This is a genomic window from Streptomyces sp. MMBL 11-1, assembly GCF_028622875.1.
GTDB lineage: Bacteria > Actinomycetota > Actinomycetes > Streptomycetales > Streptomycetaceae > Streptomyces.
In genome coordinates, this window is record NZ_CP117709.1 from 6,662,540 (window position 1) to 6,777,882 (window position 115,343).

Below are 115,343 nucleotides of genomic sequence, written 5' to 3' on the forward strand. Positions count from 1 at the left end.
CTGTTCAGGGGTCATGACCCCGTCACGCGGCGACGAACCCGACCGGAGGGACGTTCAGAGCTATATCTGAGGTTCCCGGGCCGCCGGCCCGTCAGGGCATCGGCCTCAGCCGTTCCCGGCGCGGCGACGCAGCGCCGGGTGGTCGGCGACCACCGTGCAGGACCCCGGGGCGATCTCGGTGAACCCCGCGTCGCGCACCACCGGCAGCCCGCTCACCGTCAGCTCCCGCCAGCGCTCCGCGCCCGGGGTGGCGACGGCGAGCGGGAACCCGGCCTCGCGCCACGCCTCGCGCCCGGTGTCGGACAGCTCCCACCAGGCGAGCTGCGCCGCGTGTCCCGCCTGCGCCATCGTCTTGCCCGCCGACATGTCCAACTCCGGGTTGAGCCACAGGACCGGGCCGGAGAGATCGGGCGCGGCGGGCGGCTCGGGATCCTCCAGTTCGGTGCCCGACACCTGGAGCTTGGCCAGCTCCTTGGGCCAGCCGTCCAGCGGGATCGGCGGGAACACCCGTACCTCCGCCCCGTCCTCGCCCGTCACCGTGATGCCGTCCAGCGCCGCGGCCTTGCGCCACTCCGCGCCGCGCGCCCGGCGCACGACCTTGCGGATCCGGGCGTCCTGCCAGTCCCGCATCGCCCCCGACCACTCGCCGTCGCCCAGGGACCGCTCGTCGGAGAGGATCGTCAGCACGGCACGGGCGGCGGCGCGCAGCGCGTCGGTGCGGGCGGGCGGGTCCGTCTTCTCCAGGTGGAGCACGAGCGGCAGCACGAACTGCCGCGCCTGGTCGCGGTCGGCCGGGCCGTCGTGGAACGGGCTCTCGGGGGCGGGGGCGGGGGCGTTGTGGCTGGTCACCTTCCCAGTCTGCCAGGCCGGAAAGGTCGCCTGCTTGGCGGAACGACCAGGTCCGGGTGAGGATGCTCCGCATGAAGAGCGATCTCTTTTCCAGCGACCACCTGGCCCAGCCGGCCACCGCCCCCGGCATGACCCTGCAGAACGCCAAATCGATCAAGTACGCCGTCAACGGGGAGATGCACGCCCGGCAGGGATCGATGATCGCCTTCCGCGGCAATCTCCAGTTCGAGCGCAAGGGCCAGGGCATCGGCGGCATGCTCAAGCGCGCGGTCACCGGCGAGGGCCTGGCGCTCATGGCGGTCCGGGGCCAGGGCGAGGCGTGGTTCGCGCACGAGGCGGCGAACTGCTTCATCGTCGAGCTGGACCAGGGCGACTCCATCACCATCAACGGCCGCAACGTCCTCTGCTTCGACCCCACGCTCTCCTACGAGATCAAGACCGTGAAGGGCGCCGGAATGGTCGGCGGCGGCCTCTTCAACAGCGTCTTCACGGGCTACGGCAAGCTCGGCCTGATGTGCGAGGGCACCCCGATCGTGATCCCCGTGACCGCCGCCCAGCCGGTGTACGTGGACACGGACGCGGTCGTCGGCTGGAGCCAGCAGCTCACGACCAGCCTGAACCGCTCGCAGAGCGTCGGCTCCATGGTGCGCGGCGGATCCGGCGAGGCCGTCCAGCTGATGCTCCAGGGCGAGGGTTTCGTCATCGTGCGGCCGAGCGAGGCCAGGCCGGAGAAGACCTCCAACTGACCGTGGAACTCCAGGGCGTGGGCCACCGTTACGGCCTCCGCGGCGCCTGGGTGCTGCGCGGGGTCGACCTCACGCTGCCCGAGCGGACGCTGATCCGGGTCGAAGGGGGCAACGGCGCGGGCAAGTCCACCCTGCTGCGGCTGCTCGCCGGGATCGACGCTCCCGCCGAGGGGCGGATCACCGGCCGCCGGGCCCGCACCGCGTACGTCCCCGAGCGCTTTCCGGCGGCGCTGCCCCTGACCGCCACCGGCTACCTCGTCCACCTCGGCCGGATCCACGGGTTGCGGAGCGCCGAGGCGAAAGTGCGGGCGGGGGAGTGGCTGACCCGGTTCGGAGCGGCGGACCACGCCCGTACCCCGCTCGCCGAACTCTCCAAGGGCACCAGCCAGAAGGTCGCCGTCGCCCAGGCGCTGCTCGCCGAACCGGATCTGCTGGTCCTGGACGAGGCCTGGACCGGACTCGACACCTCCGCCCGCGGCGAACTGGACCGTGCCGTGGCGGAGCGCGTCGCGGCGGGCGCCACCGTCGTCTTCGTCGACCACGACCCGCGACGCCTGGCCGGGGCGGCGGACCTCACCCTGCGGACCGGGGAAGGCGGGGTCCAGCGGGCGACGGCCCCGACGCCGACGGGCCCCGTCGCCGGCCCCCGTGTCCTGGTCGAGGCCGAGGGCCCGCCCGGCGCACCGCTGCCCGCCGCGCTGCCGGGAGGCCCGGTCCGGGAGCGGCCGGCCGGCGCGGCCCCCGGCCTCGTACGCCTCACCGTTCCCGCGCCCTACTCCGACGCGCTCCTGGCGGCCCTGCTCACGGCCCGTCCGCCCTGGCACATCCGGCGGGTCGCCCGGGCCGAGGCCTCCGGGCCGGCTGAGGCACACGGCCCGGCCGAGGCGTTCGGGCAGGCCTCCCCCCGGGCGTCCGTACGGACCAGGAGCACCGAGGCGCCCGATACCTCCGAGGTGTCCGAAGCGCCGTGACCGCCCTCCTCCGCTACCAGGCCGCCCTGTTCGCCCGCTCCCAGCGGTGGCTGGCGCCCCTCCTGCTGTACGCGGCCGTCCTCGCCGTCGGCGTGCGGAGCGGGCAGCCCGTGCTGGGCTCGCTCGGCGTCGTGGCCGCCGCCGTGCTGCCCGTCACCGCGTGGGCCGTACACCTCTGCGTGGCCCAGGAGCCGCCCGCCGCCCGGACGGTGGTCTCGGCCGCCGCGGGGCCCCGGCGGGCCCACCTGGCCGCGCTGCTCACCGCCGCGGGCTGTGCGGCGGCGCTCGCCGTGGTGACCACCGCCGTCGTCCTGCTCATCAGCGACCCGGTCACCGACGACGGGGCGCGCACGGTCTCCCGGCAGGCCGCCGCGCTCGCCGGACTGCTCGCCGTCCTGTGCTGCGTGCTGATGGGCGCGGCCGTGGGAGCGCTGAGCACCCGTCCGGTGCCGCTCCGCCGGGGCTGGTCCGTCGCGGCGGCCGTGCTCGGGTCGCTCCTCGCCCTCGTGACCGCCGGGTCCCCGGCGCGCCTGGCCGTCACCGCCCTCGTCACGGGGTCGCGGACCGGGACGGTCCAGCCGCTCGCCCTGCCTCTGCTGGGGGCGGTGGTCCTCGCCGCGGCGGTGGCGTTCCTCGTCTGCCGGACCGCCGCCCGGCGCGGGTGAGTAGGCTCGTGGGCGTGGACACCGACACGGACGCGGACGGCACGTACTGCGAGACCCCGGGGCCGATCGCGCCGCCCCCGCCGGGCGATGCCGCCCAAGGCCCTCCGTACGCCGAGTGCGTGCTGTGCCGCGAGCCGACCGAGTACCCGGAGTCGACGAAGGGCGCCACGCTCTGCCCGGTCTGCGCCTGGCAGGAGGCGGGTCGCACGGCCTGCTCCGGCTAGGAGGCCGAACCGGGGGAGGGCCGAACCGGGGGAGGGCCGGTCGGAGGGGCGGCCGAGCCGCGAGGAACCTGTGCGTGACGCCGTCGCTCAGCGCACCCGGAAGACCGGTCCGCGCGGGGTGAACGGCAGCCCCGCGCCCTCCGGGATCAGGTACGCGTGCTCGCGGCGGACCCGGAGCACGTCGCACCAGCCGTCGGTGATCACCAGGACCGGGGCCGTCGGCGGGAAGTCGTCGGCCCGTTGCAGCAGGTCGACGCCGGGTTGCAGGACCGTGCCGCCGCGCCCCCTGACCCGTACCCGCCCGGCGATCTCCGTCGGCGCCAGGTAACCGGCGTCGTAGGCGGCGGCGTCGCAGAACACCACGCGGGCGGCCGGCACGTCGCGGGCCTCGGCGTAGGAGGCGATCGCGCCCAGCGCCTTGGCGAGGAGCCGGCCGGACATCGAGCCCGAGGTGTCCAGGACGACGCCGAAGGTGCAGCGGGCGACCTCCTCGGGCGGGAAGCAGCGGCCCGCGCGCGGGATGTCGGGGGTCGAGGCCTGGCGCCGGGCGGGCCGGGAGTAGCTGCGTACCGGCTCGGGCCGGGGCACGAACTCGTCGAACCAGCGGGCCAGCCGGGCATCCCACGGGACGGGTGGGTGGGCGAGGGCGCGGATCTCCTGGACCAGTCCGGCCGGCAGCAGGCCGCGCTGTCGGTCGGTGTGCAGCTGGTGGCCCTGGACGAGGGCGCGCCGGTAGAACGCGTCGAGGTCGACGGGGTCGGCGGTCCGGCCGGGCAGGGGTTCGCCCAGGATGTCCCCGGTGCCCTTTCCGCGCAGGGTCGCGAGGCGCCGGCCGCGCCGCAGCCCGGTGGCGATCCGGTCGTACACCTCCTCGGTCGACAGGCCCTTCAACTCGGGGTCGTACAGCAGCCCTTCGGGCATCGCGCCGACGCCCATCTCCACCAGCCAGCCGTTGATGACGTAGTCGGCGGCGACGTTGAAGAGATAGGGATCGCGGGCGCCGCGGCGCCCGCCGTGGCGCAGGGCGGCGTGCAGCATCTCGTGGGCGAGGACGAACCGCCACTCCTCGTCGGTGAACCGCTTGAGCGGGTTGATGTAGATCTCACCGGCGGCGGCGTCCACGGCGGCCACGGAGATGGCGTGCGCGCGGGCGAGTTCGGCGTCGGCGACGACGGTCAGTCCGGCCGCGAGGCCGCCGAGCAACGGGTAGGAGGAGACGAACCAGTTGAGGGCGCGGTCCCAGGGGGCCTGGGCGACGCGCTCACCGGTGAGCCGGTCCCGGCGGCCGCCCGCGACGTCCATCGCGGCGGAGACCGTACGGGTCAGGGCGTACGCGAAGGCGAGTTGCCGGTCGGGCAGGGTGGTTTCGTGGTGCGGCCACGGGACCAGGAGCTGGTCGGGTTCGCCGTCAGCGGTGCCGCACCGCTCGTAGGCGGCCGGGACGCCGGTCTTGCGCCAGCGGGCGGCGAGCTGTTCCTCGTCGCCGTCGGGGTAGCTCTCGGGGAGGTGGTCGGGGGCGGTGCCGATGGGGAAGGTGGCGAGGAAGCGGTTGACGACGGTGCAGCGGGCGGCGAGGGCGAAGCGGTCGGGCTGTACGCGGGGCTCCTTGGCGGCGGGGAGGTGGCCGAAGCCCAGGTGGAGGAGGGCATGGGCGAGCGCCCAGGCCCACTCGCCGGGTTCGGCCCGGCGGGTGGGGTGGACGTGCACCCGCCCGTTGGAGTCCGCCCGGACGAGGCCCTGGCCGGGGGCGTCGGCGTTGCCCTTGGCGCGGACGAAGTCGGCGTCGACGGCGGAGAGCGCGGGGTTGCGGCGCACCAGGGCGGTGCCGGCGGCGAAGGCCTCGGCGGCCGGGTCGGGGCGGCCCTCGCTCTGCTTGCGGGACCGGCTCAACGCCGTGCCTCGACCAGGCGTGGCATGTCGCGGGCGGCCTCCACCAGGAACCAGGCGGGCAGCACCGGGTGGCCGTCGGCGTCCTCGGCGATGACGGTCTGGGCGACCTCGACGGATATCTCGGCGAGCTGGACGAGCAGCGACTTGGCGCGGTAAGAGGTCTCGCGCACGGCGGCCGAGGCGTGCTCGCGCTGGGCCGGGAGCTCCTTGACGAGCCGTCCGCGGAACGCCTCGGCGAGGTAGTAGAGCAGGTCGCGGTCCTCGACGCGGCGCGGCCAGGAGGCGTCTCCCTTGATGATCGCCTCGATGCCGTAGGTGTGTCGCACGATCTTGGCGTACCCGCAGAAGGACACGGCGTGTGCGGGGGTCAGCGTCCCGTGGGCCACGATCTTCAGTGTCTCCTCCTCCAGCGCCGGCCCGAAGGAGTGCAGCGCGTCGGAGAGCATGTGCCAGGAGCGGGGCGTGGAGAACGGCTCCTCGGTCTTGGGCGGCTGCGACCACAGGTGGTCGGGACGGTCGGCGAGGTAGTCCACCACCCAGGGGTGGATGCCGTTCTCGCCCGCCCACACCAGCCAGTCGGTGGCGGAGGCACGCAGGTGGACGTGGGTGAGGCGGTTGACGAGTGCGGAGGCGATGGGGCGTGCCAGGGCGTTGTCGGTGGCGCGGTTGCCGGCTCCGATCACGATCGAGCCCGCCGGGAGCTCGTAGCTGCCGATCCGGCGGTCGAGGATGAGCGAGTAGAAGGCCTTCTGCACGTCCGGGGTCGCGGCGTTCAGCTCGTCCAGGAAGAGGCAGTACGGCTCGTCGCGGGCGATGGCCTCCGGCGGGCAGAACACGGAGCGGCCGTCGCGGATCTGCGGCACGCCGATCAGGTCCTCGGGGGCGAGCTGTGTGCCCAGCAGGCTGACGCACTCCAGGCCCAGGGATTCGGCGAACTTCCTCACCAGGGAGGACTTCCCGATGCCGGGGGCGCCCCAGAGGAACACCGGGCGGACGGTGGCGAGGCCCAGAAGAAGGTCCGGGATCTGGGCGGGGGTGACGGTTACCGCGGCCTGCAAGGGGTCGGCTCCTCCGAGGGGAATGTGCTGTTCGCCGAGGGTATGGGCCTGTTGGGCGCGGTCGCACCTGGATTTCCCGGGAGCGCCGCGGGGGCCGCCGGAGTCGCCCGAGCCGGGGACCGCCCGAGCCGCGGAGCTGCCGGAGCCGCCCGAATCGTCGGAGCTGTCGGAGCCGCCCGGAGCCGCCGGGACCGCCGGGACCGTCCGAGCCGCCGGGACCGTGCGACGCGCCGGGACCGCCCGGCCCGCACGAGTCGACACCGCGCTCAGGGCCTGTCGTCCTCCATCAGCTCCGACACCTTCACGAAGCGGTAGCCGCGCTCGCGCAGTTCCGGCACGATCCGGCGTACGGCCGCCTCGGTGGCCGGGGCCGCGCTGCGGGTGCAGTGCATCACCACGAGGGAGCCCGGCCGCACTCCGTCCATCACCTGCTCGGCCACCGCGTCCGCGTCCGTGGCGAAGGCGTCGCCGCTGACCACGTCCCACTGCACGGCCGTCACGTTCGCCGGGGCCAGCGCGCGCAGCGCCGTGTCGTCGTAACACCCGCCGGGGAAACGGAAGTACGGCACCACGTTCCGTGCCCCCGCCTCCCGGAACGCCGTGAAGGCCCGCTCCACCTCGCGGGCCATCGCGGCCTTCTCGACCACCGGCAGGCCGTAGCAGGGGGAGCTGAAGGCGTAGTGGCTGTAGGAGTGGTTGGCGATCTCGAACAGCGGGTCCGTGCCGATGGCCTTCGCCTGGGACGGGTACTCCTCGGCCCAGCGCCCGGTCATGAAGAAGGTGGAGGGCACCTTCAGCCGGCGCAGCAGTGCGACCAGCTCCGGGTTGTCGAAACGCTCGCCGGAGGCCGCCCGGCGGCCCTGATCGGCCGTCATGTCCGCGTCGAACGTCAGCGCCACCACCTTCTCCGCCGCTCGGCCGGCCGCGTCCCCGCCCGTCGGTCTCCGCTCGAAGACCGGGGTGCGGCCCGCCGGCCCGGGGGCCATCGTGGGCGGCTTCTCCGGGGGCGCGGGAGCGGCGGCTGTGGGGGTGGGCGGGGGTGCGGGTGCGGGGTCGCCCCCGCACCCGGTCAGGACGGCGGTCGCCAGCGCCCCCGCGACCGTCAGAGCCGTCGTCGCCCGCCTGGCCCGCGTCGTCCGCGTCGTCCGCGTCGTCCGTGCAGTAGTGGTCACTCACGGAAAATATCGGACAATACGGTCATATTGTTCGACGGCGCTCCGGTGTCCGGCGGAGTGCCGGAGCTACGGCCGGCGCCGCCTCAGCACCACGGCCCCGTCACCGCGAACGTCGTCCCCGGCCTGTAGCAGTTCACGTACATCGTCGAGCCGTCCGGGGAGAAGGCGACCCCCGCGAACTCGCCCCACTCCGGCTCCTCGGGCGTCCCGATGTTCTGCCGCCCGCGCGCCATGGTGTACACCTCGCCGCGCCGGGTCACCCCGAGCACGTGCTGCGCGCCGCCGCCGTCCTCGCAGACCATCAGCCCGCCGTCGGCCGCCAGGCAGATGTTGTCGGGGGACTCGCCCGGCAGCTGGATATCGGTGTCCGGGCCGAAGATCACGACCAGGGTGAGCCGCCGCTTCCTCGGCTCGTAGCGCCAGACCTGGCCGTAGTGGTCGGCCGCCGAGCCCTCGTCGCTGCGGGCGAAGCTGGAGACGAAGTAGACCGACGAGCCGCCCCAGTAGCAGCCCTCCAGCTTCTGGGCGTGCGTGACGCCCTTCGGGCCGAAGTCCTGGAAACGGATCGGGGTCTCGGCGGCCAGTGGATCCGGTACGGGGACCCACTCGATCCGGTCGAAGCTCGTACCGGTCTCCTCGACGGCGGAGAGGTCGGGCACGCCCGGCACCCGCATCGCCTCCAGCGCCCCGCCCGCCCGGAGCGAACCGGTGCCGCCGAGCGGCTTCTCGGGAAGGAAGCGGTAGAAGAGCCCGAACGGCTTGTCGAACGCGTCCTCCGTCTCGTACACGATCCCGGACTTCGGATCGACGGCGACCGCCTCGTGCTGGAAGCGGCCCATCGCGGTCAGCGGGACGGCCCCGGTGCGGCGCGGATCGGCGCCGTCCACCTCGAAGATGAAGCCGTGGTCCTTGGTGTACCCGTTGGTCCCGGCCTTGTCCTCGTTCTCCTCGCAGGTCAGCCAGGTGCGCCAGGGGGTGGGCCCGCCCGCGCAGTTGACCGCCGTACCGGCGATGGCGACGCGTTCGCCGAGCACCTTGTTGCGGCCGTCCAGCTCCAGGGACGTACAGCCGCCCTTGGCCATCGGGTCGTAGGTCAGCCCTTCGACGGTCGGCACGCCGATCTTGGCGGTGTGCCGGTTCTCGTGGTTGCGGACGAGGTGGACCCGGCCGTGGCGGCCGGGCAGGGCGGCCATCCCGTCGTGGTTGCTCGGTACCGGCCCCTCGCCGGAGCGCAGCGGTTCGCCCTCCCGGGACAGCACCCGGTAGCGGAATCCTTTCGGCAGGTCGAGCAGGCCGTCGGGGTCGGGGACGAGGGGGCCGTAGCCGCCGTGGCCGCGTGCGGCGGCCGTGCCCGCGAAGAGTTCGGAGAAGGCTCCCGTGAAGGCGATCGCTGCGGCTGCGCCGCTGCCTGCCAGGACCTGGCGTCGTGTCGCGGTGGAGCGGGGTGCGGATGACATGAGGTGACTCCCTGTTGGCGGACAGGTGAAGTGACCCGCACGTGTGTAGCACGCACAGAGGCGCGGGGGAACCATGCGTGCCCCCGCGCCCCGTGTCACCGCTGTGGCGGCCCCGATGGGAGCAGCCGTACGCGGAAGGTCAGGCGAGCGAGGCCGTCAGGGTGATCGTCGTGCCCGTGAGCGCCTGGCTGACCGGGCAGTTCGCCTTGGCGTCCTCGGCGGCCTTCAGGAAGGCGTCCTCGTCGAGACCGGGGACCTCTCCCACGACGGTGAGGTGGATGCCGGTGATGCCCGTGCCGGGCTGGAAGGTCACCTCGGCCTTGGTCTCCAGCCGGGTCGACGGGGTGCCGGCCCCGGCGAGGCCGTGGGAGAGGGCCATCGAGAAGCAGCTGGAGTGGGCGGCGGCGATGAGCTCCTCCGGGCTCGTCTTGCCGTTCGCCTGCTCCGAGCGGGCGGGCCAGGAGACGGGGTAGTCGCCGATGCCGGAGGAGTCGAAGGTGACGACCCCCTTGCCCTCGATCAGGTTGCCTTCCCAGTTCGTGTGCGCCTGACGCGTCGTAGCCATGCTGGACCCCTTCGAAAGGTGTGCGCGGTTGTACGGGATAAGCCGGGGCACCGCGCAGCGTGCGGTGTCCCGTCGCGTTACGCCCCCGAACCTACTGCGCCACCAGACCCTTCGCGTCACGCGCCAGCGCCGTCAGCCGGGAGATCGCCCGGAAATACTTCTTCCGGTACCCGCCGTTCAGCATCTCGTCGCTGAACAACTGGTCGAACGGCAGTCCCGAGGCGAGCACCGGGACCTCCCGGTCGTACAGCCGGTCGGCCAGCACCACCAGGCGCAGCGCGGTCGACTGGTCGGGCACCGCGCTCACCCCGGTCAGACAGACCGCGCGGATGTCGTCGGTCAGGGCGCCGTACCGGCTCGGGTGGACCCGGGCCAGATGGTCCAGCAGCCCGGGGAAGTCGTCGAGGGACGCGCCCCCGGTGGCGTACGCGGCCCGGGTGACCTGCTCGTCGTCGTACGGCGGCGGGGCCTCGGGCAGACCGCGGTGCCGGTAGTCCTCGCCATCGATGCGCAGCGGGCGGAAGTGCGCGGACAGGCCCTGGATCTCGCGCAGGAAGTCCGCGGCGGCGAACCGGCCCTCGCCGAGCTTGCCCGGCAGCGTGTTCGAGGTCGCGGCGAGCGCCACCCCGGCCTCCACCAGCCTGCTGAGCAGCGAGGACACCAGCACGGTGTCGCCCGGGTCGTCCAGCTCGAACTCGTCGATGCACAGCAGCCGGTGCCCGCTGAGGGTCCGCACGGTCTGCTGGAAGCCCAGCGCGCCGACCAGGTTCGTCAGCTCCACGAACGTGCCGAACGCCTTCAGCGACGGTTCGGCGGGCGTGGCGTGCCAGAGGGAGGCCAGCAGGTGGGTCTTGCCGACGCCGTAGCCGCCGTCGAGGTACACGCCGCGCGGCCCGGCCGGGGCGGCCGGCTTCCTGCTGAACCACTTGCGCCGCCCGCTACCCGTCGCGTGCGCCCCGCCGAGCCCGGCGGCGAAGCCCGCCAGGACCGTGACCGCCTCGCTCTGGCTGGGCTGGTTCGGGTCGGGGACGTACGTGTCGAAGCGCACCGAGTCGAAGCGCGGCGGAGGCACCATCTCGGCGACCAGACGGTCTGCGGGAACGTGCGGCTCGCGGGCGCACAGGGACAGCGGGGTGGTTTCGGCAAGGGGGCTCTGCCCCGGAAACGCGGTGGATGACGACACAACTCTCCACCCTAAGGCTCATGCCAGACTGCACCCCATGCGAAGCCTGTTCCCTGTGACGGACCTGACAAAGCGCGCCCCGGGAGCGGAGGGCCCGTCCGGGCCGCTCGCCGACCGCGAGTGGAGCCTCGACGAGCTGGCGGACGCCTACGCCTACCCCTCGGGCCTCCCCGCCGAAGAGGCCAGGACCCCCTGGCTGCGCGCCAACATGGTCTCCACCCTCGACGGGGCCGCCCAGCACGACGGCCGCTCGCAGCCCATCTCCTGCGCGGCGGACATGCGGATCTTCGGCACCCTGCGGGGCCTGGCCGACGTGGTGATCGCCGGGGCCGAGACCGTACGCCTTGAGGGGTACCGTCCGGCCCGCGCCCGGGAGGCGTTCGCCGCGCGGCGGGCGGCCGCCGGACAGGGTCCCGCTCCCGCCGTCGCGGTGGTGACCGGCTCGATGGACCTGGACTTCTCGCTGCCGCTGTTCACCGAGCCGCTCGTCCCGACCCTCGTGCTGACCGGGGCCGGGGCCCCCTCCGACCGGATCGCGGCGGCCCGGAAGGCGGGCGCCGACGTGGTGATCGCGGGCGAAGGCGCCCGGGTGGACCCGGCCCGCGTCGTGCGCGAGCTGGCCGACCGGGGGCTGACCCGGCAGCTCACCGAGGGAGGACCCCGACTGCTCGGCCAGTTCGTGGCGGCCGGCGTGCTGGACGAGCTGTGCCTGACGGTGTCCCCGATGCTGACCGCCGGTGACGCCCAGCGGATCGCGGGGGGCCCCGGGATCGCCGTGCCGGAACGTTTTTTCCTGGCATCGCTGCTGGAAGAGGCCGGGTTCCTCTTCACTCGGTACCGTCGGACCGACAGATAGCGGAATTTCCCGTTCCGCTTAGCTCCGGCTGGGCACACTTACCCCTGCAGTCCCGTGGAAGCACGGGGAAAAATGGTTTCAGCAAACGACCGTCCACGGCCGGGCCGGCCGTCGACGAGACGAAGAAGCGGAAGGGCGCCTGTCGTGTTCACAAGCGTTTTGATGATCGAGAAACCGCTCACTCCCGAGGACGTGGAGTTCGTCACCACCCTCCACGGCGAGGAGCGGATCTCGTTCGTCGTTCTGTTGCAGCCGCGCGGTGACCAGGCCGATGTCCTGCTGCGCGCGATCGACGACGTGGCGATGGGGGAGCTGAAGGAAGCGGTACGCGAGGGGGAGGAGCCGGAGGGCGACGAGGCCCGCGAGACCGCGCAGATCGGCCTGGAGTACTCCCTGCGGGCCCTGCGCGAGGCAGGATCCGAAGCGGTCGGACAGGTGATCGAGGACCACCCCCTGGACAGACTGACGACCGTCGTCGAGGAGGCGAGCGCGGACGAGGTCATCGTCCTGACCGCCCCGCACTACGTGGAGGAGTTCTTCCACCGAGACTGGGCCTCCCGCGCCCGGCACAAGGTCGGCGTCCCGGTGCTCAAGCTCTTCGCGCACAGCGAATAGGCTGGGTGCGCGGTCCGGGGCGGCCCCCGGCCGCGACTCGAAACCCGCACCCGAACCGCAGGAGCACAGATGGCACCCGGCATTCCCGCCGCCATGGAACGACCCCACTTCATCGGCATCGGCGGCGCCGGAATGTCGGGCATCGCGAAGATCCTCGCCCAGCGCGGAGCGAAGGTGGCGGGCAGCGACGCGAAGGAGTCCGCCACCGCCGAGTCCCTGCGGGCGCTGGGGGCGACCGTGCACATCGGGCACGCGGCGGGCCACCTGGCCGACGACGCGTCCTGCGTGGTCGTCTCCAGCGCCATCCGCGCCGACAACCCGGAGCTGCTCCGGGCGAACGAGCTGTCCATCCCCGTGGTGCACCGCTCGGACGCACTGGCCTCCCTGATGAACGGCCTGCGCGCCATCGCGGTCGCCGGCACCCACGGCAAGACGACGACCACGTCGATGCTGGCCGTCGCCCTCTCCTCGCTGAGCCTGGCCCCCTCGTACGCCATCGGCGGCGACCTGGAGGGCCCCGGCACCAACGCCACGCACGGCGAAGGGTCCATCTTCGTCGCGGAGGCGGACGAGAGCGACCGCAGCTTCCAGAAGTACGACCCCGAGGTCGCGATCGTCCTCAACGTCGAGCTGGACCACCACGCGAACTACGCCTCGATGGACGAGATCTACGACTCCTTCGAGACGTTCGTCGGCAAGGTCGTCCCCGGCGGCACCCTGGTCATCTCCGCCGACCAGCCCGGCGCCATCGAGCTGACCCGCCGGGTCCGCGACCTCTCGGATCTGAAGGTCGTCACCTACGGCTCGGCCGAGAACGCCGACGTACGCGTCCACAAGGTCACCCCGCGCGGCCTGACCAGCGAGGTCACGGTCCTGCTCAACGGCAGGTTCCTGACCTTCACCGTCTCGGTCCCCGGCAGCCACTACGCCCACAACGCGGTCGCCGCACTCGCCGCCGGGGTCGCCCTCGGCATCCCCGCGCACAACCTGGCCTCGGCCCTCGGTTCGTACACCGGGGTCAAGCGCCGCCTCCAGCTCAAGGGCGAGGCGGCGGGCGTGCAGGTCATCGACTCGTACGCGCACCACCCCACCGAGATGACCGCCGACCTGGAGGCCATGCGCGGCGCGGCAGCCGACTCCCGCATCCTCGTCGTCTTCCAGCCGCACCTGTTCTCCCGTACGCAGGAGCTGGGCACCGAGATGGGCCAGGCACTCGCGCTGGCCGACGCCTCCCTGGTCCTGGACATCTACCCGGCCCGCGAGGACCCGATCCCGGGCATCACCAGCGCCCTGATCATCGACGCGGCGAAGGGGGCGGGCGCCGAGGTGACCGCCGTCCACGACCAGGCCGACGTCCCCGCCGCCGTCGCGGGAATGGCGAAGCCCGGCGATCTCGTTCTCACCATGGGAGCGGGCGATGTCACCGACCTCGGCCCGCGCATCCTGGACCATCTGTCGAGCGGCCGGTAGCCGAGTGGCGACCGGATCGAGCGACCCCCTGTCGAGCTGAGGAGCGAGCCGTGCCGTACGACGTCGAGAAGCCGGACGAGCAGTGGCGGGAAGAGCTGTCCCCCGCCGAGTACGCGGTGCTGCGTCAGGCCGGCACCGAACCCGCCTTCGTGGGTGAGTACACCGACACCAGGACGGCGGGCGTCTACTCCTGCCGGGCCTGTGGGGCGGAGCTGTTCCGCTCCGACACCAAGTTCGAGTCGCACTGCGGCTGGCCGTCGTTCTACGACCCGAAGGACACCGACGCGGTCGAGCTGGTCGAGGACCGCGCCCACGGCATGGTCCGCACCGAGGTGCGCTGCTCCCGCTGCGGCTCGCACCTGGGCCACGTCTTCGAGGGCGAGGGCTACCCGACCCCCACGGACCAGCGCTACTGCATCAACTCGATCTCGCTGACCCTGGCGCCGGACGAGAGCTGAGCCCGGACGGCCCGTGTGTGCCCCCGGCCCCTCCCCGCGCATGACGGGAGGGGCCGGGGGTCTTTGTGAAGCGACTCCGCCCGCTCTCCCGCCGAGACGGCGTCATCCCGCGAGGTGGCGTTCCAACTCCACGTGCCGGAATTCATAGGAAGCACCGGACTGGCGGAGCACGCCGAGCCGGTGTGCGTCGTCCAGGAATGCCATCAGCCGGAACGGCACCCGCCCCAGGAGCGCATAGCAGCAGCGGCTCACCGCGTAGACGCCCCACGCCGTGTCCTTGAACCCCATGACCAGCCCCACGATCAGCCCCAAACCGCTCGTGAAGGCCAATGCGGCGAGGAGGGGCGGCACGAGATCGATCAGGTGCGCGCCCTCCGGTACGGGGACGGCATAGGCCATCACGAGCGTCATGAGCAGGGCGAACACAGCGGTTACCGAAGCTGTCCACGTCGCGACCAGTCCGACGAACGTCCGCCGGTCCCGCTTGACCAGGGAGTCTGGCGTCAGGGGCTCTTCGAGGTCGGCCTCGCGAGGACCCCAGCCGAAGGCGGCACCGCCCACAACGGCGAAAAGGGCGGCGAGGGCCAGATACGGGCCCGGCGCCCTGGCGATCTCTCCCTCCTGCACCTGCACGTCGACCATGGCGGCGCCCATGAGCGCTCCGACCCCCGCCGGGATCCAACGCCAGCGCCAGCGCAGGCCCGAGGAAGGGGTGCGGAGCATGGGGCCGGTGAACATCGACGTCTTGACCATGAACCCGAGGAACAGAGTGCAGAAGACCGCGAGGGAGAGTGGCGCGGTGCTCCGCAAGGTGACGAAGACGTAGAGGGACGCCAGGCCCGCGAGTGTCCAGGAGATCCGTCGACGGACGTGAGCGGGAATGTGGTGCATCGTCCACCACGACAGCTCGGTGCCCGCACCTCCCTGGAAGTTGCGGTGCTGCCGGGCGAGGAAGCGCAGATACCGCTCGGCTTGGTCGGCGTCGCAGAACGGCCGAGCGTTTCCCTCCCTGCTCCGATAGACCGTACGGACGAAGGAGTCGAAGAGGTGCCGACGCACGGCGGCTTCGTCGGGAAACAGGGTCGTTTCGCACAGCTCGCCCCCGGTCGTCGCAGGGTATGGGCCTGCGCAGACGGAACGGCACAGGAACAACATGAGGGGGGTCCGTAGAGCCAGACCCACGGGAGAGCCGCTCCCGAGCTCCGCGACCAGGGCGCCCCACTCCCCATCCTGGCCCTTCTGCCGCAAATAGGCCTCTGCTTGGTCGGGGTCCACCGGCTTGATCACGACTCCGGCTGCGCCCTCGAGGAGCAGTGGCTCTTCGCCCGCCCTGCGCACCGTCTCGGCGTATTCGTCGGTCCGGCCGGCGAGCACCAAGGGATGGTTGGACCAGCCGAGACCGTTGATCTGTTGAATTGCCTGCCTTCTCGCCGCGGCGGAGAGTTCATCGAAGCTGTCGAAGACGGGGATGATTTGCCGCAGTTCGACCAGAGCCTGGGCTCGGCTCTTTCCTCCGAAGGGCGCCGGAGCGGGCTGTGCCAAGGTGGGTTCCTCCAGCACCAGGCGGGAGGCCATCCACTCCTCCAGCCCCATCGTGCTTGCGTGCCAGCGGTTGAGGGGGAGGCGTACCGGCACAGGCTCGGCGGGTGTACGCCGGTGGAGCAATGCCTCTACCAGTCGCTCCAGGAGCACCGTTTTGCCGGCCCCTACACCGCCGAGGAGTACCAGCCGCTTCGTGGGCACTTTGTCGAGCAGGACCGTTGCCAGCTCCGTACCGGCGCCGTCGATCGACTGAAGCTCTGCCACCGTGCCCGGTCCGGGGCGACTCAAGGCCCTACGTCGCAGAGCAGGCAGGTCTTCGGTGAGGGCTCCCAATTCCTGTTCCCAGGCGATGGAGATGGGGAAGGGGTCGCTCCACACACTGCTGTCCGCCGAAGCGCTCTGCTGGCGTATACGCGTCGCCAGGATCTCCACTGCCTCAGAGAGGGGCTGCGACTGGGCACTGTCCCTTTTCGCCTGCACAACGAGAGCCAAGGAGGCCAGGGCGACAGGCGCCAGGAAGACCGTCGCGAAGTCGGCCGACTCCAAGCCAGCCCGGGAGGCAGAGAATGCCCAGACCGCTACGACGGCCGTCAAGACCCAGGCCGCCCGTGCCGGAAGCCTCTGCCAACCGTCTCCGCTTCTGCGCCTCATGACAACCGCCTCACTCCCCTTCGGCGCAGGCAGCGTAGGAGCGGAGGATCGGCCGGAGCACCACAGGCGCGCCCTACGGTTTTGCTCGGTTCGCCCACCTCTCGCTCCAGTTCTCTCACCTGCGCGGGCTGATCCACGACATGGATCACCCTAGGCGGAGCCACTGACAGTCGAACGGGAGCGGGTGGGGCTCACTCGTCCGTGGACGTCTCCGCCTCGGACCGCAGCAGCGGGTGGATCACCCCGGGGAAGACGGTCGCCTGCACGACCTCCTTGGCCGACCCGCGCTGGACGACGGTCTCGGCGACGCCCCAGGGCCGCCCGGCCAGGTGGATGGTCAGGGTGTACGAGGAGGAGCAGCCGGTGCACTCATAGCGGTCGGCCCAGGTCTCGACCTCGGTGGTGGAGCCCGGGTAACGCTTCACGTGCCGGTGACGGGCGTGGCAGCGGTCGCAGGTCTCGCCCGGCTCACAGGTCCCGCCGCACGGACACGGCACGTCGAAGCTGTCGGCGGGCGTCCAGCGCTGCACGAGAACGGCTTCGCGGGTGGCGGCGGTGTCCTTCATGGCCTTGAGGTTGCGGGCGGCGACGTTGTACGACTCGCCGGTGGCGGCCATCCGGTCACGGATGACGTCCTTGCGTCCACGGTTGGTCGTCATGTTGCTCCTCCTGGGTTCACGCAGCCCGCCAGGAGGCCCATGAGTCAATCAGTCAGTACCTCTTTACGTTACCCGCCCGGCACCGGCGTCCGGACCGGGCGGGCTTCAGGTGGGCCCTGGGGGAACCCGGAAACCCGCGGGCTCTTCGGGCCGGGTTCCGGCAGGATGCCTTCGTGAACCATGTTCTGCGCGGTCTCGCCGCCAACCCGTCCCTGCCGTCCGAAGCGGTCGACCGGCTGATCGCGGTCGCGGACGCCGACCTCGTCTAAACCCTCTCGTGCCGTGCGGATCTCAGCCGCGACCAAGCGGTCGCCCTGGGTTCCCGCGTGGGAGGCAGCGCGGTCAGCCTCGCGTACGGGGGCCGACTGACCGCCGCCGACATTGATCCCGCAGTGTGCTGGACCCACTCGGCCGGGTGCGCCGCTGGCGGGGCGCCCTGTGGGACCTCACGGAAACTCCGCAGCGGCCCCACAGGGATCGTTCCTCCTACGGCGGATCGCCCTCGTGCAGCAGGGCCCGAAGGTGGTGGTACTGGGCGTACATGGACGCGAGTGCCCAGGGATCGTCACGTACTTCCAGGAACTCAAGAATCAGCGAGAGCAGCAGGTCGGTGGCTTGCTGCTCCTGCTCCGACTCCAGGCGCAGGTGGTCGAACCCTCGGAACGTGAAGTCCGGCAGTGCCTGAGCGAGAACCGTTACCAGCCAGTGTCGGCTTGAGAGTTCTCCGTGACGCACGGCCAGCCACTCGTTGAAGCCGCGAAGAAGTCCACCGGAACGCGCCTGGTCGAACCCCAGAAGGAAGGCGGCGGTCGGGTGGTACGTATGGCCTAGACCGTACAGGCCCGGCCGGTCCCGCACCTGTTCGATGAACCGCTTGTCGTTCATTTACTACCTCTAGAACCCGAAGTTGATCATGTCATTCCATTTCCACCTGGCTTTGTATTCGGCGATGGTGTCCCCGCCCCTCCCTGTCCAGGCGTCGTAAACCCGCCCATTGAACACCACTACCACGTGGTGATACCACCCTGATTCAATATCACGGTAAGCAGGGAGAAAGCTGGCCCCTATCGGCATGATCTTTTTTATTTCGCCGCCCCCGAGGCTGTTGCGGATCTGCTCGGCGCAAGCCTCGCAACCACTGGAATCAGCGATCTTGTCAACGCTCCTTGGTAGCCCGGGGACGTTGTGCTCGAAGCACGGAACGTCACTGGACGATGCCAGCGCGATGCGCTTGACGTCTGTAGACCTGCTGGCGATCTTGCAGCTACGCTTGAGGAGCTTGAGAGCGTCGTACGACTTCTTGAGCGCTTTGACCTTGGCGCCGACGAGGACTTCTCCTACGAGAGTGGCGCAGCTGGAGAAGTCCTTGTTCTGGAGGCACGCTTCGAGCTCGCCGAGGCCGATGAACTCCTTGGTGACATCCATCGACTTGTCCAGCGCGTCACCGATTTCTCGGCCGTGTTCGAGGATTTGGCAATTGATCGGGGACTGCCTGCACCAGCGGGCGTACTCGTACGGATCGCAGGGGATGATGCCCTGCCTGCACCGGTACAGCTGTCTGGCCCGCCGGCCGTCCTCGTTCCTCTCCTTCTCCTCGACGGCGGCCTTGCGGCGGGCCTCTTCCTCCTGCCGCTTCTTCGTGACCGCGATGACGAACGCCTCGGTGGACGCCGTGATCGCTGCCGCCGCGTCCTTGCCCGCGGCGATCGCCGACTTCCGTGCCTCGTCGGCGGCGTGCCAGGCGCCGGCCGCGTGAACCTGGGCCATCTCCGAGGACAGCGTGGCGTCGGCTGCCGAACTCGCGGCATCGGTCGCGGCGATGTCCGCACTCTTCGCAACGTTGGTGGCGGTCTTGGCGGAGGCGGCTGCGCTGGCCGCAGAGGTTTCGGCGTCCTTGGCGTGTTGTGCCGCTTCGTCGGCGTAGCCCTGCGCCTTGGTCGCGGACGCGTTGGCCTTCTCCGCCCATTCGTTGGCCTCGGCGGCTGCCTTGCGGGCAGTGGCGGCGACCTTCTGGGCGGTCTGCGCGTTCTTCTGCGCGGTGGCGGCGATCTTCGCCGCGTCGGCGATCAGCTTCTGGACCTGCGCCTTGTGGGTGGCGTTGAGAAGGTCTTGGCGTTCCTTCTTGTACTGCCCGGTCGCGATGAAGGCGTGGAGGATCTGCGGGGATCCCGCCAGGGCGATGCGTGCTGCGGACTGCACCTCCGGGCCGCCGGAGGAGAGGAGTTGTGCTGCCCGTACCCGCTCGTCCTGGGTTCGCGCGGTGTGCTGTGTGTCAGTCAGGAAGACGCTGAACTTCTTCGGATCGTCCGTGGCGAGAGCTGTCCGGCCAGCTTCCGCCAGGATCGGGCCCGCACCATCGATGGTCTGGACGATGGCGACGCGCATATCCGTGGCGGCGGCCTGGTACTGGCCGTTCTTGATGAACTCGGTGACGGTGGCCGCGTCGCCGTCCAGCGCGGTCTCGGCCGCGTCCCTGACGGCTTTGGTCGGGCTCTCCTCGGCGAGGCGCTCGATGTAGGAACGGTCGTCCTGCTCCTTGGCCGTTCTCCAGCCGTTGCGCAGGTAGTCGATGACGACCTCGTCGGGGCCGGCGAGCGCTGCCTCGGCGGCGGCACGCTCCCACGCCGTGCCGTTCTTCATCACGAGTACGGCAAGCTTGCGCCCCTGGCTCGCGACGGCCGTCAGGTCGGCACCCGGTTCGGCTGCCACGGCGACCAGCCGGTCCCGCTCGGCGTTCCGGTCCTTTACCGCCTGCTCCAGCGCGTCGATATCGGCGATCCGGGCCTCGTCGGCAGCCTTGTGGTCGGCGGCTCGCTCAAGGCCCGCGTTGGTCCGGCCGAGGAGTTCCGCCGTCTCCACTTCACGTGCGAGCGTGTATATCTCCTGTGCCTTGGCCACCGCACTGCTCGCGGCGTTCGCCGCCTCGGTGGCCGCGTCGGCGTGTGCGGTGGACCTCTCGGCCGCCTTCGCGGCGTCGTGCGCCTGGTCGGCGGCCTCGGTAGCGGCCGCCGCCGCGTTGTTCGCGTGCACAGCGGCCGCCCTGGCGGACGCACCTGCCTGGCGGGCCGCCGTCGCCGCCTTGGCGGCCAGATCCCTGGCGGCGGCGGCGGCGCGGTTGGCCTCGGCGGCGTGGCGCTTGGCGGCGGCTGCCGCGGCGCGGGCCTCGGCACCGGCGGCGCTGGACTGGCCGGCGAGGTTACCCGCCCGGGTGGCCGCGTCGGCCGCGAGGTCCGCGTTGGCCCCCGCGCTGATGGCGGAGTCCGCGGCGGCGACGGCCGCGTCGGCCGCGACCGCGGCCTGGTCGGAAGCGTCGGCGGCCAGAACGGCGCCCTTGCCCGCGTCACGGGCCTTCTCCGCCGCCGTACGCGCCGCGGCGGCGTTGTCCTTGTCGACTGCCGCGTCAGCGGCCGCGTTCCGCGCGTTCGATGCCGCCTGGGCGGCGCCCGCCGCGGCGGCAGCTGCCCGCGATGCCGCGCTCGCAGCCACCCGCGCCGCGTTGTTCGCCGCCTGGGAGGCGTTGATCGCCGTCTGCGCCGCGCTCGCGGCCTGCGAGGCCGCCTTCGCCGCGCGTCCGGCGGCACGGGCCGCCGCCGCCGTGTCGTCCTTGGCGAGCTCCGCCTCCTTGGCCGCCGTCAACGCGGCTTGTTTGGCCAGCTCTGCGGCCTTCACCGCCTTGGCCGACTCGGATTTGGCGGCCACCGTCTCCTTGGCGGCCTGCCGCCCCGCCTCCTGGGCCAGCGCGGCCAGCTGAGCGACTGTGGCATGCTCCTGGTCCTTGGCCTGCGCGACGAACTGCCCGACCTCCAGGAACTCCCGGATGTCCGCAGCGGTGCCGGACAGCGCCAGCCTGCCCGCAGCCCGCACGTTCGTGCCGCCCAGGCTGAGCACCTGAACGAGCCGCACCCGTTCGTCCTGCTCACGCTGGGTGTACTGCCCCTTCTGCAGGAACGCGGCAACATCATCCGCGGAACCAGCCAGCGCAGCACGACCTGCGTCCTGAACATTCGGCCCGCCGGCACTGATCACCTGCGAGACCTGGACTCGCTCGTCCTGCCTCATCGGCTCTTCCCAGCCCCAGCTGAGGAAGATCTCCAGCTCCTCCTGGGTTCCTGCGAGGGCGGCGCGGGCGGCTGTCAGAAGCTCCGTACCGCCGATGCCGGCAATCTGTGCCGCGGACACACGTTTGTCCTGAAGCGCGATGCCGTCGGCCGCCGTCAAGAACGCCTGCAGTTCGGCGTCACTGCCGGTCAGGGCCGCCTCCGCGGCCGCCTTCACGCCCGGGCCGCCTTCGACCCAGTAGTCGACCGCGCGGCCACGATCGCTGGGGGTGGCCTCAGCCAGCGCCGATATCCGCTCCGAGACGGGTTCAGGCTCCGCGGCTGAGACAGGTGCCGTGCCCAGAAGGCTCAGTGCGAGGGCAAGGGGCAGAAGGCTCACTACCAGGGTTCGTGCAGCACCCCCTATTCGCCTCCCGTGGTCAATTCTGATGAATCTTCGGTCCATCAAATTCTCCTGATTTCGGTGGCTCTAGCCGCCGCTCGATTTATTCCGGCTCGGGGATCATAACGGCCGCCGCGCCAGGAGTGGTTCGCCTGACTGCTTTGAGGAATATGAGAGCAGATGGGGCGCTTTGCCCTTCCTTTGCCTCACTCTTGCTGAGGACTCCGTAGGCGAGATCTTCACAGCTAGGGGCTAGTTACGGACACGATCGACGCGAACGCAAAAGGTGATATATGGATTTAGTATGGCCATCATGCGGCGGAAGCCTACTGCCTATTTAGTCATTAAATTGCACCAATCGGTACATGTTAATCCGTTGACTCGGTGTAAATAGGCGGCTATGTTTCTCAAGCTTTTTCACTCTTCCTTCACACCTCTAGGCAGGGGCCTCCGGATTGCAGGCGCCATGCCTGAAAGGATTTTCTCGGTGGCTTCCCGCGCACGTGCATTGTTTATTTCAGGAGCGATAGGCGCATTGGCGGCGCTGATCGGAGTGCCGCTCGCTTTCGCGTCCGAGGCCTCCGTCACCTCCATGCCGGCTGCGGCCGCAGAGGCCCCGCCGTCCGCGGTCGAGGACTTCGCCTATCCCGGTGCCGCCGACATCCTGGCGACCAAGGGCATCGAGCTGAAGAAGGGTGACGGCCGCGTTCTGCTGGTCGACTGCGACCCCAACGCCGACCAGATCGTGGTGAGGACCGTCGCTGACCCGGCGGTCGGCCGTGCCGACAACTACTGTTTCCGCGCCACCGCCAAGACCGGCTACCTCACCCTTGAGCTGCCCCGGGTCTTCATGATCGAGCTGATGGCCTCCGAGCACCCCATCAGCGCTGACCTCACCGCCAACAACCAGACCACGACGGTGGACGTCGAGGCAGGCGGCTGGGCGAGTGTCGGTGAGGGCGAGATCGGCGGGCCTCGTTCGGTCCTGGTCGAGATCCGCGTCACCGGCTGATCTCCGCACCTCGCGCTCGCCCCTTACCTCCCCTGACATGAGCAAGGATCAGATCGTGCCCAGAACGCGCCCGCGCGCGGCCCTCTTCACCGGGCTGCTCGCGACCTCCCTCGCTGCCGGCGTCCTCAGCGCCGCCCCGGCTCAGGCTCTCTCCGGAACCGCCGTCGCCGTCGGCACCCACACCTTCACCGCGAAGCTGGAGATCGGTGAGGGCGACACGAAACGTGCCTGTACCGGGGCCCTGATCGACCCTCGGTGGGTCGTCACCGCCAGCAGCTGCTTCACCACCGGGACCGCGGCACTCGTCCGGGGGAAGCCCGCGGCGAAGACGACCGCGACGGTCGGCCGCACCGATCTGACCGCCACGGGCGGACACGTCAGTGAGATCACTGAGATCGTCCCGTACGAAGGGCGGGACCTGGTGATGGCCCGCCTCGCCGCGCCCGCGGCGGGCATCAGCCCCGTCACCATCGCCACCACCCCCGCCACTTCCGGCGCCACGCTCACCGCGGTCGGCTACGGGCGGACCCGGACCGAGTGGGTGCCCGACAAACTCCACGCGGGGCCGTTCACCGTCACCGCGGTCAACGGGCCGACCCTGGACATCGTCGGCGCGAGCGCGGGCAGTGCGATCTGCAAGGGGGATGCCGGTGGCCCCGTCCTGCGCCAGGACGGCGGCACGGTGGCGCTCGTGGGGGTCAGCGGCAGCTCCTGGCAGGGCGGATGTTTCGGGGAGACCGAGACCCGCACCGACGCCGTGGCCGCCCGCACCGACGACCTCAGGCCGTGGATCGACGAAGTCATCTCCGGTGCCAGCGACTTCAACTGCGACGGTGCGCGTGACGTAGCGATCGCGGACCCCGACGCCACGGTGAACGGTGCCGCTAAGGCCGGCCGTGTGCAGCTGGTCTACGGTGCGGGGAAGGGCAACGGGGAGCTGTCGCAGGCGCTGCCGATCGTCTCCGGCTCCGCCGAGGCCAACGACCGGTTCGGCGGCTCACTCGCGACGTTCGACCACAACCTCGACGGCTGCACCGACCTGGCCATCGGCGTCCCCGGTGAAGCGATCGGCACCAACGCCGGCGCCGGCGGAGTCCACATCGTCTACGGCTCGCCCGCCGGTCTCGGCCAGGGCAGGGCGACGGTGAACCTGGTCCAGGGCTCCGGCAGCGGCGCCCTGGCCGGCATGGGCGCCGAGGCGGGCGACCGCATGGGCGAGGCCCTCGCCGCGGGGACGACGATCGCCGGGGTTCCGTACCTCGCGATCGGCCTGCCGGGCGAGGACGGCTCCGGGTTCACCAACGCCGGCGCGGTGGTCTATCTGCACGGCACCGGACAGACCAACGTGCTGGTCAACCAGGCGTCCGAAGGCGTGGCCGGAGCCATGGAGAGCAACGACGACTTCGGTGCCTCCCTCGCCGGATCCCCCCAGCACCTGGCCATCGGCGCGCCGGGAGAGGCGATCGGCGGTATGGCCGACGCCGGTGCCGTGAGCGTGTTCAACCACAAGCTGAACGCTGCCAAGATCCCCACCGGCATCGCCGGACTGGACCAGAACCTGGCCGAGATCGAAGACGCGTCCGAGGCCGCTGACACGTTCGGGTTCTCACTGAGCATGACCGCCTACCGGCCCAACGCGGCCGCGACCGGCACCGAGTCCCTGCTCGTGATCGGCACCCCGGGCGAGGGCACCTCCACCATCCCGACCACCGGACGGATCGACGTCGTCCGCCTGACCCCCACCGGCTTCAGCCAGCTCTCCGGTGTCCACCAGGGCACGACGGGCATGACCGGGACGAACGAGGACGGCGACCGGTTCGGGCACACGGTGTCCGCCATCAGCACGCGCCCCGACGCGGTGAGCACCGCCACCAACACCCTGGTGGCGGTCGGTGTACCCGGTGAGGACATCGGCACCGCGACCGACGCCGGAGGCGTCTACACCTTCGGTCTGCTCGGAGCCCCCGGCGACTCCGACACCACTGTCCACCCGGGTGCCGTCGGTCTGCCCGGCGCTCCGGTGACGGGCGAGAAGGTCGGCAGCGCGGTCACCGCCACCGGAACGCACCTCTACGTCGGCGTCCCCGACGGGCCGACCGCCTACGGTCGCGCGCACGCCCTGTCCTGGGCCAACGCCACCGGCAGCGGCAGCGGGCCCGTCACCACGTACGAGCCCGGCAAGGACGGACTCCCCGCGACCGGACAGCGGTTCGGCGCCGGCATGCGCTGACCCGCACCGAGGGAAGCAGCACCTTCCGGCCCCGGGAAACACCAGTCTGGTTTCCCGGGGCCGGTCCCTGCCCAGCACCCCGGCGGGAGCGCACCACTCCCCGCCCCCTCTCCTTCGTGAAAGAGACTTCCGTGCGTCGCACTCTTCTGATCCTCGCGGCCGCCGTGCTCGCGATCGCCGGCACCACGGCCGCGGCGCCCGCCGCGATCAAGGCACCCGCCGTGGTGAAGGCCGAAGCCGCCACCCAGCAGTACGGCACCCACCGCCACCAGACCGTGGACATCACCTGGAACCCGTCGCCGGCGCCCCGCCCGGCGGTCGTCCTCATCACCGGCGGCTACTGGTACACCCACGCCAGCTGGGACACCTGGGCGCAGCAATTCGCCGACCAGGGCTTCCAGGTGTTCGCCATGGACTACCGGCTGAACTTCGAAGCGGCCTGGCCCGCCCAGCGCGACGACGTGGCCGGCGCGGTGAAGTGGGTACGGGACAACGCCGGCCGGTACGACGCCGACCCGGACAACGTCCTGTTGGTCGGCTCGTCGGCAGGCGGGCAGATGGCCACGGACGCCGCGACCCGGGGCGCCAACGCTCTCGGCCTCAAGGGGATCGTCGCGCTGTCCCCGGTGGCCTCCCCGTACCGTGCCTGGCAGGACGGCAACACCTCCACCGTCGACAAGATCCGCAAGCTTCGCGACAACGCGACCCTTCTGGCCCGCTGCTACCCCGACCCCGCCGACAACTCCACGGGCGACCGGGAGACCGGCTGCTGGGACACCTGGCGCGACATGGAGTCCAAGAACGCCGTCGGCAAGGGGGACGCCCCGATGCTCCTGGTCCACTCCGACGGCGACTTCGTGCCACCCGTGCACTCCACCGAACTGGAAGCCGCGGCCAAGGCCGCGGGCGTTCCCGCCTCGGACGTCGCCACGCGTGTCGTCGCCGGCTCCACCGCCCACGGTCAGAAGCTGCTGGGCACTCCCGGCATGTTCGCCACCGTCGTCTCCTGGCTCAAGGCCCGCACCGTCTGACCCGCCCCCCCCGGCACGCCCGGCCCCTCCCGGGCCGGGCCCCCACACGTTTCGCCCCCTACCTTCTTCAAGGAGCAGCAGATGAGTCGGCGTCCCCGAGTCGAACGCCCGTCCACCCGACAGCGTGTCCGTGCGGTGACCGTCGTACTGGCCGTGACCGGTATGGGCTGCCTGGCCTGGCCGGGGGCCGTCCAGGCGGCGCCCGGTGCGGCCCCGGCGAGCCGGGCGGACTTCAACAACGACGGGATCGACGACCTGATCGCGGGCGTTCCGCAGGCGTCGTCCGCGGCAGGGCAGGTGTCCATTCTCCCGGGGAGCGGCAGCGGCCCGGGGGCAGCAGGGCTGAAGGTCATCACACAGAGCGGCTCCGTCCCGGGCTCGCCCGAGACCGGCGACCGCTTCGGCGCCGACGTCGCGTACGGGGACGTCGACGGCGACGGCCTCACCGACCTCGCCGTCGGCTCGCCCGGCGAGGCCGACAGCGTGTACAAGGAACGCGGCAACGTCATCGTCCTGACCGGCAGCAGCCAACTCACCCAGGGCGACTACTTCACCACCTCGGACAGTGACCCCCGCAACCCGGGCAGGGCACGCCTGGGGACAGCCGTCGCGATGGGCGACATCACCGGCGACGGGCTGGACGACGTCGTCGGCGTGGGCCCCGGCTCCGCCGGGTCGGGCGGCTGGCTGGTATGGCGTGACAGCGCCAGCAACAAAGCGACCACCCTGCGTCTCACCTTCGAAGACCTCAACCATGTCGATGTCGCGGTCGGCGACTTCAACGGTGACGGATTCGACGACGTCGCCGTCACCACGGTCGACCGTTACGGACAGGCACGCGCCTACGAGTACCCGAGTGCCGGCCGGGCCGGGCTCACCCACGCCATGGCCATCCAGATGGGCGCCGGCCGGACCATCGACGCCGGAGACATCAACCAGGACGGCCGCGACGACATCGTCATCGGCCAACCCGCCCCCACCGAAGCGGCCCCGGCCTACGGCGGTACCACCGGCGGGCAGGTCACCGTCAAACTCGGCCAGGACTACGGTCTCTACTACCGCGGACACACCACCGCCATCAGCCAGTCCACCCCCGGCGTGCCCGGAGAGTCCGAGGAAGGCGACGCCATGGGCACCTCGGTCGCCCTGCACGACCTCGACGGCGACAACACCCTCGACATCGTCACCGGCCTCCCCGGTCAGGACTCCACCGTGGGAACCGTCACCAGCGCCGATGCCGGAAGCGTTCTCCTGCTGAACCTGACGACCACTCCGGACGGCATCGCGCTCAAGAGCGCCACCGGCCTCAGCCAGGGCACCGGCGGCATCGGAGGCGGCGGCGAGACCGGCGACCACTTCGGCACCGCCGTCACCGCGGGCGACTTCACCGGAAACGGCACCGCCGGCCTCGTGCTCGGAGCGGCCGGAGAGAACGGCGGCGACGGCACCACCGTCTACCGCCCCGCCACCGGCCCCGCCGCCTTCCTCGGAAAGGGCGTCGCGGGGACCCCCACCGGGGGCCGACTCGGCAGCGTCCTCACATCGTGAGAACGGGATCTCCACCGAAGAACCCTCAGCGGTCCGCGGCTGACCGGAACACCGCGGAACCGCCCTTCGGAAGGATTACTTCCACTGGCGGAGACGAAGAATCACTTGCCCATTGACCTCGCCTTTTCTTGGCTCCGCACCACCACCAGGCCGGAAGAGCCGCCCAGGTACTCCGGGGACTGGCTGAACGATTCATCAGGTGCGGGCACCCCGGAACTCACCTTCGCGCCCGGGAACGGGCTCCCGCCGTGCGACTGCACCCTCGACTGGATAACCCTGCGGCACTCGGGCGAGTGCCCGCCCCCTCCCTGAGCGGTCCTTGAGGGGCCGGCCGGCATCGGTCTCCGGCCCCGCCCCATCACCCCCGCCGCACCCGCCCCACGATCCGGCGGCCCAGCCGTCCCAGGGTGCTCGACCGGTTCCAGTCCCGGAAGGCGTCGGCCCGGCCGCTGCTGCCCGTGCGGCCCACCGTCGCCTCGACCTCCGCGACGTCCTCGGCCGACATGCCGCGTACGGCGGGGCGCAGGACGTCGTCGAGCAGGGCGGCGGCCACCGGCGGCCAGGCGCGGCCCGCGTGCGGGTGGGCCGTCCAGACGGTGAAGCAGTCCGCCGCGTAGGCGGGTTGCGTGCGCAGTCGGGTGCGTACGGCTTCGGTCCGGGCCGCCCGGTCGTACGCGGCGATCAGCTCGGCGTCCTCGCCGTGGACGAAGTCGTACAGCTCGGCCCCCGGGCGGTCCGGGGCCAGCAGGCGTTCGACCAGGGCGGCGTACGCCCGTTCCCGGAGCGCCGGCTCGACCGGCTCCGCCTGCGCGCACAGGGTGCGTACCCGCTCCGCCCAGCCGGGCTCGGGTGCCCCGGTGCGCAGTTCGCGGACGAGGTCCAGCAGGAGGAGCCCGGCGCGCTGCCGGCCGCCGATCTCCTCGGGGAAGCCGCGCAGGAGGTCGTGGGCGAGCCCGGCCGCCTCGTCCGTACCGGAGGCGTCCGTACCGGAGGTGGACGTGCCGGAGGCGGACGTACCGGCGACGGAGGCCCCGGTGGACGGGCTGAGCGCCGTGTCGACCAGGCGCGCCCACGTACCGGCCGCGCGGTGCGCGTCCGAGGTGGCCGCGTCCAGCAACAGTCGGGCCTCCCCGACCGTCGGGGCCCGGTCCTCCCACACCAGGCCGACCGCCGTCCGCAGGACCAGGGGCTCCGCGAAGGGGGAGAGGCCGGCCGCCCGCAGCACCCGGTGCCACACCGCCGCCCGGTCACCGCCCAGGGTCGCCATCGCCTCCGGCACCTCGGCGCACATCCGCAGATGCGGCAGCGCCTGCGTACCCGTGAACGGCAGCGCGACCCGCTCCAGGAACCGGGCCACCGCCCCGGGGTCCTCGGGCGCGAGCCGGTCCAGTGCGCCGAGCAGCGCCGTCCGCACCTCGAACTGCTCGTCCAGCAGCTCCAGCAGGGCCGGTGCGAAGCCCGGGGGGCCTTCGTGCGCCGCCGCCTCCGTCAGCAGCGCGGGCGCCAGCCGGTCCACGACCCCCGGCAGGGACGTGGTGCCGTCCACGCCCAGCAGCCGGGCCACGCGCAGCAGTTGCACGGTACGTGCCACCGGGCGCGAGCCGACCGTGTCGGCCAGCTCGGTCAGGATCTCCGGGCCCAGCCGCTCGGCGACCACTGCCCCCTCCGGACCGGCGAACGCGTCCCGGCGCGGCAGCTCCAGAGAGCCGTTGCCGCCCCGCACCGCCTCCGTGACCAGCATCGCCGCGAGCGGGGCGGTCACCGAGGCCGGGCAGCGGCCCTCCAACGCGTCGAACAGTCGCCCGGCCGCGTCGAATTCGGGACCGGTGCGATCGTCGACGGCGGGGGAGGTGAGGGCTTCCACCAACTGGCCCGTCCGCTTGGCGTCCAGCGCGTACGGGCGGTCGGCGGCCCAACCGGCCGCCGCCGCACGCCCGTCCGGTCCCAGCTCGATCCCCGCACAGAGCGCCGTCACGGCCAACGGGCCCGCCGCGAACGGCTCCCCGGGCAGCTCCCGCGCCTCCCGGAACAGCTCCGGCGACCGGCTCCGCCAGACCCGCGCCGCCGTCGCCGCCCAGGCGTCGACCGGACCGCCGTCCGCCGGAAGCGGCCCCGCGCACGTGTGCACCCGCAGGCCCGCCGCTCGTGCCGCCTCCGCGTCCTCGGGCAACACCCCCACCACCCGCGACGTCGAACTCTCCGGCCGCCGCGTGTACGTGGTGAACGTCAGCCGCTCCGCGCTCTCCCTCGGCAAGGTGACCGACGCGAGCCCCAGCCACCGGGCGACGTCCGCGCACTGGCGCTCCACCAGTACCACCGGCCGCCCCTCGGCCGCCTCCGCGTCGCTCGCCCGGCGCAGATCCGCCAGCACGGCCGCGAGCCAGGGGCCGCGCGAGACGGCGAAGTCGTCGAGGCCCTCGGAGACCGCCGCCGGACCAGGGGGCGGCGTCAACGGGTCCGGCACCGGCCCGCCGGGCGTCGCCGCCACCCAGTGCGGCGACCGCCACGTCTCGACCGGCAGCCGGTCGTCCGGCAGCGGGACCCCCGGCGGCAGACGCACCGCGTGCGCGTGGAACCGTACGCCCGACCCCGCACGGTCCGTGTCCCGCACCGCGGCCGAACGTGCCACCAGCCGACTGCCGTCGGACAGAACGAAGTATCCGAACGCCTGGGGCAGTGCCCGCAGTTCGTCGTCGGACGGCCGGGGGGGAACGCCCCCGGGAAGCTCGTAGCGCACCAACGGCTCGATCTCCGCCAGCAGTGCCCCCGACACTTCTGGGCCGACTGCCGTGAACCGGCCGGCCGTTTCCTCGTCCCCCGGCGCGGAGGAGGTGTAGTGCACCTGTGCAAGGCTCATCTGTCGGCCCTCTTCGTCCTGCCGCGCCCGATCCCCGTGCCCGCCCCCGTACGGCTGGGGTCGGGGGAGAAGTCCGCAGCCGCGGGGGCGACGTTATCAAGGACGGGGGCGAAATCCCTACGCTGCGTCAGGCGCTGCCCCGAGGGCCGGTACCAGGGCGTGGTGCGAAGGGAGCGCCGTCCGAGATCCCGGCGGAGACCGCCCGAGGGGCCGGGGCCGCCGCCCCGGGGCGGCACCGCGCATGTCCCGACGAGGTAACAGTCCCTCCGGGCACCCACCGGCCACGCCGGGCGAACCTATGATCGACGGGGCGTCGAGGAGGAACGGGGAAACGCTGTGACCTGTCACGTGCCGTTAAGAGCGGGCCGGTACGCGCTGCCGCTGACCCTGGTGACCGTGCTGCTCGCCGGCTGTTCCGGCGCGGCGGACGACCCGGGGAGAACGGAGAAGCGCGACGCTTCGGCGAGCGCGAGCCCGGGCGGCAGCACCGGTGCCGGGCCGTCGACCGATGCCGCGGACGCCTTCGAACCCGACCCCGCCCGGCTCCCGAAGACCCGGGCCGAGGCACGTGAGCTCATCGGCCGTGTCATCGCCGGCCCCGACGGCTTCGGCCCCGGAGTGGTGAAGCGGAGTCCGTACGAGAGCGACCCGGCGACCTGGCCCGTGCTCGGCGAGGACTGCGTCTGGCAGCAGCGGAAGCCCGCGCACAGCGTCCTGGCCACCCTCACCCGGTCGTTCGAGGTTCCCGCGGAGGCGGACAAGGGACCGGTGCGCCTGGCCGCCGTCGTCACCGTGCACCGCAGCCGCGAGGACGCGGCCTGGGAGATGGCGGAGTCGATCGAGGAGAGCATGCGCTGCCCCACCCAGCAACTGCGCGAGGGCGAGACGATCGGATCCATGGTCGCCGCGGCGCTCCTCGGAGGTGAGAGCGCGCAGGGCCACTCCGAGGACTTCCTCAGCGAGGCGGGGGAGTTCCGGAGCTCCGAACTGGGCGGGCCGCACTACTACGCCTGGCAGCAGGCGCAGACCCTCCAGTTCACCGTCGCCGTGACCGGCAAGGGGGCGAAGGGCCGCACCGAGGAAGAGATCGACGCACTCGTCTCCGAGGCGCAGGGCGCCATGCTGTCCCGGCTCGAAAACGCCGTCGAGAAGCAGAGCTGAGGCCGGGCGATGGACGACCTGCGACCCACTGATCCCGCCCGTGTCGGCGGTCACCGGCTCCTGGGCCGCCTCGGAGCCGGCGGCATGGGCGTCGTCTACCTCGGGCGCACCGACGCCGGAGCGCTCGCCGCGATCAAGGTGATCCTGCCCGAACTCGCGGGGGACGAGGACTTCCGGACCCGCTTCCGTCGTGAGACCGAGGCGGCCCGCCGGGTCGACAGTCCCTGGGCGGTGCCGGTCACCGGCGCCGACACCGAGGGCGAACGCCCCTGGCTCGCGACGGAGTTCGTCCCCGGGCCGACGCTTTCCGATGTCGTCGCCCGGCGCGGGCCGCTGCCCGTGCGCGGTGTCACGGTCCTCGGCCGGCTGCTCGCCCGCGCCCTGGCCGCCGTGCACGGGGCCGGGCTCGTCCACCGCGACGTCAAACCCGGCAACGTCCTGCTGACGGCCGACGGTCCCCGGCTGATCGACTTCGGGATCGCCCGCGCCGCCGACGCCACCGCGCTGACCGCCACCGGACTCGTCGTCGGCACCCCCGGGTTCCTCCCGCCCGAGCAGGCGTCCGGGGACACCGCGGGACCGGCCGGGGACATCTTCTCGCTCGGCTGCCTCCTGGCGTACGCGGCCACCGGCCGGCCGCCGTTCGGCAGCGGAGCGGTCGACGCGCTCCTCTACCGGACCGTCCACGACGCGCCCGACCTCGACGGGATCGACGACGCCCACCTGCGCGCCGTCCTGGACCGCTGCCTCGCCAAGGACCCCGGTGAGCGTCCGGCCGCCGCCGACCTCGACCCCCTGATCGCCGGGGGCATACCGGCCGGCCCCACCGCCGACTGGCTGCCCGAGGACGTCCTCCGGATCATCGCGGAGCGGTCCGCCGCCGTGCTGGCCCTGCCCGACATCGACGCCACCGTCACCGAGGAGCCCGGCCCGCCGGAACCCGCCCCCGGCCGGCGGCGGTTCCTGCTCCTCGCGGCGGGCGGCGCGGTGGCCCTCGGCGCGGGCGCCTTCGCCGCCGTACGCCTCACGGGCGACGGGCCCGGCGGCGGCGGGGACGCGGCCCCCGGCGGACGCCGCTGGATCATCGGCGTGCACGCCGATCTCACCGGCCCCCTGAGCGCCGCCGGACGTGCCCAGGAACGCGGCGCCCGGCTCGCCGTCGACCGCTTCAACTCCCTCGACGACCAGCCCTTCCGGCTCGCCGTGAAAGTCCTCGACGACCAGGGGGACCCCGCCCGCTCCGCCCGCGTCGCCGAGGAGTTCGCCCGCGACCCGGAGGTCGTCGCGGTCATCGGCCCCACGGGCAACGCGGCGGCCGGGGCGGCCCTGGCCGCGTACGACGAGGCGGTGCTGCCGGTCCTGACGGTGTCGGCCCTCCAGATCGCCTTCCCCGCCCGGGCCAACAAATCCTTCTTCCAGGCCGCCCCCTCCTACGCGTCGCTCTGCGTCCCCATCGTCCACCGGCTCCTCCTGCGCCCCGGCGTCGAGCGGCTGGGCATCCTGATCGACCGGGCCGGCGGGCAGGCGTCCTACCAGGCGGGCTATACGGCGCACCTGATGACGCCCAGCCTCACCACCGGCACCACCCACCCCCGCGTGGTGCCCGCCGGCACGACCGTCTTCGACCCGGTCGTCACCGACCTCCTCTCCCACCGGAGCGACGCCGTCTTCTACGCCGGTGACGCGGCCGGCGCCTCCCGGGTCGCCCGCATCCTGGCCGACCTCTCGTTCACCGGACCGCGCATGGCCCAGCACACCGTCATGGGGCCGGAGTTCCTGGAACAGGCGGGCGCGGCGGCCGACGGCTGGGAGTTCGTCGCACCGTTCACCGACGCGAGCGCCCCGGCCGCCGCGACGTTCGCCGCCGCCCACCGCAAACGCTTCGGCGCCGCGCCCGCCGCCTGGTCGGCCGAGGCGTACGACATGGCGGGGCTCGTCGCCCGCGAACTGGCCGCCCTGGCCGACCGGACGGCGAAGAGCGCGAAGCCGGGCGCCGGGCCCTCCGGGAGCGACCGCCCCACCCGCTCCCGGCTCACCGCCGCGATCGCCGCCTCCCGGTACGAAGGCGTCTCCCGCGCCTACGCGTTCGACGACAAGCGGCAGCAACTCGTCGGCCAGGACGCCCACCTGTACCGGGTGAAGGACGGACGCCTGCGCTACCTCGGGGCGGCCCCGAAGCCGAAGAGCTGACGTGCGCCCCCTCATCACCGAGGACCCCCGCACCGTCGGCCCGTACCGCACCCTCGTCCGGCTCGGCGCCGGCGGCATGGGGGTGGTCTACCTGGCGCGAACGGCGGGCGGGGCGCTCGCGGCCGTCAAGGTGATCCGGGCCGAGCACGCCGCCGATCCCGGCTTCCGCGCCCGCTTCCGGCGCGAGGCCGAGGCCGCCGCCCGGATCACCGGCCCCTGGGTGGTCCCGGTGCTCGGCGCGGACACCGAGGCCCGCGAGCCGTGGCTGGCGACCGCGTTCGTCCCCGGGCCCTCGCTGGCCGAGGTGGTGGGCGCTGGCGGCGCGCTGCCCCCGCCCACCGTCCGGGCGCTCGGAAGCCGGCTCGCCGAGGCCCTCGTCGCGGTCCACGAGGCCGGGCTGATCCATCGCGACGTCAAACCCGGCAACGTACTCCTCGGCCTCGACGGCCCCCGCCTCATCGACTTCGGGATCGCCCGCCACGAGGGGGCCACCGCACTCACCGCCACCGACCTGGTGATCGGCACGCCCGGTTACCTCGCCCCCGAACAGGCGCAGGCCGGGCCGGTGGGACCGGCGTGCGACGTGTTCTCCCTCGGCTGCGTCCTGGTGTACGCGGCGACGGGCCGGCGGCCGTTCGGCGAGGGCGGTGAGGGCGGCGCGGCCGGCGTGCTGTTCCGTACGGTCCACGAGGAGCCGGACCTGGCGGGTGTGCCGCCCGGGCTGCTGCCCCTGATCGCCGCCTGCCTGAGCAAGGACCCGGCCGCCCGGCCGTCGGCGAGCCGGATCGGCGACGACCTGGGGGCGCCCGGCGAAGGGGACCGCGGCCGGTCGGGGAGGAGCCCGGGGCCGGTCCCGCTCCGGCCGCCGGACCCCCGTGCGGCCTGGGCGCCCCGCTCGGCTCCGGGTGGGCCTCCGGGGGCTCCCGGCGACGGGGCTCCCGGGGGCGGCGCGCGCGACGGAGCCTCCGGTGCGGCTCCGGGCGGGGCCGCCGAAGCCGCACCGGGCGGGGCCGCCGAAGCCGTCCGGGCCGCGGAGCCGGACACCGCCCCGCCCCCGGGGTCCTGGCTCGCGCCGCCCGGGCTCTCCGCGTTGATCGCCGAACGTTCCGCGGCCGCCCTCGCGCTGCCGGACCCCGAGCCGCTGCCCGCCACCCTCGTCCCGGACGAGGACCGGGCGTCGTCGGGGAGGGGCCTCACGCGGCGGAGGCTCCTGACCGCCGGTGGCGCCGGCGCGGTCCTGGTCACCGGCGGCTCCGGCGCGGCGTGGCTCGCCGGGCGGCGGTCCGCCAGGACCGCGTCGAGCTCCGGCGGACCGCCCACGTACACGATCGGGCTCCACGCCGACCTCAGCGGGCCGGGCCGCGCCGCCGGGCTGGCGCACCAGCGCGGCGTACGGCTCGCGGTCGCCGATCACAACGCCCGTACCGATACGACGTTCCGCCTCGCCCTGCGGACCGAGGACGATGCCGGTGACCCGCGCCGGGCGTTGCGGGCGGCCGACCGGCTGGGCGCCGACCCCGACGTCATCGCCGTGGTCGGGCCGACCGGAGACGTGCTGGCCACGGAGGTCGTCCAGCGGTACGGCAGGGCGCGGCTCGCCCTGGTCGTCGTCGCGGCAGGCTCCGCCGAGGCGTCCGTGACGCCCGCCCACCTCTGCGTGACCCGCCCGTACGACCGCATGCTCACCCCGGGCCTCCTCGGCTACGTCGTCCGGATCCGTCCCGCCGGGCGAGTCCTCCTCGTCCAGGACAGGGACGGCACCGGCCTCGGCGGACAACTGGGCAGCGAGTTCCGCAACACCCCGCCCGCCGACGCCACGCTCATCGAACACGCTCTCCCACGGGGCGACGCCGGCTTCGGCTCGGCCGCCCGCAAGGCCATGACCAGCAGGGCGGACGCGGTGGTGCTCGCGAGCGGCGACGCCTCCCGGGCCGCCCGCCTGGCCACCGCGCTCGCGGACGAGGGCTTCACCGGCAGCAGGGTCGCCGCCGGACCGGCCCTCGGGCCCGCCTTCCTCGCGGGCGCGGGCGCCGCCGCCGACGGCTGGGTCTTCGCCGAGGCGTACGCCGACCCCACGGCCCTCCCGTCGGCCCGGACGTTCACCGCCGCCCACCGCAAGCGCTTCGGCGCACCCCCGGGCACCTGGGCCGCCGAGGCGTACGACGCGGTCGGACTGATCGCCCGCGCCGCCGGGACCACCAGCGCCTCGGGGGACGTGCGCAGCGGCATGGCCGGGCGGCTCCTCCGTACCGAGCACCGGGGGATCGTGCGCCGCCTGGCCTTCCGTCCGTCGATCCGCCAGGTGCGGTACGAGAACGGGATCTTCCTCTACCGGATCGAGAAGGGCCGCCCCCGCTTCCTGGGCCCGTTCGGCGAGGTGTAGCCGCCACGGCGGAACCCGGCGACAGCCGCCATGACGCGGCCCGGCGACGGCAGCGCTCCGTGAGGCCACGGCCAGGCGTGAAGATCTCCTGCGGCCGCGCTTAAGAAATCCTCGATGGACCCGGGCCCCGTCGTACGGCAGATTTCTCCGTGACGGCCGAGGATGGCGCGTGGAGCCGTACGACGTGCAGCCGTGCGACGTGCAGCCGTACGTCCGGAGTCGTACGACGGGCTCCGTCCCGTCCCGCCGCGCCCCCGCCCCGGGGGCGATCACCCGAAAACCACCCCGGGCCGCAGGGTTCTTCCGACATGCCCCGAGGCCCGGGGTCATCCACTCGCGTACCGACGTCAGGGAGCCGCAGCCGTGAAGGCACTCGTCAAGCAGAAGGCCGAACCCGGACTGTGGCTGATGGACGTGCCGGAGCCTCAGTACGGCCCCACCGACGTCCTGATCAAGGTCCTGCGCACCGGCATCTGCGGCACCGACCTGCACATCCGCGCCTATGACGGCTGGGCCCAGCAGGCGGTCACCACCCCGCTGGTCCTCGGCCACGAGTTCGTCGGCGAGGTCGCCGCGACCGGCTCCGACGTCGCGGACATCGCGGTCGGCGACCTGGTCAGCGGCGAGGGCCACCTCGTCTGCGGCAAGTGCCGCAACTGTCTCGCCGGCCGCCGCCACCTCTGCCGCTCCACCGTCGGCCTCGGCGTCGGCCGGGACGGGGCGTTCGCCGAGTACGTCGTCCTGCCCGCCTCCAACGTGTGGGTGCACCGGGTCCCCGTCGACCTCGACATCGCGGCGATCTTCGACCCGTTCGGCAACGCCGTGCACACCGCGCTGTCCTTCCCGCTCGTCGGCGAGGACGTCCTGATCACCGGCGCCGGACCGATCGGCATCATGGCCGCCGCCGTCGCCCAGCACGCCGGGGCCCGCAACGTCGTCATCACCGACGTCAGCGAGGCCCGCCTCGCCCTGGCCCGCAAGGTCGGCGTCAGCCTCGCCCTCAACGTCGCCGACCGGACCATCGCGGACGGCCAGCGGGAACTCGGCCTGCGCGAGGGCTTCGACATCGGCCTGGAGATGTCCGGCCGCCCCGAGGCGATGCGCGACATGGTCGCGAACATGACGCACGGCGGCCGGATCGCGATGCTCGGCCTGCCCGCCGAGGAGTTCGCCGTCGACTGGTCCCGCATCGTCACCTCGATGATCACGGTCAAGGGGATCTACGGCCGTGAGATGTACGAGACCTGGTACGCCATGTCCGTCCTGTTGGAGGGCGGCCTCGACCTCGCCCCCGTGATCACCGGCCGGTACGGCTTCCGCGACTTCGAGGCGGCCTTCGACGACGCCGCGAGCGGCCTCGGCGGCAAGGTCATCCTCGACTGGACCGTCTGACCGCCTCCCCCTGGTCCGTTACTCGATCTCCTAAGGAATCCGCATGTTCGACTCCGTACGCGACGACCTGCGCACCACCCTCGACGAGATCCGCGCCGCCGGGCTGCACAAGCCCGAGCGTGTGATCGGCACCCCGCAGTCCGCGACCGTGGCCGTCACCTCCGGCGGACGCGCCGGCGAGGTCCTCAACTTCTGCGCCAACAACTACCTGGGTCTCGCCGACCACCCCGAGGTCATCGCCGCCGCCCACGAGGCGCTGGACCGCTGGGGCTACGGGATGGCCTCGGTCCGCTTCATCTGCGGTACCCAGGAGGTCCACAAGGAACTGGAGCAGCGGCTCTCGGCCTTCCTCGGCCAGGAGGACACGATCCTCTACTCCTCCTGCTTCGACGCCAACGGCGGAGTCTTCGAAACGCTGCTGGGCCCGGAGGACGCGGTCATCTCCGACGCCCTCAACCACGCCTCGATCATCGACGGCATCCGGCTCTCCAAGGCGAAGCGCCACCGCTACGCCAACCGCGACATGGCCGACCTGGAGACGCAGCTCAAGGAGGCGTCCGGGGCCCGCCGCCGCCTCGTCGTCACCGACGGCGTCTTCTCCATGGACGGCTACGTCGCCCCGCTCCAGGAGATCTGCGACCTGGCCGACCGCTACGACGCCATGGTCATGGTCGACGACTCGCACGCCGTCGGCTTCGTCGGCCCCGGCGGACGCGGCACGCCCGAACTGCACGGCGTCATGGACCGGGTCGACATCATCACCGGCACCCTCGGCAAGGCGCTGGGCGGCGCCTCCGGCGGTTACGTCGCGGCCCGCGCGGAGATCGTCGCCCTGCTGCGCCAGCGCTCGCGCCCGTACCTCTTCTCCAACTCCCTCGCCCCGGTCATCGCCGCCGCCTCCCTCAAGGTCATCGACCTGCTGGAGTCCGCCGGGGACCTGCGCGAGCAGCTCGCGGCCAACACCGAGCTGTTCCGCACCCGGATGACCGCGGAGGGCTTCGACATCCTGCCCGGCGACCACGCCATCGCCCCCGTCATGATCGGCGACGCGGGCAGGGCGGGCCGGATGGCGGAACTGCTCCTGGAGCGAGGTGTGTACGTGATCGGCTTCTCGTACCCCGTCGTCCCGCAGGGCGCGGCCCGCATCCGCGTCCAGCTCTCGGCCGCGCACTCCACCGCCGACGTCAACCGCGCGGTGGACGCGTTCGTCGACGCGCGGGCCGCCCTGGACGCGGAGGCTGCCTGACCTGCCGACCGGGTCGGGGGCTCCGCCACGACCTGGGACAATGGGCACATGATCGATGCGCGGCGGCTGCGAATCCTCCGTGCGGTGGCCGACCACCGCACGGTGACCGCGGCCGCCGCCGCGTTGTACCTGACGCCCTCCGCCGTCTCCCAGCAGCTCGCGGCCCTGGAGCAGGAGACCGGCCACCGCCTCGTCGAACGCGGTGCGCGCGGGGCCCGGCTCACCGCCGCCGGGGAGATCCTGCTCAGCCACACCAATGTGGTCCTCGCCCAGCTGGAGCGGGCCGAGGCGGAGCTGGCGGACTACAGCGCGGGCGTCGCCGGTACGGTCACGGTCGCCGCGTTCGCCACCGGCATCGGCCTCGTCCTCGCCCCCGCCCTCACCGAGCTGGCCCGCACCGCGCCCGGCATCCGGGTCAGGGTCCAGGACGCGGAGGGCGACGCGAGCGTGCCGATGGTGCTGGACCGGCAGGTGGATGTGGCGGTCGCCGTCGAATACCGGGGCGCGCCCGCCGAGGACGACCGCCGCCTGACCCGCGTCCCCCTGTACTCGGAGCCGTTCGACGCGGTGCTCCCGGTGCACCACCGCCTCGCGGACCAGGCGCAGGTGGCGGTCGCCGACCTCGCGAAGGACCCGTGGATCGGGCCCTACCCGGGCAACCCCTGCCATGACGTGGTGGTCCTGGCCTGCGAGTTCGCCGGGTTCGCCCCCCGCCTCGAACACTCCTCGGACGACTTCCGCGCCGTGGTCGCCCTGGCCGGGGCGGACGCGGGGGTGGCCCTGGTGCCCCGGTCCGCGCTGCGCGGGATGGAGCTGACCGGGGTGGTCGTCCGCCCCGTCGAGGGCAGCGCCCCGACCCGCCGCGTCTTCGCGGCCGTACGGCAGGGGGCCGAGGGCCATCCGCTGATCCGGCCCGTGCTGGACGCGATGGAGGCGGTGGCCGTACGGGAAGCGGGCCTGGCGCGGGTCTGAACGCCGGCCCTGTCCCGGTCCCGGCAGCCCCCTCGATCGGCGATGCGGCGCCCGCCCGGTTCAGGGTGCGCCCATCACCAGACCCTCGATCGTGTGCTTCTGCGTGATGGGCGTCAGTTCGTCGACGACCGGGCAGTCGAGGTGGTCACGGACCCGCTGCGGCAGGCCGTCCCAGAACTGCCGTGAGACAGCGGCGTCGTGGCGGTCGGCATTGTGCGCGTCGGGTCCGTCGAGGCCCAGCACGAGGACGGGCCGGGCCTTGGCCGACTCGTTCCTGGTGCCGCGGTGGATGGTGAGCGCGGAGCGGGCCGAGATGTCGCCGCGCTGCGGATACTTGCGCACCGCGAGCCGCTCGTAGCGGGGGTAGCTCCGGCGGGGCGGGAACATTCCGTGGTCAAAATCGGGTTCGTCGTCCCACTGGGTACCCGGCGCGATCTCGAAGGGGCCCATGTCGGGGCCCGTGTCGACGGCGGTGACGTTGAACGCGAGGGAGGTGAGGCGGCGTTCGGTGCGGGTGGCCGCGGGGATGGGGAAGTCGCGGTGCCACGGCTGGTTCACCGCGCCTTCCAGCGGTACGTCGAATCCGAGCTCGACGATGCGGTAGTCGGGGCCGAGGACCGCGGTGGCCACCGACCGGACCCAGGGATGGTCGACGAGATCGACGAATCCCCGCAACTGCTCGGGGTGGATCTCCACGTAGTAGCGGTGGGGCCCCCGGCCCACCGCGCCGCCCGGCCTGGAACGTGCCTCATCGAACGCGGTCTCGATGTCCTCGCGCAGCCGGTCGGCCCACTCCACGGTGAAGGCCCCTTTCCGCGCGGTGATGCCGTCCGAGTACAGGGCGGCCACGTCCCGTGCCACTTCCACGGGGGCATCGGTGGGGCTGGGCACGGCGTCGACGTCAGCAGTGGTGGACGCGTCGGGGGTGGTGGGCACGGTCATCCTCGCCTTCTTGCGAACGGAGCTTTCGCCCTAACATTTACATCGATGCATGCAACGTTGCAATACTTCGGCGGGAGGCTGGGCGCGCATGACAGGATGCCGGGGTGAGCAGTCGTCTGAAGGATGTGGCCGCCCGGGCCGGGGTCTCCGTACGCACCGTGTCCAACGTGGTCAGCGGATCGGCCCCGGTGGCGGCGGAGACCCGCCGACGCGTACAGGAAGCGATCGACGAACTCGGCTACCGCCCCAACCTCGCTGCCCGGAGCCTGCGGGCCGGCCGCACCGGCATCATCGGTCTGGCCGTCCCCGAACTGGACTCCCCCTACTTCGGCGAACTGGCCGCCCTCCTGCTGGACGAAGCCCGGCGACGGTCGTGGACCGTCGTCATCGACCAGACGCGGGGGGACGCGGAGGCCGAGCGCCGGCTGCTCACGCCGGGCGGCGGACGTGTGGTCGACGGCCTCATCATCAGCCCCTGGGCGCTCGATCCCGCCGAACTCGCGGCCACCGGGCCGACGGTCCCCCTGGTCCTGCTCGGCGAGCGCGGTTCGCACGGAGCGGCCGATCGGGTGGCCGTCGACAACACCGCCGCGGCCGAAGAAGCCACGGACCACCTGATCGGCCTCGGCCGGCGGCGCGTCGCCGCCATCGGCACCCAGCCCCATCTGCACAACGGCACCGCCCGACTGCGCCTGGAGGGCTACCGGCGTGCCCTGGACCGCGCCGGCCTTCCTTGGAGCGAGGAAGCGGAGCGTGCGGTCGTCGCCCTGCACCGGGCGGACGGCGCCCGGGCCATGGGCGAACTGCTGGACGGGCCGGTCGCCCCAGACGCCGTGTTCGCCTTCAGCGACGAACTCGCCCTGGGTGCCCTTCACACAGCCCACCGACGCGGCCTGCGCGTGCCCGAGGACGTCGCGATCGTCGGGTTCGACGACATCGAGGACGGTCACTACAGCAATCCTCCGCTGACCACCGTCTCACCGGCCAAGCGACAGATCGCCGAACGATCCCTGCAATGTCTGGCCGACCGTATCTACAGCCCGGGAAACACGGTTCCCCCGCAGGAGCTCATCGTGCCGCACCGCCTGATGGTCCGCGGCACCACCTGAACCCGACCCGTCCGCCCGGCAGGCCGGAGGGCGCCGCGTCGGTCTGACGCGGACCGGGTGGAACGCCCCCAACCAGGGGCGACCGCACCCTCCGCCCGGCCCTCGGCCCCGCTCCTCACCCCGCCCGGCGTCCCAGGGCGAAGCGTCCCCCGGCCGACGCGGCCGGGACCAGCGTCCCGGCCGCCGCGGCGAGCGCCACCGCCCCCGCGATCACCGCGTAGTGCACCGGCGGGAGATACGGGGCCGTGCCCGCCACCGAGACGGCGAACGCGGTCAGCGGGACCGCCGCCACCGCCGTGCCGATCACCAGCCCGGCGAAGGTGACCAGGCCGGTCTCCAGCACCAGCATCCGCCGGAGCTGCCGGCGCCCCGTGCCGACCATCCGCAGCAGCCGGAACTCGCCCCGCCGGCCGATGGTGATCAGCGCCAGGGTGCTGACCACGGCCAGCAGCGCGAAGCCGCCGATCACCCCGACGCCGATGACGATCATCGCGTTGTCCTCGTCCGACACGGGCGGAGCGATCGCCACGTCGTCGCCCGTGGCGGCCCGCACCGTCACCCCGCCGCCGTACGGAGCCAGCGCCTGCCGCACCGCGGCCGCCGGGTCCGCACCGGGCCCGGCCTCCGTCCGGATCAGGACGGCCTGGTCCCGCGCGGCCGAGACATGGCCCGCCAGCGCCTCGCGCGGGAAGAGGAACTCGCCCAGGCCCAGCTCGTGTTCGTACACCGCGACGACCCGGGGCTCCACCCGCGTACCGTCGCCGAGCCGCAGCGCGACCCGGTCCCCGGGGCCGACGTCCAGGCTCTTCGCCCGGTCCGCCCCGACCGCGACCGTGTCCCGCCCCGTGAGCCGGTCCAGGTCGCCTGCCGTGACGCCGGGGTCGAGCGTGCCGGACAGACCGCGCGCCTCCACACCCAGCACCGGCAGCCGGGTCAGCACCGGCTCGCCGGCCTGCCGGTCGGCCAGGACCACCGCCGAACGCAGCACCCCGGTCGCCGCCGTGACGCCGGGAGCCTCCCGCACCGCCCGGGCCGCCCCGGCGGGCAGCCCCGCCCCGCCGCCCGTCGCCACCAGGTCCGCCCGCAGCGCGGCGGACGCCTGTTGGCCGGCGGCCCGCTCCATCGTCGGCCCCGAGGCCAGCTGCACGCAGACGAACGCGACCACCAGCACGATCGGCGTGAACGCGGTGGCGAGCCGCCGGGTGTGCGCCGAGGCGGCCCGCTCGGCCAGGAACCCCGAGACCCCGCCCGCCTTCCGCAGCGGACGGCCCAGCACGCCCAGGGCGATCCGGGAGATCCGGGGCCCCAGCAGGGCGACCGCGATCACCAGGGACATCGCCGCGCCCGAGGCGGCGGCGCCCGCCGCCTGACCGCTCTGCGTCGCGGCCACGCCCGCCGAGCTGATCCCGGCGAACGCCAGCACCACCCCCGCCACCGTACGGAACCGTCCCGGCTCGCTCGGCTCGTCCGCCGTCGCCGCGCCCAGCGCGGCGGTCGGCCGCAGCCGGGTGACGGACCGGGCGGCGAGCATCGCCACCGGCCGTGCCAGCAGCGCGACCAGCAGCCCGCCGGTCAGCGCCGCGGCGGGCGGCAGCCACCACGGCACCGGCAGCGGCAGCGGACCGGTGGTCAGCAGCGAACGCATCGCGAGACCCAGCGGCACGGCACCGATGCCGCCCAGCAGCGCCGCCGCGGCGGACACCCGGCCCGCCTCCCGGCCGATCGCGGACCGCAGTTGACGGGGAGAGGCACCCACGGCACGCAGCAGCGCCAGCTCCCCGGACCGCTGACGGATCGCCTGGGACAGCGTCGAGGCGATCACGAGGAGCGCCACCATCAGCACGGTGCCGCCGATCGAACCGAGCAGGGCCAGCTGGTCGCCGCGTCCGCCGAGCGCGTCCACCTGCTCGGCCTCCCCGCGCTCCGCACCCGTCAGCACCCGCACGCCCCGGTCGGACCCGGGGACGCCCGAACGCTCCGGCAGCACCGCGCCGATCGCGTCCCGCAGCGCCTCCCGCGAGACGCCCGGCTCCGCGACCACGCCGATCGCGTCGATCCTCCCCGGATGCCCGGCCAGCGCGGTCAGCCGGGGCTCGGTGAAGAACACGGCCGGGGGAGCGTCGCCGCCGTGTCCGGTGCGGGCGATCCCGCTGACGGTGTAGGTCCGGGCGGCTCCGTCGGCCCGCAGCACCACCCGCTCGCCCGGGGTGGGGCCGCCCGCCGCGAGCGCGCCGTCCAGGACGACCTCGGTCGCGTCCTCCGGGGCCCGGCCCTCGGCCAGCTCGTAGCGGGTGAGCGCGGCGGACGGCCAGGAGCGGCCCACCGCGGGCCGCCCGTCGCCCGTGGAGACCGGCACGGAATCGTCCGCGACCGCCTTCGCCACGCCGTCGGCCCCCGCCACCGCGGCCAGCACCGAACTGTCGAGGCGGGCCCGCTCCGGCAGATACGCCGTAGCCGTCTGCGGTTCACTGCCCCACGGCTTCGCCGTGTACGACACCTTCTGGTCCGCCGCCACCACCGCGTCCGCGCCGGCGTACCGCTGCACCGGCGGCGCGGCCACCAGCAACGAGCCGACGACGAACGCGAACGCGCCGACCAGCGCGGCGGCGGCCCCCGTCGCCACGATCACCGCCGCCCAGGCCCGCCGGTGCGTGGCCAGCGACCGCCTGGCCAGGAACGCCGACGCCCGCCGCGATCCCTGCCGCACCCCCAGCGACTCCCGCGCCGCCGTGCTCGTACGTCTTTTCCGTGCTCCCGGCGACTCCTGGGCCGCCGCGCCCGTACGTCCGTTCGCCGCTTCCGACCGCTCCTGGGCCACCGGGCCCGTACGCCTCCTCATCGCAGCCGGCCGCCGTCCATCGTCAGCACGGTGTCGGCCCAGCTCGCCGCCACCGGGTCATGGGTGACCATCACGACCGTGCGGCCCTCGATCCGTACGGCGTCCCGCAGCAGCGCCAGCACCAGCGCGGCGGACTCCGGGTCGAGGGAGGCGGTCGGCTCGTCCGCGAAGATCACCTCGGGCTCCGTCACCAGGGCCCGCGCCACCGCGACCCGCTGCTGCTGGCCGCCCGACAGCGTCGACGGCCCGTCGCCGCCGCGCCCCGCGAGACCCACCCGGGCCAGCAACTCCCGTCCCCGCGCCAGCACATCGGGGCTGCCCGGGTCCGCGCCGCCCAGCACCAGCGGCAGCACCACGTTCTCCTCGATGGACAGCGAGGGCACCAGGTTGAGCGCGTGCGACTGGAAGACGAACCCGATCCGGTCCCGCCGCAGCCGGGTCAGCGCCGCTTCCGAGAGCGACCCGAGATCCGTGCCGGCGATCCTGACCGTGCCCGAGGTCGGCCGGTCCAGGCCCGCCGCGACCTGGAGGAAGGTGCTCTTGCCCGAACCCGAGGGGCCGACCACCGCGGTGAAACTGCCGGCCGGGACCGCGCAGCTGACCCCGTCGAGGGCCGTCGTCCTCCGACTGCTCCCGCGCCGCCCGTAGCTCCGGCTCACCCCCTCCAGACCGAGCGCGGCTCCCTGCTCCACCAACGTCGTACCCACTGTTCGCCTCCACCGTCCCCGTACTGTCTGACCTGCTAGAACGCTAGGAGACGGGGCGTCGCCGGGCGAGGGTGCGCACTACCGGACCGGGGGTGCAGCCAGCTCCACCCCCGGCCGGGGGACCACCCCCCTCCGGCGGCGGGAACGCCCCCGTACCGTGGGCTGCCATGAGCAGCTCCCCACCCGGTCCCCTCACGGTCGCCGTCCGGCGTTCCTGGGACGCCTCGCGCTACCTCCTCATCGGCATCGGGGTCGCGATGCTGACCTACGTCGGCGCGTTCCTGGTCGTGGCGGCCCTCCTGTTCGCCGTCGCGGTCATCGGGCTGCCCGCGCTGCCGGAGGCCGCCACACTGCTGCGCCGGGCCGCCTCGGCCGAGAGCCGCCGGGCGGCGGCCCGGCTCGGACCGGGACACCGCCCCGCCTCGTACCCGCCCCTGGGCGGCGTCGAGCTGACCGAACGGGTCCGGCGGACGCTCACCGACCGGACCACCTGGCGGCTCGCCCTCTGGCTGCCCCTCCAGACCCTCTTCGGCATGGGGCTCGGCTACCTCACGATGATCCTCTGGCCCGTCGCCCTGCTGGTGGACGGCGTCGCGCTGTCCGTCGTGGGACTGGTGGACCGGCACCGGGCCGACGAGTACGGCATCGAGCCGCCCGACCGGCCGGGCTGGGCGCTGCGCTGGCACCCGGTGCTGGCCGACCTCTCGGCGGGCTGGACCATGGCCCTGCTCGCCCCGCCGCCCGCCGCCGAACTCACCGAGCGGATCGCCCACCTCACCGAGAGCCGGGCCGGCGCGGTCGCCGCGCACGGGGCCGAGCTGCGGCGCATCGAGCGGGACCTGCACGACGGCGCCCAGGCCAGGATCGTCGCCCTGTCGATGCGGATCGGGCTCGCCAAGCAACTGCTCGACCGCGATCCGGCCGCCGCGCGGGCCCGCCTGGACGAGGCGCAGGACGGCGCCGACGCCGCGCTCGCCGAGCTGCGGCACGTGGTGCGCGGCATCCACCCGCCGGTCCTCACCGACCGTGGACTGGCCGGTGCGGTACGGGCGTTGGCCGCCGATGTCGCCGTACCCGTCACGGCGGACCTGGACGGGGTGGAGGACGGGAGGCTGCCCGCCGCGATCGAGGCCGCCGCCTACTTCGTGGTCGCCGAGGCGCTCACCAACATCAGCAAGCACAGCGGCGCCACCACCGCCCGGGTCCGCATCGACCGGCCCCCCGGCATCCTGCGGGTGACCATCGGCGACGATGGTCGCGGCGGCGCGGACGAACGCGCCGGCAGCGGGCTGGTGGGCATCCGGCGGCGGGTCGCCGCGCTGGACGGCACCACCCGCGTCAGCAGCCCCGCCGGGGGGCCGACGGACATCGAAGTGGAGCTGCCGTGCGGATCGTGATCGCCGAGGACAACGCCCTCCTGCGCGAGGGCCTCGTCCTCCTGCTCACCAGTTCGGGACACGAGGTGGTGGCCGACGCGGCGGCCGGCCCGGAGATCCTGCCCGCCCTGCTCGAACACCGCCCGGACGTCGCCGTGCTGGACGTACGGCTGCCACCCACCTTCCGCGACGAGGGGCTGCGGGCCGCGATCGCCGCCCGCGCCGAACTGCCCGACCTGCCGATCCTGGTCCTCTCCCAGTACGTCGAGGAGACGTACGCCGCCGAGCTGCTCGCCCGGGGCGCCCGGGGCATCGGCTACCTGCTCAAGGACCGGGTGGGCCGGGTCGAGCAGTTCCTGGAGGCCCTGGACCGGGTGGCGGCGGGCGGCACCGCCCTCGACCCGGAGGTCGTCACGCAGCTCCTCACCCGCAAAGCCTCGGCGGGCCCGCTCCAGAGCCTCACCGCCCGGGAGCGCGAAGTCCTGGAACACATGGCGCAGGGCAAGGCCAACGCCACCATCGCCGCCGAACTCACCGTCTCCGAACGGGCGGTGAGCAAGCACATCGGCTCGATCTTCGCCAAGCTCGGCCTGGAGCCGGACGACGGCGCCGTCCACCGCCGCGTCCTCGCGGTGCTGGCTTACCTGGAGGGCCGGGGCGGACACTGAGACCCGGCCCCGGGCGGCAGCGGGCGGGCTCAGGCGGCCGGCTGGAGCAGGTCCCAGCGGTTGCCGTAGAGGTCCTCGAAGACCGCGACCGAGCCGTACGTCTCGTGCCGGGGCTCCTCCAGGAACCGCACCCCGGCCGCCGTCATCCGGGCGTGGTCGGCCGCGAAGTCCTCGGTGTGCAGGAAGAAGCCGACCCGGCCGCCCGCCTGCGCGCCGATCGCCCGGCTCTGGACCCCGTCCTTCGCGCGGGCCAGCAGCAGCCCCGTGCCGGGCGCGGACCCGCGCGGGCGCACCACCACCCAGCGGGTGCCGTCGCCCCGGTCGGTGTCCTCCACCAGTTCGAAGCCGAGCGCGTCGCGGTAGAACGCGAGGGCCTCGTCGTAGTCGCGGACGACCAGGGTGACCAGGGCGATACGGGACATGGCGGGGGAGTCCTTCCAACGATGCGGTTATACGTAACACTAACGCCGGGGCTCCCCGCCGTCGCACAATGCCCCGCATGGACATCCTGGACGGCACGACCACCGGCGGCCGGGCCGCGCTGACGGACCGGGCCCGCGCCCTCGCGGAGACCGGGAGACGGCGTGTGCTGGGGATCGCGGGTCCGCCCGGAGCCGGGAAGTCCACTCTGGCGGAACGGCTCGTCGCGGCCCTGGGCGGACGCGCCGCCCTCGTCCCGATGGACGGCTTCCATCTCGCCGCCGCCGAGCTGGAGCGCCTCGGCCGCGCCGACCGCAAAGGCGCCCCCGACACCTTCGACGCGGCCGGGTACGCGGCCCTGCTGCGGCGGCTGCGCGCCCCGGACCCGCTGCACGCGGTCTACGCCCCGTCCTTCGACCGGTCGCTTGAGGAGCCGGTCGCGGGTTCGCTGCCCGTACCGCCGGACGTCCCGCTCGTCGTCACCGAGGGGAACTACCTGCTGCTCGACGAGGGCCCCTGGGCCCCGGTGCGCGCCCTGCTGGACGAGGTGTGGTTCCTGGAACCCGACCCGGAGGCGCGGGTGCGCCGGCTCGTCGACCGCCATGTCCGCCACGGCAGGGCCCGGCGCGGCGCGGAGGAGTGGGTGGCCCGGTCCGACGAGGCGAACGCCCGGCTGGTGGCGCGGGGCCGGGACCGGGCGGATCTGATCGTGCGCCTCTGACGGACCGGTTGTCGCCGACGGTGCCCGCCGGCCGTTCGCGACGGCCCGCCGGGCCCCGGTGACCGGCGGGGCGTCGCCGACTTCCACACACTCCGGCAAGCCGGTCGCGCGCGCCCCGCCGGGCGGGCAGGATGCTGTGTGCCGTTTCGCACTGCCAGGAGGTCTTGATGTCCACCCCGAGCTCGTCCGCCCACCAGCCCGCCCCGCCGCCCTTCACCGCCGACGACTACCGGGCCCGGATGGCGCGCGCCGCCGAGTCCGCCGCCGAGGCCGGGCTCGCCGGGGTGATCGTCGCGCCGGGCCCCGACCTCGTCCACCTCACCGGCTACCGCCCCGTGAGCACCGAACGCCTCACCCTCCTCGTGCTGCGGGCCGGCCAGGACCCGGTCCTGGTGGTCCCGACCCTGGAGGCCCCCGACGCGGCCGCCGCCACCGGCGCACCCGCCATCACCCTGCGGGACTGGACCGACGGCAAGGACCCGTACGCGGTGACCGCCCCGCTGCTGGACGCCGAGGGCCGCTTCGCCGTCAGCGACAACGCCTGGGCGATGCACCTGCTCGGCCTGCAACGGGAGCTGCCGGGCACCTCCTACACCGCGCTCACCGAAGCGCTCCCGATGCTCCGCGCGGTGAAGGACGCCGCCGAGCTGGAACGGCTCACCGCCGCCGGTGCCGCCGCCGACGCCACGTACGAGGAGATCCTCAAGGTGCGCTTCTCCGGCCGCCGCGAGGTCGACGTGGCCACCGATCTCGCTGCCCTGCTCCGCGAGTTCGGGCACTCCCAGGTCGACTTCACCGTCGTCGGCTCCGGCCCGAACGGGGCCAATCCGCACCACGAGGCGGGGACCCGCACCATCGAGCGCGGCGACATGGTCGTCCTCGACTTCGGCGGCCTCAAGCACGGCTACGGCTCCGACACCTCCCGTACGGTCCACGTCGGCGAGCCCACCGCCGAGGAGCAGCGGGTCCACGACATCGTCCGCGAGGCCCAGCAGGCGGGCTGCGCCGCCGTGCGGCCCGGTGCCGCCTGCCAGGAGATCGACCGGGCCGCCCGCGCGGTGATCACCGAATTTGGCTACGGCGAGCGGTTCATCCACCGCACCGGCCACGGCATCGGTGTCACCACCCACGAGCCGCCCTACATGATCGAGGGCGAGGAGCAGCCGCTGGTGCCCGGTATGTGCTTCTCCGTGGAGCCGGGCATCTATCTCCCGGGCCGCTTCGGCGTCCGGATCGAGGACATCGTGGCCGTCACCGAGGACGGCGGGCGGCGGCTCAACACCACCGCCCGCGAACTGGCCGTCGTCGAGTAGACGGCTCTTCGGCCGGCGCCCCCGGCTCAGTCGTCGCGCGGCTCCCGGTCACGGAAGCGGTGCAGGACGTCGTACGGGTAGGGCAGCGGCCGGGCGCTCGCCGCGTCCAGCCGCTCGGCCTGCTCCGCCGTCAGCTCCCAGCCCACCGCACCGAGACTGTCGGCCAGCTGCTCCGGAGTCCGGGCCCCGACGATCGGCGCGGTGACGCCGGGGCGGCCGAGCAGCCAGCGCAGCGCGGTCTGCGCCGGGGTGCGGCCCGTCTCCCCGGCCACCGCGACGACCGCCTCCACGACCCGCCAGGTCTCCTCGTTGTCCCGCTCCCGCCAGGCCTCCCGGCCCAGCTCCTCCTGGTAGCGGGCCTCCCGGGTGCCCGGCGCGGCGGCGGTCATCCCGCGCCGGTACTTGCCGGTCAGCCAGCCGCCCTGGAGCGGGCTCCACGGGATGATGCCGACGCCCTCCGCCGCGCTGACGGGGACCAGCTCCCACTCGATCTCCCGCGCCAGCAGGTTGTACAGCGGCTGGAGGGAGACGTACCGTTCCCAGCCGTTGCGGTCCGCGAGGTCCTGGGAGCGCTGGAGCTGGGAGGCCGAGACGTTGCTCGCGCCGAGGTAGCGGACCTTGCCCGCCTTCACCAGCGTGTCCAGGGTGGAGAGGGTCTCCTCGACCGGCGTCGTCGCGTCCCACACATGCGTCTGGTAGAGGTCGATGTGGTCCGTGCCGAGGCGGCGCAGGCTCGCCTCCACCGCCGACACGATGTGCTTGCGGCTCAGGCCGCCCGCGTTCGGGGACTCGCCCATCGTCCCGAACACCTTGGTGGCGATGACGAGATCGTCGCGTCTGCGTCCCTTCAGCCACCGGCCGACGATCTCCTCGGAGACGCCGTGGTTGTACACGTCGGCGGTGTCGACGAAGGTGCCGCCCGCCGCCGTGAACGTGTCGAGGATCCGATGGGCGGCCGCCTCGTCGGTGTCCTGGCCGAACGTCATCGTGCCCAGGCACAGTTCACTGACGCGCAGCCCCGAACGCCCCAGGAATCGCTGCTTCATGGTGTTCCTCTCGTGGTTTCGTGCGCTGTCCCGAACGCTACGGGTTGAAGTGCGCGCGAAGGCAAGGAGACTGACGGGCGGCGCCGATGTCGCTCAGTCGTCGGCCAGTACCACGCACGACTCCGGCGGCAGATGCAGGACCCCGTCCGCCCCCGGGGCCGCCACCGGCTCCCAGGCCGCCAACACCCGCCCACCGGACCGCCGGTGGCGGCCCGAGCCCAGCGGGACGGCGGCCGGCTTGTCCGCGAGGTTCACCGCGATCCGCAGATCGCCCCTGCGGTACGCGAGCCAGCGCGCGTCCTCGTCGAACGCCGTCTTCACCGAGGCCAGGTCGGGATCGTGCAGATCCGGCAACGTACGCCGCAGCGCGATGAGTTCGCGGTACCAGGCGAGCAGACGGGCGTGCGGTCCGCGCTCCGGCTCGGCCCAGTCGAGACAGGACCGGTCCCGGGTCGCGGGGTCCTGCGGGTCGGGGATCTCCTCCTCGGCCCAGCCGTGCGCGCCGAACTCCCGCCGCCTGCCCGCGCGTACGGCCTCGGCCAGCTCCGGGTCCGTGTGGTCGGTGAAGAACTGCCACGGGGTCCGCGCCCCCCACTCCTCGCCCATGAACAGCATCGGGGTGAAGGGGCCGGTGAGCACGAGCGCGGCGGCGCACGCCTGGAGGCCGGGGGACAGGGAGGTGGCCAGCCGGTCGCCGAGCGCCCGGTTGCCGATCTGGTCGTGCGTCTGCGCGTAGCCCACGAAGCGGTGGGCCGGGGTGCGCGTCACGTCGACCGGTCGGCCGTGGGTGCGGCCCCGGAAGCTGGAGAAGGTCCCGTTGTGGAAGAACCCCGACGTCACCGTCTTGGCGAGGGCGGCGAGCGGGGCGCGGGCGAAGTCGGCGTAGTAGCCCTGGGACTCGCCGGTGAGCGCGGTGTGCAGGGCGTGGTGGAAGTCGTCGTTCCACTGGGCGTGCAGCCCGAGGCCGCCGGCCGGACGCGGGGTCGTGGTGCGCGGGTCGCAGAGGTCGGACTCGGCGATCAGCCCGAGCGGCCGGCCCACCTCGACGGCCAGCGCGTCGACCGCCGCCGACAACTCCTCCAGGAAGGTCAGCGCCCGGGTGTCGGCCAGCGCGTGCACCGCGTCGAGCCGCAGCCCGTCGAGCCGGTAGTCGCGCAGCCAGGCCAGGGCGCTGCCCAGCAGGAACGCCCGCACCTCGTCGGAGCCCGGAGCGTCCAGGTTGACCGCCGCGCCCCACGGGGTGTGGTGGGTGTCGGTGAAGTACGGGCCGAAGGCGGGCAGGTGGTTCCCGGACGGGCCCAGGTGGTTGTGGACGACGTCCAGGACCACCCCGAGCCCCAGCCCGTGCGCCGTGTCGACAAAGCGCTTCAGTCCCTCGGGGCCGCCGTACGGCTCGTGCACCGCCCACAGCGAGACGCCCTCGTACCCCCAGCCGTTGACACCCGGGAACGGGCAGACCGGCATAAGCGACACATGGGTGACGCCCAGCCCCGCCAGATGGCCCAGCCGCGCCGCCGCCGCGTCGAAGGTGCCCTCGGGGGTGTACGTCCCCACGTGCAGCTCGTACAGCACCGCGCGGTTCAGCCGCCGCCCCGTCCACGCCTCGCGCCAGGCGTACGCCTCCTGGTCGACGACCGCGCTCGGGCCGTCGGGCCCGTCCGGCTGACGCCGCGAACGGGGGTCCGGCAGCAGCGGTCCGCCGTCCAGCCGGAACCCGTACCGGTCCCCGTCCCAGGCCTCCGCCCCGGCCGTCCACCACCCCTCGCGCCCGGCGTCGCGCTCCATCGGGCACCGGACGCCCGCCGCCTCCAGCACGACCGAGTCCGCCTCGGGGGCCCACACCTCGAACTGCATCCACCACTCCTCGTCCCTGGGCGGGGCGCGCGGCTTCCGGCGGGCGGGCTCCACGCTCCACGCGACGGGCTCTGTTGCCGCCCGCCACCGGCGATTAAGGTCTGGTCCTGATCATTGCCCGGCGAGGTGCCCGCTCATACGGATTCCGCTCACACGTACTGGTTCTGCTGACACGTACTGGTTCTGCTCATACGTACGGCTGCTGGAGGCCGCGATGACCCTGCCGTTGTTCCCTCCCGGCTTCCTCTGGGGAGCCTCCGCCTCCGCCTTCCAGACCGAGGGGGCGGTGGACGCGGACGGCAAGGGCCCCTCCGGCTGGGACGCCTTCGCCGCGCTGCCCGGCCGCATCAAGGACGGCACCGACACCACCCGGGGCACCGGCTTCCACGCCCGCTACCGCGAGGACGTCGCCCTGCTGGCCGGCCTCGGCGCCGACGCCTTCCGGTTCTCCGTCAGCTGGCCCCGCGTGGTGCCCGGCGGCAGCGGAGCCGTCAACGCCGACGGGCTCGACTTCTACGACCGGCTCGTCGACGAGCTCTGCGCCCACGGCATCACCCCCGCCCCGACCCTCTACCACTGGGACACCCCGCTCCCGCTGGAGGAGGCGGGCGGCTGGCTCGACCGGGACACCGCCTACCGCTTCGCCGAGTACGCGGGCATCGTCGCCGAACGCCTCGCCGACCGCGTCCCCATGTGGATCACGGTCAACGAGCCCGCCGAGGTCACGCTGCTCGGCTACGCGCTGGGCGCGCACGCCCCCGGCCGCACCCTCCTCTTCGACGCCCTGCCAGCCGCCCACCACCAGCTCCTCGCCCACGGCCTCGCCGTGCGCGCCCTGCGCGCGGCGGGCGCGGACAACATCGGCGTCGCCCTCTCGCACGCCCCGGTCTGGACGGCCGGGGACACCGACGAGGACCGCATCGGCGCGGAGCTGTACGACACGCTCACCAACTGGCTCTTCGCCGACCCGGTCCTCACCGGCCGCTACCCGGACGAGAACCTCGCGGCGCTGATGCCGGGCCCGGTCGCCGACGACCTCAAGGTCATCTCCGCTCCGCTCGACTGGTACGGCGTCAACTACTACAACCCCACCCTCGTCGGAGCGCCCGGGCCCGAGACGCCGGACACCTTCTCCGGCTACACGATGCCCGCCGGACTCCCCTTCGGCATAAGGGAGATCGAGGGATACGAGAGGACCGGTTTCGGCTGGCCCGTCGTCCCCGAGGGGCTGACCGAGATCGTCACCGCTCTCCACACCCGCTACGGCGACCGCCTCCCGCCGCTGTACGTCACCGAGAACGGCTGCGCCCTGGAGGAGCCCCACGCGGACGACCGCCGCATCGCCTACCTGGAGAGCCATCTGTCCGCCCTGCGCGCGGCGATGGACGCCGGGGTGGACGTACGCGGCTACTTCACCTGGTCGCTCACCGACAACATCGAGTGGACGGAGGGCGCCTCGCAGCGGTTCGGCCTGGTCCACATCGACTACGAGACCCTGACCCGTACGCCCAAGCGCTCCTACGCCTGGTACCGCGAGCTGATCCGCGCACAGAAGGCACAGAAACGGAATCCGGCGGTCGAAAGGGCTTACGCCATGCCCCCCGAGTGATCGATACTTCCCGCCATGGTCGCTTCATGGTGGTCCCGGGCCCGGCTGGGGATCTTCGTTCACTGGACACCCGCATCGGTCCCCGGCTGGGCCCCGCCCTACGTCCCCGCCGCCGGACTCCCGGCGGCCGGCCGGCGCGCGCCCCTGGCCTGGACCTCGTACGCGGAGTGGTACGAGAACGCGCTCCGCTTCCCCGGCTCCCCGGTCGCCGCCCACCACCGCGCCACTTACGGGAAGCGCCCCTACACGGCCTTCGGCCGCGACTTCGAGGACGGGCTCGCCGGCTGGGACCCGGCCGCCTGGGCCCGCGCGTTCCGGGAGGCGGGGGCCGGATACGCGGTCCTGGTCACCAAGCACCACGACGGGTTCTGCCTCTGGCCCTCGGAGACGGAGAACCCGCACCGCCCCGGCTGGCACACCGCCCGGGACGTGGTGGGCGAGTTCGCCGAAGCCGTACGGGCCGAGGGCCTGCGCTTCGGCGTCTACTACTCCGGCGGGCTCGACTGGACCTTCGACGACCGGCCCATCGGGACCGCCGCCGACATGTTCTCCGCCGTCCCGCGCGGCGGCTACCCCGCCTACGCCGACGCGCAGCTGCGGGAGCTGATCCGCCGCTACCGGCCCGACATCCTCTGGAACGACATCGCCTGGCCCGCCTCCGCCGGCGAGATCCGCTCACTGGTCGACTTCTACCGCTTCACCGTCCCGCACGGTGTCGTCAACGACCGCCTGCTGCCCTACGCCCCGCACTGGCGGGGCCTGAACCTGCCGGGAGCGAAGGCGCTGTACAACTGGTGGGACCGCCGGACGGTGGCGCGGGGCGAGGGCTTCGTCCCGCGCACACCGCCCGTCTACGACTTCCGCACCCCGGAGTACGCCCGCTACGAGGGCTCCGACCCGTACGAGATCACCCGGGGCGTCGACCACAGCTTCGGCTACAACCGGGCCTCGGGGGCCGACGCCTTCATCGGCCGTGAAGCCCTCACCTCACTGGTCCGCGACACGGCGGCCGACGGCGGGAGAGTCCTGCTCAACGTGGGGCCGCGCGGCGAGGACGCGACGATCCCCGCCGAGCAGCGCCTCCGCCTGGAGTGGCTGGCCGAGGAGGCCGGGGCCCTCACGCCAGATGGACCCATTCCTGGGTGACCGGGTACCCGGCGCGGGCGAACGCGGCGGCCATCGGGATGTTCCCCTGGTCCGTCGCACCCGCGACGAACTCGGCGCCCCGCTCGACGAGGAAGCGCGTGCACTCCACCAGCAGGTCGTAGCCGTAGCCGTGCCCGCGCGCCTCGGGGACGACCCCGATGAAGCCGACGCAGGGCCCCGAAGGGTTGTGCGCGGGCACCTGAATGCCCGCCACCTCGCCGTCCGGCGTGTACGCGATCCGCAACCACTCCCTCGGCGAGGGGCACCAGTGGAAGAAGTCCAGCTCCTCCCGGGCCGCCGCGTCCAGACCTCCGGGGCCCTCGATGGCCTTGCGGGCGTGGGCGTCCAGCGTGGCCGAGTGGACCCGGCGCAGCACATCGAGGACCACCTCGTCGTCCGGCTCCGGACGGAAGGTGAGCCGCCCCGTCCGCTCGGGCAGCGGGCAGTCGGGGGTCCACCGGTAGCGGTAGCGCTCGACCAGCGGCTTCATGCCGGCCGCCGTCGCGGCGGCGACCCGCGCCTCGACGGCGGCCCGCACCGCAGGGTCGTCCCGCCAGCCGGCGGGCGCGATCACCTCGTACTCCTTGTCGAACGGGGCGCGGCGCAGGAGTTCGGCGCCCGCCTCCGCCTCCCCGTCCGCGAAGTCGAACCAGTTGAGCACGACGGGCTCGGTGTCGCCGGGCGCGCCCCACCAGGCCGCTCTGGCGATCACGGTGTCGTCGCGCAGGGCGACCCAGGACCAGTCGGGGCGGTACTCGCCGCCGTCGGCCGTCGAGGTGTACGCGTGGCCGAAGGCGGCCCGGCCGACGTGAGGGCTGTCCTGGAACGTGGTGAAGAGTGCGGCGTCGCTCGGGGTGAGCGCGCGGATGACCGGATCGGTCATGAAAGTGTCCTCCGGGACGGAATGCCGCGCTCCCGGTCAGACGAGGTCCGACACCGCCCGGCGGACGGGGCGGGAGCGCGAAAGTGACGTACTGCGGATGGTGGTGCGGATGTTCCTGTGCACGTGTCCCGCCTCCTTCCACGACCGGTTCCGATGTCGGTGCCGACCGTAGCCGCCCCCGCGCCCGCCGTCCACCGGATTAACGGACCGGTTCAGCGGCGGGGCTCAACGGGGCGTGTCCCAGACCATGGTGAACGCCCGTTCGAAGTTGACGTGTCCGAGGCCGGTCCGGCGGCACGAACCGCCCGTACTCGGGCCGCCGCGCCCCGGCGGGCAGCACGGCCGCCGTCGCCGTCTCCAGCAGCCGGACGCCGATCGCGCCGCGTTCCGGGACGCGGCGCCCGGTGGCGAGGTCGTCGGCCAGCTCGTGGTCGGAAACGTACGAGAGGCGGCGGAACAGGTCGAGTTCATCGGGTCCGGACAGCGGGCGGACCGTCAACCGTGGTGCGACAGAGGTCACGGAGTCTCCTCGTGGTGGATGAGCGGCAGACCCTGGCAACGGGTCCCGCCGGGGGAGCGGCGCAGGTCAGCGCGGGACGAAACACTGCCTCGTCTGGACACCCCGGGCCCCTCGGCCCGACAATCGTCGACGTGACGTCCTCCTTCGAGTTCCACACGGGTCCCGCGCGGCTTTCGGACGCCCAGCGCGACCGTGTCCTCGGCGTGCTCAGAGACGGTGCGGCACAGGGCAAGCTGTCGCACGACACGTTCATGCGGCGCATGGAGCTCGCCCTCGTCGCCCGGCGCCCGGAGGAGCTGGCGGCTCTCACCTCCGACCTGGAGGCCGGCGGCGGCTGGTCCCAGGGCCTGGTCCGCGCGGTGGGCGGGATCTCCGCCTTCCCCGGGCGGCTGCGCCGCGCCTGGCAGACCGAGCGGCTCCCCAAGCTGCTGCTCCCGGCGCCCGGTCCGTACCCGCTGCTCATCGGCCGCGACCCGGCCAACGGACTGCGCCTCAACCACGAGACCGTCTCCCGGCTGCACGCCGAACTCTCCGCCCGGAACGGCCGTTGGGTGCTGCGCGACCTCAGCTCCACCAACGGCACCTGCGTCAACGGCCAGCGGCTCGTCGGCTCCATCCCGGTGCGGGACGGGGACCAGGTGAGCTTCGGGCGGATGAGCTTCCGCCTCACCGCCCCGGCCCCCCGCCCGCCCGAGCTGCCGTCGCCCGCGCCCCGCTCGTCCGCGCAGCCGCCCGAGCTTCCCCCGCCCGTGCCCCGGCCGTCCGCCCACCCGCCCGAGCTGCCACCGCCCCACCCCGGTCACCCGCCCGCCTGACCGCCCGGTCAGTGCCGCTGGTGCAGCCCGCGCCCGGCCGGCGTCAGAAACGCCTCGCCGACCGCGACCAGCAGCCGCTCGGCCGCCACCGTGACGCTCTCGCCCCGGGAGGCCGTACGACGGCCCGCACCCTCGCCTCCACCGCCGCACGCCGCCCCGCCGCACCCTCACCCGAACGGCCGCACGCCGACTGCGGTGCGCCCCCGGCGGTGGTCCGCTGAGAGGGCGCGCGCCGACCGCCGGCGCACCGACTCCAGGGGGCGCGGGATGCCGGCCGACCGCCCCGACGCGCTGCCCGCCGCCCGCCGACCGCACCGGCTCGCGGGCGGGCAGCCGGGCCTGCTGGCGCCGGGGGCCACGACCGATCCGTACCGGCTGCGCCTCTACCGCCTGCTGCGCACCGACCATCCCCTCGCCTACGACCCGGGCCTCGGCGCCTGGCTCCTCAGCCGGTACGCGGACGTGGCCCTGGCTCTCACCGACCCCCGGTTCACCGGCTACCCGCACGACGGGGCCCCGCGCGGCCGGGCCCCCGTGCCGCTCGGCCTCTGCCGGGGCAGCCTGGTCTGCGTCCCGCCGGCCGTGCCGCACCGCACCGCCGAGCCCGCCGTGGAGCGGACCGCGTATGTCCTGGCCCGCCGGATCGCCGGGCGCGAACGGGCGGACCTGGTCGCCGACTTCTGCCGCTGGCTGCCCGCGGGCGCCGCCGCGGCGGTGGCCGGTCTCTCCTACCCGGACCTGAGCACCCTGCCCCGGGGCGCCCTCCACCGGCGGGCCGGCGGGGGAGGCGGTGACTGCGCCGGGTCGACCGCGCTCCGTGAGCACGCCCTCGCCTCGTTCCTCGCCAACATGCTCGACGCCCCCGACCTGCTGGCCGCCGCGACGGCCGGCGAAGGGGAGGGGGCCGGGGCGCTGCTCGGACGGGCCTGGGCGGAGACCCTGCGCCGCGATCCGCCCGTCCAGATCGTGCTGCGCCGCACCCGTACCGAGGTGGCCGTCAGCGGCGGCACCCTCCCCGCCGACGCGCCCGTCGCCTGCCTCATCGGCGCGGCGGGCCGCGACCCGGCCCGGTTCGGCGCGCCCGACCGCTTCGACCCGCTGCGCTCCGACGCCGACCCGCTGCTCATCGGTCCGGCCGGCTGCCCCGCGGCCCTCATCGGCGGACTGGAGGCCGAACACGGCCTGCGCGCCCTGGTGACGGCCATGCCCGGCATCCGCTGGGCCGACGGCTTCCGCCCGGCGGCGGGCGGCCTGCTCACCCGCGGCCCGCGCGCCCTCCTCGTACGCACGTCCTGACGGTCCCGCCCCCCGGCCCCTCAGTCCCGCACCCGCCGCAGCAGCGCCACCGGCCGCTCGGCGAACAACTCGGCCGCCGCCACCACACCGCCCCCGAACTCCCGGCCCGGCGACGCCGACAGCAGGTCCAGCCAGGGGCCCCCGTCCGGCAGCTCCAGCACCGTGTCCCGCCAGCCCCCGTCCTCGGCCAGCCGCAGCGACAACCGGGTCACCGCCGTGACCACTTCGCCCGAACGGCAGAAGGACAGCAGGTGCGGGGCGGCCGGGCCCCGGGCCGTCAGCGGCGCGTACGTCCCGGACTCCCCGAACACACCGGGCAGTTCCCGCCGAAGCCGGAGCGCGACCGCCGTCAGCGCCTGCTTCTCGCCCCCGGACTCCGGACGCCGGAAAGGCCGCCGGTTGTCCGGGTCGACCAGGGCCAGGTACTCGCTCTCCGTGCCCTGGTAGAGATCCGGCACCCCCGGCATCGTCAGCTGCACCAGCGCCGCCCCCAGCACCTGGGCCCGCACGTGCGGGGCGAGCGCGTCCGCGAACTCGGCGAGCAGCGTCCGGGCCGCGCCCGCCCCGGCGCCCGGACCGGCGGCGACGAAGTCCGTCACCGCCCGCTCGTACCCCGGATCCGGCTCCGTCCAACTGGTGAACAGGCCCGCCTCCCGCACCGCCTTCAGCAGGGCCGGCTCCAGCCGCGCGGACAGCTCGTCGGCCGGCAGCTCAGCGCAGCCGTACGCCGACTGCCAGGCGGCCCAGGCCAGTTGCGGATCCGGGGCCGCCACGGGTGTCGCCGCCGTCAGCTCCGCCACCAGCGCCGCCCACCGCTCCGGACACTGGGACAGCACCGCGATCCGGGCCCGCACATCCGCGCTGCGCTTGGTGTCGTGCGTGGTCAGGACCGTGCCGGTGGCGGGCCAGTCGCGGGCGATCCGGGAGGCGAAGGCGTGGAACCGCTCCGGCGACACCGCGGGCTGCCCCGGGGCCCCGCCCACCTCGGTGGCCGAGAGCAGCGGGACGTAGCGGTAGAACGCCGTGTCCTCCACCGACTTGGCGTGCAGCGCCGACGCGGTCTGCGCGAACCGGGCGCAGAACGCCGCCTGTTCAGCCCCGCCGCCGAGCCGCCCGAGCGCCAGATCCCGTACGACGTCCACGGCCGCCGCCTCCTCCGGCACGGAGAACACCGCCTTCGCGTCCCGTACCGCCTCGTCGGTCAGCGTCTCCTCGGCGATCCGCGACGGCGGTTCGCCCGCCGTGACGTACGGGCGGTAGACCGGGACCCGCACCAGCAGCTCCCGGACCGCTGTCTCCAGCGCCCAGGGCGCGTGGTCGCGCAGCGCGGGGTCCCGGCCGCAGATCCCCGTCGCGAGCCGGGTCAGCCACGCCGTCTCGGCGGCCAGCTCATGCGTCGCCACCCGGTACGCGGCCCGGCGCACCGTCGCCGTCCAGTCGCCGCCCCGGTCGTCGGGCGGGCCCGCGAACTCCCGGTAGCGGCCGAGCAGCTCCGCCGCGCCGGACGGGTCGGTGAACAGCCCGTCGATCCGGTGCAGCGCGTCGTACCCGGTGGTGCCGGCGACCGCCCAGTCCGCCGGGAGCCGCTCGTCACCGGTGAGGATCTTCTCCACCACCGTCCATCGGCCACCGGTAGCCCTGTTCAGCCGCTCCAGATAGGCGGCGGGCGCGGCGAGGCCGTCGGGATGGTCGACGCGCAGCCCGTCCAGCACCCCGTCACGGAGCAGTTCGAGGACCTTGGCGTGGGTGGCGTCGAAGACCTCCGGGTGCTCGACGCGGACCCCGATCAGCTCCGACACGGTGAAGAACCGCCGGTAGTTCAGCTCGGTGCGGGCGAGGCGCCACCAGCCGAGCCGGTAGTGCTGGGCGTCCAGCAGCTCCGGCAGCGGAAGGTCCGCGGTCCCGGCACGCAACGGGAACTCCAGCTCGCCGTGGCGCAGCACCTCCCCGTCCACCGAGAGCCGCTCCAGCTCCCCGCCGAGCGGCCCGCCGAGCACCGGCAGCAGCATCCGGCCCCCGCCCGCCACCCAGTCGATGTCGAACCAGCGGGCGGACGGGGAGGACGGGCCCTCGCGCAGCACCTCCCACAGCCGCCGGTTGTGCCGGGGCGAGGCCGCCATGTGGTTGGGCACGATGTCCAGGACCAGGCCGAGCCCCTGCTCCCGGGCGGCCGAGGCGAGCGAGCGCAGCCCCTCCTCCCCGCCCAGCTCCGCCCGGACCCGGCTGTGGTCGACCACGTCGTAACCGTGCGGGGAGCCGGGGACCGCCTCCAGGACGGGCGACAGGTGGAGGTGCGAGACGCCGAGCGCGGCGAGGTACGGCACGGCCTTCTCGGCGGCGGCGAACGGAAAGTCGGGCTGGAGCTGCAGCCGGTACGTGGCGGTGGGCGTCATGGACTCCTACGTACCCCGCCCGGGGCGATCCGTGTCATTCCGGGCGGCACACTCACTCCCGCTCCCCGCCCGTCCGGTCTCAGGCGGGCCGCTTCAGCACGGTCAGGCTGCGCCCGATCAGCGTGACCTCTTCGCCCTCGGCGACCTTCGGGCCCGCCCCCGGCTCCACCCCTTCGGGACGCGCGGTGTCGACGACGACCTGCCACTGCTCCCCGTGGCCGACCGGGACGGCGAACTCCAGCGTCTCGGCGCTCGCGTTGAACATCAGCAGGAACGAGTCGTCAGAGATCCGCTCGCCGCGCGGCCCCGGCTCCGAGATCGCGTGCCCGTTCAGGAAGACGGTCATCGCCTTCGCGTGCGCCGCCTGCCAGTCCCGCTGCGTCATCTCCTCGCCCTCGGGAGTGAACCAGGCGATGTCGGAGAGCTCGTCGTGGGTGCCCTCCACCGGCCGTCCGTGGAAGAAGCGGCGGCGCCGGAACACGGGGTGGTCGCGGCGCAGCCACACCATCGCCCGGGTGAACTCCAGCAGCGTCGAGGCGGGGGAGCCGGCCTCCTCGTCCGGATCGGGCCAGTGCACCCAGGCCAGCTCGTTGTCCTGGCAGTAGGCGTTGTTGTTGCCGTTCTGCGTACGGGCGAACTCGTCGCCGTGGCTCAGCATCGGCACACCCTGCGAGAGCATCAGCGTGGCGATGAAGTTCCGCATCTGGCGGGCGCGCAGTTCCAGGACCTCGGGGTCGTCGGTCTCGCCCTCCGCGCCGCAGTTCCAGGACCGGTTGTGGCTCTCGCCGTCCCGGTTGTCCTCCCCGTTGGCGTCGTTGCGCTTGTCGTTGTACGAGACGAGGTCGTGCAGGGTGAAGCCGTCGTGGCAGGTGGTGAAGTTGATCGAGGCGAGCGGGCGGCGGCCGTCGTCCTGGTAGAGGTCGGACGAGCCGGTGAGCCGGCCGGCGAACTCCGCCAGGGTGCGGGGCTCACCCCGCCACAGATCGCGGACCGTGTCGCGGTACTTGCCGTTCCACTCGGTCCACAGCGGCGGGAAGTTGCCCACCTGGTAGCCGCCCTCGCCGACGTCCCACGGCTCCGCGATCAGCTTCACCTGGCTGACGACCGGGTCCTGCTGCACCAGGTCGAAGAACGAGGAGAGCCGGTCCACCTCGTGGAACTGCCGGGCGAGTGTCGCCGCGAGGTCGAAGCGGAAGCCGTCCACATGCATCTCGGTCACCCAGTACCGCAGCGAGTCCATGATCATCTGGAGGACGTGCGGGGACCTCATGAGCAGGGAGTTCCCGGTCCCCGTGGTGTCCATGTAATAGCGCTGGTCGTCGGTGAGCCGGTAGTAGGAGGCGTTGTCGAGGCCGCGGAAGGAGAGCGTCGGGCCGAGGTGGTTGCCCTCGGCCGTGTGGTTGTACACCACGTCGAGGATGACCTCGATGCCCGCCTGGTGCAGCGCCTTCACCGCCTGCTTGAACTCCAGCACCTGCTCGCCGCGCTCGCCCCAGGAGGCGTACGTGTTGTGCGGGGCGAAGAAGCCGATGGTGTTGTAGCCCCAGTAGTTGGCGAGCCCCATGTCCGAAAGCCGGTGGTCCTGCACGAACTGGTGAACGGGCATCAGCTCGATCGCGGTGACGCCCAGTTCGGTCAGGTGGGCGATCACCTCCGGGTGCGCGAGCCCCGCGTACGTGCCGCGCAACTCGGGAGGTAGCCCCGGGTGCAGCATCGTCAGGCCTTTCACATGGGCCTCGTAGATCACCGTGCGGTGGTAGTCCGTCCGGGGGCGGCGGTCGTCGCCCCAGTCGAAGTACGGGTTGACCACCACCGAGCTCATGGTGTGCGGGGCCGAGTCGAGGTCGTTGCGGGCGTCCGGCCTGCCGAACGGATATCCGTACACCTCCTCGCCCCACTGGATCTTCCCGGCCACCGCGCGGGCGTACGGGTCCAGCAGCAGCTTCGCGGAGTTGCACCGCTGCCCGCGCTGGGGCTCGTAGGGGCCGTGCACCCGGAAGCCGTACCGCTGACCCGGCATCACCCCGGGCAGATAGGCGTGGCGCACGAAGGCGTCGGTCTCGCGGAGTTCCACCGCCGTCTCCGAGCCGTCGTCGTGCAACAGGCACAGTTCGATCCGGTGGGCGGCCTCGGAGAAGACCGCGAAATTGGTGCCGGCGCCGTCGTACGTGGCGCCGAGGGGGTAAGCGTGTCCCGGCCAGACCTGCATGATGAAGACTCTTCCACTTCTGATCCGGGTGCGGTGGCCTTCCTCGGCCCGGTACTGCCCGAATCTTCCCCGAAAACGAGGCGCTCACCTAGGATGTCGCCCGGTGCGGCCGGGTCCCGTTGTCCGGTCCGGGCCGGACCGGTCAACTTCGGACACTCCAGTTCCGCCCCGGATGTGCTTGCGGACCCCGTCCCCCGGCGGGCGTCCGGTTCCCGCCGGGGGACAGGGGGTCCAATCACTATGAATCCGCTCACTCCACCCGATCTCGCCGCAAGGAACAAGCCGGACGCGCAGGGGAGTTGAGAAAGTCGCCTGCGCATCGGGCTGCGTCGGATCGTGCTCCCGGAGTACCCTTCCTTGATCGTTGGGTGGGGGAGTGGAAGGCGGTACGCGGGTGAGCTCGGGAGGGTTCGAGCTGCCCCCAGGTGACGCGGGTCACGAGGGGGAATCGACCGATGCCCCGCCCGGGGCGGTGTCTCTCGCGCAGCCCGTGGAGATCGGCGCCGAGCTGGACTGGGGCTCGGAGGCCTGGAACGAGGTGCGCACGCGGGCCCAGCGGGCCGGACGCGCCTATATCTGGCTGAATCTGGTCGAACAGCGTCTGCGGGCCGTCGTCGCCGCGGTGCTCCGGCCGATCTACGAGCCGGTGCACGGCGAGGAGTGGGTGGTGGCCGCGGCCGGACCGGCCGGGCAGGAGTGGGTGCAGCGTGCCGTCGCCGTACGGGAGGTCTCGCGCCGCAAGGGCTATCTGCTGGACCCGGCCGACGACAACGTCCTCAGCTTCCTGACGCTGCCGCAGCTGCGGGAGCTGATGGTCCAGCACTGGCCCTGTTTCGAGCCGTACTTCGACGACCGGCGCGACGTCGAGCTGGCCCTGGACGAGCTGGAGGTCGCGCGCAACGTCGTCTCCCGCAACCGTGCGCTGAACGAGGCGGTCCTCGCCCAGGCGGAACGGGCCTCCGCCCGGCTCCTGGACATCCTCGGCAGCGGGGCGGGAGTGCCCTCGGCGGACCGGCTGCCGGTGGACGCGGTGGAGGAGCTGGTCGGCGACCGGTACGCGGACGTGGTCTCCGTCCACCCCGACCGGGTCCGGCTCCAGCGCCAGCTGCCCGCCGAGGACCTGTTCGGCGGGGCGCGGCGGCTGGACGCCATCGGGATAGGCCTCAACCTGCTCGTGCAGAACTTCTCCGGCCGCCGGCTCGTCCGGCTCGCCGAAACGGGCTGCCGGGTCCGGCTGCTGTTCATCAATCCGGCCAGCAGCGCGGTACGCCGCCGGGAGCGGGAACTCGGCCTCAAGAAGGGTGAGCTGAGCCGTTCGGTGGAGATGAACATCCTGCACATGCGCCGGGTGCGCTCCAAGCTCCGCGACCCGGGCGCGTTCGAGATCCAGGTCTTCGACGAGACCCCGCGCTTCACCGCCTATCTGGTGGACGGCGACGGGCCGGACGCCGTGGGCGTCGTCCAGCCCTATCTGCGGCGGGCCCGGGGCATGGAGGCGCCCGTGCTGGTGCTGCGCGGCGGGGGCCGGCGGACGGTGGTGCGGGCGGGGCAGGACAGCGAGCACGGACTGTTCGAGACGTACCGCGAGGAGTTCGAATCGGTCTGGACGGACTCCCGGCCGGTCTCCTGAACCAGCGGACCCGCTCGTTCCTGAACCAGCGGACCTGGTCGTTCCTGAACCAGCGGACCTGGTCGACTTCCCGCCCGGCGCCCTGACGGCCCGCCCCGCTCCCCTCGCGCCTTGTTCTCCTCGCGCCCCGCTCGGCCTTTCTGACGGGCCGTGGCGCCGCAGCCCTCCCCGGGGCCCTGTCAGTGGCCCGTGCGAAGGTGGTGAGCACATGGGGGAGCGCACCACGAAGGAGGTATCGGGATGAGCTGGCACCGGGGAACACTGGTCGGCTTCGACCTGGAGACGACGGGGACCGACGTCGAGAACGACCGGATCGTCACGGCCGCACTGGTCCGGCTGGACGCAGACGGGACGGTCGCCGAGCAGCGTACCTGGCTGCTCGACCCGGGGGTGGCCATACCCGAACAGGCGTCCGCGATCCACGGCATCGGCACCGACCACGCCCGCAAGCACGGGGCGCGGGCCGCCCCGGCGGTCGAGGAGATCGCCCACGCGGTCGCCGAGGTGCTGCGCTCGGGTGTCCCGCTGGTGGTGATGAACGCGCGCTACGACCTCTCGCTGCTGGACCGTGAGTGCCGCAGGTACGGGCTGCTGTCGGTCGACGAGAGGGTCGGCGGGGCGCCCTCGCCCGTCATCGACCCGCTGGTGATCGACAAGCACGTCGACAAGTACCGCAGGGGCAAGCGGGCCCTCCAAGCACTGTGCGACCACTACGGGGTCACGCTCGACGGAGCCCACGAGGCGAGCGCCGACGCGGTGGCGGCGGTGCGCGTGGTGCGCCGGATGGGGGAGCGGCACCGCCCCGTCGGCACCCTGCCCCCCGCCGAACTGCACGCCCTTCAGATCCGGGCGGCAGCCGAGCAGTCGGCCTCCCTCCAGGCCTACCTGCGCCGCTCGGACCCGGCGGCCGTGGTCGAGGCGTCCTGGCCGGTGATCCCACGCAGCCGCTGAGCCGGGGCCGACGGGGCCGGAAACCCCCTCCGCGTCAGTTGGCGGCGGGGGAGGCCGTGTCGTCCGCCTTGATGTCGAAGTTGATCTGATCGCCGTCGACCGAAGTGACGGTCGCCGTCACGCCCAGGGTGCTGCCGTCGCCCGCCGTGAGGGTGCAGCGGGTCTCGGTGCCGACCTTCCCGACGAGGTCCTCGGGGCACGTGACGTCCGGTTCCGGCTGGCCCGTCGTCTCGGCGAGCTTCTTGGCGACCGTGGCGGACAGCTTGTCCTTGGACAGCTTCGACTCGGAACTTCCCACACTCACCGAGGCCGAGCAGCCGACGAGCAGCGCTCCGGCGGCCAGGGCCGAGAGGCTCCACGTCACTGCGGTCGAGCGGGTCATGGGCATGGGAAGGCTCCGATTCGCAAGGTGCGGGACAGTCGGCGGAAGCATACGTGGCACCGTGCCCGCGGCCGGCCGCCGGAGGGCGCCGGCGGCTCAGAGCAGCACGGCGCCGAGCACGAGTACGGCGGCCAGCGCACTGAGGCCCTGGACCAGGGTGGCCGCCGTGTGCGCCCGGTACGCGGTCTTGACGTCCATTCCGGAGAACTGGGTGACGACCCAGAAGTACGAGTCGTTGACATGGCTCACCACCATGGCGCCTGCGCCGATCGCCAGCACCGCCATCACCTGGCCGATGGGGATCGAGCCGAGCGTTCCGTCCAGGCCCAGCGTGGGCAGCAGCGGGTGGGCGAGGGTGGAGGTGATGATGAGCGCGGCGGTGCTGCTGCCCTGCGCGGTCTTGAGGAGCGCCGCGATCCCGAACAGCACCAGGAGGGCGGTCACTCCCTTCAGCGCCGAGCCGTCCCCGATGAGGGTGCCGATGTAGTCGGCCAGCGGAGTGCCCTTGATCACCGCGCCGAACGCGCCGCCCGCCCCCGTGATGACGAGAATCGGCGCCGCGTCGACCAGGCCCTCGGCGACCCAGGTGGTGAGCGCCTTGGCGTCCCGCCGCGGCGGGAGCAGCGCGAGTGCCAGGACGACACCGATCAGCAGGGCGTTCACCGGTGAGCCCAGGTCCGTGAGCAGAGCTCCGAGGGCGCCGTCGACGAGCGTGGAGTCACCTGAGGGGAAGGCCGCGACCGAGCCGGTGGCCATCAGAACGATCGGGACGAGGATCGGAGCCAGCGCCCGGCCGAGCCCCGGAAGCCGCTCGAACTGCTCCTTGTACTCCTCGAAGGACTCCTCGACGTCGGGCAGCGAACTCCGCAGGTCCTGGGTGCGACGCAGGGCCCAGAGCAGTCCGGCCAGCGCGGCGACCAACGAGACCGGGATGCTGAAGAGGATGACCCACACCAGTCCGTCCGACCCGATGCCCACGTTCCCCGCCGCGGCGATGGGACCCGGCGTGGGAGGTACGAAGGTGTGCGACGCGTACAGGCCGGTGGCCAGTGCCGTGCCCAGGACGACCGGGTTCTTGCCGGTCCTGCGGGCGATCGACCGCTGGAGCGGGGACAGCACCACGTAGCCGGAGTCGCAGAAGACGGGAATGGAGACGACCCAGCCCATGACCGACATGGCGAGCGCCGGATGCCGTTTGCCCACGACCTTCAGCACGGCCTCGGCGAGGGTGACCGCCGCACCCGTGCGCTCCAGGACCTTGCCGATCACCGTCCCGAAGAGAATCACCAGGCCGATGCCGGCCAGAATGGAGCCGAACCCCTCGGCGATGGTGGCTCCGAGGTCGTCGACGAAGGGTTTGTCCGCCCCGGTCGCCGCGCCGATGCCCATCGCCGCGAGGCCGAAGCCGTACGTGGCGATGACGATGGCCAGGAAAGGGTGCAGCCGGAACCGGCCGCACAGAACGATGATCAAGACGATGCTTATCGCGAGGGCGACGAGCAGGGACGGTCCTGCGGTGCTCATGGGACTCCTTGGGTGAAAACCGGAACACTCGGGGAACGAACGGTCCGTGGGAGCACTGTAGGAATCGCCCCACCCGTGGGACATCGGCTCGGCAGACGAAGTTCCCCCGGTCCTGGCGGGGCGTCTCTGTGCATGTGCACAAGCACCCGCGGAAGGAACCCTCGACAATGCCGGTCACTCCGGCTCGGACAGCTCCTGCAAGTGCAGCGCGACCTGGAGGACCACCGCGTCCTGGAAGGCGCGCGGGTCGCGGCCGGTGAGGTGCTCCACCCGTCCGAGGCGGTAGGCCAGGGTGTTGCGGTGGACGTTCAGAGCGGTCGCGGCGTCGCCCACGTTCCGGTCGTGCGTGAAGTACACCCGCAGGGTGTGGCGCAGCTCCTCGGGCAGCGCCCCCACGATGCGTGCCGCCGCGCCGCGCCGGGTTCCGGGGTCGAGCCTGGCGAGGAGGGCCGGCAGCTCCAGACTCGACAGGCGCACCACACCGCGCAGCCGCCGCCGCAGCGCGAACCCGGCCTGCGCGGCCCGTTCGAGGAGCGTCGGGAAGTCATCGGCGCGCCCCGCGTCCAGGCATCCGATGTCGCTCTCCGCCCGGCACAGCAGCGAGATCCGGTGCCGCAGCCCGACTCCGGCGGACCCGCCGGCCACCACCCACAGGACGCCGTTCGTGTCCGGCGCGATGATGGTGGTGGCCTCGTCCGCCTCCAGCCGGCGGTACCGCTCCGCGGGGTCCTCCGGATCGCCCAGGGGGCTGCGGCCGGGCCGTGACGTCACGCCGTCGACCAGGAAAAGGTGGTACGGAGGCTCCACCCGGCAGCCCGCGAGCTGCTGCCGCTGCCGCCAGCCCGCCCCTGTCAGACCTCCGGTGCGCAGGTCCTCGATCAGCTGCAACCGCACGCGGTGGCGCCAGCCGGCCTCTCCGAGGAACGCCTGTTGAGCGAACATGAGTTCGGCCATCCTCGCGATGGCCCGGGCGATCTCGCCCACGCGCGCGGGGTCGCCGCTCACACCGACGACGCCGACGATCTCGTCGCCGAGCCGCAACGGCAGATTGACTCCGGCGAGCGTTCCCGTCAGGGCGCGGGCCTCTTCGCTGGTGACGGCGAACAGCCGCCCCGTCCGCAGCACACGCAGCGCGCCCTCGTGGAGGCTGCCCACCCTGGACCGGTCACTGCTGGCGATGATGATGCCGTGATCGTCCATGACGTTCACCCGGACGCCGAGCCGATCGACGATGTCGCCCACGATGGCCTGAGCCGCGACGCCGTCCATCATCCGGTCCTCCCGTCGCCGACCCGGCCGGAACCGGAACCGGAACCACGGGAGTCGTCGAGCGCTAGAACGGATACCACCGAACCGCCGCGTCCCCCTCGCGCAGCGATGCCACCCGGCGGCGGAACTCGGCGAGCGCCTTCGGGTTGGCCGGGGCGTGCTGGGAGACCCAGGCGCAGCTGGCCGTCTCCCGGGCGCCGCGCAGCACCGCGCACCCCTCCCACTCCCTGACGTCCCAGCCGTACGCGGAGGTGAAGGCGTCGTAGGCCGCGGGGTCGAGGCCGTAGCGGTCGCGGGAGAGGGCGAGGACGACCAGGTCGTGTTCGCGCAGATCGGCGGAGAAGGTCTCCAGGTCGACCAGGACCGGACCGTCGGGCCCGACGTGGACGTTGCGCGGGAGCGCGTCGCCGTGGATCGGTCCCGGCGGCAGATGCGGAACGAGAGAGGCGGCCGCGGCCGCGAAGCCGTCGCGGCGCTCACGGAGGTAGTCGGCGTCCGCCGGGTCGATCGCGTCCCCCGCCAGGCTCAGCCAGCGCTCCACGCCGCCCAGCAGCTCGCGTCGCGGCAGGGTGAAACCGTCCGGGGCGGGCAGCGCGTGCACCAGGGAGAGCAACGGTGCGAGGTCGCGCGGCTCGGCGGGGCGCACGGGATCGGGAAGCCGGTACCACAGCGTGACGGGGTGGCCCTCGACCACGCGGGGTGCGCGTTCGGCCGCCCGGACGGCCGGGACACCGGAGGCGGCGAGCCAGTCGGCGAGAGCGACCTCACGTTCCGCCCGCTCGCGCAGCTCGGGGTGGCCGGTGGCGTCCCGGCCGACCTTGATCACCAGGTCGCCGGCCGCGAAGACCGCGTTCTCGCCCAGCGCGAGCAGCTTTGCCGCGCCGGGGAAGCCGGTGGCCGTCAGCACCTCGCGCGCTCGCATCTCGTCCATGGGTGCGATTTTGCATCCCCGCAGGCCACCTTGACGAACCGATGACCCGTCAGCACGATGACGGAGGCCTCCCGGGCGGCCGGAACGGGATGAAATCCGTCTCAGGTGCATCAGTGAGAAACGGGACAGAGGTGTCTTCTTCGTGACATCGGTGACCGCGGCGAAGCGGTCCGGACCGGACGGCCCGCACGGCGGGCGTGAAGGACGGGGCGGGCGGAGCGGGCGGGACGGGCGAGGCGGACGCGGGGGCGGCCCCGGGCGTCCCGGGCCTCCGGGGCGTCCGGAACGCAAGGCGTTCGGGGACCGGGCCGCCTGGTTCCTGGTGCTGCCCGCGCTCCTCCCGATCCTGATCCTCAGTGTCGGGCCGCTCCTCTACGGCATCGCTCTCGCCTTCACCGACGCGCAGTCCGGCCGCACCCGCTCCACCCAGTGGATCGGCGCCCTGAACTTCCAGGACCTGCTGCACGACACCCTGTTCTGGGACTCGTTCCGGATCGGCCTGCTCTGGGCCGTGGGCGTCACCGTCCCGCAGTTCCTGCTGGCGCTCGGCCTCGCCCTGCTGCTCAACCAGAACCTGCGGATGCGCTGGCTGGCCCGGGCGCTGGCGATCATCCCCTGGGCGATGCCCGAGGTCGTCGTCGGCATCATGTGGCGGCTCGTCTACAACCCGGACGCCGGCATTCTCAACGAGACCGTCCGCGACCTCGGACTCGGCGACGGCCGGGACTGGCTGACCGGCCTCGCCACCGCACTGCCCGCCGTGATCCTCGTCGGCATCTGGGCGGGCATGCCGCAGACCACCGTCGCCCTGCTCGCCGGACTCCAGAACACCCCGCGCGAACTCCACGAGGCGGCGGCCCTGGACGGAGCGGGCGCGTGGCGCCGTTTCCGTACCGTCACCTGGCCCGCCCTGAAACCGATCGCGCTCGCGATCTCCGCGCTCAACCTGATCTGGAACTTCAACTCCTTCGCCCTGGTCTACGTCCTGACCAGCGGCGGACCCGGCGGCCGGACCCGGCTGCCGATGCTCTTCGCCTACGAGGAGGCCTTCCGCTACGGACAGTTCGGCTACGCCGCGGCGATGGGCTGCGTGATGGTCGCGGTGATCTCCGTGCTCCTCGCCCTCTACCTCGTCGGCCGGCTCAGGGGAGGCGAGGACCGATGAAGCGAGAACCGATGAAGCGCGGACCGGCGGGGAGGGGAGTGACGAGGCGAAGGGCGGCGGAGCGTGAATCGACGGGGCTGCGCACCAGCGGGCCCGCGCGGGCCGCTCAGTACCTGGCTCTCCTGGCGTACCTGGTCTTCCTCGCGTTCCCGTTCGTGTGGCTGGTCTCGACCGCCTTCAAGCCCGCCCGCGAACTGGGCTCGCTGCACCCCACCTGGATCCCCGAGCAGCCCACCCTGGACAACTTCCGGCAGGCCTTCGACGAGCAGCCGCTGCTCCAGGCCGCGGCCAACTCGCTGATCGCCGCCGTCGGCGCGGCCGTGATCGCCGTCGTGATCGCCACCCCGATGGCCTATGTGATGGCCCGCCACCGGGGCCGCCTCGCCACCGCCGCGACCGGCTGGGTGGTGGTCAGCCAGGCGTTCCCGTTTGTTCTCGTGATCATCCCGCTCTTCCTCATCCTGAAGAACCTGCACCTGATCAACACCCTGGGAGGGCTGATCATGGTCTACGTCGTCTGGTCGCTGCCCTTCGCGCTGTGGATGCTCGCCGGCTACGTACGGGCCGTGCCGGCCGAGCTGGAGGAGGCCGCCGCCGTCGACGGGGCGGGCCGGGTGCGCACGCTCGTCTCGGTCGTGGCCCCGCTGCTCGCCCCCGGGATCGTCGCCACCGCGCTGTTCGCGTTCATCACCGCATGGAACGAGTTCTTCTTCGCGCTCGTCCTGCTCAAGACCCCGGAGAAGCAGACCTTGCCGGTCGTCCTCACGCACTTCCTCGGCGCGGAGGGCGTGGCCGACCTCGGCCCGCTCGCCGCCGCCGCCTTCCTCGCCACGCTCCCCTCCCTCGTCCTCTTCGCCCTCATCCAGCGGCGGATCACCGGCGGGATGGCGGCCGGGGCGGTGAAGAACTGATGCGCGGCCCGGCCCGGCGGGCGGTGACCGTCCTCGCCGTCCTGGCCCTGCTGCTCACCGGCTGCTCCGGCGACGGTGACGGCGACGACGGACGGGACGCGGACGGCACGATCCGGCTCCGGTTCCAGTCGCTGGCCTGGCAGAAGGAGTCCGTCGACGCCAACAGACAGCTGGTGAAGGAGTGGAACGCGGCCCACCCCCGGGTCCAGGTGGACTACGTCCAGGGCAGCTGGGACAGCGTCCACGACCAGCTGCTCACCTCCTTCGAGGGCGGCGAGGCCCCCGACGTCATCCACGACGCCTCCGACGACCTGGCCGACTTCGCCTACGGGGGCTACCTCGCCGACCTGCGCCCCTTCCTCCCCGACCGGCTCAAGGCCGACATCCCCGAACAGTCCTGGCGTACCACCACGTTCGGCGAGGGTGTCCACGGGGTGCCCTTCCTCCAGGAGCCCCGGGTCCTGATCGCCAACACGAAGCTGCTGAAGGCCTCGGGCGCGCGCGTCCCGACCCCGGAGCGCCCCTGGAGCTGGGAGGAGTTCCGGCGGGTCACCGACAGGCTGACGGGCAAGGGGCGGTACGGGATCGCCTGGCCGCTCAAGGAGCCGGTCTCCGTCACCCTCAACCTGGGCCTTTCCGGCGGCGGACAGCTCTTCCACCGGGACGACGACGGCAAGGCGGTCCTGCGCTTCGAGCGGGGCGACGGCGTGGTGACCGGCACCATCCGCGACCAGGTCAACACCGACGGCAGCGCGGCCCGCAGCGCGCTGGGGATGGGCGGGTCGGACGCGCTGCCCGGGTTCTTCGGCGGCAAGTACGCGATGCTCCCGCTCGGCTTCTCCTACCGTCAGCAGATCATCCAGCAGGCCCCCGAGGGGTTCGACTGGACGGTCCTGCCGATGCCCGCGGGCGCGGGAGGCGCGGTCCAGGGCGTGAGCCCGCAGACGCTGTCGGTCGCCGAGGAGAGCCCGCACAAGAAGGAGGCCGTCGCGTTCATCGACTTCCTGCTGCGCCCCGTGAACATGGTGCGCCTCGCCCGGGGCGACTGGATGCTGCCCACCGGGACGGAGGCCCTGGCCGACCCGTCGCTGCGTGGGAGCGAGCACGGCTGGGCCGTCGGCACCGCGCTCGCGCGGGGGCTGCGGCCGGCGCCCGCCCAGTCGGTGCGCGGCTACCCGGAGTGGAAGGACAAGGTGGCGACCCCCGCGCTCCAGGAGTACTACAGCGGCGCGATCGACACCGGCGAGCTGCGGAAACGGCTGGTGGACGACGGGAACCGGGTGCTGGCCCGCTACCAGCGCTGACCTCGGCCCGCACAGCGGATTGCACGAGACGTCTCGTCTCGTCTATGGTGGGCGGCATGACGGAATCCCCGCGTGCCCACATCGCCATGTTCTCCATCGCCGCCCACGGACATGTGAACCCGAGCCTCGACGTCATCCGCGAGCTCGTCGACCGTGGACACCGCGTCAGTTACGCCATCCCGGCCTCCTTCGCCGAGAAGGTCGCCGCCACCGGAGCCCGGCCGGTGATCTACACCTCGACCCTGCCTACCGACGACGACCCCGATGCCTGGGGCACCGAGCTGATCGACAACATCGAACCCTTCCTCGACGACGCGATCCAGGCGCTCCCGCAGCTCGCCGAGGCCTTCGCGGGCGACGAGCCCGACCTCGTCCTGCACGACATCACCTCCTATCCCGCCCGGGTCCTCGCCCACCGCTGGGGCGTCCCCGCTGTCTCCCTCTGGCCCAATCTGGTGCCCTGGGAGGGGTACGAGGAGGAGGTCGGCGAGCCGATGACCGCCGAGCTGAAGCAGACCGAGCGCGGCAAGGCGTACTACGCGCGCTTCGACGACTGGCTCGCCGGGAACGGCCTCGGCCATGTCTCCTGCGACGACTTCGTCGCCCGCCCGCGCCTCGGTCTCGTCCTGATCCCCGAGGCGCTCCAGCCGAACGCGGACCGGGTGAACCGCGAGATGTACACCTTCGTCGGGGCCTGTCAGGGCGACCGCGCGGACCAGGGGGAGTGGGCGCGGCCTGCCGGGGCGGAGAAGGTGCTCCTGGTGTCGCTGGGTTCCTCCTTCACCAAGCAGCCCGCCTTCTACCGGGAGTGCGTCGAGGCCTTCGGCGGACTGCCCGGCTGGCACGTGGTCCTCCAGATCGGGGCGCACGTCGACCCCGCCGAACTCGGAGACGTACCGGACAACGTGGAGGTGCGCGCCTGGGTGCCGCAGCTGGCCGTCCTCAAGCAGGCCGACGCCTTCATCACCCACGCCGGCGCGGGCGGGAGCCAGGAGGGTCTCGCCACCGGCACCCCGATGGTCGCCGTCCCCCAGGCCGTCGACCAGTTCGGCAACGCGGACATGCTCCAGTCGCTGGGCGTGGCCCGGCACCTCCCGATGGAGGAGGCCGACGCCGCGAGCCTGCGCGAGGCCGTCCTCGCCCTGGTGGACGACCCCGAAGTGGCCGCCCGGTGCGGGCGGCTGAGCGAGCGGATGGCGCGGGAGGGCGGCACCCCGAGGGCCGCCGACCTCATCGAGGCCGAACTGTCGCGCTGAGCGGAATCGCCTGACTGGTATCCGGACGTTCTCCGTCCCGCCCCGAGTGCCGCGCCCCGCGGTCTCCCGGGGCGGGACCTCCGTGTTTCGGCTCGGTGAAGCCTTTGTCGCGGCGGGTCCGGTCGGCGCATCTGCACGCACACCCTCGCGATTTCACACCGGAAGCCGCGCGTTCACCCCTCGCGCGCACACCTTCACGGACCTTCACGGGTCTTCACGCGTGGTCACTCCCGCCCCACAGGCCACACGGAGGGCCCGGCGATGGCCGGGCGGGAGGTGCCCGACTCTTCAAGTGCGGCTCTGAGCAGGGGATATGCGAGGCGGTGTGCCCTCGCGGGGCGGCTCGATACCGCTCGATCGGGGTGGGGCGGACGCCTGTCGCCCGCCCCCGGCCGTGGTGACCGGCCATGGCCGATTTCTTGTTACGCAACGTTGTTGAACAAGTCATCCCTCATGAGGGTCTTGATCTGTGCTCGTCAATCGGTCAGGGTTTCGAGCCAGCCCCCGGAGATCTTCCGGCCGAGGGCCAATCCCCCCACAGAGTTTGACGAGGAGACCCCTCTTCATGGCCAAGCACCAGCGCACCCGTCGCACCAAGCTGACCGCCGCGATCACCGCCGTGGCGGCCGCCGCCGGAGTCACCCTTCTCGGTACCTCGTTCGCCGGAGCCGCACCGGCTCCCATGGGCACGGTCTACGGCGCGGACGCCGCGACCGCGGTGTCCGGCAGCTACATCGTGATGCTGGACGAGAAGAAGGCCGACAAGTCCGAGCTCGCGAAGGAGTACGGCGGCAAGCTCAAGCGCACCTACTCCTCCAGCATCAACGGCTTCTCCGCCAGCGGCCTTTCGGAGACCGAGGCCAAGCGCCTCGCCGCCGACCCGGCCGTCGCCAAGGTGGTGCAGAACAAGAAGTTCAGCATCGACGCCACCCAGGACAACCCGCCGTCGTGGGGTCTGGACCGGATCGACCAGACCGAGACCGCGGGCGACAACGCGTACACCTACCCGGACGCCGGAGGCGAGGGCGTCACCGCGTACGTCATCGACACCGGTGTCCGCGTCACCCACGAGGACTTCGAGGGCCGGGCCACCTCCGGCTTTGACGCCGTCGACAACGACGACGACGCCGACGACGGCAACGGGCACGGCACCCACGTGGCGGGCACCATAGCCGGGGCCGCGCACGGCGTCGCCAAGAAGGCGAACATCGTGGCCGTCCGTGTCCTGGACGACAACGGCTCCGGCACCACCGAGCAGGTCATCGCCGGGATCGACTGGGTCGCCGCCAACGCCAAGGGCCCGTCCGTGGCCAACATGAGCCTCGGCGGCGGCGCCGACCCCGCCCTCGACGAGGCCGTCCAGAAGGCCATCGCCGCGGGCATCACCTTCGGTGTGGCCGCCGGCAACGAGTCCAGCGACGCCGGCCAGGGCTCGCCCTCCCGCGTCCCCGAGGCGATCACCGTCGCCTCGTCCACGGAGGCCGACGAGCAGTCGTCGTTCTCCAATTACGGGTCGGTCGTGGACATCTACGCCCCGGGCTCGGACATCACCTCCACCTGGAACGACAGCGACACCGGCACCAACACCATCTCCGGTACGTCCATGGCCACCCCGCACGTCGTCGGTGCGGCCGCCGTCTACCTGGCGGGCAACCAGGACGCGACCCCGGAGGCCGTCGCCACGGCGCTCACCGAGGGAGCCACCCCGGACGCCATCAGCAACGCCACCGAAGGCACGGCCAACAAGCTCCTCAAGGTCGTCGAGTAGGACCCCGGTTCCGACCGGACGACGCCGGGCGGCGGTGGTCACCGGCCCCCGCCGCCCGGCCCCGCGCACAGCGGCCGCCGCGCTCTCCCCCACGGAGCGCGGCGGTCGCGCCGTTCCCCGGGTGGCCCCGACGATCCGGCCGGGGCGCCGGTACGCCGTGACACCGGTACGCCGGGCCCCGCTCCCCGGTCCGGCAGATCCGGCCAATCCGGCCGGAACCGCGTGCGAGGGCCTAGGGTGGGGGGCCATGACGACGACGTACGCGGCGCTGCTGCGGGGGATCAACGTGAGCGGCAGCAAGAGGGTCCCCATGCCCGAACTGCGCACCGTGCTCACCGAACTGGGACACACCGGCATCGCCACCTATCTGCAGAGCGGAAACGCCGTCTTCCGGAGCGACAGCGACGACGAGGACGCCCTGGCCGCAGCCCTGGAGCAGGCTCTGCGCCGGCGGTTCGGGTTCGCCGTCGACTGCCTCGTCCGTGACGCCGGCCATCTCGCCGCCGTCGCCGGGGCCTGTCCGTTCCCCGCCGCCGAGCTGGAGGGCAAGCAGCTCCACGTCACCTTCTTCGACCGGCCCGTGGACGCCGACCGCTTCGCGGACCTGGAGGCGGGGGACTTCCTGCCGGAGGAGTTCCGGCTCGGCGACCGCTGCCTGTACCTGTACGCCCCCGACGGGCTCGGCCGCTCCAAGCTGGCGGTCGCGCTGGGGCGCCCCCGCCACGTCAAGGGCCTCATCGCCACCAGCCGCAACTGGAACACCGTGGCGAAGCTCGTGGAGATGACCCGTGGCTGAGCCGTCGCCCGCCGTGGCCGCGGCCATCGAGGGCGAGCTACGCCTGCTGGACCCGGTGGTACGGGTCTCCGCCGAGCTCCTCGCCTCGCTGCTGCACCCCGAGTTCCGGGAGATCGGCACCACCGGCCGGCTCTGGACCCGGGAGCGGATCATCGCCTCGCTCACCGCGGACGACGCCCCGCGCCCCGGCCCGCTCACCGCCTCCGGGATGCGGGGGACACAGCTCTGCGCCGACCTGGTGCACCTCACCTTCGACACGGAGTCCAAGGGGATCCGCTCGCACCGCAGCTCCCTGTGGCGGCTGACCCCGGAGGGCTGGCGGCTCTACTTCCACCAGGCGACACCGTTCGACGACGAGCCCCTCGACGACCTCCGTGAGCCCACCCCGGGCCGTCCGTAGCCGCACACCGACGGGCCGCACACGCCGACGGCCTCACGCCGACAGGGAGGCCCCCACCGGCACCCGCGCCTCGTCGTAGCGGTCCAGCAGCAGCCGCGCCAACTCCGGCGCGGGGCCCAGCACATCGGCGAGCACGTCGGCCCCGGCCGCCTCGGCTCCCGCCATGATGCGGTCGGGCAGCCGGCCGGGCGCGATGACGTACGGGGCCACCGCCACCCGCTCCACGCCGTCGGCGCGCAGGGCCCGTACCGCGTCCTCGGTGCGGGAGATGCCACCGGGATGAACAGCGGAGGCGAACGCAGGCCGCACGGCGCACCAACCGGTGTGCCGCAGCTCCCGCGCGATTTCAGCGATCACTGCGATCGCCTCCGGGTCTGTGGATCCCGCCGAGGCCAGGACGAGCCCGGTCCGGGGGATGTCGCCGGGACGGATCCCGGCCTCCCGCAGCCGCCGCCCCAAGGTGGCGTTGAGCAGAGGGGACGGGCCGAGCACGGCGGCCTGCCGGATGTGCGTCCGCGGCAGCCGGGCGCGGGCCTCGCGCAGGACCGAGGGGATGTCGGTCTTGGCGTGGAACGCCCGGGTGAGCAGCAGCGGAAGGGCGACGACCTCGTCCGTCCCCTCCGCTGCCAGGCGCTCCAGCACCCGGGGCACGGAAGGGGCGTTGAACTCCAGGTACGCGGTCTCCACACGCAGCCCCGGCCGCTCGGCACGGACCCGCTCGGTGAGCGCGTGCACGGTCGTGGCGTGGCGCGGGTCGCGGCTGCCGTGGGCGATGACGAGGAGAGCGGGGTGCGTCATGGGAGGGCTCAGTTCTTGACGAGGAGACCGCGGCTGCGCAGCACCCACCGCTCCAGCGGACTGAAGATGAGCAGGTCGATCGCGATGCCGACGAACAGGATGAGCAGGATCGAGAGGAAGATCCCGGGCATGTCGAAGTTGCTGCGTCCGTTCTCCAGCAACTGCCCGAGCCCCAGACCCAGTTCGGGAGAGGAGGCGATGATCTCGGCGGCCATCAGCGAGCGCCACGAGAACGCCCAGCCCTGCTTGAGGCCCGCCAGGTAGCCGGGCAGCGCCGCCGGGAGCACGATGTGCCAGGTCCCGCGCAGCCCGGTCGCGCCCAGCGTGCGGCCGGCCCGGAGGAACAGCGGCGGCACCTGGTCGACGCCGGAGACCAGCCCGTTGGCGATCGAGGGCACCGCGCCCAGCAGGATCACGGCGAACATCATCTGGTCGTTCAGCCCGAGCCAGATCACCGCCGGGGCCACCCACGCCACCGAGGGCAGCGACTGGAGCCCGGACAGGATCGGGCCGATCGCGGCCCGGATCAGCTTCACCCGGGCGACCAGCAGCCCCAACGGCGTACCGATGGCGACCGCGAGCAGGAAGCCGAGCAGGCCGCGCGAGACGCTGGTCCAGACGACGTCGAGCAGCGTGCCCGCCAGCCACATCTCCCGGGCGCTGTTCCACACGGCCGACGGCGGCGGGAGCTTGTAGACCTCCGTGACCTGGGCGCGGACCAGCAGCTCCCAGATCAGCAGGACCAGCGTCACCGCCACGACCGGTGGCAGCACCTTGCGCAGCAGGACCTCGCGCACCGGGGTGCGGCTGATCTGCACGGCGTCCAGGGCGTCGAGCCCGGCCTCCAGCCCCGCCAGATCGTCGGGCCTCGCGCCGCCCCGTCCGGCCGCCCCGTCCGGCCGCTTCCGGCTCGACGTGATGTCAGTGCTGGCCATGTCGGCGGATCTCCCCACGCAGTTCTTCGGTGATCTCGACGGACAGCTCCGCCACGGCGGTGTCCTCGATACGGCGAGGCTGCTCGATGTCGACCGTCCACTCCCTGGCGATGCGTCCCGGCCGCGACGAGAGCAGCACGACGCGCTGCGCGAGCCGTACGGCCTCGCGCACGTTGTGCGTGACGAAGAGGACCGAGGCGTTCGTCTCCCGCCAGATCCGGGTCAGCTCGTCGTGCAGCACATCGCGGGTGATGGCGTCGAGCGCCGCGAACGGCTCGTCCATCAACAGCAGTTGACTGTCCTGCGCGAGCGCGCGGGCCATCGCGACGCGCTGCCGCATACCCCCGGACAGCTCGTGCACCCGCTTGCCGTACGCCCCGCCGAGACGTACGAGTTCGAGCAGCCGCTCCGCCTCGGCGCGGCGCCCGGCCTTGGGCACCCCGCGCAGCCGCAGGGCCAGTTCGATGTTCTTGCCGGCGGTCAGCCAGGGGAAGAGGGCGTGCTCCTGGAACATCAGGGCGGGCCGCCCGCCGGGGGTCTCGATGGACCCCTGGGACGGGCGGTCGAGTCCGGCCACCAGATTGAGCAGCGTCGACTTTCCGCACCCGGAGGCTCCCAGGAGGGTGACGAACTCGCCCGGAGCGACATCGAGCGTGATGTCGTCCAGGACGAGCTGCTGACCGGTGGGTCCGGCGAAGGACTTCGAGACGTGCGCGAGACGGGCGGCGTGCTCGACCGTCGTACGGTCCTCGGCCTTGGTGAGGGTGGTGGTCGCCATGGTCGTCACCTCCTGGGGATCCTTACGTCCTGGTACGGATGGGCGGGGTTACTTGACGCCGAGACCGGCGTCGGCGACCTCGGGCCGGCCCTCGGCTGCGAGGACCTTGTTCAGCGGACCCAGGTCGTAGATGCCCCGGAGGTCCGGGTCCTTGAGCAGCCCCGATTTCACCGAGTGACCGGCCTGCGTCCTGAGCGTTCCGGCCAGCGGGTCGTCGGTGATCTCGATGGACTCCCACGCCGGGTCGAGGATCTCCTCGGGCAGGGGCTTGCCGCTCAGGTTCTCCAGCGCCTTGTTGGCCGACGCCTTGGCCTTCCCGGGGTTGGCGTTGATCCACTTGTTGGTGGCGACCGAGCCCTTCAGCACGGCCTCGACCACGTCCGGGTGCTCGTCGAGGAACTTCTGCGACACGATGATGTTCGTGATCACGAACTTCCGGTCCGGCCACAGGTCCTTCTCCTCGAGGAGCACCTTCGCGCCCTCGGACACCAGCTTGGAGGCGGTCGGTTCGGGTACCCAGGCGCCGTCCAGATCACCGGACCTGTAGGCGTCGGGCGTCACCTTGTTGTCCGAGCGGACCACGGAGACGTCGCCCTTGCCGCTCTGGGCGTCGACCTTCCAGCCCTTCTCGGAGATCCAGTTGAGGAAGGCCACGTCCTGGGTGTTGCCGAGCTGCGGGGTGGCGATCTTCTTGCCCCTGACATCGTCCGGGGTCTTGATCCGGTCCGGGTTGACGACCAGCTTCACCCCGCCGGAGGCCGAACCGGAGATGATCCGCAGTCCCTGGCCCTGGGACTTGCTGAAGCCGTTGATGGCGGGGGAGGGGCCGATGAAGCCGATGTCGATGGACCCGGCGTTCAGTGCCTCGATCTCGGAGGGGCCCGCGTTGAAGGTCGTGGACTCGACGCGGGTCCCGCCCAACTCCTTCTGGATGGTGCCTTCCCGGATGCCGACCAGGGCGGTGGCGTGCGTGATGTTCGGGAAGTAGCCGATCTTCACGGTGTCCGTGGAGAGCTTCTTCCCGCCGGCGGAGACGTTCGCCTTCTCGGCGTCGTCGGCCTTGGCCTGGGAGCCGTAGCCGCACGCGGTGGCCGTCAGGGCGAGCAGCGGCAGCGCAGCGACGGCGGCGATGGAGCGGCGAACGGTGGATCGGGGGGCAGGCACGGGAGGAGTTCCTCTCGTCGGCCCGGCGCTCGCGCCCCGCTGGCTGGTCAGGGGGGCGCGGCCGGGAGGTCGGCAGGTCTACGGCGGTACGGGCGGTGCGGGTGGTGAGGGAGGGCGCGCGAGCGGTGCGCGTACGTCCTCACGCACATCGCCCGATCCCGCCCTGACCTCCCCCGAGCTCTCGCGTGCGCTCGCGCGGGGGGTGCCCCCTCCCGGGGGTGCCGCTGCCGGCCCGGCCACCCTCCTTCGCGAGGGTGGAGAAGAATCCGGCGGCCATCAGAAGTCCCACTCGGCGTCGTCGTCGGCGGCCGGGGCGGCGGCTTCGGCGACCGCCGCGAACGAGGCGCCCGCCATGCCGGCGCTCAGCGTCGTACCGTCCGCCGGGTCGATCAGGAGGAACGAACCGGTGCGCCGGGAGTCCGCGTAGGCGTCGAGTGCGAGCGGCTCGGCGGTGCGCACGACGACCCTGCCGATGTCGTTGGCGACGAGCTGCCCGGGGGCCGGGTGCTGGGAGAGGTCGTCCAGGGTGAGCCGCGACGGGATGTCCTTGACGATCGCCTTGACCGTACGGGTGGTGTGCTTGAGCAGCACCCGCTGGCCCACCGAGAGCGGCTGGTCGGCGACGTGGCAGACGGTGGCCTCGACGTCCCGCGTCACGGCGGGGGCGTCGTCGGCGGGGGCGATCAGGTCACCGCGTGAGATGTCGATGTCGTCGGCCAGCCGGATCGTCACCGACTGCGGGGCCCAGGCGGTCTCGACGCTCTCCCCGAGCGCGTCGATGCCCGTGATCGTCGAGGTGCGCCCCGAGGGGAGTACGGAGACGGGCTCACCGACCCGGAACACCCCGGCCGCGATCTGACCGGCGTAACCCCGGTAGTCGGGGTGTTCGGCGGTCTGCGGGCGGATCACGTACTGCACCGGGAAGCGCGCGTGGCAGGCGGTGAGGTCGTGGCTGACCGGCACCGTCTCCAGGTGCTCCAGGACGGTCGGCCCGCCGTACCAGTCCATGTGCGCGGACGGCTCCACCACGTTGTCGCCGGCCAGCGCCGAGATCGGGATCGCGGTGATCTCCGGGACGCCGAGCGACGCGGCGTACGCGGTGAACTCCTCCGCTATCGCGGCGAACACGGGCTCCGCGTAGTCGACCAGGTCCATCTTGTTGACGGCCAGCACCACGTGCGGGACGCGCAGCAGCGCGGCGACGGCGGCGTGCCGGCGGGTCTGCTCGACGACCCCGTTGCGGGCGTCGACCAGGACCACGGCCAGTTCCGCCGTGGAGGCGCCGGTCACCATGTTGCGGGTGTACTGCACATGGCCCGGGGTGTCCGCGAGGATGAACCGGCGGCGCGCGGTGGCGAAGTAGCGGTAGGCGACGTCGATGGTGATGCCCTGCTCGCGCTCGGCCCGCAGCCCGTCGGTCAGCAGCGCGAGGTCCGGCGCGTCCTGGCCGCGGTTCAGTGAGGCCTGCTCGACGGCCTCCAGCTGGTCGGTGAGGATCGACTGGGAGTCGTGCAGCAGGCGCCCCACGAGGGTGGACTTGCCGTCGTCGACCGACCCGGCGGTGGCGAACCGCAGCAGAGTGGTGGCCGCCAGCCGCTCGGCCGAGAGGATGGGTGTGGTCATGGTTAGAAATACCCCTCGCGCTTGCGGTCTTCCATCGCGGCCTCGGACATCTTGTCGTCGGCCCGGGTCGCGCCCCGCTCGGTGAGCCGGGAGGCGGCGATCTCGGTGATCACGGCGTCCAGCGTGGTGGCGTCGGAGTCGACGGCCCCGGTGCAGGACATGTCGCCGACCGTGCGGTAGCGGACCAGTCGGGTCTCGGTGGCCTCGTGCTCCTTGGGCCCGCCCCAGTGCCCGGCGGTCAGCCACATGCCGCCGCGGTTGAAGACCTCGCGTTCGTGGGCGAAGTAGATCTCCGGGAGCTCGATGGACTCGCGCTCGATGTACTGCCAGACGTCCAGCTCGGTCCAGTTGGAGATCGGGAAGACGCGGACGTGCTCGCCCGGGGCGTGCCGGCCGTTGTACAGCTGCCACAGCTCGGGGCGCTGGCGGCGCGGGTCCCACTGCGAGAACTCGTCGCGCAGCGAGAAGACCCGTTCCTTGGCGCGTGCCTTCTCCTCGTCGCGCCGCCCGCCGCCGAACACGGCGTCGAAGCGGTGCTGCTGGATCGCCTCGGTGAGCGGGACGGTCTGGAGCGGGTTGCGGGTGCCGTCGGGGCGCTCGCGGAGCTTCCCGGCGTCGATGTACTCCTGCACGGAGGCGACGTGCAGCCGCAGCCCGTGCTTCTTCACCGTGCGGTCGCGGTACTCCAGGACCTCGGGGAAGTTGTGCCCGGTGTCCACGTGCAGCAGCGTGAACGGCACCGGCGCGGGCGCGAACGCCTTGAGCGCCAGGTGCAGCATCACGATGGAGTCCTTGCCGCCGGAGAACAGGATCACCGGCCGCTCGAACTCGCCCGCCACCTCACGGAAGATGTGCACCGCCTCCGACTCCAGGGAGTCCAGGTGGCTGAGCGTGTACGGGTTGACGGTGCCTTCCGGCACGGTGGCGACGGTGCTCACGCCAGGCCCCTCTCGGTGAGCAGCGCGTGGAGCGCCGCTGCGGACTCCTGCACGGTCTGCTGGTGCGACTCGATCCGCAGGTCGGGCGATTCGGGGGCCTCGTAGGGGTCGTCGACCCCGGTGAGGCCGCTGATCTCGCCGGCCGCCTGCTTGGCGTACAGCCCCTTCACATCGCGTACGGAGCACACCTCGACGGGTGTCGCGACGTGCACCTCCAGGTAAGTGGTGGACTCGGCGGCGTGCCGCTTGCGGACGGCCTCGCGGCTGTCGGCGAACGGGGCGATGACGGGGACCAGCACCTTCACGCCGTTGGCGGCGAGGAGTTCGGCGACGAAGCCGATCCGGGCCACGTTGGTGTGGCGGTCCTCGCGGGAGAAGCCGAGGCCCGCGGAGAGGAACTCGCGGATCTCGTCGCCGTCGAGCACCTCGACCCGGTGGCCCTCGGTCCGCAGGCGGCCCGCCAGTTCGTACGCGATGGTGGTCTTGCCCGCGCTCGGCAGACCGGTCAGCCAGATCGTGGCTCCCGTCTCCGTCACGCTCATCGAAGTCTCCTGATCAGTCGTCATCAGCCGTGCAGCCCGCATTCCGTCTTGCCCCGTCCGGCCCAGCGGCCGGCCCGTGCGTCCTCGCCCTCCAGCACCCGGCGGGTGCAGGGCGCGCAGCCGACGGAGGCGTAGCCGTCCATCAGCAGCGGGTTGGTGAGCACCCCGTGCTCGGCGACGTAGGCGTCCACGTCGTCCTGGGTCCAGCGGGCGATGGGGGAGACCTTCACCTTGCGGCGCTTGGCGTCCCAGCCGACGACCGGGGTGTTCGCCCGGGTCGGGGACTCGTCGCGGCGCAGGCCGGTCGCCCAGGCGGCGTACGCGGTCAGGCCGTCCTCCAACGGCTTCACCTTGCGCAGCGCGCAGCACAGGTCGGGGTCGCGGTCGTGCAGCTTCTCACCGTGCTCGGCGTCCTGCTCGGCGACGGTCTGCCGTGGAGTGATCGTGATGACGTTGACGTCCATCACCGCGTCCACCGCGTCCCGGGTCCCGATGGTCTCCGGGAAGTGGTAGCCGGTGTCCAGGAAGACCACGTCCACGCCCGGCATCACCCGCGACGCCAGATGCGCGACCACGGCGTCCTCCATCGAGGAGGTGACGCAGAAGCGCGGCCCGAAGGTGGCTGCCGCCCACTCCAGGATGTCGGTGGCGGAGGCGTCCTCCAGCTCCCGTCCGGCCCGCTCGGCCAGCTCCCGGAGCTCCTCGTCGCCGAGCTGTCCGGCCAGCAGAGTGTCCGTCATATCCGGTCCCCCTCACCGTGGTTGCGCTGAACACCCCGGGTCAGCAGGCCCAGGAACTTCAGCTGGAACGCACGGTTGCAGGAAGCGCATTCCCAGGCGCCGTGGCCGGTCTCGTTGGGGCGCAGGTCCTCGTCGCCGCAGTACGGGCAGTGGAACGGGGCGGCTCGCTCGCTCATGACAGCGACTCCGCACCGGCGCGCGCCACCCAGGTCGCGAAGCGCTCGCCGTCCTCGCGCTCCTCCTGGAAGCGGCCGAGCACCCGCTCGACGTAGTCCGGCAGTTCGGCCGAGGTGACCTTCAGGCCGCGGACCTTGCGGCCGAACCCGGCCTCCAGGCCGAGCGCCCCGCCGAGGTGCACCTGGTAGCCCTCGACCTGGTTGCCGCTCTCGTCCAGCATCAGCTGGCCCTTGAGGCCGATGTCCGCGACCTGGATGCGGGCGCAGGCGTTCGGGCAGCCGTTGATGTTGATGGTGATCGGGTGGTCGAACTCCGGGATGCGGCGCTCCAGTTCGTCGATGAGGGCGGCGCCGCGCGCCTTCGTCTCCACGATCGCCAGCTTGCAGAACTCGATGCCGGTGCAGGCCATCGTGCCGCGCCGGAACGGGGACGGGGTGACCTTGAGGTCGAGCGCCTCCAGTCCGGCGACCAGGGACTCCACCTGCTCCTCGGCCACGTCGAGCACGATCATCTTCTGCTCGGCGGTGGTCCGCACCCGGCCGGAGCCGTGGGCGTCGGCCAGTTCGGCGATCTTGGTGAGCGTGGAGCCGTCGACCCGGCCGACCCGCGCGGCGAAGCCGACGTAGAAGCGGCCGTCCTTCTGCCGGTGCACCCCGAGGTGGTCGCGCCAGGTCTGGGCGGGCTCCTCGGGCGCGGGCCCGTCGATCAGCTCGCGCTTCAGGTACTCGTCCTGAAGGACCTGGCGGAACTTCTCCGGGCCCCAGTCCGCGACCAGGAACTTCAGGCGGGCGCGGGTGCGCAGCCGCCGGTAGCCGTAGTCGCGGAAGATCGCGATGACTCCGCCGTACACATCGGGCACCTCGTCCAGCGGCACCCAGGCGCCGAGCCGCACCCCGAGCTTGGGGTTGGTGGAGAGGCCGCCGCCGACCCAGAGGTCGAAGCCGGGGCCGTGCTCCGGGTGGTCCACGCCGACGAAGGCGATGTCATTGATCTCGTGCGCCACGTCCAGGTGCGGGGAGCCGGAGATCGCCGTCTTGAACTTGCGGGGCAGGTTGGAGAAGTCCGGGTTGCCGATGAACCGCCGCTGGATCTCGTCGATCGCGGGCGTGCCGTCGATGATCTCGTTCTCCGCGACGCCCGCGACGGGCGAGCCGAGGATCGTGCGGGGCGTGTCCCCGCAGGCCTCGGTGGTGGACAGGCCCACCTCTTCGAGCCGCCGCCAGATCTCCGGCACGTCCTCTATGCGGATCCAGTGGTACTGCACGTTCTGCCGGTCGGTGAGGTCGGCGGTGCCGCGCGCGAACTCCTGGGAGATCTCCCCGATCACCCGCAGCTGCCGGGTGGTCAGCCGGCCGCCGTCGATGCGGACGCGCAGCATGAAGAACTCGTCGTCCAGCTCCTCCGGCTCCAGGACGGCCGTCTTGCCGCCGTCGATGCCGGGCTTGCGCTGGGTGTAAAGCCCCCACCAGCGCATGCGTCCGCGCAGGTCGTTGGGGTCGATGGAGTCGAAACCGCGCTTGGAGTAGATCGTCTCAATACGTGTCCGTACGTTGAGACCGTCGTCGTCCTTCTTGAACTGCTCGTTGCCGTTGAGGGGTGTGTGGTGGCCCACGGCCCACTGACCCTCGCCGCGGTGGCGTCCGGCCTTGCGGCGGGGCGTGGAGGTCGCAGGCTGTTCCGGGGTAGCGGCCATGACAATACGTCCTTCGGGACTGCGGGAGGGCGGCTCTGAGCGGCACACTCGCGCTGAGGCGCGGCGGTGCGCAGGGCTGTTCAGAGGGAAGAGGAGGGCGGCGGTGCTGGGACTCTCAGCTCGCCGGACAGATGGCGCTGGACATGCGGCAGAGGTCGACGTGGCGTCGACTCACCAAGGCAATTCCAGTTCCAGACATGACGGAAGCGTGTCACGGGCATCTCGGGGCAGTCCACCACTATCCGCGATATGGACTGCTGGGTCTCGAAGGGTGGGACGGTGTGGCGCCCATCACGCGGCGCGGTGGCGGCATTGGTGACAAAACGCCCACCGGGAAGCTCTGAGGGCGGAGGAGCGACCGCTCCTCCGCCCTCAGAGATCGGGGTGGCTCAGGAGGCGTACGCCCCGGGCCACGGACCGGGCGTCGCCACGGCCGGCTCCACCTCGGTCTTCGTGTCGAAGAGCCGGAAGCCGCGACGCAGATAGTTGTCCATCGCGTGGGGGCCGTCCTTCGAGCAGGTGTGCAGCCACACCCGCTTCGTCGTCGGCCGCTCCGGCCAGCGCTCCGCCAGGTCCCAGGCGCGCGCCACCCCGTAACTGAGGAGGTGGCCGCCGATCCGCCGCCCCCGGAACGCCGGGATCAGCCCGAAGTACATGATCTCGACCACGCCGTCGTCCTGCGGGTCCAGCTCGATGTACCCGGCCGGCGTCCCGTTCTCGTACGCCACCCACGTCTCCGCCCCGGGCCGCTCCAGGGCCTCCTGCCACTGGGCGTACGTCATGCCCAACCGGTCGGTCCAGTGGATGTCACCGCCCACGGCGGAGTAGAGGAACCGGCTGAACTCCGGCAGTACCACCTCGGACCGGACGATACGCAGATCGCCCTCCGGCACGGCGGCCGGCCGGAGATCGTCGGGCGATGACTGCTCCAGCGACCAGACGGTCACCTCGGTGGTCACCGCGGGAGCGGTCGGGGCTGCGGGCTGCGGGGTGTCGCTCATGACGGCCAGAAAACCATGGCGCCGCCCGCCCGCGCACGGCGGCCCCTCCCCGGACCGGCCGCGTGCGCCCCGCGACCCCGCTCAGGCGGTCGGGGCCGCCGCGCGGGCCTCCGCCACCACCGGCCCCGTGGAGTGCGGCAGCAGATCCGCCCGGTCCCGCGGGTGGATCACCTCCACCTCGACGTCGTCCCCGAAGCGGTACGGGCGGTGGGCCAGCACATCCGCCAGATGGCGCCGCAGCCGGGAGACCTCGGCCCGCACCGTCACCGTCCGGGTCGCGTCCCCGAAGATGTCCCGCGCCAGCTCCGAGGCCGACCGCCCCCGCCGGTGCACCGCCAGCGCGTACAACAGCTCCGCGTGCCGCGGTGACAGCCGATGGGTGCGGTCTCCCAGCGGCCCGGTCAGACGCACGGCGAGCGCCCGGGGCCGGCTCAGGTCCAGCACCATCCGTCGCGCCGTCCCCTCCGTGCCGCCGTCGTCCACCCGCACGAGCCAGCCGCCCGGCAACGGCTCGACCCGGCACAGGCCGAGTGAGGGCAGCCACACCGTGCCCGGCCCCAGCGACTTCGGCAGCGGCAGCCGGTCCACCGGCGCCATCCCGGTCACCGCCGCCAGCCGCCCGTGCACGTCCACCGCCAGCGCCCGCCCGCCGACCCGGCACAGGATCGGCGCGGCCACCGCGCGCAGCCGCTCGATCTCCGCCAGGTGACGGGTGCGGATCTCGCCCTCGGCGAGCCGGGCCACCGAGTCGACCAGCGCCAGCGTCGCCGGATGGAACGTGGACGCCGGACCGCTGATGTCCACGATCCCGATCAGCCGGCCGTCGCGCGGATCCCGGACCGGGGCCGCCGCACAGGTCCAGCCGTGCAGCGCCCGGATGAAGTGCTCCGCCGAGTGGACCTGGATGGGGACCCGGGCGGCCAGCGCCGTCCCGATCGCGTTCGTCCCGGTCGCCGCCTCGGCCCAGGCCGCACCCTCCTCCAGGCAGATGTCGTGGGCCCGGCGCAGCACCCCCGTATTGCCCTGCCGCCACAGCACCCGGCCCTCGATGTCGGTCACCACCATGATCTGCTGCGCGGCGTCCGCTATCGAGGCCAGCCCCGCCCGCAGCAACGGCATCAGCTCGCCCAGCGCCGTGCTGTGGCGCCGGTGCTCGATCTCGTCCGCCCGCAGCAGCTCGCTCTCCGGCGACTGGTCGGGGTCGATGCCGCTCCGCACCACCCGGTCCCAGGAGGCGTCGATCTGTGCCCGGGGCGCGACCTCGGACCGGGTCCCCGCCAGCCGCGCCTCCCGCGCCCGGTGGAGCGATCGGGTCGCCTCCCGGCCGGCCCCCTGGCCCGTCACCCGCACCACCCCCGCAGAAGCTGTGTCCGTCATGGTCCCCGTTCCCCCCGAACGCATCCCGCTCCCGGCCCATCCTGCCGTTCACCTGGCCGGACCGCCGATCAGTCCACACAATGGTTGCAACCCTTTGCAACTCTGGCGGTGTCCCACGGGCCGTACAAGACTCGCGGAACACTGTGCGCCGGGCCTGCCCCGGCCGCCCGGTGGTGCAGGAGCATGGAGGGTGGTGCCGTGTCGGCGCAGCACCACCTTCCGTCGCTTCCCCGCCCCGCTACAGCTCCCCGCCCGCCGGCCGGGCCCGTGCCACCACCGAAGCCAGGTCCGGACGGGGCGGCAGCGTCCCGAAGGCCGAGCCCCAGTCCCCGCCGAGCCGCGAGCCGCAGAACGCGTCGGACACCTCCGGCGGAGCCCAGCGCACCAGCAGGGAACCCTGGAGCACCAGCGCGATCCGCTCCACCAGACGCCGCGCCCGCGCCTCGATGCCCTCCAGGTCGGCCAGCTCCGTCAGCAGGCCCTTGATCGCCGCGTCCAGCCGGTGATCCGCCCCGCGCGCACGGCCGACCTCGCGCAGGAACGCGTCCAGCGCCTGCGGCTCCCGCCGCAACGCCCGCAGCACGTCCAGCGCCTGCACATTGCCCGAGCCCTCCCAGATCGAGTTGAGCGGCGCCTCGCGCAACAGCCGGGGCATCCCCGACTCCTCCACGTACCCGTTGCCGCCCAGACACTCCAGCGCCTCGCCCACCACGACGGAGCAGCGCTTGGTGACCCAGTACTTCGCGGCGGGCACCGCGAGCCGCAGGAAGGCCCGTTCCTCCGCCGTGTCCGTGTCGTACGCGGAGGCCAGCCGCATCGCCAGCACCGTCGCCGCCTCCGACTCCAGCGCCAGATCGGCCAGCACGTTGCGCATCAGGGGCTTGTCGATCAGCAGCCCGCCGAACGCACGGCGGTACGCGCTGTGATGGACCGCCTGTGCCACCGCCTGCCGCATCAGCGCGGCCGAACCCACCACGCAGTCCAGCCGCGTGGCCGCCACCATCTCGATGATGGTGCGCACCCCGCGCCCCTCCTCGCCGACCCGGCGGGCCCAGGTCCCGTCGAACTCGACCTCGGCGGACGCGTTGGACCGGTTGCCCAGTTTGTCCTTCAGCCGCTGGATCGCGAACACGTTGCGCGTGCCGTCCGGGAGCACCCGCGGCAGGAGGAAGCAGGTCAGTCCGCCCGGCGCCCGCGCCAGCACCAGGAAGCCGTCCGACATCGGCGCCGAACAGAACCACTTGTGACCGGTGAGCAGATACTCGCCCTCGCCGGACAGCGGTTCCGCCCGCGTCGTGTTGGACCGGACGTCCGTGCCGCCCTGCTTCTCGGTCATGCCCATACCGAGGAGCACCCCGGCCTTCTCCCGCGGGGGCCGCAGCCCCTCCACGTACGTGTGCGAGGTCAGCAGCGGCTCCCACTCGGCGGCCAGCGCCGGATCGGTCCGCAGCGCGGGCACCGCCGCATGCGTCATCGACAGCGGACAGCCGTGCCCCGCCTCGGCCTGCGTCCAGACCAGGAACCCCGCCGCCCGCCGGACATGACCGGCGGGCCGCCCCCAGGCGTCCGTCAGCCCGGCCGACACGGCATGGCTCAGCAGCCGGTGCCAGGACGGATGGAACTCCACCGCGTCGACACGATGCCCATAACGGTCATGGGTGCGCAGTACGGGCGGACACGCGTTCGCCTGCGCCCCCCATTCCTGGGCCTGGGCGGAGCCCGCGGCACGGCCGAGCTCGCCGAGCTCCTCCAGGGCCACGGGCAGGACCCCGGGCGCGACATGCCGTTCGACGGCCTCGGACAGGACCCGGTCGGCAGCGAAGACGTCATAGCCGACCAGCGGCGGAACCTGATTGGTCACGGTGTGGGTGGTGGCTGCCATGCCGATACGGTAAGGAGGTGCAGGCAGCAAAGGAAACACCCGAGCGGTCACCGGGCCGGCTCCACCGGGCGCGAGTGCTCTACCGCAACGTCTCCAAACGGCGGATGGTGTGGCACTTGCTCAAGGACACCGTCAACTCGTGCATCGAGTACCGCATTCTGGGACTCGCGGCCGAGGCGGCGTTCTTCACCCTGCTCTCGCTGCCCCCGCTGCTGCTCGGCATGATCGGGCTGCTCGGTTACGTCGACGAGTGGACGACCACCACCACCGTCGCCTCCATCGAGCGCAACATCCTCTCCGCCGCCCAGACGGTGCTGTCCGAGCGCGGGGTCAACGACTTCGCCAAACCGTTGCTCGCCGACGTCACGACCGGGGCCCGCCCCGACATCATCTCCATCGGCTTCGCCATCGCCCTGTGGTCCGGCTCCCGCGCGGTGAACGTCTTCATCGACACCATCACCGTCATGTACGGACTCGACGGCCACCGCGGCATCGTCAAGACCCGGCTGCTCGCCTTCCTGCTGTACGTCGTCGCCCTGCTGCTCGGCGCCGTGGTGCTGCCGCTGCTGGTCGTCGGCCCGGACCGGGTGGTCGAGCTGGTGCCGTGGGGCACCGAGGTCATAGCGGTCCTGTACTGGCCGCTCGTGATACTGCTGAGCGTCGCGTTCCTCACGACGCTCTACCACGTGTCCGTGCCGGTGCGTTCGCCCTGGATCGAGGACGTCCCCGGGGCACTGGTGGCGCTCGGCATGTGGGTCCTCGGCAGCTTCCTGCTCCGGATCTACCTGACCAACACGGTCGAGGGGCCCACCATCTACGGCTCCCTGGCGGCGCCGATCGCGGTCCTGCTGTGGATCGGCATCTCCGCCTTCGCGGTCCTGGTCGGCGCCGCGGTCAACGCGGCCATCGACCGGGTGTGGCCCTCGCTCGCCACGGCCGCCGCCCGCGAGGCCACCGAACGCGTCCGGGCCGCACAGGCCGCCGAGTTCGTCGCCCGTACCCGCTCGGCCGCCTACGCCGGAACGGACGACGACGATGACGAGGACGACGGCCCCGCGTACATGCCCTCCGAGTTCCCCGAGCGCTGGTCCCGCTTCCTGCCGCCCGACGACGTGAAGTCCCGGCTGCACGCGACCTGGGAGAAGGACCCCAGGGACGCGAAGGAGACCAAGGAGACCAGGGACGCCGGGGGACCGCCCGCGCGCTAGCGTGGAGGCATGCCCCGGGAACACCACCGTTACCAGGAGCGGCCGTCCCGGCTGACCGGGGCCGTCGTCTGGACCCTGGACGCACCGACCGGACCGCCGGGCCGGGCCCGCTCCGTCCTTCCCGACGGCTGCATGGACCTGATCTGGTCCGCCGGACGCCTCGTCGTCGCCGGACCCGACACCCACGCCTTCCAGGTCGACGCCCGTGACCGCGCCTCCTGCGCCGCGATCCGCTTCCCGCCCGGCACCGCCCCCGTGCTCCTCGGCGTACCGGCGTACGAACTGCGCGACCACCGGGTCGAGCTCGCCGACCTCTGGTCCCGTACCGCCGTCCGTGAACTCACCGGGCGCGTCGACCGGGCCGCCGACCCCGCCACCGCTCTGGAGGACCTCGCCCTGGGCCTGGCCGCCGAGACCGGCCCCCCGGACCCGCTCACGGCGGCCGTCGCCGACCGGCTGCGGCGCGGCGGATCCGTCGCGGCGACGGCCGCCGAGGTCGGCCTCGGAGCCCGCCAGCTGCACCGCCGCTCCCTGGCGGCCTTCGGCTACGGCCCCAAGACCCTGGCCCGGATCCTCCGCCTCCAGCGCGCCCTGGCCCTCGTCCGCTCCGGCCTGCCGTACGCCGAGGCGGCCTGCGCGGCGGGCTGCGTCGACCAGGCGCACCTGGCCCGCGAGATGCGCGACCTCGCCGGGACGACGCTCGGGGCCTACTTCACGGCGGGGGACGCCGGGGCGAACAGCGAGACCCCGCAGCCGTCCGGGTCCAGCACGACCGCGTAGCGCTGCCCCCACACCGCGTCCCACGGCTTCAGGTGCCCCGTGTATCCGGCGCCCGTCAGCTCCGCGTACAGCGTGTCCACCTCCTCCGGGCCGTCACAGGCGAAAGCCAGCCCGAGCCGCTCGCCGCCCGAGGGCCGCTGCCACGCCGGATCGAACGAGGCGATGACCGCCTCCGTGTCCCACAGCAGCCGCTGCCCGCCCGGCAGGGTCACTTCGACATGCGGTGCGGACTCCGCCCCTTCGGGGATGTCGAGGCCGAGCCTGCGGTAGAAGGCGAGCGAGGCCGCCAGGTCCGCCGTGATGATGCTGATCGCGTCAAGTCGTGGAGTCATGCCCCGACCGTACGCACGCGGCGCCCCGACGGTCTTGTACGAATCGGTCACCCGCGCCGGGGCCTCACCCCAGGCAGTCGGCAGGCGAGGTCCCCGGGTCGGTCACGGCCAGGCCCAGGGCGGCCCGTTCCGTGATCCACCGCGTCGGCCGGTGGCGCGGATCGCCCGTCGTCGCGTGCAGCGACCGCTGGAGCTCCAGCGTCCTCGCGGCCCCGACCCGCTCGCCCCAGGCCAGCGGCCCGTACGGATAGCCGAGCCCGGTGGTCACCGCCAGATCGATGTCGGGCGGCGCGGCGAGCGAGCGCTCCGCGATCGAGCAGCCGATCGCGACGACCGAGGACAGCAGCCGCTGCGCGACCGAGCCCGCGGTGTCCCGCACCACCGACACCGCGTACGGATCCTCGCCCTCGGCGGCCCGCGCCAGCACCGCGCGCGCGTCCCGGGCGGCCGCCGGGTCGCCGGCCGCGGTCACCGCGAGGACCCGCCGCCGCCCCGCCGACGGCAGCACCTCCACCCCGAACGTACGCTCCCGGGGCCACGCGCCCTCCGCGACCGCCGCCGACACCGGCGTCCCCCAGACGGGCACCAGCACGACGGCCCGCGCGGACGGCTCCGCGCCCCGCTCGACCCGGACCCCCGCCGCCTCCAGCGACCCGGCCAGCGCCTCCTCGTAGGCGGCGGTCACCGGCCGCCCGCCGGGGACCAGGAACACCGGGCGCTCCGCGTCCCCGGTGACCGCCCTCTCCGGCGCGGGGCCCGAGGCCCCCTCGCCGTACCCGTACCAGCCCCGGCCCGTCTTGCGGCCGTGCAGCCCCGCCACCACCCGGTTCGGGGTCAGGAAGGACGGGCGCAGCCGGTCCTCGTACCGGAAGCCCTCCCAGATCGAGTCGATCACCGCGGCCGTCACGTCGAGACCCGTCAGGTCCATCAGCTCGAAGGGACCCATCCGCAGCCCCAGCACGTCCCGGGCGATCCGGTCGATCTCCGCCGGGTCCGCCACCGACTCCTCCAGCAGCGCGAGCGCCTCGGTCACCAGCCCCCGCCCGGCGTGGTTGACCAGGAACCCGGGGGTGTCGGCGACGGTCACCGCCCGGTGCCCGCAGCCCTCCACCAGCCCGGTCAGCAGCGCAGGGATCTCCGGGCGGGTGGCCGCGCCCGGCACCACCTCGACGATCCTCATCAGCGGCACCGGGTTGAAGAAGTGCAGCCCGGCCAGGCGCGAGGGGTCACCGAGCGTCGCGGCGATCCGGGTCACCGACAGGGAGGAGGTGTTGGTCGCGAAGACGGCGGAGGAGGGCAGCGCCCGCTCCAGCTTCCCGAACACCTCGGCCTTGGTCGCCAGGTCCTCCCGTACCGCCTCGATCACCAGCTCCACCTCCGGGCCCGCCGCCCACGGCTCGGCGAGCGGCACCAGCCGGGCCACGGCCGCGTCCCGCTCGACGGCCGCCATCCGGCCCTTGACGACGGCCCGGTCCAGCATCGAGGCGACGAAATCCAGGGCGTCCGTCACCGCCTCGGGCCGTACGTCCCCGAGCTCGACGGTGTGACCGGCGCTCGCCGCCCACTGGGCGATACCGCGGCCCATGGCCCCGGCTCCGACGATCCTGATACGCATGGTGGTGGGAGCCCTTTCAGCGGCGACAGAGACGGTTCTCAACGGATGGGGAGACGGTTCTCAACGGGATACAGAGACAGGTCTCGACGGGATACAGAGACAGGTCTCAGGGGAGACAGAGACGGTTCTTCGCGGGGAGGGAGGCGGTTCTGCCACGGGGGCGGCCGCGGTCATCAGCGGAGGTAGACACGGTCGGGGTCGACATCGTCCCGCAGGAGCCGCAGCTCGTCGGCGGTCGGCGGGGCCGTCGTCACCACCGTGCCGGCCGTCCTCAGCTCCCACCCGGTCGCGGCCCGCACCTGTTCGACGGTGACCCCGGGATGGACGGCGACCAGCCGCAGTTCGTCGCCGACCCCCTCCCGGGTGAGGACGCCCAGCTCGGTGACGACCCGGGTGACGCCGGCGCCCAGCGGGCGGATCCCGTCCGCCAGCGCCCGGTCCGGGCCCGGCGTGGTGCAGAAGTCGAGGGCGTCGGCGAAGGAACGCGGTGTGTGGCGGCGCATCACCACGAAGACCTCCCGGGCGTTCGCCATCACCTCGACCGCCCCACCGGAACCCGGCAGCCGCACCGACGGGCGGTCCCAGTCCCCGATCACCGAGGTGTTGAGGCTGCCCCACCGGTCGATCTGCGCGGCCCCCAGGAAACCCACGTCGATGTGCCCGCCCTGGAGCACCGAGCCGAACAGAGTGGGCATCGACACCACCGCTTCGGCCCCGGTGATCAGGACGGCGTCCGCGATGGTCTCCGGCAGCCGGGAAGGGTGCGCCCCGCAGACCCCGGACTCGTACACCACCTCGATGCCCGGCGCGACGGTCAGCCGCGCCAGCTCGGCCGCCAGCGTGGGCAGCCCGATCCCCGCGAACACCGCCCGGCGACCGGCCAGTTCACGCGAGGCCACGACCGCCAGCAACTCCGAGGACGTGACGGGCGTGGCCTTCGACTCCTGCTCGCTCACAGCCGCCTCCCGTAGTTCACCGGCTCGCTCAGCGCCTCGCCGACCGCCAGCCCCGCCCAGAACTCCTCGCCCAGCTTCGCCACGTACTCCGCGTGGTCGGCGGTGCCGTACACCCACTCCTCCAGCCACTCCCGCAGCCGAGCCGGGTCCTTGCTGATCGCGGACCAGGAGCGGTAGAAGGCGTTGTCCCGGTCGTAGTAGCCCTGCGCGAACGAGGGGTGCGCCCCGCGCGGGCAGACCACCACCGCGTCGACCGCGTGGGCCGGGATCAGTGTGCGGTTCGGGTCCGAGCGGACCACCTCGTCCGCCACCAGCTCCTCCACGACCACAACCGCCTTCTCCGCCGCGTACACCGCCTCCGCCTGGACGCCGGTCAGCCCCCAGACCTGGGTGTTGCCCCGGCGGTCGGCGCGCTGCGCGTGGACGATCGTCACGTCCGGATTGACGGGCGGTACGACGTAGATCTGCTCGGCTCCCCCGTCGGCGGCCGGGTAGGGCGAGACGACCTTGCGGATGCCGGGGTTGACGGACGTCAGGTCGCTGCCCGCGTACGAGCGCAGCGGGTAGAACGGCAGCCGCTGCGCCCCCGCGAGATAGCGGCACACCATCCCGTAGTGGCTGTACTCCTCGAACGCCAGCGGCCCCGGGTCGGCGTGCTCGATCCGCCGCCGCAGCTCCCCGAGCGAACCGGCGGACGAGTTCCCCACGAAGGAGGAGACCAGACCCGTCACGCACCCGGCCGCCAGCATCTGGTCCACCACGATGTCCGCCGTCATCCGGACGACCGTGAGATTCCGGCGCCCCTGCCGGATGATCTCGTGGCCGGCGGCGGTCGGGATGAGGTGAGTGAACCCTTCGAGGCTCACGGTGTCCCCGTCGCGGACGAAGGCGGCGACGGCCTCCCTCATCGACATGACCTTGCCGTCCGTCCGGTCCACGGTTCTCCTCATCGTCCGCATGGGCGGACCCCACGGTGTCAGCACCCATTGATGGCTGTCCAATACCGAATTAGGGTCTGATCAAGACCGGGGGCATATCAATCGACGCGAGGGGGCGTCCCATGGAACTGCGCCACCTGAAGGCCTTCCTCGCCGTGGCCGAGGAGCTCCACTTCGGCCGGGCCGCCAAACGCCTGCAGATGGCACAGCCGCCTCTGAGCCAGCAGATCCGGCAGCTGGAGAAGGAACTCGGCGTCCAGCTGTTCCGCCGCAACACGCGCTCCGTCCGGCTCACCGGAGCGGGGGAGACCTTCCTCGCCCCCGTACGGACCGTCCTCGACGACCTCGACACCGCCGTCCGGGCCGCCCGCTCGGCGGGCCGGGGCGAGTACGGCCGGGTGACCATCGGTTTCGCCGGAGCCTCCAGCCACGAGACGCTGCCCCGCCTCACCCGCGCCGTGCGCGCCGCCCACCCCGGCCTCGAACTGGTCATGACCGGTCAGACCTACGCCAACGTCGCGCTGGACCGGGTCGCCGACGGCTCCCTCGACCTGGGCTTCGTCCGGCTGCCGGTGACCCGGCCCGGAGTGGAGCACCGGGTGATCGACGAGGAGGAGCTGCTGTGCGCCCTGCCGTTCGACCACCCGCTCGCCCGGCACGCGGCGGTGCCGCTCGGCGAGCTGGCGGACGAACCGTTCGTCTCCTTCCCCGCCAACTCCGGCTCCACCGTGCGCGACGCCATGACCGAGGCCTGCGAGAACGCCGGGTTCACCCCGCGCGTCGTCCAGGAGGCCCCCGACTCGTACACGATCATGGCTCTCGTCGCCGCCGGGGTCGGCGTCACCCTCACGGTCACCTCCGTACGCCACATCCAGCAGAGCGGACTGGCCTACCGCCCCCTGACCGGCCCGCCCATCCGCCGCCAGGCGGCCCTCGCCTGGCGTGCCGACAACCCCTCCGCCGCCCTGCACGCCGTGCTCGCCGTCGCCCGGGAGGCCCTGCCGACCCCCGTACGCGGACCGGGCGGAGGACCGATTGAGACGCCGGGCCTCTGAAAAGGCGGCACATCCGGTATTGGACCCGTTCAGTCACCGGATGCGAAGGTCACCCCAACCGCCCGCGCCCCGCCCGTCGCCCTGGTCGCCCTGGTCGCCCTGAAGGAAAGGCCCCGCCGTGCCGCTCGATGTCGTCATCTGCGAACCCCTGCGCACCCCCATCGGCCGGTTCGGCGGGGTCTTCGCCCGGCAGACCCCGGCCGCGCTGGCCGCGCACGTCATCGCGGAGATCGTCGCCCGCACCGGCATCGACCCCACCCGGGTCGACGAGGTGATCCTCGGCCACGCCTACCCCACCAGCGAGGCCCCCGCCATCGGCCGGGTCGCCGCCCTGGACGCCGGACTGCCCACGACGGTCACCGGCTCCCAGATCGACCGCCGCTGCGGCTCCGGACTCCAGGCGGTGCTGGACGCGGCGATGCAGATCCGGGCCGGATTCAGCGAGGTCGTGATCGCCGGCGGCGTCGACGTGATGAGCGCCGCCCCCTACTACACCCACGACGGGCGCTGGGGCATCAAGGGCCCCGGACTGCAGCTCCACGACGCGCTCGCCCGGGGCCGCGTCACCGCAGGAGGCGTCAACCATCCGGTGCCCGGCGGCATGATCGAGACGGCGGAGAACCTGCGCCGGGAGTACGGGATCAGCCGGGCCGACCAGGACGCCCTGGCCCTGCGTTCCCAGCAGCGCGCCGCCCGCGCCGCGGCCGAGGGCCGCTACGACGCGGAGACCGTCCCCGTCACCGTACGCACCCGCAAGGGCGAGACGACCGTCACCGCCGATGAACACCCCCGCCCCGACACCACCGCCGAACAACTCGCCGCCCTCCGACCGGTGATGGCGAAGTCCGACCCGGATGCCACGGTCACCGCGGGCAACGCCAGCGGCCAGAACGACGCGGCCGCCGCCTGCCTGGTCACCAGCGCCGCGACTGCCGAACGCCTCGGCCTCACCCCGCTCGTCCGCCTCGTCTCCTTCGCCCGCGCGGGGGTGCCCGCCACGACGATGGGCATCGCCCCCGTCGCCGCCACCCGCGCCGCGCTCGACCGGGCGGGCCTCACCCTCGCCGACCTCGACCTGATCGAGCTGAACGAGGCGTTCGCCGCCCAGGTGCTGGCCTGCACCAGGGAGCTGGGCCTCGGCGAGAAGGACCACGAGGAGCGGATCAACGTCAACGGCTCGGGCATCTCGCTGGGCCACCCGGTCGGCGCCACCGGAGCCCGCATCCTCGCCACCCTCACCCGCGAACTCCACCGCCGCGAGGGCCGGTACGGACTGGAGACGATGTGCATCGGCGGCGGTCAGGGCCTCGCCGCGGTCTTCGAACGCGTCGCGAGCTGAACGCGGTTCGCGCACAACCCAACTCCCCCTCCCCGCGAGCCGTTGCCTCCCTGCCCGTGCCCGTGCCCGTGCTCGTATCCGTTTCGTTTCGGGTCGGGTCGGCGCCCGGCGGTCGTTCCACCGCTCCGGCCCGCACCCCGGGCGGGCGGGTCGGAGCGCACAGGAAAGGTCCGGCCGGACAGTCCCCGCTGCCCGGCCGGACCTCGTACTCCCGCAGGAGCTCTGTTCAGTCCCGCGCGTCGCGGGTACGGCGCATCAGCACCGCACCGCCGAGCAGCAGCGCGGCGCTCGCTCCGGCGGCCAGGCCCAGGTCGGCGGCACCGGTGTCGGCGAGATGCGCGTCCGGGGCGTTGGACCCGGGCGTGCCGGAGCCGGGAGTGCCCGAGCCGGGCGTGTCGGTCGGAGGCTGGTCCACGGGCGGCTGGTCCACGGGCGGCTGGTCGACCGGAGGTACGTCGACGGGCGGCTGGTCCACCGGCGGCTTGTCGACCGGGGGCTTGTCCACGGGCGGCTTGTCGACCGGCGGCTTGTCCACCGGGGGCTTGTCGACCGGCGGTTCATCCACGGGCGGTTCGTCGACCGGGGGCTGGTCCACCGGCGGCTTGTCCACCGGGGGCTTGTCCACCGGGGGCTTGTCCACGGGCGGGTGGTTGTGCTTCGGACCGTCGGCGTTCACGCACTTGTTGCCGAAGGCAGGGTTCAGCAGAGCGATCACATTGACGGTGTTGCCGCACACATTGACCGGGATGTGCACCGGCACCTGCACCGCGTTGCCCGAACCGACCCCGGGTGAGCCGACGGCAGCGCCCTCGGCCGACGCGTCGGCGTGCGCGGTGCCGCCGACCGCCGCCAGGAGGCCCGATGCGGCCGCCATGACGATCATGCTTCTGTTCAAGACCTGTCGCATTACTTGCCCTTTCCTAGGACATTCGCGAGGACTTCGCGTGGGTGCTTCGCGCGCGGAGGAAGCGGGCAGCCATCGGGCGGAGCCGCTGCACAGCCGGATCCTGCGGCGAAGCCATGGTGAACGTGGTGAAAACGTGCGCGCTGGACGATTGCCTTAACGACGGAGGCCCAAGCGGGAAACTCGAAGGTGCGTGGAAATTGTGTAATCACCCGAACGGGTGGTGTTGTCGGGCCTCGCACATCCCGGTTCACCGATGAAGGAAAACGATTCGCCTGCAACTGGGCAGCATGTGGCCGGTGTTGACGGCGAGGGGCGCGTTTTCTCCGGCGTATAGCGCGGCCTGGGAGTCGTCCGCCCCCGCCCACCCGTTCGGGCGGGGCGTGTCGGAGAGACGCGCGCAATTCCTTCACGAGCGGGCGGCCGTACGACCGGGGAACGGGGCCGGCTCCCGTGTCCGGCATTCGGGTGAATGGGCGGAACCTCGACGCGGGCGGTCAGTTGACCAGGAGGCTCCGCTACGGGGCGATCGGTACGAGAAGGGTTAATCGTGATCAAGAAGGTTCTGGCTACGGGCGCTGTCGCCGCCTCCATCCTCGGTCTCGGCACCACGCAGGCCATGGCCATCGCCAACGACGGCGGCACCACCACGGTCAACGGCAACGGTGCCTCGCAGGCCTACGGCAACTCCGAGACCCACGGTGACTGGAGCCCGCAGTTCGCGCTCATCCAGGGCTCGCTGAACAAGCCCTGCATCGCCCTCCCGGCCAAGGCGAACCTCGGCTCCCTCGTGGGCCTCGTGCCGATCTCGGTCCAGGACATCAACGTCCTGTCCTCCCCGCAGAACCAGCAGTGCACCGAGAACTCCACCCAGGCCAAGGGTGACGAGGCCCTCTCGCACATCCTGGAGGACATTCCGATCCTCTCCGGCAACGGCGCCGGCAACAACTGATCCGCGGCCGCCCTACTCGGGCCCGGGCCCTCGGCGTTCCTCCACCGAGCGGCTCGGGCCCGTTGCCGTCCGGAGCCCTTTCGCGGCCCGGCTTCGCGGGCCGGAATCACGCAAGACGCCGGAGAAAAACGCCGCTCCGCAGTTTCCCGACATCAGCAGGATCGTTGATCAGGGAGAAAGCGGCAGAAGTCACAGGTAAAGAAAGCTTGTGTGCGGCACGGGAACGTGACCGAAACAGATGCCGCGCAGAAGGGAACCAGAACAGTGAAGTACGCGAAGACCGCCGCCCTTGTTGCCGGTTCCGTGGCTGCCCTCGGAGCGGCCGCTCCCGCCTTCGCCGCTACTACGCCCACGGCCCCCAACTTCAGCCTCGACAGCGGCCTCAACCAGGTGATGGCCAGTGCCCCGCAGATCGTGGACCCGGTGGTGGACACGGTTGCCGAGACCACCGAGACGGTCTCGAAGAACGGCACGGTCGGCAAGCTGGCGGGCCAGGCAACCGGTGCGGCCGAAGGTGCCGCCCCGCTGCTCGGCGGAGTTCCCCTCGGCGGCTGACCGTCGTAACACGACCGTTCCACCTGGTTCTTTCATCGCTCCGCCTCACTCCCCAGAAGGGCCCTCTCATGTTCAAGAAGATCATGGCCTCCGCAGCCGTCGCCGCGTCGGTCGTCGGTGTCTCCGCCGCTGCCGCCCCGTCCGCCATGGCCATCGCCAACGACGGTGGCACCACCACGGTCAACGGCAACGGTGCCTCGCAGGCCTACGGCAACTCCGAGACCCACGGTGACTGGAGCCCGCAGTTCGCGCTCATCCAGGGCTCGCTGAACAAGCCCTGCATCGCCCTCCCGGCCAAGGCGAACCTCGGCTCCCTCGTGGGCCTCGTGCCGATCTCGGTCCAGGACATCAACGTCCTGTCCTCCCCGCAGAACCAGCAGTGCACCGAGAACTCCACCCAGGCCAAGGGCGACGAGGCCCTCTCGCACCTGCTGAACGACATTCCGATCCTCTCGGGCAACGGCGCCGGCAACAACTGAGACCGAGTAGCTCCGGTCCGCTCGGTCCGACCGCGTGGGGCCAGTCCATCCGTACGGCGATCGTTCTGCGCCGCCCGGCCGGACTGGCCCTTCGGCGTGTGCGGACGTCTCCGGCCGGGTTGTCCGATTGGGCCGGATGCCGTAGCCCCGGCTGACGATCCTGGCCGGGCCGGGTAGGGCCTCGGTATGGATCCGTACGACAGTCAGACCCCGCAGGGCACAGAGCGGTGGCCCGCCCCGGGCGGCACACCGATCTACGACCGGCTCGTCGCCGAGTGGCAGGCGGCCGGGGGCGGTCACCCCCTCTCGGAACCGCACCAGGACCAGGCCACCACCCGGCACGGCGGTTTCGTGCCGGCGGCGCGCACCTCGGACGAGAGCTCCGGGCCCGGGGCCCCAGGAGGGTGTGGCCCCGGAGGGAGTGGCTCCGGAGGGTGAGGGGCGGCGTCGACCTTGCGCCGGAACGAACCCATTTGAGTGGTGCTGCGCAACCGATCGGGGGTGGTGGCAGTTGATCAGTACGTTCCACAACGGAACGCTCCGAAAGGTGAAGTTGATGAAGAAGATGATGGCCGGCGCTGCAGTGGCCGTGTCCCTGCTCGGTCTGTCCGCAGCCGCGGCTCCCACGGCCATGGCGATCGGCAACGACGGTGGCACCACCACCGTCAACGGCAACGGTGCCGAGTCGGAGATCGGCAACGCCGAGACGGAGGGCAACTGGAGCCCGCAGAACCAGCTCGTCCAGGGCACCCTGAACAAGCTCTGCGTCGGCCTGCCCCTCAAGGCCAACGTCGGTTCGCTCGTCGGCGTTGTGCCGATCGCGGTCCAGGACGTCAACGTCCTGTCCAACCCGCAGAACCAGCAGTGCGCCGACAACTCCACCCAGGCCAAGGGTGACGAGCCGCTGTCGCACATCCTGGACGACATCCCGGTCCTCTCGGGCAACGGCGTCGGCAACAACTGACGCGCCACAGCCTGAGGTGTTGAGTGCGGGCGGCCCGGAGATCACACTCCGGGCCGCCCGTCCTCGTTTCGCGACAACGGCCCCGCCGCAGGTCGCACGCCGCACGGGCGAGGCCCACCACTCCACGGGGGGTGGTGGGCCTCGTCGTGTGTCCGGGGCGGCGGAAGCGCTCCTCAGCCCAGGGAGCGGACCGGGAGCAGGCAGTGGGCGGCGGTGCGGACGACGTCCGCGTCGGTGGCGAAGGCCCGCAGCTGTTCCTCGCTGACCGGCTGCCCGGGAAGGGCGTCCGGCCACGGGCTGGTGGCGAACATCCCGTACACCTGGCCCTGGGCCTGCGCCGCGGCCAGCCACTCCGCGGGGGCGGGATACTGCGCCGAGAGGTGAGGCAGTGTCAGGACCGCCCGGCCCGCCTGGACGAGGAGCTTCGCCTGGACGCCCGGGCTCTCCGCCGCGTCCTGGATCGGGCCGCCGACGTGGAGGCCCGCGCGCTCCAGCGCGGCGCGCATGGCCTCGCGGCCGACGTCCGGACCGTCCTGTCCGTCGCCCAGCGAGTAGGCGAGGAGGAAAGCGGTGTCCTGGTCCGCGTCGGGCTGCCGGCCGCTCCAGCCGATCAGGATCTGCGTGCCCAGCTGGGCGGGGGTGAACGTGCCGGTGGGGGCCTGGGGTGTGGTCATGCTCGGCACCCTAACGGCCCCGGACCAGGCTCTATGCATGCGTATCACCCGATCGAGGGAGAACTGCTGCCAACTCCGGCGAACGCCCCGTCCGACCGCCTCCATCGGAGGTGTACGGAAAAGCTGTTGACGCCGCTCCCGGGGGCCGGGCTAATGTGACCACTGCTCCGGGCGCCGCGGTGACGCGTGCGGCACGGAAACGGAAGAGAACCAGGAGGTGAGGACATTGATGACTGTCGTTGCGATGGGCACTGCCCACAACCGGAAGAGCATCGTCCTCATCCCCGTGGCCACCGGCTGACCGACTTCTCTCATTCCCGCGCCGAGCGCGCGTGCCGGGGCCACCCTGTGAAGGGTTTCCCTTGTCTTTCTCGTTTCTTCCCGCTCCTTCTCCCTCGCACCCGCTGACTCCGTACGGCTGGGACGAGGACTGGGCGGCTGCCTTCCTCCCGTACGCCGAGCAGGGGCTCGTGCCGGGACGGGTCGTCCGGGTGGACCGCGGTCAGTGCGACGTGATCACCGCCGACGGCACGGTCCGGGCCGACACCGCGTTCGTCGTGCCCCGTGACCCGATGCGGATCGTCTGCACCGGCGACTGGGTGGCGCTCGACGCGGACGGAGACCCGCGCTTCGTCCGTACGCTGCTGCCCCGCCGCACCGCTTTCGTCCGCTCCACCTCCTCCCAGCGGTCCGAGGGGCAGGTGCTCGCCACCAACATCGATCACATCGCGATCTGTGTCTCGCTCGCCGTCGAGCTGGACCTCGGCCGCCTGGAGCGCTTCCTCGCGCTCGCCCTGTCCAGCTCCAGCGGCGCCGCCCTGCTCGGCGACGGCCGGAGGGCGGGCCACAGCCCCGACCCGATCGTGCTGCTCACCAAGGCGGACCTGGTGCCCGACGCGGCCACCGTGTCCCACCTCGTCCAGGACGTGGAGGCGATCGCCCCCGGCGTCCAGGTGCTGCCGGTCAGCTCCACCACGGGCGAGGGGCTCGACATCTTCGGCGCCGTCGCCTCCGGTGGTACGAGCGTGCTCCTCGGCATCTCCGGCGCGGGCAAGTCGACCCTGGCCAACACCCTGCTCGGCAGGGACGTGATGGAGGTGCGGGCCGCCCGGGAAGTCGACGGCAAGGGGCGGCACACCACCACGACCCGCAATCTGCTCGTCCTGCCGCACGGGGGCGTCCTCATCGACACCCCCGGGCTCCGCGGAGTGGGCCTTTACGACGCCGGGGCCGGGGTCGGGGAGGTGTTCTCCGAGATCGAGGAGCTGGCCGCCCGATGCCGGTTCCACGACTGCGCCCACGAGGCCGAACCGGGGTGCGCCGTCCTCGGCGCGCTGGAGGACGGAGTCCTGCCCGAGCGGCGGCTCGACAGCTACCGCAAGCTGATCCGCGAGAACCAGCGGATCGTCGCCAAGACCGACGCCCGGGTGCGTGCCGAGATCCTGCGGGACTGGAAGCGCAAGGGCGCGGAGGGGCGCGCGGCCATGCAGGCCAAGCGTGGCCGGGTGCGGTAGCCCCGAGCCACCGGTTCGACGTCCGAAAACCGCGAGTGCGGCAGCCCCGGCTGCCGCACACTGGACGGTGTGATGGACGAACGAACCAGCTACGAGGCGGTCAGCAGCCGCGACGCGCGGTTCGACGGCGCGTTCTTCTTCGCCGTCGTGACCACCGGCATCTACTGCCGGCCGAGCTGCCCCGCCGTCACACCCAAACGCGCCAACGTGCGCTTCTACCCCACCGCCGCGGCGGCCCAGGCCGGTGGTTTCCGGGCCTGCCGCCGCTGCCGGCCGGACGCCGTGCCGGGCTCCGCCGAGTGGAACGTCCGCGCCGACGTCGTCGGCCGGGCCATGCGCCTGATCGGCGACGGCGTCGTGGACCGCGACGGCGTCCCCGGACTCGCCGGGCGGCTCGGCTACAGCGCCCGGCAGGTCCAGCGCCAGCTCAACGCCGAGCTGGGCGCGGGGCCCGTCGCGCTCGCCCGGGCCCAGCGCTCCCACACCGCCCGGGTGCTCCTCCAGACCACCGGGCTGCCGGTCACCGAGATCGCCTTCGCCGCGGGCTTCGCCAGCATCCGGCAGTTCAACGACACCATCCGGCAGATCTACGCCCGCACGCCCAGCGCCCTGCGCACCGAGGCCGGGACGGGGCTCGGCGGCGGACGCGGCGCGGGGGCCCGTGCCGGGATTCCGCTGCGGCTCGCCCACCGGGGCCCGTACGCCACCGCCGCCCTGTTCGACCTGCTGGCCGCGGGAGCGGTCGCCCGGGTCGAGGAGGTGACGGGCCCGCCCGGCCACCGCACCTACCGGCGCACCCTGCGACTGCCGTACGGGGCCGGGCTCGTCGCGGTCGACGAGGCCTCGCCCGGCGGCCCCTGGCTGGAGGCCCGGATCCAGCTCACCGACCTCCGCGACCTGACCACCGCCGTCCAGCGGGTGCGCCGGCTGTTCGACCTGGACGCCGACCCGTACGCCGTGGACGAGGCGCTGGCCGCGGATCCCCGGCTCGCCCCGCTGGTCGCCGCCCGCCCCGGGCTGCGGTCGCCGGGCGCGGCCGACCCGGAGGAGGCCGCGGTGCGGGTCCTGGTGGGGCGCGAGGCCGCCGGGGAGCTGGTCGAGCGGTACGGGAAGGCGCTGGACGTGCCGTGCGGCGGGCTCACCCATGTGTTCCCGGAGCCGGACATGCTCGCCGCCTCCGCCGAGGACCCGGCCCTCGCGGCGCTGGCCGTCGCGCTCGCCGACGGGCGGCTGCGGCTGGACGCCGGGGCCGACCGGGACGAGTCGGAACGGACGCTGCTGACGCTGCCCGGCATCGGCCGACGCACCGCCGCCCTGATCCGGATGCGGGCCCTCGGCGACCCCGACGTGGACCCGTACGGAACGCCGGGCGCGGAGCGGTGGCGGCCCTGGCGCTCCTACGCCGTGCGCCACCTGGAAGCGGCGCGGGCGGCGGTCCCGAGCTGACGTCGGCCGCCCGTTCGGTCCGGGCCGGGCCCCGCGCGTCCGGCATGTCCGGAACGAACGGCCCGAGGGTGCCGGGGCGGCCGGAGCGCCGCGTCAGCCCCAGAGCACCGCGCCCAGCCAGGCGCCCGCCACCAGCAGGCAGCAGAAAAGCTCCACCAGAACCGCGTAGCCCGTCGCCCGCATGACCGAGCGCACCGACGCCCGGGCCGCGCCGCTACTGCCCAGCCGCAGCCGTTCCGCGCCGAGGATGGCCCCCACGTACCCGAGGATCCCACCGACCACGGGCACGACGAAGAAGCCCACGATCCCCGCGACCCCGCCGATCATCAGGGTGCGGCGAGGGGCTCCGGAGTCGCCCGGGCGACGCGGTGGCAGCAGCGGTTTGAGGGCCTGGTTCAGCAGCATCAGCGCCGTCGCGCCGATCAGGACGCCCCAGGCGGCCGGCGTCATGTCCGTCAGCGCCCACCACAGCACCGCGGCCCAGACGATCGCCTGACCCGGCACGCCCGGCACCAGCACCCCGACCAGGCCCAGCAGCATGACCAGGCCCATGGCGACGAGCTGCCACACACTCATCTGACCAGCCTGCCGGAGAGTGCCCCGCTCCGCCCGTCAGCGCACCGCGCCCACCGGCATCGACCTGCGCGGAGTCCGTCTCAGGCCGGCCCGGTCCGGGCCACCCAGCCACGCTCGTACGCATGCCAGCCCAGCTGGAGCCGCGTCGAAACGCCGGTCAGCTCCATCAGGCCCTTGACGCGGCGCTGCACGGTCCGCAGCCCCAGATCCAGCTGCTTGGCCACACTGGCGTCCGTCAGCCCCGCCAGCAGCAGCGAAAGGATCTCCAGGTCCGTCGGGTCCGGCCCGGCCCCGTCCTCGCGCACCCCGCCGCCGCCCTCGCCCAGCCGCAGCGGCATCGCCTCCCGCCACACCGCCTCGAAGAGGCCCATCAGCGACTCCAGCAGACCGCTGGCATGCACGACCAGGGCGGCGGGCTCCGCGCCCCGCCCGGTCAGCGGGACCATCGCGAGGCTCCCGTCGGCCACCACCAGCTTCGTCGGCACCCGGTCCACCACCCGGCACTGCTCGTCCCGGCTCAGCGCCGCCGACAGCTCCAGGATCCCGAACGGAGTCGACAGGACCTCGCGCTCGACCACCACCCGGTAGCTCACCCCCCGCGAGGTCGCCCGCTCCTCGGACTCGTTCTCCATCCCGGTCACCGCGATCGGCTTGCCCGTCACCAGCGCGCACACCTCCGACACCGCTCCCAGCTGCAGCTGGTGGAAGCGCTGGGCGACGGCGCTCGCCCCCGTCACCACCTCCACCAGGTCGTGCACCGCCGGCTCGCTCGCCTCGGCCCGGTACTCCTCGGCGAGCAGCGCGGACGCCAGCTCCGCCTGCTCCAGCTCGTGCCGCTGCTGGATCAGCAGCGCGCCGAGCGCCACGCCGGGCGGCGCCGCCACCCAGCGGCCCGGCCGGGCCGAGGACTGTGCGGCCAGACCCTGCTGCTCCAGCCGCCGCAGCACACGTTCGGTGTCCGCCTCGGGAAGCGCCAGCCGGTGCGCGAGATCGGCGAGCTCCGCGGCTCCCGCCGCGACGAGCGCGCGGTACGCGGCTTCCTGTCTCTCGTCGAGACCTATGGCCCCCAGCATTCTCCGACCTCCCCGGGTGGTGGTGATCGCGCATCGAGGCGCCCCTGCGGCGGGTCCCGGGTGGCGGGAAGAGGCCACGGCGTAAACCCGCCGCCCACATCATCCCCTGTACCCCCTGCCCCTCTGCCACTGTGGCGCCACCGCAGCACCAACAACCTCCGGGATACGGCCTCTTGGGCTGTTTCGTTCCGGATTGACCTGGGGAGAGCGATGCGCCCGATATCGCGTACGGCACTCGGGGCGGCGACCGCCGCCGTGCTCGCCGTCACCGTGATCGCGCCGTCGGTGGCCGCGCCACCGGACGAGCGGGACCCGAACAGACCCATCACGGGGAGCGCGGCCACCACCGCCGGCGCCCCGAAGCCCGTCACCCTGACGCTCGTCACCGGCGACACGGTGCTGGTGACGACGGACGCGTCGGGTGCGTCCGCCGCCACCGCCCTGCCCCGCGCGGATGGCAGCGTCCCACTTCTGCAGACCCGGCAGTCCGGCCCGGACCTGTACGTCTACCCCGAGTCCGCCGTGCCCGCGCTCGCCGCGGGCACCGTGGACGAGGAGCTGTTCAACGTCACCGGGCTCATCCGCCAGGGATACGACGACAGCCACGCCGACACCGTCCCGCTGATCGCCACCTACACCGGCGACACCGCCCGCCGCGCTCCGCTCACCCCGCGCGGGGCCGAGCGCGGAGCGGCCCTCGACGTCATCGACGGGCTCGCGCTGAAGGCCGACAAGAAGAGGGCCGCCGCGTTCTGGGCCGACCTCACGGCACCCCGCTCCCGGTCGGGGGCCGGACTCAAGAAGCTCTGGCTCGACCGCAAGGTTCAAGCCAGTCTCGACAAGTCGACGAAACAGGTCGGAGCCGACCTCGCCTGGGCCGCCGGCTACGACGGGACCGGTGCCAAGGTCGCCGTGCTGGACACCGGGGCGGATGCCGGGCACCCCGACCTCCAGGGCCGGATCACCGCTTCGGAGAACTTCACCGACTCCACCGGCACCGACGACCGGCAGGGCCACGGCACCCACGTCGCGTCCACGGTCGGCGGCTCCGGCGCGGCGAGCGGAGGGAAGAACAAGGGCGTCGCGCCCGGAGCCGATCTGATGGTCGGCAAGGTTCTCAACGACAGCGGTTCCGGCGCCGCCTCCTGGATCATCGCGGGCATGCAGTGGGCCGTCGACAACAAGGCCGACGTCGTCTCCATGAGCCTCGGCAGCGCGGAGCCCACCGACTGCACCGACCCGATGAGCCTGGCAGCCGAGGAACTCGGCAAGAACAAGGACACCCTCTTCGTGGTCGCCGCCGGAAACCTCGGCCCGTCCCTGAACACCGTCTCCTCGCCCGGCTGCGCACCCGGGGTGCTGACCGTCGGAGCGGTCGACCGTGACGATTCCACCGCGAACTTCTCCAGCCGCGGCCCCACGATCGTCTCGCACACCCTCAAGCCCGAGATCGCCGCGCCCGGCGTCGCCATCTCCGCCGCCGCCGCGGGCGGCCGGGGTTCCCAGGCGTACCGGTCCATGTCCGGTACGTCGATGGCGACCCCGCATGTCGCGGGCGCCGCAGCCGTGGTGAAGCAGCGTCACCCCGACTGGACCGCCCAGCAGATCAAGGCGGCGCTCGTCTCCTCGGCACGGAGCGCCGTCCCCGGCGACGTACGCGAGACCGGCGGCGGACGACTCGACGTCGACCGCGCGATCCGTACGCCCGTACTCGGCGCACCGGCCGTGCGGGGCGGCACCTTCAACTGGCCGCAGGACAGGAGCGACCGCACCACCGTCGCCGTGCCCTACACCAACACGAGCGGCAAGCCGGTCACCCTCTCGCTGAAGGTCGCGGGCGTCACCGGCAACGACGGCTCGACCGTCCGCTCCAAGGTCGCCTCACTCGGCCGGAAGTCCGTCACCGTCCCGGCGGGGGAGACCGTCGAGGTCCCCCTCGCTCTCGCCCCCGACGCCCGGCTGTCCGCCGCCCAGTACGGCGACGTCACCGGCCGCGTCCTCGCCACGGCCCCCGGGGGAGTGACGGTCTCCACCCCGTTCTCCCTGTACGTCGCGCCGGAGACCGTCACCCTGCGCGTCAAGCTCGTCGACCGCGACGGCAAGCCCGCCGACGGCGTCTCCTCGGTCGACCTCATCGGCACCGACACCGCATCCGGCGAACGCCGCTTCAACGAGGGCGCCACCGACCAGACCTACGAGGTCCGCCCCGGCGCGTACTTCGTCTCCAGCTTCATCGCCTCGCCCGACCCCGGCGACGCGACCGGTCAACTCGTGGGATCCATCGGCTATCTGGCACGCCCCCAACTGCGCATAACCAAGGACACCACACTCGTCCTCGACGCCCGCAAGGCGCACCGCCTGAAGGTGAGGACCGAGGACCGGGCCGCCGAGACGCGTGGCGCGACCCTCGCCTTCGGGCGCTCGTGGGACGACACCTGGCTGCACTCCGGGTCCATCGCCGGCACCGGGCTGATCAAGGACTACCTGGTCGACGTCCAGGGCACCGCGCGGGACGGGGAGTTCGAGTTCGCCTCCGTCTGGCGCGCCTATGCCCCGCAGATCCGGAAGTTCTCCCTCGTCGGCGGAGCGGCCCTGCACCCCCGGCCCGCCACCACCGGCTCGGTCAACCTGGACGGCACCGGCCGCGCCGAGGTCGTCGACGCCGGCGCGGGCAGCGCCGCCGAGCTGGAGGCCGCAGGCGTGAAGGGCCGGATCGCCCTGGTGGAAGTGGGCGACGACTCCTCGGCCGTCCTGGACCAGGCACGGGCCGCGCGGGCCGCCGGGGCGACGGCGCTCCTGGTGCACCGTCCCTCGGCCGGCGACTGGAAGCCGTCTGTCGGCTACGGGGCCGCGCCTCTCCCGGTCCTCGGCCTGCGGGCGGACGAGGCCGCCGTGGTGAGGACGGCCCTCGGCAAGGGGAGGACGGAGGTCTCCTGGGCCGCCACGGCCGTCAGCCCGTTCGTGTACAACCTGTCGTTCCCGGAGAAGGGGCAGATCACCTCGGACCGCACCTACAAGGTCCGGGACAAGAAGCTCGGCTCGGTCGTCTCCACCCATGAATCCATGGGCGTGGCCACCGACTTCGTCGACACGCTCCTGGTCTCCCGCCCCTACGGCGCGACCTTCGGCGCGTCCTCGCTCGCCGTCGTCGCCGCCCCCGGAAAACGCACCGAGTTCTACACGGCGGGGGACACGGTCTGGCAGAAGATGCTTTCCTCCAGCTTCCCCTGGGGCGAGCTGATGACGGGCAACGCCCGCACGTACCAGGCGGGTCGGGCCACGGAGGAGGAGTGGTACCGGGGCCTGCTGGTTCCCGGCGCCCCGCGCGACGCGCAGGGGGCGGAGCTGCTCGCCGGCGAACGCCAGGACAACATGATCGGCGTCGCCCCGGCCTTCATGACCGACTCCGAACACGTGGGTCAGCAGGGCTCGTTCGGTGACATCGGCAATACGCGGCTCAAGCGTGAGGGCGAACTCGTCGGCGAGAGCGGCTATCCGTTCGGAGCCTTCGCCGTGCCCGCCGAGGATGCCGCGTACGAACTCACCCTGACGACCATGAAGATCGGCTCGCCCGCCGCGGTCTGGAAGCGGTCCACACGGACGGAGACCACCTGGGCGTTCCGATCCGAGCGGAAGCCGGACGTGGCATCACAAGGCCTCCCACTTCTCTTCCCGCGCTACGACGTGCCGTCGGACGGCATGAAGACGGTGCCCGCGAAGGACAGCCAGAAGATCGGGCTCGGCGCGACCGGGCACGCCGGATACACCCCCGGCGAACTCACCGGCGCCACGGTCTCCTTCAGCTACGACGGCGGCGAGACCTGGCACGCGGCCCCCACCGCACAGCGGAGCGGCAGCTGGACCGCGACCGTCGACCACGCGGACGCGACCGGGAAGTCGGTCACGCTGCGGACGGAACTGACCGACGCGAACGGCAACTCCGTGGTGCAGACCGTCGACGACGCGTACGTCGTGCGCTGAAGGGGCGGCCGTCGAGCGAGCGGATGCGCCGATGAGCCGCTGAATCCGTGATCGGCCGGTCGCGCGAGCGGCTGGAACGCCGACCCGCCGATCACTCCGACCGGTCCGTCGGGCGTCCTTCCCGTGGGGGGTGGGGCCGCCCGGCGGATCTCTGTACGGGTCACATTTTCCCGGTGTCCCGGTTTCGGGCCGCCTCCGCGGTGGACAATAAGGGCATGAGTCAGCAGGGGGAGAAGCCCGCCGCCCACGAGGACGACTGGTGGCACAAGCTGTATGACGAGACCGCGCCGGACGCCGGTCCCAGCGCTGTGGCCGACAGCCTCGACGACCGCTTCGACTCCGTGTCGGACACGGTGAGCAGCCCGGCGGGCGACCACCGGGCCTCCGTGCGCGAGACCGTGCGGGACCCGTACGGGGACGCCTGCGAGGACCCGTACGCGGACCGGTTCGAGGAACCGGACGCGGACCGCTACGAGAACCCGTACGCGGATGCCTACCGGCCGCCGGAGCCGAGTGGGCCCGTGGTGACGCGGCGGGAGTTGTCGCCGGACCCCGCCCCGGTTCCGGAAACGGCTCCGGAAGCGGCTCCGGACCCGCGAACGGCTCCCGACCCGGCAAGGGCGCCGGATCCCGTGCTGGACCCGCGGTCGGCCCGGGACCCGTACGCGAAGCGCGACCGGCCGCCGGAGCAGGCCACTCACGCCGTACCGGAGCCGGAACCGGAGCCGGGCCCGGGGCGGGAGGACTGGCCGCGCGGCGCCGACCCCGAAGGGACTGTCGCTCCGGCGCCGGCCGCCCTGCCCGCGCCGGAGGTACCGTCCGCGCCGGAGGTGCCGTCCGCAGCAGGGGCGCCTGCCGTCCCGCCCGCACCTCCGACGGTGCCGCCCGTGGCGCCGCCTCTTCCGCCCTCCCCGCCGGCCACTCCCCGCACCGCCGTCTTCCCCGCCCCCTGGGAGGCGCCCGCCGGGCAGTCCGGGCCCCGGACGTTCGCCGCGCCCCGCGTGCCGACAGCACCCGGGCCCGGCGCCCCGCACGCACTCCCGCCGGACCTCGCCGCCGCCGACACGGCCGACGGCCGGCCGTCCGTCGGGCACCTCGGGGACCGGCCGCCCACCTACGACGCCGAACCCGCCGCCCTGCCCTCCGCCACCTCGGAGAACCTGGCCGGCCTCGCCCCCGACACCGTCCTGGACGGCGCGCGGTACGGGACGTACACCCTGCGCGCCGCCTCCGTACGCGGCGACTCCGCCCGCTTCCGCGGAGAACCCCGGCGCGACGGGCTGCTCACCGCCCGCTTCGGGGCCGCCGAGAGCGCCCTCGTCCTCGTCGCCGTGGCCGGCGGCAGACGGACCGGCGAGGCGGCGCACCTCGCCGCGGCCGACGCCTGCCGCTGGATCGGCGGAGCCGTCGCCCGCAGCCACCTCCGGCTCTCCGAGGACATAAGAGCGGGCCGCCGGGACGACCTGAAGGCCGGGCTGCACCGGCTCACGGACCGTACGTACGGCAAGCTGCGCGCCCGCGCCGCCGAACTCGGCGTCGAACCGGACGCGTACACCGCGAGCCTCCGCTGCCTCCTGCTGTCCGCCGACCCCGCCTGCCGCACCCGGGTCTTCTTCGGCGTCGGCAGTGGCGGCCTCTTCCGCCTCCGTGACGGACTCTGGCAGGACCTGGAGCCCTTCGTCCCGGCGGCCGACGGCCCGATGCCGGGCGACGAGCAGGAGGAGAGCCCGGACGGGGACCGGCTGACCATGGACCTCCAGATCGCCGCACCGCCGCCCCCGGACGCCGAGAGCCCCGCGCGCCGCCCTGCCGAGCCCTTCCGCTTCCGGGCCACCGTGGCGCGCCCCGGCGACACGCTGCTGCTGTGCAGCAACGGACTGGCCGAGCCGATGCGCGGAGAGGCGGCGCTCCCCGGCGAGCTCGCCGAACGCTGGGGGAGCACCGGGCCGCCCGGGCTGCCCGCCTTCCTCGCCGACACCCAGCTCCGGATCAAGGGGTACGCCGACGACCGCACCTGCGCCGCGGTCTGGGAGGCGTAACCGCGCGCACCGTGGGTTGATGGATTCCGGAGCCGGGCGACACGGTGTTTCGGGCTCCGGAGTCCGGACAACCGAAGTGCACGGAGCACGGGCAAGGAAGGGTGCGCACCCATGGCCAAGCAGAACGTGGCGGAGCAGTTCGTCGACATCCTCGCCAGGGCCGGCGTCAAACGTCTGTACGGCGTCGTCGGCGACAGTCTGAACCCCGTCGTGGACGCCATCCGGCGTAACTCGGCCATCGACTGGATCCACGTCCGCCACGAGGAGACCGCCGCCTTCGCGGCCGGTGCGGAAGCGCAGGTCAGCGGCTCACTCGCGGCCTGCGCCGGCTCCTGCGGCCCGGGCAACCTGCACCTGATCAACGGCCTGTACGACGCCCACCGCTCGATGGCCCCGGTGCTGGCCCTCGCCTCGCACATCCCCTCCAGCGAGATCGGTCTCGGCTACTTCCAGGCCACCCATCCGGAGCTGCTGTTCCAGGAGTGCAGCCACTACAACGAGATGATCTCCAGCCCGGAGCAGATGCCGAGGCTGCTCCAGACGGCGATCCAGCACGCCATCGGGCGCGGCGGCGTCAGCGTCGTCTCGATGCCGGGTGACATCGCCTCCGAGCCCGCCCCCGAGAAGAGCATCGAGCACGCGCTCGTCACCGCGCGGCCGACCGTA

97 protein-coding genes and 3 pseudogenes (1 of these 100 cut by a window edge) are annotated in these 115,343 nt (G+C 72.8%); 52 read left to right on the forward strand and 48 right to left on the reverse strand.

Annotated features, from left to right (window positions below; all coding sequences use genetic code 11):
• Positions 1–105: 105 nt before the first annotated feature.
• A complete protein-coding gene (locus PSQ21_RS29555) occupies positions 106–849 on the reverse strand; it encodes a peptidyl-tRNA hydrolase (RefSeq protein WP_274034355.1) in 744 nt (247 codons plus the stop codon).
• A 71-nt stretch (positions 850–920) separates the two neighbouring features.
• On the opposite strand from PSQ21_RS29555, the gene PSQ21_RS29560 reads away from it, so the two are divergent.
• Genes PSQ21_RS29560 through PSQ21_RS29575 form a run of 4 tightly spaced genes read left to right on the forward strand, consistent with a single transcriptional unit; the run spans position 921 to position 3,455 of the window.
• The gene (locus PSQ21_RS29560; protein WP_274034356.1) at positions 921–1,595 is read left to right on the forward strand and encodes an AIM24 family protein; all 675 of its coding nucleotides are present in this window, start codon (positions 921–923) and stop codon (positions 1,593–1,595) included.
• A 2-nt stretch (positions 1,596–1,597) separates the two neighbouring features.
• On the forward strand, positions 1,598–2,566 hold the full coding sequence (locus tag PSQ21_RS29565) for an ATP-binding cassette domain-containing protein (RefSeq protein WP_274034357.1): 969 nt from the start codon (positions 1,598–1,600) through the stop codon (positions 2,564–2,566).
• On the forward strand, positions 2,563–3,231 hold the full coding sequence (locus PSQ21_RS29570) for an ABC transporter (protein ID WP_274034358.1): 669 nt from the start codon (positions 2,563–2,565) through the stop codon (positions 3,229–3,231). The genes PSQ21_RS29565 and PSQ21_RS29570 overlap by 4 nt, the downstream gene beginning before the upstream one ends.
• 8 nt (positions 3,232–3,239) lie before the next feature.
• The gene (locus PSQ21_RS29575; protein WP_274034359.1) at positions 3,240–3,455 is read left to right on the forward strand and encodes a hypothetical protein; all 216 of its coding nucleotides are present in this window, start codon (positions 3,240–3,242) and stop codon (positions 3,453–3,455) included.
• An 87-nt stretch (positions 3,456–3,542) separates the two neighbouring features.
• Here the strand turns inward: PSQ21_RS29575 and PSQ21_RS29580 are convergent, their stop codons facing one another.
• The 6 genes from PSQ21_RS29580 to zapE form a co-directional block, all read right to left on the reverse strand.
• Positions 3,543–5,345, reverse strand: coding sequence for a vWA domain-containing protein (locus PSQ21_RS29580; RefSeq protein WP_274034360.1), 1,803 nt, complete (start codon positions 5,343–5,345; stop codon positions 3,543–3,545).
• Positions 5,342–6,403: an ATP-binding protein gene (locus PSQ21_RS29585; protein ID WP_274034361.1), complete on the reverse strand. Its 1,062-nt coding sequence runs from the start codon at positions 6,401–6,403 to the stop codon at positions 5,342–5,344. Before PSQ21_RS29585 ends, PSQ21_RS29580 begins: the two co-directional genes overlap by 4 nt.
• A gap of 266 nt (positions 6,404–6,669) precedes the next feature.
• The gene (locus PSQ21_RS29590; protein ID WP_274036003.1) at positions 6,670–7,389 is read right to left on the reverse strand and encodes a polysaccharide deacetylase family protein; all 720 of its coding nucleotides are present in this window, start codon (positions 7,387–7,389) and stop codon (positions 6,670–6,672) included.
• Between the two features lie 272 nt (positions 7,390–7,661).
• Complete coding sequence (locus PSQ21_RS29595; protein ID WP_274034362.1) at positions 7,662–9,035, reverse strand: alkaline phosphatase PhoX; 1,374 nt, start codon at positions 9,033–9,035, stop codon at positions 7,662–7,664.
• A gap of 139 nt (positions 9,036–9,174) precedes the next feature.
• Positions 9,175–9,600, reverse strand: a complete 426-nt coding sequence (locus PSQ21_RS29600; protein ID WP_018956892.1) for an OsmC family protein — start codon at positions 9,598–9,600, stop codon at positions 9,175–9,177.
• A 91-nt stretch (positions 9,601–9,691) separates the two neighbouring features.
• Complete coding sequence (zapE, locus tag PSQ21_RS29605; protein ID WP_274034363.1) at positions 9,692–10,783, reverse strand: cell division protein ZapE; 1,092 nt, start codon at positions 10,781–10,783, stop codon at positions 9,692–9,694.
• Between the two features lie 55 nt (positions 10,784–10,838).
• On the opposite strand from zapE, the gene PSQ21_RS29610 reads away from it, so the two are divergent.
• The 4 genes from PSQ21_RS29610 (at position 10,839) to msrB (ending at position 14,182) form a co-directional block, all read left to right on the forward strand.
• Positions 10,839–11,639, forward strand: a complete 801-nt coding sequence (locus PSQ21_RS29610) for a pyrimidine reductase family protein (protein ID WP_397988537.1) — start codon at positions 10,839–10,841, stop codon at positions 11,637–11,639.
• A 162-nt stretch (positions 11,640–11,801) separates the two neighbouring features.
• On the forward strand, positions 11,802–12,254 hold the full coding sequence (locus PSQ21_RS29615; protein ID WP_274034365.1) for an indole-3-glycerol phosphate synthase: 453 nt from the start codon (positions 11,802–11,804) through the stop codon (positions 12,252–12,254).
• A gap of 69 nt (positions 12,255–12,323) precedes the next feature.
• Positions 12,324–13,724: a UDP-N-acetylmuramate--L-alanine ligase gene (gene murC / locus PSQ21_RS29620; RefSeq protein ID WP_274034366.1), complete on the forward strand. Its 1,401-nt coding sequence runs from the start codon at positions 12,324–12,326 to the stop codon at positions 13,722–13,724.
• Positions 13,725–13,774: 50 nt separating this feature from the next.
• Positions 13,775–14,182: a peptide-methionine (R)-S-oxide reductase MsrB gene (gene msrB / locus PSQ21_RS29625; protein ID WP_274034367.1), complete on the forward strand. Its 408-nt coding sequence runs from the start codon at positions 13,775–13,777 to the stop codon at positions 14,180–14,182.
• Between the two features lie 102 nt (positions 14,183–14,284).
• Here the strand turns inward: msrB and PSQ21_RS29630 are convergent, their stop codons facing one another.
• Positions 14,285–16,270: an NACHT domain-containing protein gene (locus tag PSQ21_RS29630; RefSeq protein ID WP_274034368.1), complete on the reverse strand. Its 1,986-nt coding sequence runs from the start codon at positions 16,268–16,270 to the stop codon at positions 14,285–14,287.
• Positions 16,271–16,566: 296 nt separating this feature from the next.
• The gene (locus PSQ21_RS29635; RefSeq protein WP_274034369.1) at positions 16,567–17,034 is read right to left on the reverse strand and encodes a hypothetical protein; all 468 of its coding nucleotides are present in this window, start codon (positions 17,032–17,034) and stop codon (positions 16,567–16,569) included.
• 173 nt (positions 17,035–17,207) lie between these two features.
• On the opposite strand from PSQ21_RS29635, the pseudogene PSQ21_RS29640 reads away from it, so the two are divergent.
• A pseudogene (locus PSQ21_RS29640) lies at positions 17,208–17,426 on the forward strand (hypothetical protein); the annotation flags it as partial.
• A gap of 94 nt (positions 17,427–17,520) precedes the next feature.
• Here PSQ21_RS29640 and PSQ21_RS29645 read toward each other — a convergent pair.
• The gene (locus PSQ21_RS29645; protein WP_274036111.1) at positions 17,521–17,919 is read right to left on the reverse strand and encodes a hypothetical protein; all 399 of its coding nucleotides are present in this window, start codon (positions 17,917–17,919) and stop codon (positions 17,521–17,523) included.
• A gap of 9 nt (positions 17,920–17,928) precedes the next feature.
• The gene (locus tag PSQ21_RS29650) at positions 17,929–21,471 is read right to left on the reverse strand and encodes an ALF repeat-containing protein (RefSeq protein ID WP_274034370.1); all 3,543 of its coding nucleotides are present in this window, start codon (positions 21,469–21,471) and stop codon (positions 17,929–17,931) included.
• Positions 21,472–22,009: 538 nt separating this feature from the next.
• Here PSQ21_RS29650 and PSQ21_RS29655 point away from each other — a divergent pair.
• From PSQ21_RS29655 to PSQ21_RS29670, 4 genes are all read left to right on the forward strand, one after another.
• A complete protein-coding gene (locus tag PSQ21_RS29655; RefSeq protein WP_274034371.1) occupies positions 22,010–22,486 on the forward strand; it encodes a hypothetical protein in 477 nt (158 codons plus the stop codon).
• 55 nt (positions 22,487–22,541) lie between these two features.
• Positions 22,542–24,716, forward strand: a complete 2,175-nt coding sequence (locus tag PSQ21_RS29660) for a trypsin-like serine protease (RefSeq protein WP_274034372.1) — start codon at positions 22,542–22,544, stop codon at positions 24,714–24,716.
• 131 nt (positions 24,717–24,847) lie between these two features.
• Complete coding sequence (locus PSQ21_RS29665) at positions 24,848–25,747, forward strand: alpha/beta hydrolase (RefSeq protein ID WP_274034373.1); 900 nt, start codon at positions 24,848–24,850, stop codon at positions 25,745–25,747.
• Between the two features lie 81 nt (positions 25,748–25,828).
• Positions 25,829–27,295, forward strand: coding sequence for an FG-GAP and VCBS repeat-containing protein (locus PSQ21_RS29670; RefSeq protein ID WP_274034374.1), 1,467 nt, complete (start codon positions 25,829–25,831; stop codon positions 27,293–27,295).
• Between the two features lie 358 nt (positions 27,296–27,653).
• Here the strand turns inward: PSQ21_RS29670 and PSQ21_RS29675 are convergent, their stop codons facing one another.
• Positions 27,654–30,152, reverse strand: coding sequence for a GTPase-associated protein 1-related protein (locus tag PSQ21_RS29675; protein ID WP_274034375.1), 2,499 nt, complete (start codon positions 30,150–30,152; stop codon positions 27,654–27,656).
• 336 nt (positions 30,153–30,488) lie between these two features.
• Here PSQ21_RS29675 and PSQ21_RS29680 point away from each other — a divergent pair, with 336 nt between their 5' ends.
• The 6 genes from PSQ21_RS29680 to PSQ21_RS29705 all read left to right on the forward strand — a co-directional run bounded on the left by PSQ21_RS29680 (position 30,489) and on the right by PSQ21_RS29705 (position 39,496).
• Positions 30,489–31,313 (forward strand): hypothetical protein, encoded by an 825-nt coding sequence (locus PSQ21_RS29680; RefSeq protein WP_274034376.1) that lies wholly within the window; start codon positions 30,489–30,491, stop codon positions 31,311–31,313.
• 9 nt (positions 31,314–31,322) lie between these two features.
• Positions 31,323–33,503, forward strand: coding sequence for a bifunctional serine/threonine-protein kinase/ABC transporter substrate-binding protein (locus tag PSQ21_RS29685; RefSeq protein ID WP_274034377.1), 2,181 nt, complete (start codon positions 31,323–31,325; stop codon positions 33,501–33,503).
• Between the two features lies 1 nt (position 33,504).
• Entirely contained in the window at positions 33,505–35,886 is a 2,382-nt protein-coding gene (locus PSQ21_RS29690) for a bifunctional serine/threonine-protein kinase/ABC transporter substrate-binding protein (RefSeq protein ID WP_274034378.1), read from the forward strand.
• A gap of 363 nt (positions 35,887–36,249) precedes the next feature.
• Entirely contained in the window at positions 36,250–37,278 is a 1,029-nt protein-coding gene (gene tdh, locus PSQ21_RS29695) for an L-threonine 3-dehydrogenase (protein WP_274034379.1), read from the forward strand.
• A gap of 43 nt (positions 37,279–37,321) precedes the next feature.
• On the forward strand, positions 37,322–38,524 hold the full coding sequence (locus tag PSQ21_RS29700) for a glycine C-acetyltransferase (protein ID WP_274034380.1): 1,203 nt from the start codon (positions 37,322–37,324) through the stop codon (positions 38,522–38,524).
• A gap of 48 nt (positions 38,525–38,572) precedes the next feature.
• Entirely contained in the window at positions 38,573–39,496 is a 924-nt protein-coding gene (locus tag PSQ21_RS29705; RefSeq protein ID WP_274034381.1) for a LysR family transcriptional regulator, read from the forward strand.
• A gap of 60 nt (positions 39,497–39,556) precedes the next feature.
• Here the strand turns inward: PSQ21_RS29705 and PSQ21_RS29710 are convergent, their stop codons facing one another.
• Positions 39,557–40,438, reverse strand: a complete 882-nt coding sequence (locus tag PSQ21_RS29710; protein WP_274034382.1) for a phytanoyl-CoA dioxygenase family protein — start codon at positions 40,436–40,438, stop codon at positions 39,557–39,559.
• 104 nt (positions 40,439–40,542) lie between these two features.
• Between PSQ21_RS29710 and PSQ21_RS29715 the strand changes: the two genes are divergently transcribed.
• The gene (locus PSQ21_RS29715) at positions 40,543–41,547 is read left to right on the forward strand and encodes a LacI family DNA-binding transcriptional regulator (protein ID WP_274034383.1); all 1,005 of its coding nucleotides are present in this window, start codon (positions 40,543–40,545) and stop codon (positions 41,545–41,547) included.
• Between the two features lie 115 nt (positions 41,548–41,662).
• Here PSQ21_RS29715 and PSQ21_RS29720 read toward each other — a convergent pair whose 3' ends face one another.
• Complete coding sequence (locus PSQ21_RS29720; protein WP_274034384.1) at positions 41,663–44,386, reverse strand: ABC transporter permease; 2,724 nt, start codon at positions 44,384–44,386, stop codon at positions 41,663–41,665.
• Positions 44,383–45,093, reverse strand: coding sequence for an ABC transporter ATP-binding protein (locus PSQ21_RS29725; protein WP_274034385.1), 711 nt, complete (start codon positions 45,091–45,093; stop codon positions 44,383–44,385). Before PSQ21_RS29725 ends, PSQ21_RS29720 begins: the two co-directional genes overlap by 4 nt.
• A gap of 167 nt (positions 45,094–45,260) precedes the next feature.
• Here PSQ21_RS29725 and PSQ21_RS29730 point away from each other — a divergent pair, with 167 nt between their 5' ends.
• Entirely contained in the window at positions 45,261–46,490 is a 1,230-nt protein-coding gene (locus tag PSQ21_RS29730) for a sensor histidine kinase (RefSeq protein WP_274034386.1), read from the forward strand.
• On the forward strand, positions 46,478–47,137 hold the full coding sequence (locus tag PSQ21_RS29735) for a LuxR C-terminal-related transcriptional regulator (protein ID WP_274034387.1): 660 nt from the start codon (positions 46,478–46,480) through the stop codon (positions 47,135–47,137). Before PSQ21_RS29730 ends, PSQ21_RS29735 begins: the two co-directional genes overlap by 13 nt.
• A 29-nt stretch (positions 47,138–47,166) precedes the next feature.
• On the opposite strand, the gene PSQ21_RS29740 is transcribed toward PSQ21_RS29735, so the two are convergent.
• A complete protein-coding gene (locus PSQ21_RS29740) occupies positions 47,167–47,559 on the reverse strand; it encodes a VOC family protein (RefSeq protein WP_274034388.1) in 393 nt (130 codons plus the stop codon).
• Between the two features lie 77 nt (positions 47,560–47,636).
• Here PSQ21_RS29740 and PSQ21_RS29745 point away from each other — a divergent pair, with 77 nt between their 5' ends.
• The gene (locus PSQ21_RS29745; RefSeq protein WP_274034389.1) at positions 47,637–48,278 is read left to right on the forward strand and encodes a nucleoside/nucleotide kinase family protein; all 642 of its coding nucleotides are present in this window, start codon (positions 47,637–47,639) and stop codon (positions 48,276–48,278) included.
• Between the two features lie 167 nt (positions 48,279–48,445).
• Positions 48,446–49,591, forward strand: coding sequence for an aminopeptidase P family protein (locus PSQ21_RS29750; RefSeq protein ID WP_274034390.1), 1,146 nt, complete (start codon positions 48,446–48,448; stop codon positions 49,589–49,591).
• 26 nt (positions 49,592–49,617) lie between these two features.
• On the opposite strand, the gene PSQ21_RS29755 is transcribed toward PSQ21_RS29750, so the two are convergent.
• Together PSQ21_RS29755 and treZ are read right to left on the reverse strand one after the other, a co-directional pair.
• Positions 49,618–50,637, reverse strand: coding sequence for an aldo/keto reductase (locus PSQ21_RS29755; RefSeq protein ID WP_274034391.1), 1,020 nt, complete (start codon positions 50,635–50,637; stop codon positions 49,618–49,620).
• Between the two features lie 93 nt (positions 50,638–50,730).
• Positions 50,731–52,491, reverse strand: a complete 1,761-nt coding sequence (gene treZ, locus PSQ21_RS29760; RefSeq protein ID WP_274034392.1) for a malto-oligosyltrehalose trehalohydrolase — start codon at positions 52,489–52,491, stop codon at positions 50,731–50,733.
• A gap of 214 nt (positions 52,492–52,705) precedes the next feature.
• On the opposite strand from treZ, the gene PSQ21_RS29765 reads away from it, so the two are divergent.
• Both PSQ21_RS29765 and PSQ21_RS29770 read left to right on the forward strand, forming a co-directional pair.
• On the forward strand, positions 52,706–54,100 hold the full coding sequence (locus tag PSQ21_RS29765; protein WP_274034393.1) for a GH1 family beta-glucosidase: 1,395 nt from the start codon (positions 52,706–52,708) through the stop codon (positions 54,098–54,100).
• A 15-nt stretch (positions 54,101–54,115) separates the two neighbouring features.
• A complete protein-coding gene (locus PSQ21_RS29770; protein ID WP_274034394.1) occupies positions 54,116–55,246 on the forward strand; it encodes an alpha-L-fucosidase in 1,131 nt (376 codons plus the stop codon).
• Here the strand turns inward: PSQ21_RS29770 and PSQ21_RS29775 are convergent.
• Together PSQ21_RS29775 and PSQ21_RS29780 are read right to left on the reverse strand one after the other, a co-directional pair.
• Positions 55,218–56,129, reverse strand: a complete 912-nt coding sequence (locus PSQ21_RS29775; protein WP_274034395.1) for a GNAT family N-acetyltransferase — start codon at positions 56,127–56,129, stop codon at positions 55,218–55,220. The two genes, PSQ21_RS29770 and PSQ21_RS29775, sit on opposite strands and share 29 nt — an antisense overlap.
• 286 nt (positions 56,130–56,415) lie before the next feature.
• Positions 56,416–56,628, reverse strand: a pseudogene (locus PSQ21_RS29780) (GNAT family N-acetyltransferase); the annotation flags it as partial.
• A gap of 152 nt (positions 56,629–56,780) precedes the next feature.
• On the opposite strand from PSQ21_RS29780, the gene PSQ21_RS29785 reads away from it, so the two are divergent.
• From PSQ21_RS29785 to PSQ21_RS29795, 3 genes are read left to right on the forward strand one after another with little or no spacing between them, the layout of a single operon-like run.
• Positions 56,781–57,464 (forward strand): DUF1707 and FHA domain-containing protein, encoded by a 684-nt coding sequence (locus PSQ21_RS29785; protein ID WP_274034396.1) that lies wholly within the window; start codon positions 56,781–56,783, stop codon positions 57,462–57,464.
• A 20-nt stretch (positions 57,465–57,484) separates the two neighbouring features.
• Positions 57,485–57,685, forward strand: a complete 201-nt coding sequence (locus PSQ21_RS29790) for a hypothetical protein (protein ID WP_274034397.1) — start codon at positions 57,485–57,487, stop codon at positions 57,683–57,685.
• Between the two features lie 46 nt (positions 57,686–57,731).
• Positions 57,732–58,760: a cytochrome P450 gene (locus PSQ21_RS29795; protein WP_274034398.1), complete on the forward strand. Its 1,029-nt coding sequence runs from the start codon at positions 57,732–57,734 to the stop codon at positions 58,758–58,760.
• A gap of 20 nt (positions 58,761–58,780) precedes the next feature.
• Here the strand turns inward: PSQ21_RS29795 and treY are convergent, their stop codons facing one another.
• The gene (gene treY / locus PSQ21_RS29800) at positions 58,781–61,153 is read right to left on the reverse strand and encodes a malto-oligosyltrehalose synthase (protein ID WP_274034399.1); all 2,373 of its coding nucleotides are present in this window, start codon (positions 61,151–61,153) and stop codon (positions 58,781–58,783) included.
• Positions 61,154–61,232: 79 nt separating this feature from the next.
• The gene (gene glgX / locus PSQ21_RS29805) at positions 61,233–63,362 is read right to left on the reverse strand and encodes a glycogen debranching protein GlgX (RefSeq protein WP_274034400.1); all 2,130 of its coding nucleotides are present in this window, start codon (positions 63,360–63,362) and stop codon (positions 61,233–61,235) included.
• A 394-nt stretch (positions 63,363–63,756) separates the two neighbouring features.
• On the opposite strand from glgX, the gene PSQ21_RS29810 reads away from it, so the two are divergent.
• Positions 63,757–64,992 carry an SAV2148 family HEPN domain-containing protein gene (locus tag PSQ21_RS29810; protein ID WP_097867350.1) on the forward strand — a complete coding sequence of 412 codons (1,236 nt, stop codon included), beginning with the start codon at positions 63,757–63,759 and terminating at the stop codon, positions 64,990–64,992.
• Between the two features lie 240 nt (positions 64,993–65,232).
• A complete protein-coding gene (locus tag PSQ21_RS29815) occupies positions 65,233–65,943 on the forward strand; it encodes a 3'-5' exonuclease (RefSeq protein ID WP_274034401.1) in 711 nt (236 codons plus the stop codon).
• Between the two features lie 34 nt (positions 65,944–65,977).
• Here the strand turns inward: PSQ21_RS29815 and PSQ21_RS29820 are convergent, their stop codons facing one another.
• The 4 genes from PSQ21_RS29820 to PSQ21_RS29835 form a co-directional block, all read right to left on the reverse strand.
• Positions 65,978–66,331: a DUF4333 domain-containing protein gene (locus PSQ21_RS29820; protein WP_274034402.1), complete on the reverse strand. Its 354-nt coding sequence runs from the start codon at positions 66,329–66,331 to the stop codon at positions 65,978–65,980.
• Positions 66,332–66,421: 90 nt separating this feature from the next.
• Entirely contained in the window at positions 66,422–67,849 is a 1,428-nt protein-coding gene (locus tag PSQ21_RS29825) for a GntP family permease (RefSeq protein ID WP_274034403.1), read from the reverse strand.
• Positions 67,850–68,023: 174 nt separating this feature from the next.
• The gene (locus PSQ21_RS29830) at positions 68,024–69,121 is read right to left on the reverse strand and encodes a CdaR family transcriptional regulator (RefSeq protein WP_274034404.1); all 1,098 of its coding nucleotides are present in this window, start codon (positions 69,119–69,121) and stop codon (positions 68,024–68,026) included.
• A gap of 61 nt (positions 69,122–69,182) precedes the next feature.
• Positions 69,183–70,049 carry a phosphotransferase enzyme family protein gene (locus PSQ21_RS29835; RefSeq protein WP_274034405.1) on the reverse strand — a complete coding sequence of 289 codons (867 nt, stop codon included), beginning with the start codon at positions 70,047–70,049 and terminating at the stop codon, positions 69,183–69,185.
• Positions 70,050–70,191: 142 nt separating this feature from the next.
• On the opposite strand from PSQ21_RS29835, the gene PSQ21_RS29840 reads away from it, so the two are divergent.
• The 7 genes and pseudogenes from PSQ21_RS29840 (at position 70,192) to PSQ21_RS29870 (ending at position 77,649) form a co-directional block, all read left to right on the forward strand.
• The gene (locus tag PSQ21_RS29840) at positions 70,192–71,214 is read left to right on the forward strand and encodes a carbohydrate ABC transporter permease (protein ID WP_274034406.1); all 1,023 of its coding nucleotides are present in this window, start codon (positions 70,192–70,194) and stop codon (positions 71,212–71,214) included.
• An 11-nt stretch (positions 71,215–71,225) separates the two neighbouring features.
• A complete protein-coding gene (locus tag PSQ21_RS29845) occupies positions 71,226–72,125 on the forward strand; it encodes a carbohydrate ABC transporter permease (RefSeq protein WP_274036005.1) in 900 nt (299 codons plus the stop codon).
• On the forward strand, positions 72,125–73,429 hold the full coding sequence (locus tag PSQ21_RS29850; RefSeq protein WP_274034407.1) for an ABC transporter substrate-binding protein: 1,305 nt from the start codon (positions 72,125–72,127) through the stop codon (positions 73,427–73,429). The genes PSQ21_RS29845 and PSQ21_RS29850 overlap by 1 nt, the downstream gene beginning before the upstream one ends.
• A 19-nt stretch (positions 73,430–73,448) precedes the next feature.
• Positions 73,449–74,685 (forward strand): annotated as a pseudogene (gene mgt / locus PSQ21_RS29855) (macrolide-inactivating glycosyltransferase).
• A gap of 565 nt (positions 74,686–75,250) precedes the next feature.
• Positions 75,251–76,453 carry a S8 family peptidase gene (locus PSQ21_RS29860; protein WP_097867341.1) on the forward strand — a complete coding sequence of 401 codons (1,203 nt, stop codon included), beginning with the start codon at positions 75,251–75,253 and terminating at the stop codon, positions 76,451–76,453.
• Positions 76,454–76,700: 247 nt separating this feature from the next.
• Positions 76,701–77,249, forward strand: a complete 549-nt coding sequence (locus tag PSQ21_RS29865; protein WP_274034409.1) for a DUF1697 domain-containing protein — start codon at positions 76,701–76,703, stop codon at positions 77,247–77,249.
• Positions 77,242–77,649: a nuclear transport factor 2 family protein gene (locus tag PSQ21_RS29870; RefSeq protein ID WP_274034410.1), complete on the forward strand. Its 408-nt coding sequence runs from the start codon at positions 77,242–77,244 to the stop codon at positions 77,647–77,649. The genes PSQ21_RS29865 and PSQ21_RS29870 overlap by 8 nt, the downstream gene beginning before the upstream one ends.
• 33 nt (positions 77,650–77,682) lie before the next feature.
• On the opposite strand, the gene PSQ21_RS29875 is transcribed toward PSQ21_RS29870, so the two are convergent.
• From PSQ21_RS29875 to PSQ21_RS29935, 14 genes are all read right to left on the reverse strand, one after another.
• A complete protein-coding gene (locus PSQ21_RS29875; protein WP_274034411.1) occupies positions 77,683–78,447 on the reverse strand; it encodes a sirohydrochlorin chelatase in 765 nt (254 codons plus the stop codon).
• An 8-nt stretch (positions 78,448–78,455) separates the two neighbouring features.
• Positions 78,456–79,382 carry an ABC transporter permease gene (locus PSQ21_RS29880; RefSeq protein WP_274034412.1) on the reverse strand — a complete coding sequence of 309 codons (927 nt, stop codon included), beginning with the start codon at positions 79,380–79,382 and terminating at the stop codon, positions 78,456–78,458.
• Entirely contained in the window at positions 79,369–80,160 is a 792-nt protein-coding gene (locus tag PSQ21_RS29885; RefSeq protein ID WP_274034413.1) for an ABC transporter ATP-binding protein, read from the reverse strand. The genes PSQ21_RS29880 and PSQ21_RS29885 overlap by 14 nt, the downstream gene beginning before the upstream one ends.
• Before the next feature lie 48 nt (positions 80,161–80,208).
• On the reverse strand, positions 80,209–81,324 hold the full coding sequence (locus PSQ21_RS29890) for an ABC transporter substrate-binding protein (protein ID WP_274034414.1): 1,116 nt from the start codon (positions 81,322–81,324) through the stop codon (positions 80,209–80,211).
• 276 nt (positions 81,325–81,600) lie between these two features.
• Positions 81,601–82,947, reverse strand: a complete 1,347-nt coding sequence (locus PSQ21_RS29895) for a sulfate adenylyltransferase subunit 1 (protein ID WP_274034415.1) — start codon at positions 82,945–82,947, stop codon at positions 81,601–81,603.
• 2 nt (positions 82,948–82,949) lie between these two features.
• The gene (gene cysD / locus PSQ21_RS29900) at positions 82,950–83,885 is read right to left on the reverse strand and encodes a sulfate adenylyltransferase subunit CysD (RefSeq protein WP_274034416.1); all 936 of its coding nucleotides are present in this window, start codon (positions 83,883–83,885) and stop codon (positions 82,950–82,952) included.
• On the reverse strand, positions 83,882–84,451 hold the full coding sequence (cysC, locus tag PSQ21_RS29905) for an adenylyl-sulfate kinase (RefSeq protein WP_078968857.1): 570 nt from the start codon (positions 84,449–84,451) through the stop codon (positions 83,882–83,884). Before cysC ends, cysD begins: the two co-directional genes overlap by 4 nt.
• Positions 84,451–85,167: a phosphoadenylyl-sulfate reductase gene (locus tag PSQ21_RS29910; protein WP_274034417.1), complete on the reverse strand. Its 717-nt coding sequence runs from the start codon at positions 85,165–85,167 to the stop codon at positions 84,451–84,453. Before PSQ21_RS29910 ends, cysC begins: the two co-directional genes overlap by 1 nt.
• Positions 85,164–85,343 (reverse strand): hypothetical protein, encoded by a 180-nt coding sequence (locus tag PSQ21_RS29915; RefSeq protein ID WP_274034418.1) that lies wholly within the window; start codon positions 85,341–85,343, stop codon positions 85,164–85,166. The genes PSQ21_RS29910 and PSQ21_RS29915 overlap by 4 nt, the downstream gene beginning before the upstream one ends.
• Entirely contained in the window at positions 85,340–87,037 is a 1,698-nt protein-coding gene (locus PSQ21_RS29920; protein ID WP_274034419.1) for a nitrite/sulfite reductase, read from the reverse strand. Before PSQ21_RS29920 ends, PSQ21_RS29915 begins: the two co-directional genes overlap by 4 nt.
• A gap of 115 nt (positions 87,038–87,152) precedes the next feature.
• A complete protein-coding gene (locus PSQ21_RS37840; protein ID WP_316944184.1) occupies positions 87,153–87,236 on the reverse strand; it encodes a putative leader peptide in 84 nt (27 codons plus the stop codon).
• A 190-nt stretch (positions 87,237–87,426) separates the two neighbouring features.
• A complete protein-coding gene (locus tag PSQ21_RS29925; protein ID WP_274034420.1) occupies positions 87,427–88,038 on the reverse strand; it encodes a GNAT family N-acetyltransferase in 612 nt (203 codons plus the stop codon).
• A gap of 81 nt (positions 88,039–88,119) precedes the next feature.
• Positions 88,120–89,415 carry a helix-turn-helix domain-containing protein gene (locus PSQ21_RS29930; protein WP_274034421.1) on the reverse strand — a complete coding sequence of 432 codons (1,296 nt, stop codon included), beginning with the start codon at positions 89,413–89,415 and terminating at the stop codon, positions 88,120–88,122.
• Positions 89,416–89,653: 238 nt separating this feature from the next.
• Positions 89,654–91,297 carry an acyl-CoA dehydrogenase family protein gene (locus PSQ21_RS29935; protein ID WP_274034422.1) on the reverse strand — a complete coding sequence of 548 codons (1,644 nt, stop codon included), beginning with the start codon at positions 91,295–91,297 and terminating at the stop codon, positions 89,654–89,656.
• A gap of 17 nt (positions 91,298–91,314) precedes the next feature.
• Between PSQ21_RS29935 and PSQ21_RS29940 the strand changes: the two genes are divergently transcribed.
• Both PSQ21_RS29940 and PSQ21_RS29945 read left to right on the forward strand, forming a co-directional pair.
• On the forward strand, positions 91,315–92,505 hold the full coding sequence (locus tag PSQ21_RS29940; RefSeq protein WP_397988470.1) for a YihY/virulence factor BrkB family protein: 1,191 nt from the start codon (positions 91,315–91,317) through the stop codon (positions 92,503–92,505).
• Positions 92,506–92,514: 9 nt separating this feature from the next.
• The gene (locus PSQ21_RS29945; RefSeq protein ID WP_274034423.1) at positions 92,515–93,285 is read left to right on the forward strand and encodes a DUF6597 domain-containing transcriptional factor; all 771 of its coding nucleotides are present in this window, start codon (positions 92,515–92,517) and stop codon (positions 93,283–93,285) included.
• Here PSQ21_RS29945 and PSQ21_RS29950 read toward each other — a convergent pair.
• From PSQ21_RS29950 to PSQ21_RS29965, 4 genes are all read right to left on the reverse strand, one after another.
• A complete protein-coding gene (locus PSQ21_RS29950; RefSeq protein ID WP_274034424.1) occupies positions 93,213–93,617 on the reverse strand; it encodes a VOC family protein in 405 nt (134 codons plus the stop codon). The genes PSQ21_RS29945 and PSQ21_RS29950 overlap by 73 nt on opposite strands.
• A gap of 64 nt (positions 93,618–93,681) precedes the next feature.
• Positions 93,682–95,232: a 3-hydroxyacyl-CoA dehydrogenase NAD-binding domain-containing protein gene (locus PSQ21_RS29955; protein WP_274034425.1), complete on the reverse strand. Its 1,551-nt coding sequence runs from the start codon at positions 95,230–95,232 to the stop codon at positions 93,682–93,684.
• 173 nt (positions 95,233–95,405) lie between these two features.
• Entirely contained in the window at positions 95,406–96,188 is a 783-nt protein-coding gene (locus tag PSQ21_RS29960; RefSeq protein WP_274034426.1) for a CoA-transferase subunit beta, read from the reverse strand.
• Complete coding sequence (locus PSQ21_RS29965; RefSeq protein ID WP_274034427.1) at positions 96,185–97,126, reverse strand: CoA transferase subunit A; 942 nt, start codon at positions 97,124–97,126, stop codon at positions 96,185–96,187. The genes PSQ21_RS29960 and PSQ21_RS29965 overlap by 4 nt, the downstream gene beginning before the upstream one ends.
• 122 nt (positions 97,127–97,248) lie before the next feature.
• Here PSQ21_RS29965 and PSQ21_RS29970 point away from each other — a divergent pair, with 122 nt between their 5' ends.
• Positions 97,249–98,181, forward strand: a complete 933-nt coding sequence (locus PSQ21_RS29970; RefSeq protein WP_274034428.1) for a LysR substrate-binding domain-containing protein — start codon at positions 97,249–97,251, stop codon at positions 98,179–98,181.
• Positions 98,182–98,299: 118 nt separating this feature from the next.
• Entirely contained in the window at positions 98,300–99,520 is a 1,221-nt protein-coding gene (locus PSQ21_RS29975; RefSeq protein ID WP_274034429.1) for an acetyl-CoA C-acetyltransferase, read from the forward strand.
• A gap of 226 nt (positions 99,521–99,746) precedes the next feature.
• Here the strand turns inward: PSQ21_RS29975 and PSQ21_RS29980 are convergent, their stop codons facing one another.
• Entirely contained in the window at positions 99,747–100,427 is a 681-nt protein-coding gene (locus PSQ21_RS29980) for a chaplin (protein ID WP_274034430.1), read from the reverse strand.
• A gap of 547 nt (positions 100,428–100,974) precedes the next feature.
• Between PSQ21_RS29980 and PSQ21_RS29985 the strand changes: the two genes are divergently transcribed.
• The 5 genes from PSQ21_RS29985 to PSQ21_RS30005 all read left to right on the forward strand — a co-directional run bounded on the left by PSQ21_RS29985 (position 100,975) and on the right by PSQ21_RS30005 (position 103,374).
• Positions 100,975–101,376: a rodlin gene (locus PSQ21_RS29985; protein WP_274034431.1), complete on the forward strand. Its 402-nt coding sequence runs from the start codon at positions 100,975–100,977 to the stop codon at positions 101,374–101,376.
• A gap of 264 nt (positions 101,377–101,640) precedes the next feature.
• The gene (locus tag PSQ21_RS29990) at positions 101,641–101,931 is read left to right on the forward strand and encodes a hypothetical protein (protein WP_274036009.1); all 291 of its coding nucleotides are present in this window, start codon (positions 101,641–101,643) and stop codon (positions 101,929–101,931) included.
• A 68-nt stretch (positions 101,932–101,999) separates the two neighbouring features.
• Positions 102,000–102,410: a rodlin gene (locus tag PSQ21_RS29995; protein WP_274034432.1), complete on the forward strand. Its 411-nt coding sequence runs from the start codon at positions 102,000–102,002 to the stop codon at positions 102,408–102,410.
• A 186-nt stretch (positions 102,411–102,596) separates the two neighbouring features.
• Positions 102,597–102,848 carry a hypothetical protein gene (locus PSQ21_RS30000; RefSeq protein WP_274034433.1) on the forward strand — a complete coding sequence of 84 codons (252 nt, stop codon included), beginning with the start codon at positions 102,597–102,599 and terminating at the stop codon, positions 102,846–102,848.
• Positions 102,849–102,966: 118 nt separating this feature from the next.
• Entirely contained in the window at positions 102,967–103,374 is a 408-nt protein-coding gene (locus PSQ21_RS30005) for a rodlin (protein ID WP_274034434.1), read from the forward strand.
• Between the two features lie 173 nt (positions 103,375–103,547).
• Here PSQ21_RS30005 and PSQ21_RS30010 read toward each other — a convergent pair whose 3' ends face one another.
• A complete protein-coding gene (locus PSQ21_RS30010) occupies positions 103,548–104,048 on the reverse strand; it encodes a DUF5949 family protein (RefSeq protein WP_274034435.1) in 501 nt (166 codons plus the stop codon).
• 362 nt (positions 104,049–104,410) lie between these two features.
• Between PSQ21_RS30010 and rsgA the strand changes: the two genes are divergently transcribed.
• Positions 104,411–105,562, forward strand: coding sequence for a ribosome small subunit-dependent GTPase A (gene rsgA, locus PSQ21_RS30015; protein WP_274034436.1), 1,152 nt, complete (start codon positions 104,411–104,413; stop codon positions 105,560–105,562).
• A gap of 72 nt (positions 105,563–105,634) precedes the next feature.
• On the forward strand, positions 105,635–107,008 hold the full coding sequence (locus tag PSQ21_RS30020; protein WP_274036011.1) for a DNA-3-methyladenine glycosylase 2 family protein: 1,374 nt from the start codon (positions 105,635–105,637) through the stop codon (positions 107,006–107,008).
• A gap of 93 nt (positions 107,009–107,101) precedes the next feature.
• Here PSQ21_RS30020 and PSQ21_RS30025 read toward each other — a convergent pair whose 3' ends face one another.
• Complete coding sequence (locus PSQ21_RS30025; protein WP_274034437.1) at positions 107,102–107,584, reverse strand: DUF456 domain-containing protein; 483 nt, start codon at positions 107,582–107,584, stop codon at positions 107,102–107,104.
• Positions 107,585–107,664: 80 nt separating this feature from the next.
• Positions 107,665–108,657 (reverse strand): helix-turn-helix transcriptional regulator, encoded by a 993-nt coding sequence (locus tag PSQ21_RS30030; RefSeq protein ID WP_274034438.1) that lies wholly within the window; start codon positions 108,655–108,657, stop codon positions 107,665–107,667.
• 210 nt (positions 108,658–108,867) lie between these two features.
• Between PSQ21_RS30030 and PSQ21_RS30035 the strand changes: the two genes are divergently transcribed.
• From PSQ21_RS30035 to PSQ21_RS30045, 3 genes are all read left to right on the forward strand, one after another.
• The gene (locus PSQ21_RS30035) at positions 108,868–112,638 is read left to right on the forward strand and encodes a S8 family peptidase (RefSeq protein ID WP_274034439.1); all 3,771 of its coding nucleotides are present in this window, start codon (positions 108,868–108,870) and stop codon (positions 112,636–112,638) included.
• A gap of 215 nt (positions 112,639–112,853) precedes the next feature.
• Positions 112,854–114,677: a protein phosphatase 2C domain-containing protein gene (locus PSQ21_RS30040; protein WP_274034440.1), complete on the forward strand. Its 1,824-nt coding sequence runs from the start codon at positions 112,854–112,856 to the stop codon at positions 114,675–114,677.
• A gap of 111 nt (positions 114,678–114,788) precedes the next feature.
• Positions 114,789–115,343 carry the beginning of a pyruvate dehydrogenase gene (locus PSQ21_RS30045; protein ID WP_274034441.1) on the forward strand. It continues 1,188 nt past the right edge of the window, so the window shows 555 of its 1,743 coding nt (coding positions 1–555); the start codon lies at positions 114,789–114,791; the stop codon falls past the right edge of the window.

What these genes read in the sequence shown, in the direction of transcription:
- PSQ21_RS29675 (WP_274034375.1), bottom strand. Translation starts at nt 30,152, where the DNA reads ATGAGCCTTGCACAGGTGCACTACACCTCCTCCGCGCCGGGGGACGAG.
- PSQ21_RS29700 (WP_274034380.1), top strand. Translation starts at nt 37,322, where the DNA reads ATGTTCGACTCCGTACGCGACGACCTGCGCACCACCCTCGACGAGATC.
- treZ (WP_274034392.1), bottom strand. Translation starts at nt 52,491, where the DNA reads ATGCAGTTCGAGGTGTGGGCCCCCGAGGCGGACTCGGTCGTGCTGGAG.
- PSQ21_RS29970 (WP_274034428.1), top strand. Translation starts at nt 97,249, where the DNA reads ATGGAACTGCGCCACCTGAAGGCCTTCCTCGCCGTGGCCGAGGAGCTC.
- PSQ21_RS29835 (WP_274034405.1), bottom strand. Translation starts at nt 70,049, where the DNA reads ATGGACGAGATGCGAGCGCGCGAGGTGCTGACGGCCACCGGCTTCCCC.
- PSQ21_RS29880 (WP_274034412.1), bottom strand. Translation starts at nt 79,382, where the DNA reads ATGGCCAGCACTGACATCACGTCGAGCCGGAAGCGGCCGGACGGGGCG.
- PSQ21_RS29915 (WP_274034418.1), bottom strand. Translation starts at nt 85,343, where the DNA reads ATGAGCGAGCGAGCCGCCCCGTTCCACTGCCCGTACTGCGGCGACGAG.
- PSQ21_RS29925 (WP_274034420.1), bottom strand. Translation starts at nt 88,038, where the DNA reads ATGAGCGACACCCCGCAGCCCGCAGCCCCGACCGCTCCCGCGGTGACC.
- PSQ21_RS29950 (WP_274034424.1), bottom strand. Translation starts at nt 93,617, where the DNA reads ATGACTCCACGACTTGACGCGATCAGCATCATCACGGCGGACCTGGCG.
- PSQ21_RS30030 (WP_274034438.1), bottom strand. Translation starts at nt 108,657, where the DNA reads ATGCTGGGGGCCATAGGTCTCGACGAGAGACAGGAAGCCGCGTACCGC.
- PSQ21_RS29895 (WP_274034415.1), bottom strand. Translation starts at nt 82,947, where the DNA reads ATGACCACACCCATCCTCTCGGCCGAGCGGCTGGCGGCCACCACTCTG.
- PSQ21_RS29670 (WP_274034374.1), top strand. Translation starts at nt 25,829, where the DNA reads ATGAGTCGGCGTCCCCGAGTCGAACGCCCGTCCACCCGACAGCGTGTC.
- PSQ21_RS29590 (WP_274036003.1), bottom strand. Translation starts at nt 7,389, where the DNA reads ATGGCCCCCGGGCCGGCGGGCCGCACCCCGGTCTTCGAGCGGAGACCG.
- murC (WP_274034366.1), top strand. Translation starts at nt 12,324, where the DNA reads ATGGCACCCGGCATTCCCGCCGCCATGGAACGACCCCACTTCATCGGC.
- PSQ21_RS29825 (WP_274034403.1), bottom strand. Translation starts at nt 67,849, where the DNA reads ATGAGCACCGCAGGACCGTCCCTGCTCGTCGCCCTCGCGATAAGCATC.
- PSQ21_RS30000 (WP_274034433.1), top strand. Translation starts at nt 102,597, where the DNA reads ATGGATCCGTACGACAGTCAGACCCCGCAGGGCACAGAGCGGTGGCCC.
- PSQ21_RS30005 (WP_274034434.1), top strand. Translation starts at nt 102,967, where the DNA reads ATGAAGAAGATGATGGCCGGCGCTGCAGTGGCCGTGTCCCTGCTCGGT.
- PSQ21_RS29770 (WP_274034394.1), top strand. Translation starts at nt 54,116, where the DNA reads ATGGTCGCTTCATGGTGGTCCCGGGCCCGGCTGGGGATCTTCGTTCAC.
- cysC (WP_078968857.1), bottom strand. Translation starts at nt 84,451, where the DNA reads ATGACGACTGATCAGGAGACTTCGATGAGCGTGACGGAGACGGGAGCC.
- PSQ21_RS29560 (WP_274034356.1), top strand. Translation starts at nt 921, where the DNA reads ATGAAGAGCGATCTCTTTTCCAGCGACCACCTGGCCCAGCCGGCCACC.
- PSQ21_RS30010 (WP_274034435.1), bottom strand. Translation starts at nt 104,048, where the DNA reads ATGACCACACCCCAGGCCCCCACCGGCACGTTCACCCCCGCCCAGCTG.
- PSQ21_RS29930 (WP_274034421.1), bottom strand. Translation starts at nt 89,415, where the DNA reads ATGACGGACACAGCTTCTGCGGGGGTGGTGCGGGTGACGGGCCAGGGG.
- PSQ21_RS29595 (WP_274034362.1), bottom strand. Translation starts at nt 9,035, where the DNA reads ATGTCATCCGCACCCCGCTCCACCGCGACACGACGCCAGGTCCTGGCA.
- PSQ21_RS29745 (WP_274034389.1), top strand. Translation starts at nt 47,637, where the DNA reads ATGGACATCCTGGACGGCACGACCACCGGCGGCCGGGCCGCGCTGACG.
- PSQ21_RS29845 (WP_274036005.1), top strand. Translation starts at nt 71,226, where the DNA reads ATGAAGCGCGGACCGGCGGGGAGGGGAGTGACGAGGCGAAGGGCGGCG.
- PSQ21_RS29710 (WP_274034382.1), bottom strand. Translation starts at nt 40,438, where the DNA reads ATGACCGTGCCCACCACCCCCGACGCGTCCACCACTGCTGACGTCGAC.
- PSQ21_RS29705 (WP_274034381.1), top strand. Translation starts at nt 38,573, where the DNA reads ATGATCGATGCGCGGCGGCTGCGAATCCTCCGTGCGGTGGCCGACCAC.
- PSQ21_RS29775 (WP_274034395.1), bottom strand. Translation starts at nt 56,129, where the DNA reads ATGACCGATCCGGTCATCCGCGCGCTCACCCCGAGCGACGCCGCACTC.
- PSQ21_RS30035 (WP_274034439.1), top strand. Translation starts at nt 108,868, where the DNA reads ATGCGCCCGATATCGCGTACGGCACTCGGGGCGGCGACCGCCGCCGTG.
- PSQ21_RS29645 (WP_274036111.1), bottom strand. Translation starts at nt 17,919, where the DNA reads ATGAACGACAAGCGGTTCATCGAACAGGTGCGGGACCGGCCGGGCCTG.
- PSQ21_RS29830 (WP_274034404.1), bottom strand. Translation starts at nt 69,121, where the DNA reads ATGATGGACGGCGTCGCGGCTCAGGCCATCGTGGGCGACATCGTCGAT.
- PSQ21_RS29980 (WP_274034430.1), bottom strand. Translation starts at nt 100,427, where the DNA reads ATGCGACAGGTCTTGAACAGAAGCATGATCGTCATGGCGGCCGCATCG.
- PSQ21_RS29955 (WP_274034425.1), bottom strand. Translation starts at nt 95,232, where the DNA reads ATGCGTATCAGGATCGTCGGAGCCGGGGCCATGGGCCGCGGTATCGCC.
- PSQ21_RS29795 (WP_274034398.1), top strand. Translation starts at nt 57,732, where the DNA reads ATGCCGGCCGACCGCCCCGACGCGCTGCCCGCCGCCCGCCGACCGCAC.
- PSQ21_RS29885 (WP_274034413.1), bottom strand. Translation starts at nt 80,160, where the DNA reads ATGGCGACCACCACCCTCACCAAGGCCGAGGACCGTACGACGGTCGAG.
- PSQ21_RS30040 (WP_274034440.1), top strand. Translation starts at nt 112,854, where the DNA reads ATGAGTCAGCAGGGGGAGAAGCCCGCCGCCCACGAGGACGACTGGTGG.
- PSQ21_RS30025 (WP_274034437.1), bottom strand. Translation starts at nt 107,584, where the DNA reads ATGAGTGTGTGGCAGCTCGTCGCCATGGGCCTGGTCATGCTGCTGGGC.
- PSQ21_RS29935 (WP_274034422.1), bottom strand. Translation starts at nt 91,297, where the DNA reads ATGGCAGCCACCACCCACACCGTGACCAATCAGGTTCCGCCGCTGGTC.
- PSQ21_RS30020 (WP_274036011.1), top strand. Translation starts at nt 105,635, where the DNA reads ATGGACGAACGAACCAGCTACGAGGCGGTCAGCAGCCGCGACGCGCGG.
- PSQ21_RS29815 (WP_274034401.1), top strand. Translation starts at nt 65,233, where the DNA reads ATGAGCTGGCACCGGGGAACACTGGTCGGCTTCGACCTGGAGACGACG.
- PSQ21_RS29910 (WP_274034417.1), bottom strand. Translation starts at nt 85,167, where the DNA reads ATGACGGACACTCTGCTGGCCGGACAGCTCGGCGACGAGGAGCTCCGG.
- PSQ21_RS29685 (WP_274034377.1), top strand. Translation starts at nt 31,323, where the DNA reads ATGGACGACCTGCGACCCACTGATCCCGCCCGTGTCGGCGGTCACCGG.
- PSQ21_RS29875 (WP_274034411.1), bottom strand. Translation starts at nt 78,447, where the DNA reads ATGACGCACCCCGCTCTCCTCGTCATCGCCCACGGCAGCCGCGACCCG.
- PSQ21_RS29615 (WP_274034365.1), top strand. Translation starts at nt 11,802, where the DNA reads ATGATCGAGAAACCGCTCACTCCCGAGGACGTGGAGTTCGTCACCACC.
- PSQ21_RS29820 (WP_274034402.1), bottom strand. Translation starts at nt 66,331, where the DNA reads ATGCCCATGACCCGCTCGACCGCAGTGACGTGGAGCCTCTCGGCCCTG.
- PSQ21_RS29750 (WP_274034390.1), top strand. Translation starts at nt 48,446, where the DNA reads ATGTCCACCCCGAGCTCGTCCGCCCACCAGCCCGCCCCGCCGCCCTTC.
- PSQ21_RS29765 (WP_274034393.1), top strand. Translation starts at nt 52,706, where the DNA reads ATGACCCTGCCGTTGTTCCCTCCCGGCTTCCTCTGGGGAGCCTCCGCC.
- PSQ21_RS29850 (WP_274034407.1), top strand. Translation starts at nt 72,125, where the DNA reads ATGCGCGGCCCGGCCCGGCGGGCGGTGACCGTCCTCGCCGTCCTGGCC.
- PSQ21_RS29730 (WP_274034386.1), top strand. Translation starts at nt 45,261, where the DNA reads ATGAGCAGCTCCCCACCCGGTCCCCTCACGGTCGCCGTCCGGCGTTCC.
- PSQ21_RS29755 (WP_274034391.1), bottom strand. Translation starts at nt 50,637, where the DNA reads ATGAAGCAGCGATTCCTGGGGCGTTCGGGGCTGCGCGTCAGTGAACTG.
- PSQ21_RS29920 (WP_274034419.1), bottom strand. Translation starts at nt 87,037, where the DNA reads ATGGCCGCTACCCCGGAACAGCCTGCGACCTCCACGCCCCGCCGCAAG.
- PSQ21_RS29865 (WP_274034409.1), top strand. Translation starts at nt 76,701, where the DNA reads ATGACGACGACGTACGCGGCGCTGCTGCGGGGGATCAACGTGAGCGGC.
- PSQ21_RS29720 (WP_274034384.1), bottom strand. Translation starts at nt 44,386, where the DNA reads ATGAGGAGGCGTACGGGCCCGGTGGCCCAGGAGCGGTCGGAAGCGGCG.
- PSQ21_RS29995 (WP_274034432.1), top strand. Translation starts at nt 102,000, where the DNA reads ATGTTCAAGAAGATCATGGCCTCCGCAGCCGTCGCCGCGTCGGTCGTC.
- PSQ21_RS37840 (WP_316944184.1), bottom strand. Translation starts at nt 87,236, where the DNA reads ATGTCTGGAACTGGAATTGCCTTGGTGAGTCGACGCCACGTCGACCTC.
- PSQ21_RS29635 (WP_274034369.1), bottom strand. Translation starts at nt 17,034, where the DNA reads ATGACGACCAACCGTGGACGCAAGGACGTCATCCGTGACCGGATGGCC.
- PSQ21_RS29600 (WP_018956892.1), bottom strand. Translation starts at nt 9,600, where the DNA reads ATGGCTACGACGCGTCAGGCGCACACGAACTGGGAAGGCAACCTGATC.
- glgX (WP_274034400.1), bottom strand. Translation starts at nt 63,362, where the DNA reads ATGCAGGTCTGGCCGGGACACGCTTACCCCCTCGGCGCCACGTACGAC.
- PSQ21_RS29945 (WP_274034423.1), top strand. Translation starts at nt 92,515, where the DNA reads ATGCCCCGGGAACACCACCGTTACCAGGAGCGGCCGTCCCGGCTGACC.
- treY (WP_274034399.1), bottom strand. Translation starts at nt 61,153, where the DNA reads ATGACGCCCACCGCCACGTACCGGCTGCAGCTCCAGCCCGACTTTCCG.
- PSQ21_RS29860 (WP_097867341.1), top strand. Translation starts at nt 75,251, where the DNA reads ATGGCCAAGCACCAGCGCACCCGTCGCACCAAGCTGACCGCCGCGATC.
- PSQ21_RS29740 (WP_274034388.1), bottom strand. Translation starts at nt 47,559, where the DNA reads ATGTCCCGTATCGCCCTGGTCACCCTGGTCGTCCGCGACTACGACGAG.